This window comes from Streptomyces sp. NPDC091289, from assembly GCF_044757365.1.
Classification (GTDB): domain Bacteria; phylum Actinomycetota; class Actinomycetes; order Streptomycetales; family Streptomycetaceae; genus Streptomyces.
The window spans coordinates 169,107-281,781 of the sequence record NZ_JBIVUT010000004.1; the positions used below are offsets into that span (position 1 = coordinate 169,107).

Genomic DNA, 112,675 nt, shown 5'->3' on the forward strand with positions numbered 1-112,675 from the left:
GATTCTGGCGAGGGTCGAGGTCATCCCTGCTGACAGCCTGGATACGCACTGGTGGCCGGCGCTCCAGAGGTAGGCCGTGATGCTGCCATCATGAACGTCTCCGAGCAGGAGAGGGACGACACCCACCATGACCAGTACGACCGGTGAACAGGGGCATGAGCGTGCGCCTGCCGTCCCGGAAAGTGCGGCGTGGCTCAAAGGGCAGCTGTTGGAGATCGCTTCCGCGCTGTATCCGAGCCGCCGCCCGGTGGTGGTCCGTGAGTGGACCGACCCGGTACGGCTGCGCGACCCGGCGCCGGTCGGTCACCGTTTTCTGTTCCTCGTCTGCGCCGGGAGGGACGATCACCCCTCGTCTCCCGGCTTCGACGACGCCCTGAACGCCTTCGATGTGGCCGGATGGAACCTGCACCGACGGTCTTCGGACCTCCCCGGTGAGAGTGGGGCGACGGTCCGGCGCGGAGATTTCGAGGTCAGGATCCACGAGGGCAAGGGGCCCGGAATCCTGTCGTTCACCGGATGGACGCCGGTCGTGTACACCGAAGGGCAGCCGGGCCAGCCGCCCTTCACCCGCAGCACGTCCAGTGGTGTGTTGTGCGACGACTGCCATGGGTGGGGGGTGTGCATGATCTGCGAAGGCAGGCCCTACAGCGGCGGCAGCGGCGGCAGCGGCGGCTACGGCGGCTACGGGAGATGCTGGTGTTCGGGAAACAACGCGGGGCCCGGCCTGTGTCTCGAATGCGCCGGGCAGGGAGTTTTCACCGCCGAGGAGGCTTCGTGGAAGCGGAGGCAGTACGGGCTGCCTGATGACGACAGCGGCGACGCCTTCCCGTGGCCGGCGGCCGAGGGCGGTCACGACTCCAACATCAGCGCGTTCACCGATGTCAGCCACCGGGCCTGTTCTTGCGGGGAGTTCCGCTGCTTCTGGCGCAACAACCTTTCCCGAGTGGACGATCACCTCCTCTCCCGGTTCGCCGGCACCTGCCAAGGATGCGCCGCGCAGCGCGCCTACGTGTTCACGCTTCCCTTGGCGTAGCTGCCCCGCGGCAGTGCCGCTCACGCCGGGCGCGGTGACCAGCCGCATGGCCGAGGTCTGCGCGGTTCGGGTCACCGATGCGCGGCCCCGTGTGCGTTCGGACGGCGGCCCGGAAGCTCGCCCGGGATGCCTGAAGGCTGCTGCACCCGCCCCCGGCCGGCTCGGCATTGTGCCCTGTTTGCGGGACTATGGGCTTGTGGGGGCGGCGATGCCTGAGGCGGGCCGGAGAGGTGCGCCGGGGCCGGCGCCGCTCAGCGGGGGTTCGCGGGTGAAGGAGTGTGCAGCGTGCGGGACATTGCTGTCATCGAGGCGCCGTCCGTGCTCGGGCTGTGGCCGTCCGGTGTCCAGGAGCTTCCGGGGGCTCTGCTCGGCGCCGGCCTGGCGGATCATCCCGGAGTGGTCCGGGCCGGCCGGGTCGAGCCGCCGGCCTACGACGCGACGCGGGATCCCGGCACGGGGGTCCTCAATCCTGACGGCATCGCGCGGTACTCCGTGCACCTGGCCGACGCCGTCGGCCGCGTCCTCGACTCCGGCCGCTTTCCCCTGGAGCTCGGCGGCGACTGCAGCATCCTGCTCGGCAACCTCCTCGCCCTGCGCCGCCGAGGGCTGTACGGCCTCCTGTTCCTCGACGGGCACACCGACTTCTACCAGCCGTCGGCCGATCCGGCCGGTGAGGCGGCCTCGATGGAACTCGCCCTGGCCACGGGCCGCGGACCTCGGGTGCTCACCGATCTCGAAGGCCGTGGGCCCCTGGTCCGGGACGAGGATGTCGTCGCCTTCGGCTTCCGTGACTCTGCGGAGTCCGCCGAGGACGGGATGCAGCCTCTGCCGCCACAACTGCACGCGGTCGGCCTCGACGATGTGCGTGCGGCCGGGGCCCCGGCCGCGGCGCGTCACGCGGTCGACCGGCTCACCGGTGGTTCACGTGCCGGGTACTGGGTCCACCTCGATGTCGACGTCCTGGACGACGCGATCATGCCTGCCGTCGACTACCGCCTCCCCGGCGGGCTGACCTGGGCGGAGCTGGAGAGCGTGCTGCGGACCGCGCTGGCCGACAAGCGAGCCGTCGGGCTGGACGTCACGATCTTCAACCCCCGCCGTGACCCCGAAGGGACGATCGCGGCCCGCCTCACCGAGTGCCTGCGCCGAGGGCTGGCGGTGCGCACGGTGGCTTAGTGCCTCAGTCGTCTTAGTTGTCTTAGTTGTTTCAGTGTGCCGTGGTCACCCGCCCGGGCGGTCACGGTGCTCGACGGGGCTCGGCTCCGCGGATGGTCTCCACGGACAGGAACGGGGCGGTAGGCGGTGCCAGTTCTCCGGTGGCGACCTCTACCAGGTGTGCCGGAGCGTCGCCGTTGCGCAGGGCGGTCACGTACTCGATGGTCTGGGCGTGGGAGAGCACCGGCAGTCTTCGGCGCAGGATGTGCATGGCGTAGATCCTCCCGCGGGCATCTGCCACCGCCCGGATCTCGTCGTGCAGTTCGTCCACCGCGGTCCGCGTGACCTGCCCTCGAATGCGGGATCGGTAGTCCGCCTCCCACGCGTCGGTCACTGCGGAGACGACACCGATCCAGTGCAGGCTTCCGTCGACGCGGTCGACCAGGTACGGCCCGTTCCCGGCCAGAAGGAGGTCCGGATTCCGGGTGCGCAGGTACTCCTCGGATGTCCAGGAAACGATCCATACCAGCTCGTGCTGTTCGGTGTGCGACACAGCCATGCGCATCGGGTCCAGCCCGGCCGACAGCTCTCGTTGGTATGCGCGTTCCAGCTCTTCCTCGACTATCCGAACCGCGGTGTCTCGCTCGATCATTCGACCAGTCCTCCGTCTTCCGTCGTCCGCAGGAGGTCGCGTGCGAAGTCGGTGAGGGTGCGGAAGTCGTCGTCGCGCAGGCCCAGTCGTGGGTTGACGTGGTGGAGAAGCGCGGGGCCTTCGTGGTGCGTGGCCACGTACGTATGGTCCGGAGCGCTCTGCTCGTCGTCCACCCAGGCGAAGGGGCGGCCGGCGGCGTAGGCCACCAAGGGGCCCGTCTTCCAGTGGACTTCGTCGGGGCGGTCGCGGAACAGGGCGTCGCCGAAGTCCACGAAGGGGAGTTCGGGGAGGCCGAGCGTCGGGGCGATCCACCGGTTCGCCTCGGCCATCCATGTGGTGGCCCAGCAGAGCTCGTAGTCGAGCCGCAGCAGTGCCGGTCCGTGCTCCGGGTTGAGCCAGAGCCGCAGTGGCCGTCGTCGTGCCGAGAGGCCCCCGCGGTTCCCTGAAATCCCGCTCTCCACAGGGACCCTGAGCGTGGTGTAGCCGCTGGGGCGTCTCTCCGGCTGTGCGGCGTACGGGTTGAGCGGGCCGTCCACATCGAGGAACAGCAGCGGTCGGCTCATCTGTCGCTCCCCTTGGTCAACGTCTGGTGGAAACGCCCTCTCGGCGCTACTACTGCTCCGGGTCCCAGGCCACCAGCTGGTCGAAGATGTGCCCGTTGCCCTCGATCTTCAGGGAGTCGAACGGGATACGGCCGTAGAAGCCGAGGACCAGTTCGTTGGCCGTGCCTCGGGCGGAGGCGTCGGCCGTGGGCCCTGTGCCGGGTTCGGGCAGGCGGTCGAGCCGTGCGCCGTCGGCGGAGAGGCCGTTGCGCCAGGAGCGGCCCTCGGTGGAGTGGTAGTCGACCTTGGCCGGGTCGTGCGGCCAGGCGACCGTCGTCGTGCAGATGGTGGTCAGGAACTCCTCGACACCGTCGAGTGCCACCTCGTCCGGCAGTGGCTGCGGTGCGCCCACCGTGAGTTGGGCGTCGTAGGTGTGCACCGCTATCTCGTGGAGCTGGTGCCGGGCGACGGCACCACAGGTCCGCGGCGACTGAGACGTGCCCCACCAGACCCAGCAACCGCGGTCCGGGCCGGCCTCCCGCAGTGCGTCCAGCATTTCTTGTGTCGACGCGGCCAACCAGGCAAGCAGGGCCTCGCGTTCCCGAGGCGCGGACGAGTCGTCCTGCGGGGCGGACTTGGCCGTGGCGTCAGGTCCTGCGGCGATGGTGGCGGCCCAGGCGCGGCGGCCCTGGCCCAGGTGCTGCACCAGGTCGAACAGCGTCCACTCGGGACAGGTGGGCACCCGCACATCGAGGCTGGGGGCGGCGGCGACCGCGGCGCGGAAGGCGGTCGACCGTTCGTCGATGAGGCGCAGCAGGTCAGGGAAGTCCAGGGTGTTTTCCACGCCGGAGGTCTATCACTGTGCCCCGGCGACCGCATGCGGATTTTCGCAGACGCTGTCTTGAGCATGCGGCTTCGGAATCAGTAAGTCACCTGGTCGGGTGGGGTGTTCCGGCTTTTGGCCCTTGCGCCTTCTCGGCTGCGGTACCGTGATTTCGCCATCACGCTCTGTGTGTACCCGCGCACAGGGCGGCCCCCGGGGGTGTTCGTAGCACCACACCGGAGGCCTTCACCCTCTAGTGGAAAGACAGGTCCCACCGGGATGCTTTGGCATGCTATCGCGCCCTCTCGGCGCTACACGAAGGCTTCGCACGACGTCGTGCGTCATCCGCGTCTGGGCAGTGACGCGAAGATTCTGATCCTTTACGTTCAGGGGTTGCCCGACGACGGCACCGATCTGGCGTTGTCCGAGCATGCCCGCAAGCTGGGCATCAAGGGGCGGGCGTTTCAGCGGGCCAAGGAGCAGTTGGTCATGTGCGGGTTCGTGCATGAGGAGCGGACCGTCGGCGAGCGGGGGCGCTGGGTCACCCATCAGCTGTTCGCCAACGTTCCGTTGGGTGAGGCCGAGGCTCATGCTCTGTGGTCCGATGCGGGTGTCTGTTTCGGTGGTGGCTCGTCTCCGAGTGCGCACTCTCCGACGGTCGGTCAGCCGACTACTCGGACCGTCGGTCATCAACTACCGGTAGACGAAGAACAGGGGAAGAACTCTTCCCACCCACCTGTCGAAGCTCCGAACGCGGACCCGGCTACGGACGCGAAAGTTCCCGTGGGGGCGTTGACCGCTGAAGAGGCCGAAGCCGAGCGGGTGTTGTTGTCGCTGCGGCATGCCAGTGCGGAGCTTCGTCTCGGCGTTCTCCAGGCCCGATCGCTGGTCGCGCAGGCTGTGGAGTGGATGCGGCGCGGGGTGTCCGGAGGTGAGCTGCGGCGGGTGCTGAGCAGCAATCTGCCGCCGGACGGGGTCCGGTCCGCCGTCGGGTTCCTGCGGTACCGGATGGAGCTGATGATGCCCGAAGCCGTCCTGCCCGCACCCGCACGGGGTGTTGAGCTGGAGGCGAAGGCCGAGCCCCCGTCGGTCCCGCCTGCCGGTCCTCGGTACGTTGCGCCTCTCGTCACCTGCGCCGGGCCCGGCACCGAGCATGTCTTCCGGGCCATGGCGGAGGAGACCGAGTGCCCGGACTGTCAGCAGGCCGCCGCCTGGGAGCGCTGGGCCGAGCACCGTATCGCCGACCTCGGGGGCGATGCCGACGACTGGCAGGCACAGGAACAGCTCGGCGGGTGGCGGGGGCGGTTGGCCGCGGCCACCCGTGCCGCTGCCGGCCGTGCTTCCGCCGCCCAGCAGGCGGAGGGAGCCAAGCAGGCGGAGGGAGCCGAAAAGGACGCGGACGCGCCCGTGCCCGGCGGCGAATATGTCGCTGCCGGGCACGGGCACGGGCACGGGTAACGGGTAACTGGTGACGGGATCGGGCTCAGCCTCTTGCGGAGGCTCAGCCGTCAGCCGTCAGCCGTCAGCTGTCAGCCCTTGATCTCGATCTCGCCGTTCTTCGACGTCGAGGTGTCCGCCTCCGGGGCGTCCGAGGTCGCCGGAGCGGGCACCGTGCCCACGCGGCTCTTCAGGTTCTGGAGGAGGGCCGTCATGTCCACGCCCGTCGTCGACGTGAGCAGTTCCATGCCCTGCGCGACGTTGTCGGTGACCGTACGGGCCAGCTGGCTCGCGCCGTCCGTGGAGATGACCGTCATCTTGTCGATGGCGCTCAGCGGCTCGGAGGCCTTCGCCACGACGCTCGGGAGGACCTCGACCAGCATCTGGAGGACGGCCGCGTCGCCGTACTGCGCGAACGCGTCGGCCTTCTTCTGCATGGCCTCGGCCTCGGCCGAACCCCTGGCGGCGATCGCCGCGGCGTCCGCCTCACCCTCGATGCGGACCGCGTCGGCCAGCGCCGAACGGTGCAGCTTCTCACCCTGACCGGTCAGGCGCGAGCGCTCCGCGTCGGCCTCGGCCTCCTTGACCTGGGCGATGCGGCGGGCCTCCGCCTCCTGCTCGGCCTGGTAACGGGCGGCGTCGGCGGGCTTACGGACCTTCGTGTCCAGCTCGCGGTCGGTCAGCGCGGCCTGGCGCTCGGCGACCTTCTCCTGCTCCTGGAGGACTTCCTGCTGGCGTGCGGCCTCGGCGAGCGGACCGGCGGCGTTGGCCTGGGCGGCCGCGGCTTCCGTCTCGGCCTTGATCTCGGCCTGCTTCAGGTAGTACGTCCGCTCGGCGATGGCGATTTCCTCGGCCGCCTTCAGCCGGGCCTGCTCCGAGGCGCGCTTGGAGATCGCCTCGGCGATGTCCGCCTCCTGCTTGGCGCGGGCGGCCTCCGGGCGGCCGAGGTCCTCCAGGTAGGAGCCCTCGGTGGTGATGTCCTGGATCTGGAAGGCGTCCAGGATGAGGCCCTGGCCGGAGAGGCTGGCCTCGGCCTCCTCCGCGACCTGACCGGCGAACGCGGCCCGGTCCCGGATGATGTCCTCGACCGACATGCGGCCGACGATCGCGCGGAGTGCGCCGGAGAGCACTTCCTGGGTGAAGCCGACGATGCCGTCCTGCTGCTGGAGGAAGCGCTGCGCCGCGGCGCGGATCGCGTCCTCGCTGCCGCCGACCTTGACGATCGCGACGCCTTCGAGGTTCGACTTGACGCCGCGCAGCGTCACGGCGCCGCGCACCGCGATCGGGATGTGGCGGCTGGACAGGTCCAGGGTGAACTTCTGCTGGACGAACGGCACGACGAAGACGCCGCCACCGACGACGACCTTCTGGCCGCTGTTGTCGATGCTGGTCTGTCCGGTGACCGGATCCGTCGACTTCTTGCCGCGACGGCCGGTGATGATGAATGCCTCGCTGGGCCCGGCCACCTTGTAACGCGTGATGACGACGAGGCCGAGCAGAACGAGGAGTACGACGATGCCGATGACGGCGATGACAACTGGACTCATGAGAGGTGTCCCCCCTGCCTCCCGTGGGGGGACGGCAGATTGTTGTGGAGCGGGGCGGTGCTATGGAGTTGATCGGTGCGGTGTGTTGCGTAACCGCGGAAACGGAACGGTGGGTCGTAACGGGTGGTTGCCGGGACGGGCGGATGTGTACGGCGGATGCGTGGTCAGCGCTCCACCGGGCGGACCGCGACCGATGTGGTCGACAGCGTCTCTTCCACCCAGATCTCGGTCCCGCGTGCGACGGGCGCGGCCGACTTGGCGGCGTACTTCACGGGCTGGTCGCCCAGCCGCAGCAGCACCTCGCCGTAACCCTCGGCCGGGATGGCCGTCACGACGGATCCCGAGGTGCCGACCAGGTCGCTGTCGCGCGGGGTGGCGTGGGTCTGGTCGCGCATCAGGGCCTTGCTGAGTTTCCAGGTCAGCCAGCCCGCCGCCAGGCCGGCGGCGACACCGATGACCGTGGCCACGAACGTCCCCGCGCTCGTCGCGCCGAGCACGATCGCTCCGCCGAAGCCGAGCATCGAGATGAAGCCGGCGATCACCGGGAGCGAGAGCAGCCCGTCGAAGAGGCCGTCGAGCGCGCCGCCGAAGAGGCCTTCGAGGACCCCGCCGAAGATGAGCGAGAGCGCGAGCAGCACGATCCCCGCAATGCCGAGACCGAGAAAGAAGGTCACGCGATCACTCCCCTGTTGTCGACTTCCCCCGAGCATTTTCCGTCGATCTGGCTGGATGATCCCATACACCACCCGCTTCGGTCACTGCCGGGTTCCGGCAATCTTTACGCTTCTTTGATGCCGGACAACCGGTCGGTGAGTGTGGAGAGTGACTGGAAGGTCGCTCCGAGCAGCGCCACGTGCTTCCAGCGCAGAACGCCGTCCGGACCGATGAGGAAGACCGCCCGCCGTACCCCGATGCCCGGTGCGGAGACCCCGTACGCCTTGGCGGTCTCCCGGCCCTCGTCCGCGAGCAGTGGCATGCGCAGGTCATAGGCGCGGGCGAACGACTCGTGGCTGTCCACACCCTGTGGACTGATTCCCCAGACATCGGCGTCGAGACCCTCGAAGGCCTCCATGCCCGAGGAGTACGAGCACAGCTGCTTCGTGCAGACGCTGGTGTTGTCCCCCGGGTAGAACGCCAGCACCACGGACCGGCCCCGGGCGGACGACAGCCGGTAGTCGGCGCGTTCGAACGTGTCGCCCGAGCCCGACTGCGCTCCGCCCGACAGTACTCCGCCGGGGAGGGTGAAGTCCGGTGCCGCGCTACCGAGTTGAGGGCCAGATGCCATGGAGGGCTCCTTCGGTGTCGTATATAGGGGATGCCGTGGACGGCACGGATGGTTCCGTGGTCGTGACCGTACAGTGGACGGCACTTCACCCATCCGGAGCGGCCGCGGCGCCGAATACGGGGCGAGGGGCCCCGCGCCCCACACCCTGACCTGGAGGTACGCGTGGCCCAACGACCGCCGTCGGCAGCGGTTCTCGTCCTGCACGGGGGCCGCGAGAACGGTACGGGACCCCCGCCGCCCGGTCCGCTGAACCTGCCCGGGGTCCGGATGCGCCCCTTCGTCCGGGCTCTCGCCCGGGCCACCCGCGCCGCAGGTGAGGACGTCCTCGTGGTGCCGGTGCGGTATGCCCACCGGGGCTGGAACGGCACCCGCGCGGATCCGTTCCACGACGCCGTCGCCGCCCTCGACGCGCTGGCCGAGGAAGCGGGCGACGAGCTGCCCGTGGTGCTCCTGGGCCACTCCATGGGGGCGCGCGCCGCCCTCCGCGCCGCCGGGCATCCCCTGGTGCGGAGCGTCGTCGGGCTCGCGCCCTGGTGTCCGCCGGGGGACCCGGTCACCCAGCTCGCGGGCCGTGACGTCCTCCTCGTACACAGCAACCGGGACCGGATGACCAGCCCGCAGGCCACCCAGTCCCTCACCGCCCGGGCCCGCCGCGCCGGAGCACGTACCTGCATGGTCACCGTCCGGGGCGGCGACCACGCCATGATCCGCCGGGCCGCCGTCTGGCACCGTCTCACCACCGGGCTGGTCACCGGGCTGCTCGGTTCCGGCAGTCTGCCGGGGCCGGTCGACGCGGCCCTCGCCCTGCCGGCCACCGCCGAGGCCACGGAAGGCACCCTCGATCTGGACCTCGATCTGGATCTCGGTTCCGGCCCCGGGCCGTTCCGTGACCGGACGGGCGCCCCGCGCTGACCGGCCCGCCCGCTCCCGCTCCTGTCCTCCCGTCCTGCGGATGCGGTACGGGAACGGGCGGCCGACGATGGAGGCTCGGGAGTCGACGAGCGGCAGGAGGCATGCTCTTGCAGGCCGAGACGTGCGAGGACGGCATGCCGTCGTTCTTCGACCCGAAGACCGTGGCGGCCCTGTTCGACGGCAATCCGGCCGCCGTCGCGGTCCTCGACCACGATCTCCGTTACACCTACGTCAACCCGGCCCTCGAACGGCTCAACGGTCTCGCCGCCGCCTCCCACATCGGGCGGACCTTCGCCCAGGTGCTGCCCGATCTGCACGGTCAGGCCGCCGCCCTGCACGACGTCCTCGCCGACGGAAAACCCCGCGAGGAGACGATTCACGGGCAGACCTGGGCGGCGGCCGAGGCGGAACAGCGGTTCTGGCGGGCCACGTACCACCGGCTCGACGTGGACGGCGAGGGCTGCGGGCTGATGGCGATCGTCGTCGAGATCACCGACATCGCCCGGCAGCGCGAGGAGCTGGAGCAGGCCCGCGGGCACGTCGCCCTGCTCTCCACCGCCGCCGTCCGGATCGGTACGACCCTCGACATGGACACCACCTGCCAGGAGCTGGCCGATTTCGTGGTGCCGGCCTTCGCCGACGTCGCGGCGGTCGACGTCTTTCCGCCCGAGGTCGGGCACTCCGTACGCCGTCCGGCCCCCGGCGTCGTACGGCTCCGGCGGGCCGCGCTGCGGGGTGACGGCGAACTCGACGAGCAGGTGCAGCGGTTCGGCCATCCCGGGGAGTACGTCGACTTCGCGGCCGACTCCGCGGTGACCCGCTGCCTGGCGGAGAACGAAGCGGTGCTCGACGACTGGGAGGACCACGAGCGGGGCCGGAGCGTCCGTACCTCCGGGCGGATCGCCGCATCCCGGGCCCTCGGGCTGCGCCAGGCGCTCGTCGTCCCGCTCACCGCCCGCAGCCGGCCGCTCGGCACGCTCAGCCTCGCCCGGGCCGAGGGCGCCCCCGCCTTCAGCGACCAGGACGTGGCCGTCGCCCGCGAACTCGCCGTCCGGGCCGGCGTCGACCTCGACCACGCCCGCCGCTACGACCACGAGCACAGCATCGCCCGCGAACTCCAGCGCTCCCTGCTCTCCGAGCCCCGGGGACCCCACCCGCACGTCGAGATCGCCACCCGCTACCTCCCCGCCGACCGGGGCGTCCTGGTCGGCGGCGACTGGTTCGACGTCGTACCGCTCCCGGACGGCCGGCACCTCAAGGCGATGGGCGACGTGATGGGCCACGGGGTGGAGGCGGCCGTCGCCATGAGCCAGTACCGCTCGCTGCTACGGCTGTTGGCGGGCGAGGACCTGCCGCCGCACCGGATCCTGGAGCAGCTCGACACCATGGTGGAGCGGTCGGGCCTGGACCGGGCGGCGACCTGTCTGCTCGCCGTCGTCGACCGCTTCGGCGGAGTGTGCGAGGTGGCCAGCGCGGGCCATCTGCCCCCGGTCTTCATCGACCCGGGCGACGCGGGGGCCCGGGTCGTTCCGGTGCCGGTGGGGCCGCCGCTCGGCACCGGGTTCGGCGGCTACCGGACCGCGTCCGTGCCCTGCGGCCCGGGCACCGTGCTGTTCATGTACACCGACGGTCTGGTGGAGCGCCGGGGCGAGGACATCGATGTGTCCGTGCGGCGGCTCGCCTCGCTGACGCTGCCGCGGGGCGGGCACCTGGAGGACCTGCTGGACCAGGTCCTTGACCGGTTCGGCGAGGACGCGGAGGACGACATCGCCGTCCTGGCCTCCCGGATCCGCGAGGGGCCGCCGGTGCTGCGGCCGACCCCGGCGGAGTGACGGCCGCTGTTTCCATGAGCACCGGTCAGCCCAGCTCCAGGCTCGTGATGCCGTACAGGCCCGGCCGGTCGATGGCCGGTTCCGGGCCGCTGTACATCCGTGCCGTGTCGAACGACGGGGCCAGGCCCAGCTCTTCGGCCAGCCGCACCGCCGCCGGGTTCACATCCGGTACGTCGACGGCGACCGGGGTGTCCGGGGCGGTGGCCGCCAGCGCGCCGACCAGGGACGCCGCCACGGCGGGGGACGTGGCGTACAGCGGGCCGATCCGGGAAGCGGCGCGGCAGGCCCGCAGCACCCCGAGTCCCTGGAGCTCGCCGTCCCCGACCGCCGCCAGGGCCGTGCGGCCCGGGGCGGTGATCCAGGAGGCGAGGAAGGTGTCCCGGGCAGCCGGGAAATACCGCCGGTCGTAGGCGGCGAGCAGGTCGAACGGCACGCTCCGGGCGTCGACCAGGGTGGTGCCCGGCGGGGGTGCGATGTCCGGCGGGGGCGTGCCCTCGAAGCGGGCGTTGCTCCAGCAGGTGCGGAAGCCGGAGCGGCGGTAGTTGTCCTGTTGCGCGGGCACCCCGTCCAGTCCGACGGTGCGCCCGGAGAGCCGGGCCGTCCCGGCCTGCCAGGTCCGCAGCCCGTAGCCCTGTCCGCGCAGGTGGGGGCGGGTCAGATAGAAGCCCAGGAAGCCGTACGCGCTGCCGTAGCGGACGACGGAGACGGAGCTGACCGGTTCGCCGTCCAGCCGGCCGAACAGGAAGCCGCCGGGGTCGGTCGCGAAGAACACCGCGCCGTCGTGCAGGCCCGGGTTCCAGTTCTCCTCGTGGGCCCACTCGCCCAGGGTCACGATGTCCTCGGCGCGGGCGGCGGTGATCTCGAAAGGGTTCGGCACGGCACCTTCGTACCCCGGCCGGGCATCGTTCAGTGATCGACGATGGGGCGATTTCCGGCCTTTCGGGCGGGGCTGAGCCTTTCGGACGGGGCTGACGTGGGGTCGGCGCTCAGGCCGTTTCCGGGTTCTCCCGCTTCCGGCCGCGCAGTTGTCGCAGGACGAGGGCGGCCGAGGTGATCAGCGGCAGCAGCCCCGCCACCGCGTCGGCGGTGTTCAGCTTGTCGTGCGTGCCCTTGGCCCGGCGGACCTGCTTGGACGCCCTGATGACCGCGAGGGCGCTGCTGCCCAGGCTCAGCACGAGCCCGGCCTTGCTGCCGCGCAGGCCCTTGACGGGCGCGGTCCGGTTCTTCGCCATCGGGACACCTCCAGCCGGTGGGGCCCGTCCGTTCGCGGGCGCGCCCTCCCCGTCCACGTAACCGGGTGTCCGCCACCCCCGCAAACGCGGGCGGTCCCGTCGCGGCACCCCGGCGCCATCCCTCGTTCACATCGCGTCCGCGCGGGGGTCGTCGCGCCTTGCGATGGTCCCCCGGGCATGACCATTTCGCGGGAGGGGACGTTCATGAAGAGATCGAAAGCGCTGCTGCTGGCCGGGGTGCTGGCGGCGGGCACGGTCGTGGCCGGGGCGGGGACCGGAGCGGCGGCCGGGGATCCGTGCGCCGGGAGCGGGCCGCTGCCGCGCATCTGCGCGCAGCCGGGGGACCTGATCGACGTCACGCTCGGCGAACTCCACCCGACCCAGGCCGTACTCGGCTTCGACCAGGTCTTCTACAAGCTCGGCCGGTACGGCAGCGACCGCGACGAGGCGGCGGGAGACGTCAACAAGCGCTTCGACGACTGGTGCGAGACCAACGGCCAGAAGGAGGCCGCCTCGGCCGGTCCCGGCGCCACGCTGGGCGATCCGTCGAGCTTCTCCTGCGCCGTGCCGGTCGGGCAGGAGACGCCGAAGACGATCGCCGCGATGAAGACGGCCGTCGTCGGACCCGGCGGCAAGCTGTACCTCACCGACGGGCACCACACGCTGACGTCCTTCCTGGAGGGGCCCGACGGCTCCACCGACCTGCCCATCCGGCTCCGCGTCACCGACAACTACAGCTCCCTGTCCACCCCGGCCTTCTGGCAGCGGATGACGGCCGAGAAGAAGGTGTGGCTGCGCGACGAGAACAACCGGCCGCTCGGCGTGGACCGGCTGCCGGACCGGCTCGGCATCACGCACTTCCGCGACGACCCGTACCGCAGCCTCGTCTACTTCACCCGGGACATCGGTTACGAGGTCCCCGACGGGGCGACGGAGTTCCTGGAGTTCTCCTGGGGATCCTGGCTGCGCGGCGAGCACGACGCGTCCGCGTACGACCTGACCGCCCCGGGCCCGTACCTCGACCTGGTGAAGCGCGCCTCGAAGTCGATGGCCGCGCTGGACGCCGACGCGGTCGTCGACGACGGGAAGACCGCCGCGCAGCTCGGCCGGATCGACGAGTGGAACGGCGGGAAGAAGGAGACCGGCGGGGAGTTCGCCAAGCTCGGCAAGCCCCTGAGCGACCCCAAGCCCGGCAAGCTCGCCGAGGCCCTGGACTACAAGGCCCGCGTCCTGCCCGTCCCGGCCTGCACCACCACGGTCACCGGTCCCCGCAACGGGCCCCTGGTCGTGACGAGCGGGGTCACCTGCCTGGACCGGGCCGCCCAGCGCGGGCCCGTCGTCGTCCGCCCGGGGGCCGCCCTCGTGGTCACCGGCTCCACATTGGACGGCCCGCTCCAGGCGGACGGCGCGACGGCGGTCCACCTGTGCGGTTCGCGCGTCAGCGGGCCCGTCGTGGTGACCCGCAGCTCCGGCCCCGTACGGATCGGAGGCCCGGGCTGCACCGCGAACACGATGGACGGGCCCGTGGTGGTCCAGTAGCCCCTCAGACGAATACGTACGCCACCGTCGTCGCCGCGCCCAGGCCCGCGCCCGCCAGGGTCTGGGCGACGGTGTGGTAGCCGAGGGCGACCCGGGACCAGCAGACCGCCGCCGTCAGCGCGTACGCGGCGATCCACCAGGGGGAGTGGACGACGGCGAGGAGGGAGACGGACGCCGAGGCCACCGCCGAGTCGACCGAGATCTTCCACACCGTGTTGACGGCCAGCAGGCCGATCGTCATCACCCAGAGCGCGAGCATCGCGACGAGGATCCCGGTGGGCGCGTTCCCCAGCACCATCACCACCGAGCCGGCGCCGATCGAGCCCAGGATCACGAAGAAGATCGGCGCCCGCTTCGTGCGGTCCACCACATGGCGGTCGCCCCAGGTGCCGCGCCCGCGCTCCCACTCGATGTATCCCGCCGGGATCAGCCCGGCGCAGAGCGCCCCGAGGAAGCCCCAGAGCAGCCCCGTCCAGTCGCCCGCCGCCGCGAGGCCGATGCCGAGCATGCCCGCCAGCAGGACGTTGCGCGGCTGGAGGACGTCGGTGACGGTGCGGGCCACGGAGGCCGTGCGGGCGGAGGCGGTGGGGATCCCCTCGCCGGTCGAGCCCTTGCCGGCCGCGCCCCCGCCGGTCGTGGCTCCGCCGGTCGTGGCGCCGTCGGTGGTGTCCGTGCTGCCGGTCATGCGCTCGTCTCCGTCGTGCGGGTGGTTTCGGTCGTCGTCGTCGCCGCCGTCGCCGTCGCCGTCGCGGCCGCGAGGACCGCGCGGGCGCGCTCCTCGCCGACCGTCCGGTACGCGGCGGCGACCCGGACCAGCCGGGCCACCTCGCCGTCCTGGTCCGCCGCGTGCTGGGAGGCGACCGGCGCGGCGCCCCCGGCGGGCGCGCCGGAGGCCTTCGCGAGCAGGGCGGCCCGGATCCAGTAGGCGTCGGTGAGGGACGCGGCCCGGCGCGGGTCGTCCGTGTCGCGGGCGGCGGCCCGTCCGGCGGCGTCGAGCAGCCCGTCGGGCACGTAGTGGCGGAGCTTCTCGGCCGCGTCCGCGATGTCGGCGGCCCAGCGGTCCACCCGCAGGTCGGCCGGGACGTTGAACCGGGTCAGCTCGCGGGCCAGCGAGGCGGGCGGGTCGAACGGCTGGTCCGGGAACACGGTCATCAACTCGCGCCAGAGGGCGTGCAGCCGTACCTGGGCCCGGCACAGCCGGGCCCGTCGCAGGCCGGCCGCGAACGCGGGCACGGACGCGCCGAGGGCGAAGAAGGCGAACAGCACGAGCTGCGCGGCCTCGGTGATCTGGTCGAACCGCAGGGCGAACGCCTCGCTCGGCTCGTCCACCGCGCTGATCCACAGGAAGAGGGTGCGGCTGACGGTGTAGCCGACGCCGATGAACATCGCGAACGTCATCATCCCGAGCCCGATGCGCAGATGGCGCCGCCGGGCGTCGAGGGTGGCCAGGCCCCACTGGAAGGCGCACACGGCGGACGCGGCCCCGAGGTAGAGGTAGAAGACGCTCATGTAGAGCGTGGCGCCCCACTCCCCGGCGTGGTCGGAGACGAAGCGGTCCGAGGGCTCGGAGCGGTCGACGACGGTGAAGAACAGGACGGTCAGCAGGATCAGCGTGGCGACGGATGCCTTGGCCGCCAGCTTCTGGACGAACCGCGCGAACCGTACGTGGCGGGGGACCGCGCCCTCTTCGGGGTAGCTGCCGTAGATGGCCACGATGTAGCTGAGGATGGCCAGAATTGCCACGGTGGCGGTGTAGTGCTTGATGAGGACGGCGAGGTCGGTGACGGCGCTGTTGTTGAGGCCGATGCGGACCGCCTCGGTCTTCGTCCACAGCGCGACGGCGAATCCGGCGTAGCAGCCCCACAGGGCCCGCCGTCTGCGGTCCTCCTCGTCACCCCACAGGGCAGCGGGCATACGCCACAGGGCAACGGCCGTCATCAGGCCGGCTATCAGGTAGCCGGCGAGATCGAGGGGGGTCACGGCGGTGTTCGTCCTCGGGGTCGTGAGCGCGGGGTGGGGCCCGCGGGCGGCGCGGTGGCACGTGTCAGGCGTCGTCGGACCGTCTTCCGGGGAAGAGGCCGCGCCGTCGGTTGGCCATCGGGCGGGACAGGGAGTTGTCCAGCCGCCCCACCATGTCATCGGTGGTGAGGTCCCGCGCCATCCGAGGGATCAGGGAGGCACCGAATTCGGCCATGCGTTCGTCGTGGGTCGCGTACTGCGCACGGGCCTGGACGGTGCCGCCGCCGGAGGCGAAGGACTCGGCGGCGGCCGGGGAGATCATCCGGGCGATCAGCGAGGTGTCGAAGACCGGGAGGAGCGTGCGCAGTTGCTCGGCGTCGAGCGTCGTCCCGTGGTCGAACCACTCGTGGCACAGCTCGTGCAGGATCACGTGCTGGGTCTGGTACGCGGTCGGCCTGCGGCGGTAGAGGACGAGGCTGGTGCCGCCCGCCTTCAGGCGCAGCCCGCAGGCGGCGTTGACGCGGGCGAGGCGGTCCGGCATCTCGTGCAGCCGGATGGTGCGCCCGCCGGCCTCCTCCATGTTCGCGACGAGTCCGTCCAACGAGAAGGGAACCGGGATGGGCAGGTCGGCGAGCCCGGCCTCGCACTCTTTCCGCAGTTTCCGCAGGGACATGACCAAGACGCTACGCTGCCGGACCCGTGGGGCGGTGGTCCACGGCGGAATCCCTTCCGCCGCCCTCCCCGCCGGTCCTCCCGTCGCCCTCCCTGCCGGGGCCCTCCTTCTCCCGGGCCGCGTCCTCCAGCAGGGACAGGGCGAACCGCAGCAGTTCCGGCGGGAGCCCGTCGTCGTCCAGGCCCCGGCCGGCCAGGCCGCTGATCTCGCCGGTGCGCCGCTTGGCCAGGAACTGGAGTCCGGCGACGACGTCGTCGACGACCTCGGACTCCTCCTTGAAGAAGCGCCAGTCCACGCCGAACCCCAGGCCGAGGGCCTTGAGGATGTCCTCGGACGGCTGGGTGACCTTGCCGGCCAGGATGTTGGAGAAGTAGCTGTGCGACAGCGAGCCGCCGCGGTCGCGGACCAGCTCGGCGAAGACCCGGCCCGAGATCTTCTGGCCGGGGAAGGTCTTCTCGACCATGTACTCGACCTTTTCCCGCAGCGAGCCCAGCCGGGGAAGCTCGTCCGGAGCAGGGGGGCCGACGGGTTCCGGACCGCGTTCGTCGCCGTCGTCCATGGCCATCCGGGCCTCCACGATCACCTCGGAGTCGGAACTGAGCTTGCGCAAACACTCTACGTCACTGTTAACTCGAAAAAACACGGGCAGGGGACCACGAGGGGAGTCCCTTGCCCGTGAATGATCCTGTGCCCCGCGACGCCCGGAGCAGGCTCCGGACAGGGGTGTAGCCCTTCACGACGGGGGATGCGTGAAGGGCTACGCGTGCATTATGGCCCCGCGGTCCTCCCGACGACAACTGACCGGTCGGTCAGTGATCCGCGGCGGCGGATCCGCCGCGCCCTCCCCGGTGGCCCAAATCTGTTCCGGCCGCGATAGACATGGCCCTGCCCGGCGATTAGGGTTTCTTGTGCAGTCACGTGAAACAGCGGTACGCGGCAGAGGCGCACCCCGCAGGCGTAAGGCCCCCGGCTCATCCGGTCACGCGTGACGGAAGAGGTGCAGATGCCCCCGGAGACCCCCTCGCACGCCACCGACCGGCTCGACGACGACGATTACCCCGCCTACACGATGGGGCGAGCCGCGGAGATGATCGGTGCGACGCCGGGGTTCCTCCGGGCGATCGGCGAAGCCCGCCTGATCACTCCGCTGCGGTCCGAGGGCGGCCACCGCCGCTACTCCCGCTACCAGCTGCGCATCGCCGCCCGCGCCCGCGATCTGGTCGACGCCGGCACGCCCATCGAGGCCGCCTGCCGCATCGTCATCCTGGAGGACCAGCTCGAGGAGGCGCTGCGCCTCAACGAGGAGCTGCGCGGCCGGTCCGCCCGCTCCGGCGGTCCCGCCGGGCGCTGACGGCCGCCGCGGAAAATATCTGTATTCGCCAGCACAGAATTTTGTGCAATCCGCGATGAGGGTTTTATGTTCCGACACGGCCGGTGATATTAGGCACCCTCCTCTCCGGCCCCATCGTGCTAGTGTTGATCTCAGTTGCAGTTGTGGTTCCCAAAAACTTCAAGTGTTCTTGCCGGTCGGATGTCGGCGGGCACACTTTTGTATTTCCGGTGTTCTTCCGGACGGGGTAATCATCGCGGCGACGTGGGGTCCGCACAGTGTGGGCCCGCGGGCTCTGCCCCTAAGGAGATATGACATGGCTACTGGCACCGTGAAGTGGTTCAACGCGGAAAAGGGCTTCGGCTTCATCGAGCAGGACGGCGGCGGCGCCGACGTCTTCGCCCACTACAGCAACATCGCCGCCAGCGGCTTCCGTGAGCTGCAGGAGGGCCAGAAGGTGAACTTCGACGTCACGCAGGGCCAGAAGGGCCCGCAGGCCGAGAACATCACCCCCGCCTGATCACTCAGGTAGTACTGCGCAGCTGGGGCCCGCACCTTGGGGTGCGGGCCCCGGCTCGTTGTCGTTTCCGGGGCCCGCTCTGCGCGCCCCCCGACGAAGCCGCGTCCGGTGCACTGATTCCCGGCGGCCGGGCTTCGTTTTCTTTTGTCATTTCATCGGCTCGTTCTTGCGATTCTGGGTGCCGTTCACGGTCGCTTCCCGAAAAAGAATCCCTCGATACGTGCCCCATCGAGGAAAGGTTCTGCATGAACCGCGAACGCACGCCCCGCTCGAACGACCGTTTTTCCCGCACGCGCTCCTCCGGTGGCGCCCCCCGCTACTCCGGTGGTGGTGGCGAGCGCCGCGCCGCCGGCTTCGGCGGCGGCCCCAAGCGCTCCGGCGGCTCCGGCGGCTCGGGCCGGTCCGGTGGCTACGGCCGCCGCTCCGCCTCCGGCGTCAAGGGCGAGTTCGCCCTGCCGGTGACCGTCACCCCCGCCCTCCCCGCCGCCGAGACCTTCGGCGAGCTGGAGATGCCCGCACCGCTGAAGGCGGCGCTGGTCGCCGAGGGCATGACCGTGCCCTTCCCGATCCAGGCGGCCACCCTGCCGAACTCGCTGGCCGGCCGGGACGTCCTGGGCCGGGGCCGCACCGGCTCCGGCAAGACCCTCGCCTTCGGCCTCGCGCTGCTGGCCCGCACCGCCGGCCGCCGCGCCGACGCCAAGCGGCCGCTCGCCCTGGTCCTCGTCCCCACCCGGGAGCTGGCCCAGCAGGTCACCGACGCGCTCACCCCGTACGCCCGGTCGCTGAAGCTGCGCATCGCCACCGTGGTCGGCGGCATGTCCATCGGCCGCCAGGCCAGCGCGCTGCGCGGTGGCTCCGAGGTCGTCGTCGCGACCCCGGGCCGTCTCAAGGACCTGATCGAGCGCGGCGACTGCCGGCTGGACCGGGTCACCATCACCGTCCTCGACGAGGCCGACCAGATGGCCGACATGGGCTTCATGCCGCAGGTCACCGAGCTGCTCGACCAGGTGAACCCGGACGGGCAGCGGATGCTGTTCTCGGCCACCCTGGACCGCAACGTCGACCTGCTGGTGCGGACCTACCTGAAGGACCCGGTCGTGCACTCCGTCGACCCGGCCGCCGGTGCGGTCACGACGATGGAGCACCACGTCCTGTACGTCCAGGGCTCGGACAAGTACGCCACCACGACGGAGATCGCCGCCCGCGACGGCCGCGTGATCATGTTCCTGGACACCAAGCACGCGGTCGACAAGCTCACCGACCACCTGCTGCACAGCGGGGTCCGGGCGGCGGCGCTGCACGGCGGCAAGTCCCAGCCGCAGCGCACCCGCACCCTGGAGCGCTTCAAGACCGGGCACGTCACCGTGCTGGTCGCCACCAACGTCGCGGCGCGCGGCATCCACGTCGACAACCTCGACCTGGTCGTCAACGTGGACCCGCCGAGCGACCACAAGGACTACCTGCACCGCGGCGGCCGTACCGCCCGCGCCGGCGAGTCCGGCAGCGTCGTCACGCTGGTGCTGCCCAACCAGCGCCGCGAGATGACCCGGCTGATGTCGGATGCCGGGATCACCCCGCAGATCGCCCAGGTCCGCTCCGGCGAGGCCGAGCTGAGCCGGATCACCGGTGCGCAGGCGCCCTCCGGCGTCCCGGTCGTCATCTCCGCCCCGGCCAAGGAGCGCGGCAGCAGCCGCGGCGGCGCGTTCATGGGCCGTGGCACCAAGCGCGGCGGCAGCGGGGCTCCGTCCCGGGGCCGTCGTCCCGGAGTGCCGACGCCCGAGGCCCGTGCGGCCGCCTCGCAGCGCCGGAACAACCGCGCCGCGTGATCCCGTGCGGCCGGCGGTTCCGCCGCCGGCCGCCCCGTACGCCCGGTGACCCTCTCCGGTGCGTGCACCGAGCCCCCGTTCGGGGCTCCCGTACGTCCCTCCCCCGTGCACTCGACACGTCCCCCGTGCACTCGACCCCTGTTGAGGAACCATGCGCTGTGTCATCGCCCGCTTCCCCTTCGATCTGTTCAAGAACGAGGTGGAGGACTCGATGAAGGGCATCAAGCCCGAACCCGTCACGGGCGACGCGGTGGTCATCAGCCGCCGGGTCTACCCCGTCAAGCAGGTGGGTGAAGTGATCACCCGTCAGGACCGCCGGGACTTCAGCTCCGCCGAGGTCGTCCGGGCGCTGTCCAAGCTCGGATTCACCTGCCGTACCGCCGAGACGGCCGTGCCCGCCCCGGCCCCCGCCCGTACCCCGCTGGAGACGGCCTCCGCGCTGCTGGGCACTCCGGCCGAGGTGCGGGCCGAGGCTCCCGGAGCCGTGTCCGCCCCCCGGGCCGACGGGGTCTGAGACCCGCTTCCACGCCCCGCGACGCCGGACTTCGGGCGTCGCGGGGCGCAGTCATGTCCGGTACCGAGCCCCGGCCGTCCTGCTCCTCAGGGTGAGGGGGCGGCCGGCGGCGGCTTCTGCCGGGCCCACTCCATGCGCGGCTCCAGCAGCGGCTTCAGCAGCCGCCGGACCGGGGGCGTGCAGAGCAGGGTCACCATGACGGCGGCGCCCGCGGTGACGGCGACCGTGCCCATCGTGGTGTCGAAGAACGCCTGGTCGTAGAAGCCCTCGTAGCGCAGGGCCCGGACGACGAAGCCGTGCAGCAGATACCCGTACAGCGTGCAGGTGCCCAGTGCGGTCATCCAGTTGCGCCCCCGGGGCACCCAGGCGAGGAAGCAGGCGCCGAGCACGACGGCGGCCAGGAACAGCAGCAGCGTGGCCGCCGGACCGGTCCACTGGGCGGTGTCCAGCTCCTGGGCGCTGTTCTTGCGGAAGAACCACGACGTCGAGGTCCGGGGCACCAGCCAGTACGCCAGGAGCATCCCGGCGACGAGGACGGGCACGGAGACGACACGCACCCAGGTGCGGCGGACCGCCTCGAAGTGGTGCGGGCCCAGCCGCAGCCCCAGGACGTAGAACGGCAGGAACTGCAGGATGCGCTGGACCGGGAGCGTTCCGTCGGCGGCGGGCGAGACCGTCGCCACGGCGGCGACGGCGAGGGACACCAGCACCGGGAAGCGCACGGACTGCCACAGCGGGGTGGACAGCCGCCAGAGGAACAGGGCGGGCAGGAACCACAGCAGCCAGTAGGGCTCCAGCAGCGACAGCGCGTAGTCCGGGTCGCGCAGGGCGCGGTGGAAGAGCGTGTAGAGGATCTCGAACAGGATGTAGGGCACCAGCAGGCCGGTGACCAGCTTCCACACCCGGTCGGGCCGCAGTTCGAAGTTCCGTGAGAAGTAGCCGGCGATCAGGATGAACACCGGCATGTGGAACGTGTAGATGAAGGTGTAGGTCGCTTCCACGAGGCGGCCGGACGGCAGCGGTTCCCAGGCGTGTCCGATCGCCACCAGCACGATGGCCAGGTACTTCGCGTTGTCGAAGAAGTGGTCCCGGCCGCCGGTGTCGGGGACGCCGGTCCCGGGGGAAGCGGCCGCGGTGGGGCGCGGCAGCTTCGAAGTGAGGAGCCTCGAAGGGAGGGGGGAGGGCATCCTGACACCCTAAGGGGGCTGTGGCGCGCGTCACTTCGTCCCGGTGGATTCGGCCGGTTCGGCCGGCCGGCCCGGTTCCGGGCTTCCCTCGGCGTCCAGGTGCGGCAGGATCCGGTCCAGCGGGCCCGGGATCCACCAGGCGGCGCGGCCCAGCAGGGTCATCACGGCGGGGACCAGCAACAGCCGTACGACGGTGGCGTCGATGAGCACGCTGGCGGCCAGCCCGAGGCCCAGCATCTTCACCACGATGTTGTCGCTGATGACGAACGCGGCGAAGACGCTCACCATGATCAGCGCCGCGCAGGTGATGACCCGGGCGGTGATCTCCAGCGCGTGCGCCACGCTCGCCCGCGCGTCGCCGGTGCGCCGCCAGGCCTCGTGGATGCGGGAGAGCAGGAAGATCTCGTAGTCCATGCTCAGCCCGAAGACGATCGCGAACATCATCATCGGGACGTAGCTCTCGATCGGCACCTTCCCCGACACCCCCAGCGCCGGGCCGCCCCAGCCCCACTGGAAGACCGCGACCACGACCCCGTACGAGGCGGCGATCGACAGGACGTTGAGCACGGCGGCCTTCACCGCGACGAGCAGGCCCCGGAAGACGGCCAGGATCACCAGGAACGCCAGGCCGACGACGACCGCGATGATCAGCGGCAGCCTGCTGGAGACGATGTCCAGGAAGTCGACCTGGGCGGCCGTCGTGCCGGTGACGTACGTGCTCGCGTCGGTGCCGGAGACGGCCTGGGGCAGCACGTCGTCGGTGAGGCGGTTCGTCAGGGACGTGGTCCGCTCGTCCTGCGGGGCGGCCACCGAGTACGCGGTGGCGGTCAGCACGTCGCCGTCCGAGGTGGCGGTGAGCGGGGTGATCACGGCCGCGTCCGGGACGTTCGCCAGGGCCTTCTGCGCCTGGTCGGCGAGGGCGGAGCGGTCGGAGGAGGGCACCTTGCTCTGGTCGATGACCAGGGTCAGCGGGCCGTTGGAGCCGGGGCCGAAGGCGGTGGACATCAGGTCGAAGGCGCGCCGGTCGGTGAACGACTTCGGGTCGGCGCCGTCGCCGATGTGGCCGAGCTGGATGAACAGGACGGGGAAGGACAGGACGGCCAGCAGCACCACCCCGCCGGCCAGGAACCACCAGGGCCGCCGCTCCACGCGCTGCGCGTACCGGTGCCAGCCGCCGGACGCCGCCCCGTCCCGCGCCGGTACGGTCTCGGCCACCGGTTTCCGTACGTGCACCCGGTCGATGCGGCGGCCGATGAGACCGAGGACCGCCGGTACGAGGGTGAGCGCGCCGAGCACCGCCGTGACGACGGTGACCGCCGCGGCCAGGCCGAGCTTGCCGATGAACCCGATCCCGGAGACCCACAGGCCCGACAGCGCGATGATCACCGTGCAGCCGGAGAGCAGGACGGCGTGCCCGCTGGTGGCGGCGGCGTTCCCGGCGGCGGTCACCGGGTCCTGCCCGTCGACCAGGTTCTGCCGGTGCCGGGTGACCAGGAAGAGGGCGTAGTCGATGCCGACGCCGATGCCGATCATCGTGGCGAGCGTCGGGGAGACGGTCGCGAAGGTCGCGGCGGCGGCCAGCAGCCCCAGCAGCGCGAGCCCGCACAGGGCGCAGATCAGCGCGGTGAGCAGCGGCAGCACGGCGGCCGCCAGACTGCCGAAGCCGATGAGCAGGACCACGATCGCCACCCCGAAGCCGATCGCCTCGCTGGTGCGGTCGCTCGGTTCGGGGCGGGCGAGTTCGCCGAGCGGCCCGCCGTACTCCACCTCCACCCCGGCCGAGCGCAGCGGCTGCACCGCCCGGTCGACCCCGTCGAGGTAGGACGGGTCGAGGGTGGAGGGCTGCACGCTGAAGCGGACGGTGATGTAGGCGGTCTTCTGGTCGGTGGAGAGCGGCCCGGTGTTCGGGTCGGGCGGCGGAGGCGGGGTGGATCCGGAGGGCGGCAGCGGGTTCTGCGCGGACAGCACGTCCGGGAGCTTCTGGAGGTCGGTGACGGCCGTGGCGACCTGGTTGGAGAAGGAAGTGAGCGGCTTGTCGGCGTCGTGCAGCACCACTTGGGCGCTGTAGCCGCCCGCCTGCGGCGCGTGCGCCTTCAGGACGTCGAGGCCGTCCTGGGACTGGGTGCCGGGCAGCGAGAAGTCGTCGGAGTAGTCGCCGCCGTACGCGTGCTGGAGGACCTGGAGCCCGGCGAGCGCGGCCACCCACAGGACGAGGACGGTCACGAAGTGCCGGGCGCACCACTCGCCGGTGCGGCGCAGTGCGCCCTTGCGGCGCGGGGCGGCCTCCCGGTCCGGGCGGGCCAGTGACGACGGCATGCGGCTCTCTCTCCTGCCTTCCGCCCCGTTTTCCGTTCCCGGAGAGGCGCTTCCGGGCTACCTCGGTCTCCCGGCTTCCCGGTCTCCCGGCCTTCCGCCGAGGCGCCTCGGACTTCGCATTCAACGGCTCCGGCCGCCGCCCGGCACGCCGGTGCGGGGGAACGGGTGACGGGGGCGGCCGGAGCGCCCGTCCGGGTCCGAGCGGGGGAAGGCCCGGGGGAAGACCCGGGGGACGGGCCGGGGGCTGTCCCCCGTTCGGTCCACCGGGCGCCCGCATGGGCAGCGGGCCGCGTCCCAACAAGGCTGTGTCCATGACGACTTGGACCCGTAAAGCCTTGCTCCTGACCGTCTCCGCCGCCGCCGCGGCCGGGACTCTGACCGCCGTCGGCGCGCCCGTCGCGCACAGCCGCCCGGCGGGAACCACACCTCCGCTCGCCTGGGGGCCCTGCGCCCCGATCCCGGGCACACCCGTCCCCGCCGGGCAGCAGTGCGCGACGCTCCGGGTCCCCCTGGACTACCGCGCCCCCGGCGGACGCACCGTCGACGTGGCGGTCACCCGGCTGCGCACCGACCGGCCGGAGGCCCGGCGCGGCACCCTGCTGGTGCTGCCCGGCGGCCCCGGCGGTTCGGGGGTGCAGCGCCTCGCGCAGAAGGGCGAGGCGCTGCGGGCCGCGACCGAGGGGGCGTACGACCTGGTCAGCCTCGACCCGCGCGGGGTCGGCGGCTCCACCCGGGCCGGCTGCGGGATCCCGGAGGCGGACCGGCATCTGGTGACGCTGCGGTCCTGGCCCGCGGCGGACGGCTCGGCCGCGGAGAACATCGCGGAGAACACCGAGCGCTCCCGCCGCACCGCCGAGCTCTGCGCCCGCGACGGGGGCCCGGAGGTGCGGTCCTTCAGCACCCGGAACCAGGTCCGCGACATCGACCGGCTGCGCGCCGCGCTGGGCGAGCGGAAGGTGTCCGTCTGGGGTTCCTCGTACGGGAGTTACGTCGGGGCGGTGTACGCGCAGGAGCACCGGGACCGCGTCGACCGGCTGGTCCTGGACAGCACCGGCGACCCGGACCCGGCGCGGGTGGCGTACGGCTGGCTGGCGAACATGGCCCCGGGCGCGGCCGACCGCTTCCCCGACTTCGCGGCCTGGGCGGCGGACCCCGCCCGGGACGCCGAGGGGCTGCGGCTGGCCCCGCGCGCCGGGGACGTACAGCCGTTGTTCCTCGCGCTGGCCCGGGAGCTGGACCGCGCGCCGAAGGAGTCGGACGTGCCCGGCGTCCCGCTGACCGGGAACCGGCTGCGGCAGGCGCTCCAGAACGCCCTCTACAGCGATGCGGCGTTCGCCCCGCTGGCCCGGCTGATGAAGGCGGCCCGGGACCCGGAGGGCCGCCCGGTGCTTCCGCCGGAGCTGGCCGGGCCCCTGCCGGACGAGGACGCCACGCTGACGATGGCGGTGGTCTGCAACGACGTGCGCTGGCCGGGGCCGGACTCCGGGTACGCCCGCCGGGTCGCCGCCGACCGGGCGCGGTATCCGCTGACGGCCGGGATGCCCGTGAACATCACGCCGTGCGCCTTCTGGACGTACGACGAGGAGCCGAGGCCCACCCGGATCACCGGCGAGGGCCCCTCGAACGTCCTGATGATCCAGAGTCTGCGTGACCCGTCCACCCCGCTGGCCGGGGCCCGGAAGATGCGGGCGGCGCTCGGCGAGCGGGCCAGGATGGTCACCGTGGAGCAGGGCGGTCACGGGATGTACCTGGGCAACGGCAACGCCTGCGGCGACCGGGTGGTCACCGACTTCCTGGTGACCGGGAAGCGCCCCGCCCGGGACACGCACTGCCCGAACTGACCGGCGGCCCAGGACCCGGAGGGTCAGAGGGTGTCATAGCGGCTGATTCCGGGGCGTTCCTTGCTATACACGAGCGATGGAGTACCCGGGCACCCTCGTCCTGATCATGGCCCTGGCGGTTCTCGCCCCGCTGCTCGGTTACGCGACCGGGCGGTGGCTGCCCGTCCCCGTCGTCATCTTCGAGATCGTGCTCGGGGTCCTGGTCGGGCCCGATGTGCTCGGCTGGGCCCACCACGACCAGGTCATCGACACCCTGTCCGATCTCGGGCTCTCGATGCTGATCTTCCTGGCGGGGTACGAGATCAAGTTCGCCGAGGTCCGCGGCGACACGCTGCGCCGGGCCGGCGGGGCCTGGGTGCTCTCGTTCGCCGCCGGGCTCGGCGTCGCGCTGCTGCTCAGCGGGGCGGACCTGGCGAAGAGCCTGGTCATCGGCACCGCGCTGACCAGCACCGCGCTGGGTGCGGTGCTGCCGATCCTGCGGGACTCGGGGCGTCTCGAGGGGCGGTTCGGGTCGGTGGCGATGGCGTTCGGGTCGGTGGGGGAGTTCGGGCCGATCATCGCGATGGCCCTGCTGTTCAGCGGGCGCAGCCCCGGTGCGGCGGGCGTGGTGCTGGCCGTGTTCGCCGTCATCACGGCGGGCGCGGTGTTCTGGGCGATGCGGCCCAGGCCGCCGTGGTTCGCCCGGATCATCGCCGTGACCCTGCACTCCAGCGGCCAGTTCGCCGTCCGCTTCGTGATGCTGCTGCTGGTCGGGATGCTGGGGCTCGCCCATGTCTTCGGCCTGGACACCCTGCTCGGCGCGTTCGCCGCGGGCATGCTGACCCGGCTCGTCCTGCAGGGGGCGGTGCCCGAGCGCAGCGACGCGATCCTGGAGCGGGTCGAGGCGATCGGCTTCGGCTTCCTCGTGCCGTTCTTCTACATCGTCACGGGCATCGACTTCGACCTCGACGCGCTCCTGGACGACGGGCGCCCGCTGCTGCTCCTGCCGGTCTTCCTGCTGCTGTTCCTGCTGGTGCGCGGCGTTCCGGCGTATTTCCTGGCCCCGCGCGACCTGACCGGGCGCGCGCCCCGGGCCGCGCTCGGGCTGTTCGCGTCCACCTGTCTGCCGCTGGTGGTCGCGATCACCGCGATCGGCCTGGACGAGAAGGTGATCGGTGCGGGCGAGGCCGCCGCCCTGGTCGCCGCCGCGATGGTGTCGGTGCTGGTCTTCCCGCTGCTGGCGTTCCGGCTGCTGCGCCGCGGGGAGGACGGCGGGGGCCGGACCGTCCCGGACCGTGCGGCGGAGAGCGGCGAGGCGTGGTGAGGTTCCGCGCTTTCCGGGTCCGTACTTCTGGAGTCTTCTGGAGACTTCTAGAGCGTGCCCTCCTCCGTGGGGACGCACAGCACGGGGATCCTGGACATGTGCAGCAGCTTGTGCGGGGTCGAGCCCAGCAGGGCCCCGCGCATCGGGCTCTCGCCCCAGGTGCCGACCACGATGACCCGGGCGCCGTGCCGTTCGGCGGCGTCCAGGAGTGCCTGTGCGGGGCTCTCGTCCAGCACCTCGACGGTCGCCGGTACGCCTGCCTCCTCGGCGGCCGTGAGCGCGTGCTCCAGACCGGTGCGGCCGGCCTGCCGGATCGCGTCGTAGTGGCTGCGGTACTCCGCGCCGTCGCGGAGTCCGGGGGCGGCGGCCCCGTAGACGAGGACCAGCCCCTCCCCGTACGCCGCCGCCACCTCGATGGCGATGCGCAGGGCGCGGGCGGCGCCGGGGGACTCGTCGTAACCGAGGACGACCGGCATCTCAGCGCTCCTTCCGGGCGGGGGCGTGCACCAGGTCCGGGTCGGCGACCCCCGGCCGCTCCTGCCAGAACACCGCGTCCCGGAGCCGCCACACCACCATCAGGACCACGCCGACCAGGGAGATCACGATGCCGATGACGAGCGGCGGGCCGAGCCCGAACCAGGAGGTGCCGCTGTAGGAGTTGGCCGGGTCGGACATGTCGATGACCGAGCGGACCAGCAGCCAGGTCAGCAGTCCGGCGCCGACCACCGGGCCGAGGCCGATGAGCAGGAAGTTGCGCACGCTCTCGGTGAGATGACGCCGGTAGTAGACGGCGCAGGCCACTCCGGTGAGCGCGTAGTAGAAGGCGATCAGCAGGGACAGCGCGGTGAGGGAGTCGAAGAGGGCGTTCGTGCTGATCTGGTTGACCACCAGATACCAGGCGATGGCGATGCCGGCGACCCACCACGTACTGACGTCCGGGGTACGGAACCGGGGGCTGATGTGCCCGAAGTGCCGCGGCAGCGCCTGACGGCGGGCCATGGACAGCGCGGTCCGGGACGCCGGGATGATCGTGGTCTGGGTGGAGGCGATGGCGGAGGTGGCCACCGCCAGCAGCAGGATCCAGTCCCAGCCGCCCAGGACGTCCCCGGCGAGCTGGGCGAAGATGAACTCCTCCTCGCCCGCGTTCTCCGCGAGGAACGCCGTCCCCGCGAAGGCGACGACCGCGATGGCGACCGACAGGTAGGTCACCAGGAGCACCACGGTGGACCACAGGCCCGCCTTGCCCGGGGCGCTCGCCGAGTTCTCCGTCTCCTCGGTGAGGTTGACCGCGGACTCCCAGCCCCAGTAGATGAACACCCCGAGCAGCAGCCCGCCGGTCAGCGCCGCCCCGCCGGCGCCGAACGGGTCCAGCCAGCCGATGGACGGTTCGATCGAGTCGAAGCCGGTCGTGCCCGCGTACACCCGGTAGAGCGCCACCACGACGAAGACCAGCAGGAACGCGATCTGGAGGAGGATCAGCACGTTCTGCACCTTCGCCGACAGCTCGGTGCCGATGACGCAGAGACCGGTCATCACGATGATCAGGAGCACGGTGAGCAGCTGGCGCGCGAAGTCGTTCTCGACCCAGCCGTCCAGACCCACCGCCAGCAGCGTGAAGCTCACCGCCACATCGGCCAGCGAGCCCACCACCAGGACGCCGGTCATGGTGATCGCCCAGCCGCCCAGCCAGCCCGCCCACGGGCCCATCGCCCGGGTCACCCAGGAGAACGTCGTGCCGCAGTCCTGGTCGACCTTGTTCAGGTAGTAGAACGCCGAGGCGATCAGCAGCATCGGCACGAACGAGGCGAACATGACGCCCGGGGCGTAGATCCCCACCAGGGCGACGATCGGGCCGATGACGGCGGCCAGCGAGTACGCCGGGGAGGTCGCGTTCAGACCGATGACAAGGGCGTCCACGAACCCGATCGCGTTCGGCTTGAGGCCGACGTCCGGTTCGTCCCGCACACGGTCGTGGGACATGTTTCCTCGCTCCGCCGGGCACCCCCGCCGGGAGCGGGCGATGATCCGGATCTCATCGTAGGGAGACCCGGCGATACCCGCATTACGGGCGAATCGCCCCTGCCGGTGAGCGCGCTGCGGTGGGTGCGGTGGGGCGTCACCCGATCGGCCCGCTCCTCTGCGAAGGCGGAGGCAGGGGCGCAGGGTGGAGTCCATGTGGTCCCGCCGACTCCTCCTGGGCGTTCTGGTCCTGCCCCTGGCCCTCCTGGTGTTCGGGGACGGCCCGGCGTTCCACGGGCCCCGGACGGAGCTGGCCACCGGACCCCGCCCGCCGCGCGGACTGCCGCAGCCGGCCGTCGTCGGCCGCCGGGACTGGGGCGCGGACGAGGACCTGGTCCGGGAGGGGCCGCACTACACGGCCCCGGCGCGGGCGGTGTTCGTGCACCACACCGGCAACCCCAACGACTACGACTGCGCGGACGCCCCCGACCTGATCCGCGCCGTGCAGCGCGACCACATCCGGCAGGACGGCTGGGACGACATCGGCTACAACTTCCTCGTCGACCGCTGCGGCACCATCTACGAGGGCCGCGCGGGCGGCGTCGGCCGCTCCGTGCTCGGCGCGCACACCAAGGGGTTCAACACCGACACGGTCGGCATCGCGGCGATCGGGAACTTCGGCGCGGGGGTCGAGGTGCCGAAGCCGATGATGGACGCGCTGGTGAAGCTCGCCGCCTGGAAGCTGCGGCCCGGGGCGGATCCGCTGGGCATGGTCGACCTGGTCTCGACGAACGACGAGAGCCGCTTCGACGAGGGGCAGGTGGCCCGGCTGCACGTCATCTCCGGACACCGCGACAGCTTCGAGACCCGCTGCCCCGGCGACGCGCTCTACGACCTGCTGCCCGCGCTGCGGGAGCGCGCCGCGAAGCTGCGCGCCGCCGCCCCCGGGCACTCGGCGGCGGCCCGGCTGCGACCGTCGTTCTGACCGGCCCGGCCGTGGCCGTCTAGCGGGCGACGAACTGCGTGAGTATCGCCTGCACCTCGTAGATGTCGACGCCCTTGGTGAACGTCTTCTGCAGCGGGGTCGCGTCGCCCGAGATCCAGATCTTCAGCTCGGCGTCGAGGTCGAACGTCCCGGCCGTCTCCACGGAGAAGTGCGTGATGCTGCGGTACGGGACGGAGTGGTACTCCACCTTCTTGCCGGTGATGCCCTGCTTGTCGACGAGGATCAGCCGCCGGTCCGTGAACAGGATGGTGTCGCGGATCAGCAGGAACGCGGCGTGCACCTGCTCGCCCTGCCCGAGGAGCCGGGCGTAGTCCTGCTGGGCGGTGGCGGGCTTGATCGTGTGGGCGTTGCCGAACAGTGCCATGGGTCCCCGTATCTCGGTCGTCGTACGTACGGAAGGTCGTCGTCGTCTGTACAGAAGTACGAGTCGGCGGGGGGTGATGGTTCCCCCGCGGCCCGGACCCGGCTCCCCGGCTCAGAGCGGGACGACCGTCGCCTCCGTGGCCTTCACGCTGGTCCAGACGGCCGTTCCGTCGGCGATGCCCAGCTCGGCGGCGGCCTGCGGGGTGATCTCCGCGACCAGGTCCGGGGCTTCCGCCGAGGTGATCAGCAGCCGCAGCCGGCTGCCGCCCGAGGTGATCTCGCGGACCGTGCCGGGCCAGACGTTGCGCGGGGAGCCGGTGGGCCGCTCCCGGTGTACGGAGACGGCTTCCGGGGCGATGACCGCGAGGGCGTCCGTGCCCGCCGGGAGGGGCTCGGCGACCACGAGGTGTCCGCCGCCCTCCAGCGTCAGACCGTCGGCGGTGGCGGTGCCGGGCCAGGCGTTGCGGCCCAGCATCCGGGCCACCCACGGCGAGCGCGGGTGCCGGGTGACCTCGGCGGGCGGCTCGTCCTGGAGGGCCCGGCCGTCCTCCAGCACCAGGACCCGGTCGGCCAGCGAGACCGCCTCGACCGGGTCGTGGGTGACGATCAGACAGACCCCGCCGAAGTCCGCGAGGTGCCCGCGCAGGGTGTGCCGCACCCGGGCCCGGGTGGTCTGGTCGAGGGCGGCGAGCGGTTCGTCCAGCAGCAGGAGGCGGGGGCGGGCGGCCAGCGCGCGGGCCAGGGCGACGCGTTGGGCCTGGCCGCCGGAGAGCTGGGCGGGCTTGCGGTGGGCGAGGTGCCCCACCCCGAGCCGGTCCAGCCAGCCCTGGGCCTCGCGCCGGGCCTCGGCGCGGGGCACGCCGTGGGCGCGGAGCCCGTACGCCGTGTTGGTGAGCGCGCTCAGGTGCGGGAAGAGCGCCCCGTCCTGGGGCACCCAGGCGACGCCCCGGCGGTGCGGGGGGAGGCCGGTGACGTCGTCGTCGCCGAGGCGGAGTTCCGCGTGGGCGCGGGGGGTGAGGCCGAGGAGGGCTCGCAGAAGTGTCGTCTTGCCCGCGCCGTTGGGGCCGACCACCGCGATGGTGGTGCCGGGCGGGGCGTCGAGGGTGAGGCGGGTGAAGCCGGTGACGTCCGCGTGCAGCGGCCAGGGTTCCGGGGCGGTCTTCTTCAGGAGGTCCGGGGGCGGCTCGGGGAGAGGGTCCTGGGCCGTGCCCGCCGGGTCCTCCGGGCGGTCCGCCGGCGCCCGGCTCGCGAGGTCGCGGTGGTCGCCCGGGGTGCCGGTCCACCGGCCGCGCAGCGCGATCAGCACGATCATCGCGATGGCCAGGAGCAGCAGCGACACGGAGGTGGCGGCCTCCGGCGAGTCCTGGAGCAGCAGATAGACCTGGAGCGGCAGGGTCTGTGTGGTGCCGGGGAGGTTCCCGGCGAAGGTGATGGTCGCGCCGAACTCGCCGAGCGCCCGCGCCCAGGTCAGGGCGGCTCCGGCGATCAGCCCGGGGGCGACCATCGGCAGGGTCACGGTGAGGAACACCCGTACCGGCGAGGCGCCCAGGGACGCGGCGGTCTCCTCGTACCGGGGGCGCAGTCCGCCGAGCGCGCCCTCCAGCGAGATGATCAGGAACGGCATCGCCACGAACGTCGCCGCGAGCACGGCCCCCGAGGTGTGGAAGGGGAGCGTGATGCCGAAGGTGTCCTCCAGCCAGGGGCCGAGCAGCCCGCGCCGCCCGAACGCCAGCAGCAGCGCGACACCGCCGACCGTGGGCGGCAGGACCATCGGCAGCAGGACCAGCGAGCGGACGAACGCCTTGCCGGGGAACGGCACCCGGGCCAGCAGCCAGGCCAGCGGCACCCCGAACAGCAGCGAGAGCCCCAGCGACCAGAGCGAGACCACCAGGGAGAGCCGCAGCGCCTGGGTGGTGGCCTCGGCGGTGAGGTGCGCGCCGATCTCGCCCCAGGAGGTGCGGACCAGGATGCCGACGAGCGGCAGCATCAGGAACGCCACGGCCAGCAGGGCGGGCACCGTCAGCAGGAGCGGGGCGCGGGCCCCGGGCGTACGGCGGAGTGCCGGGCGTTTCATGGGTGACCTCGTCGGGCGGCTCGAAGTGCGGGGCCCGGCAGGCCCGTCGGACGGTACGGGCCTGCCGGGAGCGGTGCGGTTACGGCTGCTGGAAGCCCGCGCCCTGGAGGATCTTCTGTGCGGCGGGGGTGGAGAGCCAGGCGACGAACGCGGCGGCGGCCTCGCTGTGCTTGGAGCCCTTCAGCGTGGCGGCCGGGTAGGAGGCGACGGCGTTCTCCGCGTCCGGGATGTCGATCGCGTCGACCTTGTCGGTGGCGGTCGCGGCGTCGGTCTTGTAGACGAGCCCGGCGTCCGCCTCGCCCAGTTCGACCTTGCTGAGGACCGCGCGGACGTTGGGCTCCTGGGAGACCGGCTTCACCTCGATCTTCTGCGCGTCGAGGATCTCCTTGCTGTAGCGGCCCACCGGCACCTCGGGGGCGGCCAGGACGACCTTCAGCTTGGAGTCGGAGAGGTCCTTGAGGTTCTCGACCTTCTCCGGGTTGCCCTCGCCGACGGCGATGACCAGGCGGTTCTTGGCGATGACGGTGGGGGCGCCGGTCTCTCCGGTGAGGCCGTCCATCGTCTTGGTGTCGGCGGTGACCAGGGCGTCGGCGGGGGCGCCCTGCTTGACCTGGGCGGCCAGCTCCTGGGAGCCCGCGAAGGAGAACGTGACCTTCGTGCCCGGGTTCTCCTTCTCGTAGGCGGCTCCGGCCTCCTTGAAGACGTCCGTCAGCGAGGCGGCGGCCAGCACGGTCAGGTCGGCCTTCGGGGCGCCCGAGGCGGAGGAGGTGGCCTGCGAGCCGCTGTCCTTGTCCTTGGCCTTGTCGGCTCCGGAGTCGTCGCCGCAGGCGGCGAGCGGGATCAGGAGGGCGGTGGTCAGGACGGCGGCGGCCGCACGGCGGCGGTTGATCAGCGGGGACATGAGGGTGGAGGCTCCTTGGATGCGTGCGCGACCGGCGGGCGCCGGGCGGGCGGGGCTGCGAAACGGGGGCTGCGCTACGGCGGCAGAGGCGGCCCGGGGTGCGCGCTCAGGTGCGGTCGATGTGCACGCTGGTCGACTTCACCCGGGCGGTCGCCTGCATGCCGACCTCCAGGCCCAGCTCCTCCACCGCTTCCCGGGTCAGGAGCGAGACGAGCCGGTGCGGACCGGCCTGGATCTCGACCTGGGCCGCGACGTCGCCGAGTTTCACCGCGGTGACGATGCCCGGGAACGCGTTGCGGGCCGAGGTGTACGGGGTCTCGTCCTCGCCGCCCGCGCCCTGGCCGACCTCGATCGAGAAGGCGGCCAGCGCACGGCCGTCGATCAGACGCCGGCCGGCCTCGTCGCGATGGGTCGCGACCCGGCCGGCATCCGCCCAGCGGCGGGCGGTGTCGGGGCTGACCCCGAGAAGTCGTGCTGCCTGGCCGATTGTGTAGGACTGCATGTGCGACACGCTAGAGCAATCAGCCTGGCATCTGCCATTCTCTGGACGATGATCCATCGCAGATGCGAGAGGTCTCGGAGGAATGTACGGGGCACGCGAACGGGCCGCGCCGGTTCTCCGGTCGCGGCCCGTGGGAACGGTCGGCCCCGGGGCGGGGCCGGTCGGTCGGTCAGGTCAAGCCAGGTCGGGTCAAGCCAGGTCAGGTCAGGTCGCCGGGGTCATCGTCGGCATCTCGCCCTCGGTGGTGGTCACGTCGATCACGGCGAACGAGGCGCCCTGCGGGTCGCTGAGCGCCGCGAACCGGCCGAACGGGCTGTCCATCGGCCCGTAGCGCAGCACCCCGCCGCGCTCGGTCGCCTTCGCCACCGCCGCGTCGCAGTCCGGCACGGCGAAGTACACGTTCAGGAACGAGGGCAGATCGGGCGGGAAGTCGTCGCCCATCGCCATCCGGCCGAGGACCGTCTGCCCCTGGACGTCGAACACGGAGAAGTCCATCGACGCGTCGTCGATCTTCTGCGAGGTGTACGAGAAGACCGCGGGGTAGAACGCGTCGACCGCCTTCGGGTCCCGGGTGAAGACCTCGCCCCAGCAGTACCCGCCGGGCTCGCCCATCGTCGTCTCGAACCCCTCGTGGGTGTTCGACTGCCAGATGCCGAACACGGCCCCGCCGGGGTCGCGGGCCAGCACCATCGTGCCGAACTCGCCGACCTGCATGGGCTCCATCAGGACCTCGCCGCCGTGTTCGCGGACCTTCGCGGCGCTCGCGGCGGCGTCCGGCGACGCGAGGTACAGGCACCACGCCGCCGGGGCCCCTTCGGCACCCGGCATGGGCGGGGAGACGGCGGCGGCCGCCTTGCCGTCCACGTACGCCTGGGTGTAGTTGCCGAACTCCGGCCAGCTCTCACCGAACGTCCAGCCGAGCACGTCTTCGTAGAAGCTCTTGGCGCCCTCGATGTCGGCGAACATGGCGTCCGCCCAGCACGGGGTGCCCTCGGGTTGTACAGCCATGGTGCGCCGGTCCTTCCCTGGAGTCCCTGTCGTCGGCCCCGCCCCGTACGGGCTCCCACCCGCAGGACCAACGCTAGTCAGCCGGGGGCGGGTCCGCGCGTCGGACGACCAGGAGCCAGTTACGTACTAGTGCATAACCTGTGTGCGCTAGTGCGAAAGCGTGAAGGGGTTAGGATCACCGTCATGACCGCACTTCCCCCTCGGCCCGTGACGCTGACCGGCCGGCACGTCGAACTCGTCCCGCTGACCGTCGGCCATCTCGACGACCTCTTCGCCGCGGGAGGCGGCGACGAGGAGGTGTGGCGCTGGCAGGGCGGTCCGGCGCCGCGGACCCACGAGGAGCTGCGCGGCCGGATGGAGCGGGTGCTCGGGGACCCGGGGTACGTGCCGTTCGCCGTCGTGCACCGCGCGAGCGGGCGGGCCGTCGGCTGGACCACGTACATGGACGTCGTGGTGCACGACGAGCGCCTGGAGATCGGCTGGACCTGGTACGGGCGCGCCCACTGGCGCTCGGCGGTGAACAGCGAGACGAAGCTCCTGCTGCTGACGCACGCCTTCGAGGAGCTGGGCATGGGGCGCGTCCAGCTGAAGACCGACCATCTCAACGAGCGCTCGCAGGCGGCCATCGCCCGGCTCGGGGCGCGGCGCGAGGGGGTGCTCCGGCGGCACCGGCGGCGGCCGGACGGGACCTGGCGGGACAGCGTCTACTTCTCGCTGCTGGCCGACGAGTGGCCCGCGGTGAAGGCGCGTCTCACCGCGCGCCTGGCCGCGGGCTGAGGGGGCTCGCCCGGGCTGCCCGGGTCACCCCCGGGACCGGTGCCGGGCGGGCCGTGCCTCGGCGGCGTACTCCGCACAGTCGGGGTTCTCGCAGGGGCCCGCGCGCCATACCGGGACGAAGATCCCGAGGGACTTGTGGCGGTGGATCTCGGAGGGGACGGGCTGCTTGCAGGTCGGGCACATGAAAGCGGCCCGCTGATGAAGGTCACGCTTTTTGCTGTCCATTTACTCACGATAGGCGGGGCGGAAGACTTTGGAAAGTCTTGCCCTTTGCTTTTCCTCTGCTTTACTCCGACGTGTCGTGGCCCGCTTGGTCGCTCTTCGGCGGACGGCGCACGCTCAGCGTCACCGAAACCGCCAGGATGACGACGATCACCGCCAGGCTGATCGGCGAGGGAATCTCCGGGATCGAGGTGCTGATCATCTTGTGGCAGGCCTGGAGAATGAGCTTGACCGCGATGAAGGCGAGGATGATCGCCAGGCCGTGGCTCAGGTAGTGGAACCGGTCCAGCAGCCCCGCCAGCAGGAAGTACAGGGCCCGCAGCCCCAGGATCGCGAAGGCGTTGCTGGTGTAGACGATGAACAGGTCGTCGCTGACCGCGAGCACCGCCGGCACGCTGTCGACCGCGAAGATGAGGTCGGCCGCCTCGATCGCGGCGACCACCGCGAGCAGCGGGGTGGCGACCCGCCGCCCCTCCTTGTGGACGACGAAATGCGTGCCGGAATAGTCGTCCTGGACCGGCATGATCTTTCGCAGCAGCCGCACCGCGAAGCTCTTGCCCGGGTCGAAATTCTCCTCCTGGCCGCTGAGGATTTTATAGCTGCTGTAGAAAAGGATCGCGGCGAAGAGGAACAGCACGAACGTGAAGCGGTTGACCACCGCGACGCCGGCCGTCAGGAAGATCGCGCGGAACACCAGCGCGCCGATGACGCCGAAGAAGAGCACCCGGTGCTGATACTCCCGGGGCACCTTGAAATAGGCGAAGATCAGCGCGAAGACGAAGAGGTTGTCGACCGACAGGCTCTTCTCCAGCAGCCAGGCGGTGGTGTACTCCGTCCCGGCGGTCGCCCCGAGGGTCAGGAAGACGACCGCGCCGAAGATCAGCGCGAGGCCGACCCACAGCGCGCTCCACAGTCCGGCCTCCTTGAAGCCGATGACATGTGCCTTGCGGTGCGCCAGGAGGTCGATCGTCAGCGAGACGACGACGGTCACGGCGAACACGATCCAGAGCCACACCGGTACGTCCACGCCGGAGACCTCCCACTCGGGTTTTTACGAGTGTGACCCGCCCGTCCTGGCGCCGCCCGCCGGAGTGCGCCGGGTGGCGGCCGCGACCGAGGCCATCAGCTCCGCGTCGAGGAACGAGGGGTCGGCCAGCCGGGTGGCGGCGGCGTAGGAGTTCAGCAGCGCCTTGGTGACCCGCAGCGCGGCCTCCGGGCGGCGGACCACCGGCTTCGCCCAGGCGGCGACCGCGTCGTCCAGCTCCGCCTCGGGCACCACCCGCTGGAGCACGGACAGCTCGCAGGCCTCGGCGGCGCCGAAGGACCGGCCCGTCAGGATCAGCTCACGGACCCGGGCCGCGCCCACCTCGTGGATCAGCCGGGGCAGCAGCCCGCCCCAGGCGGTCGGCAGCCCGAGCGCCAGCTCCGGCAGCCGGAAGGAAGCGTTCTCCGCGCCGACCCGCAGATCGCAGGCCAGGGCCAGGGCGAACCCGGCGCCGACCGCCTTGCCCTGCACCCGGGCGATGGTCACCGCCCGGCCGCCGGAGATCGCCTCGCAGACCCGGCGGGCCTTCTCCCCGGCGACCCGGATGCCCCGGCCGCCCGGGTCCTCCTCCAGCCAGTCGGCGAACTCGGCGCGGTCGCCGCCCAGGCAGAAGTCGTCCCCGGCGGCGCTGAGCACCAGGACCCGCACCTCCGGGTCCGGGACGGCGACGATGTCCAGCAGCTCGTCGAGCATCGCCTCGGTCACCGCGTTGCCGGACTCCGGCGCGTTCAGCTCCACGTACAGGACGGGGCCCTCGCGCCGGGTGCGTACCGTCGGCGTCGGCGTCGGCGCGGGGGCGTCGGGCCGGTCATCGGAGCGGTCGCCCGCCGTCAGGAAGTCGGGCAGCGAGAGCTTCACAGGGCCACGCCCAGCGAGGTGATCCGTCTGAAGACCATCCGGGGCGCGTAGACCGGCGGCGAGACGGCGTGCAGGGTGGGGAAACGGTCCAGCATCCGCGCCAGCAGCGTCCGCGCCTCCAGCTTGGCCAGCGCCGCGCCCAGGCAGTAGTGCACCCCGCCGCCGAAGGTGAGGTGGCTCCCGCCACGCAGGATGTCGAAGGCGCCCGGGTCCGGATTCCGCCGCGGATCGTGGTTGGCGGCTCCGTACAGGACGTGGATCATGCTGTCCTTCTTGATCGGGACCCCGGCCAGGACGGTGTCCTCGGCGGCGATCCGGGTGTTGATGTGGATGGGCGGGTCGTAGCGCAGCGCCTCGTCGACGGCCGCGTCGATGTGCTCCGGGTGCTCCCGCAGCCACGCCCACCGGGCGGGGTCGGTCAGCAGGGCGGTCATCGAGGAGAGCAGCGTCGCGGTGGTCTCCAGCGAGGCGATGGTGACGAACATGGTGAGCCGGTAGAGGATCTCGTCCGCCTGCTCCCGGTCCGGCTCCATCGCGTCCCAGGTGTGGATCCAGCCGGTCAGCACATCGTGGCGGGGCTCCGCCCGGCGGCGGGCGACCAGCTCGGTGAAGTAGGCGCGCAGCCGCACGGTCGCCTCGGCGGAGACGGCGAGCTGCGACTTGGTGGGGAGCAGCTCCTGGGCGAACACCTGGTTGTGGGTGATCTCCAGGATCGTCGGATAGTCCTCGGGCGGGATCCCCAGCCAGGCGCCGACGGTGCTGATCGGCAGCTGCTCGCTGACGGTGGAGACGAAGTCCGCCTCGCCCCAGCGGAGCTTCTCCGCCAGCTCGTCCAGCAGCCGGTCGGCGTCGCGCTCGACGTCGGGGGTGAGGCGTTCGATGGTGGAGCGGTCGAAGAGATTGCCCAGCGAGCGGCGCTGGCAGGTGTGCTCGGGGGCGTTGAGCCGGGCGAGCGTGGTGGTCATCTCCCGGGTCGCGATCGCGTCCCACTGCTTGGAGTCGTCCTGCCGCTCCTGCCAGGCGAGGTCCGGGGCGAGCCAGTTGCGGCCCCGGAGCACCTGGCTGCAGGCGTCGAAGCCGGTGACGAAGTACCCGTTCCACGGAGCGCGGACGACGTCACCCATCGTCCGCAGCTCCGCGAGTATCCCGTACGGATCGGCCTGTCCTTCAGGTGTATTGAGCCGGCGGAGCAGCCCGATGACCGCGCGCCGACCGTCGGGTGTCCTGCCAGTACCGCCTGTGATGCTCACGCAGAGTTCCTTGACCTAGGCCCATGGTTACCGACCTGAACCTACCCCTCCGGATATCTGCGCCAAGCATCGATCTCTGTTGCCCCCGTCACATGCAATCGTCACAAATGCCCGTTGTCATATGCGAATTGTCGGGCTGTGAGTCATACGCGGAAGACGTCGAGGAACGAACTCCACCAGCCCTTCTGCTTCTTGCCGGCCTCGGATTCGTGACGGTGCGTCACGGGCGTTGTGGCGGGGGCGTTCCGGTACGGGTCGGGCAGCTGGGCCGACGTCCGGTCCGGGGTCTGCACGCCGCTCGCCGCACGCCGCGCGGCGGTCGGGGTGAACCGGACGGGCAGCGCGACCAGGGCCCGGTGGAAGGGGCCGGGCCGCCAGGCCACACCCGATGCGGGCACGGCCAGGGCGAGGTCCGGGACGGTGTTGAGGATCTTCTCGATCGCGGTCAGCGCGATCAGCGTGGCGGGCGACTTGGCCGGGCACACGTGCGGGCCCGCGCCCCAGGCCAGATGGGCGCCCTTGCTCAGGGTCTGGCGGGCGTCGGTGAGCCCCGGGTCGCTGTTCGCGGCGGCGAAGCTGATGAGGACCGGGGTCTCCGCCTTCAGCACCACCCCGTCCAGCTCGATGTCCCGTACCGGGTAGTGCGTCGCGTAGTTGGCGATCGGCGGGTTGTTCCACAGGACGTCGTCCAGGGCGTCCTCGACGAGCAGCCCCGAACCGCGCCGCTCGGGCCCGCCCGGCTGGTCTCCGGCGAGCATCAGCAGCAGCGCGTTGCCGATCAGGTTGCGCTCCGGCTCCACGCCCGCGCCCATCAGCATGACCAGCTGGTCCTTCAGCTCCTCGTCCCGCAGCCCCGCCGGGTGCTGGATCAGCCAGGAGGTGATGTCCTCACCGGGCTGGCGGCGCTTGATGGCGACCAGCTCCATCAGGCACTCGGTCAGCTCGGTGTTGGCGCGGAGTACGTCCTCGCCGTCGAAGATGGCGGACATCGAGCGGGTCAGCCGGTCGCCGATGTCGCCGGGGCAGCCGAAGAGCTGGTTGAACAGCAGCAGCGGCAGGAGCTTGGCGTACTCGTTGAGCAGGTCGGCGGTGCCGCGCTCGATGAACTGGTCGATGAGATAGTCGGCGATCCGCTCGACGTCCCGGCTGAGCCGGCTGCTGTTGAGCCGGGCCAGCGACTCGGTGACCGCCTTGCGCAGCCGCAGGTGCTCCGCGCCGTCGGTGAACAGGCAGTTGGGCCGGTACACCATCATCGGCAGCACCGGGCTGTCCATCGGCACGGCGCCCTCGCGCAGCGCGGCCCAGCGCCGCGAGTCCCGGGCGAACAGCGCCGGGTTCTGCAGCACCCGCAGCGCCGCCTCGTGCTGCACGATCAGCGTGGCGTCCACGCCGGGGGCCAGCTCGATGGGCGCGGCGGGGCCGTGCGCCCGTGCCGCGTCGTAGAAGCGGTGCGGATCGGCGGCGAACTCCGGTCCGTACAGCGACGTCTGCTGCTGGTGCATGGGGCACCCGGCGGGGGCGCTGTACGGGGTGGCTCCCGGCGACGGGTCCATGTCGGCTTCCTCGGTGTGATCGCGGGGCCCGGTAACGGCCCCGGCTTCGGTATACGTTTCTGGGTGCGGCGGACCGTGTGCCTCGGGCCGCGTGCGTCAGGCCGCGTGGGTCAGGCCGCGTGCGCCAGCAGGTGGCGGACCAGGGTGATCAGGGCCTGTGCGGAGGACTTCTGGTCCCGGGCGTCGCAGAAGACGACCGGGGTGTCCGGCAGCAGGTCGAGCGCCTCGCGCAGTTCGTCCTCGGCGTGCTGCGAGTACGGGTCGAAGCTGTTGACGGCGACCGCGTACTCCAGCCCGTACGTCTCGACCAGGTCGATCACGGGGAACGTGTCGGCGAGCCGCGCCGGGTCGACCAGGAGCAGCGCGCCCAGCGAACCGCGCGCCATGTCCTCCCACAGCTCCACGAACCGCTGCTGCCCCGGCGTACCGAACAGGTAGAGCACCAGCTCGTCGCTGAGGGTCAGCCGACCGAAGTCCAGGGCGACCGTCGTCGTCTTCTTGTCGGGCGCCCCGCGCAGATCGTCGACCTGGGCGGCGGCCTGGGTCATCCGCTCCTCGGTGCGCAGCGGGGTGATCTCGGACAGTGTGCCGATCAGGGTCGTCTTGCCCACGGCGAAGTGCCCGACGACGAGGATCTTCGCCGCGCGCTGCACCGCGTCCGGCACATAGATGCTCTCAGCCGAACCGGACTTGGAGTCCATGCAACACCTCTTCGAGGATCTTCCTGTCAACGAGCTGGGCCGGCGGCGGCGCCTTCCGGCGCAGCAGGTGTCCCTGCTGGTTTAAGTCCTGGAGCAGGAGACGGGCCACCCCGACCGGCAGGCCGAGGTGACCGGCGACCTCGGCCACCGACAGATAGCCGCCGGAGCACAGCTCCCAGATCGCCTTGACCTCGGGGCCGGGGTTCGGCGGCGGCTGGCTCTCGGGGGCGAGGGTGACCAGCGTGACGAGGGAGAGATCCTCCGCGTCGGGCAGCCCCCGTCCGCCGGTGATGACATAGGACCGGACGAACCCGCTGCTGACCTGCTGCTCCTCGCCCGGCGCCGTCATATCTCGCTGCCGGCGTTCTGGCGGGGCGGCGTGGTCATCGCCTTCCCCAGCGCGGTGACCTGCTGCTGCATCCGGAAGGACATCGCCTCCATGTCCACGTCGGCGGCGGCGGTGGCGGCGAGGTAGGCGCCGGTGCCGGCGGCGATCAGGAAGATCCAGCCGTCCTCGTACTCCAGGAGCGTCTGCCGCCAGCGGCCCGGGTTGCGGGTCCCGATGAAGGGGGCGACGGCTCGGCTGAGGGACTGCATGGAGCTCATGGCCGCGGCGACGGTCTCCGCGTCGTCCCGGCCGATCTCGCTGGAGTTGGCGAGCAGCAGGCCGTCGGCGGACACCAGGATCGCGTGCCGGGCGCCGGGTACCTGGAGCAGGTCGTTGAGCACCCAGGACAGATCGGGGTTCACTGGAACTCGGGTCCTTCCGTCGTCGTCGTGTCGCGTCCGGACCGGGTGCCGCGCTGGAACGCGCCGAGTCGGGAGGCGGTCTCCTCGTTGCTGCGCACGGGCTGCGGTTCGGCCGAGGGCACCGCGGAGACCGGGCTCTTGCGACGACGCTTCGGCAGCCCCCCGGCGGTGGTGATCTGGGCCAGCGGCTGGGTGGCGGTGTCCGGCTGCGGGGTGGGCGGGAAGAGCGGGGTGGGCGCCGGGGCCGGCGCCTGCCACTGGTCCGCCCGCGGGACCGGCTGGATCTGCTGGACCGGCTGGGCCTGCTGGACCGGCTGGGCCTGCTGGTGGGTGGCGGCCGTGTCGGGCGCCTCGGCGGGCGCCGCGGCGGCCGGCGGCACCTCGGTGGTGAGCAGTTCGTCGGGGATGAGGACCACCGCGCGTACGCCTCCATAGGGGGAAACGGAGTCCACCGAGACCCGGAAGCCGTAACGGGCGGCGAGCATCCCGGAGACGGCGAACCCGAACTGCGGCGGGATGCCCAGGCTGGAGACGCTGATCGCGGCCTGGGGGGAGAGGAGGGCCGCCGCGCGGTCCTTCTCCTCCTGGCCCATGCCGAGACCGGCGTCGTCGACGATGAGGCAGACGCCCGTCGGCACGGCCTGGATGTTGATCTCCACCGGGGTGCCGGGGGCGGAGTAGTTCGTGGCGTTGGCGAGCAGCTCGGCGAGGACCACGGCGACGGGCTCCACCGCCCGGCTGACGACCGAGAAGTTCACCTGGCCGTTGACCCGGACCCGGTCGAAGTGCCGGATACGGCCCTGGGCGCTGCGGGCCACGTCGAAGACGGAGGCCACGGTCTCGCGCCGGCCGAGCCAGCCGCCGCAGAGCACGGCGATGCCCTGGGCGCGCCGGCCGAACTGGCTGTTGGCGTGGTCCATGGCCATCAGGTCGGCGAGGATGCCGGGATCGTCGCCGTACTTGCGCTGGGCCTTCTCGATCACGACCTGCTGCTCGTCGGCGAGGCCCTGGAGGGTGCGGACGGCGGCCTTGAGGACGGCCTTCGTCTCCTCCTCGGCGTCCTTGCGGACCTCCGCGAGCTCGGCGGACTGACGCTGGAGCAGACCGTTGTGGACGACGTGGAGTTCGTCCCGTTGGTGCAGGAGCGCGTCGCGCTCGCCGCGCAGGTCGTTGTTGTGTCTGCGCAGCTTGACGTTGGTCGCGCGAGCCCGCAGAACGGCACCCACGGCGACCAGCGCTACGACAACCAGCGCCCAGATGACGGGGCCCTGTGAAAATGTCATGAGACTCACTTCAAGTGCCATGGCGGAAACGGCTTGACACCCCGTCAGGCGGCACGCAGCCAGGGCTCGTTCGCCACGACCGTGCGCCGCTTCGGGAGGTGCCCCTCCGAAGGTGGGGCCGAGGAATTCATTCCTCCCGGAATGCCCCCATACGCCATCAGCCCACTGGAAGTAAGATGATCTTATCACCGGCCGCGCGCCGAAATGTCAAGGCCGCCACGCCAGTTGCCACTCGACGCAGGATGTTCACATTGAGGAGACGTGGCGGACGGCGTCCCGCCGTCGCTGGTGCGGCCCGACGGCTCAGAAGGTACGGAATTCAACGTTCCGATTTCTGTTCGGCCCCCGTGGGGCGCTCCCCGCCCCTGCCGTACTCTTCGGTGATTCCTGGTCGGCCGGGTGAAGGGGCGCATCGTGATTCGGGTTGCCGTCGTGGACGACGAGCAGCTGGTCCGGTCCGGGCTGAAATTGATCTTGGGCGCGGCCCCGGACATCGACGTGGTCGCCTGCTGCGACGGGGTGGACGCCGTCGATCGCGTACGGGAAGCACGCCCCGACGTCCTGCTGCTCGACATCCGGATGCCCGAGGTCGACGGGCTGACCGTGCTGCGGCGGGTGGGCGCGCTGACGGCGCCGCCCGCCGTGGCGATGCTGACCACCTTCGACGCGGGCCACTACATCGACGACGCGCTGCGCTCGGGGGCGGCCGGTTTACTGATGAAGAACACGGCCCCGGAGCAGCTCGTCCACGCGGTCCGCGTGCTGGCCGCCGGTGGCCGGATCCTGGCGCCCGAGGCGGTGGGCCCGGTGGTCGAGGGCTATCTCGCCGGGGGCCGGGACACCGGTGCGGCCGCCCGTACGGGGGCCCTGACCGGCCGGGAGGGCCAGGTGCTGGCCCTGGTCGGCGCGGGCCTGTCCAACCGGGAGATCGCCCGTGAGCTGCGGCTGTCCCACGGCACGGTCAAGGACCACGTCAGCGCGGTGCTGTCCAAGCTGGGCGGGGTCAACCGGGTCCAGGCGGCGGTGCTCGCGGACCGGGCGGGTCTGATCGACGGAGCGTCGTGAAGGACGTCCGCAGTTTCTCTTTCACCTCCCGCTTCACTCACCGTTTCACCTCCCGTTTCACCTCCCGCTTCTCCTCCCGTCGGAGGCGGGCCGTGGGACGGGCGGCCGTGCCGGTCGGGATCGCCGTGGCCGACGGGCTCCTCGTCAACGGCTACGAGCCGGGACCCGGTCTCTGGGTCGCGCTCGCCGCGGCGGGCGCGCTGGTGCTGCGGCGGCGCTGTCCCGAGGTGGTGCTGCTCGTCGGCCTGCCCGGGATGTACATCGGACACCTCGCGTTCGCCCCGCTGATCGCGCTGTACTGCCTCGCCGACCGCCGCCGCAATGTCGTCGGCGGGGTCGTGGGGGCCGTCGCGGTCGCCCTCGCGCAGTTCCTGCCCCACCCGGTCACGGATCTGCCGGAGCTCGCGGTGGACCGGGAGACCCTGATCGTGGCGATGGACTCCTGCGTCCTGGCCGCGGGGGCGCTGGTCCTGGGACGCACGTCCCGGGTGCGCCGCGAACGGCAGCGGGAGCTCGCGGAGGGCCGGGAGCGCGAGCACCGGCTCCTGGCCGAGAGGACCCTGTCCACCGAACGGGCCTGGCTGGCGCGGGAGATGCACGACGTCGTCGCTCACCAGGTCAGCCTCATCAGCCTGCAGGCCGGGGCGCTCCAGGTCGGCGAACCGGACACGGCCACCGTACGGGCGACCGCCGGGATCGTCCGCGAGCTCTCGGTGAAGACCCTCACCGAGCTCCAGCACATGGTGGGCGTCCTGCGCGCGGCCGGTGTCTCCGCGCCCGGCCTCGACCCGCAGCCCAGCCTCGCGGACCTGCCCGCGCTGGTCCGCGACTGCGGTCTGCGCGTCACGCTCGCCGCCCCGGACAGCCCCGGCCACTGGCCCCAGGCGGTGGAGCGGGCCGCCTACCGCACGGTCCAGGAAGCCCTCACCAACGTGACCAAGCACGCCCCCGGCGCCGAGGTGGACATACGGGTCCAGCCCCTGGACGGCGGTCTCCGGGTCGACGTCCGCAACACCGCAGCCGCCGGTGGCTCCACCGCCTCCCTCGACCTGCCCGGCGGCGGCCACGGCCTGATCGGTCTGCGTGAGCGGGCGCATCTGCTCGGCGGCACGTTCCACTCCGGGCCCGAGCCGGACGGCGGATTCCGGATCCGGGCGGTCTTCCCTTCCCGGCAGACCTTCTGAGGGTGTGTCCGCACCCACGGAAACGGCTCGTGCGGTCCTTCTCCAGGAGGAGATCCGGTATCCCGGCCCCCGCCGACCGGCGGGGGGTGCCCCCGTCGAATGGCTGGATAATTCGGACGGATCTCCCTTAAATCCATTGCCGCTTGCTGCTATTTACCTGGGAAAGCTAGGATCATGGCGCGCCTGACCAGCGCATGTTGTGCGGGAACGGAAACAGGAACGGGAACGGAAACGCCGTCGAGTACGAGGGGGCCGGGGGGCTCCTTTCGTGCGGAGGAGACCGTCATGGGAAAGAAGAAGGAAGCCCTTCGCTGGGCCCCGGTGGCCATTCTGCTGGTGCTCGCGCTGATCGCGCCGCTCTTCGGGGACAGTCCGACCGGCGTCGTGGTTCCGCTTCTGCTCGCGGTGATGCTCGCGGGCGTCAATGTCACCGCGCGGAAGACCATGCAGAAGTAGGCCGACCGGCCGCGTGGGCCGGCCCGCGGTGCGCGGCTGTTCAGCCGTGCGACCCGGCGGTCGAGGCGCGGGTCTCCAGGGACCAGGCGTGACGGCGGACCGTGTCGGGGGTGGCGCGGTCCGCGAGGATGTCGCAGAGCAGCTCGGCGCAGGCGCGGCCGTACGCGGCGGGGCGCAGGTCGACGGCGGTGACCGGGGGGTCGGCGGCCCGGGTGGCGGTGCCGTCGACGCAGGACGCGACGAGCAGGGCACTCCCGCTCTTCCCGCTGCCGCCGACCTCCCAGCCCAGGGCCGCCGCCGCGCGCAGGACGCCCGGGGCGGAGCCGTCGGGGGCACAGATCACGGCGTCGACGGCGGGGTCCGCGGTGAGCAGTGCCCGGGTGGTCTCCTCGACCTCGCCCGGAGTCGCCGCGAACGGCACCGTGCGTACGGTCACCTCCACCCCGTGGGCCAGGCCCCATGACCGGGCCGTCGCGCGCAACGCGGTCGCCCAGGCGGAGGAGCCGGACGGGGCCAGGAGCGCGGGGCGGCGGGCTCCACGCTCGGTGACATGGTCGAGGAGGGCGGTCAGCGAGGCGGCGTTGTCGCAGACCACGGCGCCGCTGGGGCCGGTGGCCGGGCCGAGGTAGCGCTCGCCGGTCACCACCGGGACGCCCGCGTCGAGCAGCCCCGGCACCGCGCTGTCGCCGACCTCGGGGTCGATCACCAGCAGCCCGTCGACGCGCGAGGCGATCCGCCCGCCCGACGCCCCCGAGGGCGCGAGCAGCACCACGTCGAGCCCGTCCTCCTGGGCGCGCTCGACCGCCCCGAAGGCGAGGTTCATGTAGTAGTCCAGCCGGGTCGCGGTTCCCGGCAGGTGCAGCCCGACGGCCCCGGTGCTGGCGCGGCGCAGCCGCCGGGCGGCGCTGTTGGGGCGGTAGCCGAGCTCCTCCGCCACCGCGCGGACCCGGTCCCGGGTCGCTGCGGCGACCCGGCCCGAGCCCTGGAGCGCGTCGGACACGGTGCTCTTGGAGACGCCGGCGGCGCGGGCCACGTCGAGCAGGGTCACGGTCGGGGAGGTCACGGGGGTGAAGTCTAGGCGGTCGCGATGTCGGCGGCCGTGCGGGCCGGAGGGTTGCCGGAACGTTCCGGCAGGGTTAGATTCGATCCGTTGCCGGAACGTTCCGGCAGTCGTTCGCGTCACCCCGTCTTCCGCATCACCCCGCCTTCCGTGTCCCCCCTGTCCCCGCCCCACGTCCTCCTCCGTCCTCCCCCGTCCTCCTCCCCACGCCCCTGGAACTGGAACTGGTCATGCGTCTGATCACCGCGTACAACCCGCCCGCCTCCCCGACCCGGACCCGCCCCGCCGACCGCGCCCCCCTGCGCGTCGCGGCCGTCCAGCAGCGCTGGCACCGCGACCCGGCCGAGCACCGCGCCGCCCTGCTGGAGGGCATCCGGATCGCCGCGGCGGAGGGCGCCCGGGTGGTCTGCCTCCAGGAGCTGACGCTCTCGCCGTACTTCGCCGTCGTCCGCCGCGCCGACCACCCCGAGCCCGCCGGACCGGAGGAGCTGCTGACCGGCCCCACCTTCACGTTCGCCGCCGAGGCCGCCCGCGAGCACGGGGTGTACGTGCACGCCTCGCTGTACGAGAAGGCTCCGGCGCCCGGCGGCGAGGACGACGGCCTCGGCTACAACACGGCGATCCTCGTCGCCCCCGACGGCACCCTCGCCCAGCGCACCCGCAAGACCCACATCCCGGTCACCGAGGGGTACTACGAGGACGACTGGTTCCGCGCCGGACCGGCGGGCGACGACGCCTTCCCGCTGGTCACGGTCGACGAGGCCCGCTTCGGCCTGCCGACCTGCTGGGACCAGTGGTTCCCGGAGCTCGCCCGCGCCTACTCCCTCGCCGGGGCCGACGTCCTCGTCTACCCGACCGCCATCGGCTCCGAGCCCGGCTTCCCCGGCTTCGACTCCCAGCCGCTCTGGCAGAAGGTGATCACCGGCAACGCCATCGCCAACGCCACCTTCATGATCGTGCCGAACCGCATCGGCGCCGAGAACGGCCTCACCTTCTACGGCAGCTCCTTCATCGTGGACCCGTACGGCCGCGTCCTGGCCCAGGCCCCCCGCGACGAACCCGCCGTCCTGGTCGCCGACCTCGACCTCGACGCCCGCCGCGACTGGCTGGAGCTGTTCCCGTTCCTGACCACCCGCCGCCCCGACGCGTACGCCCCGCTCACCGAAACCCGCTGAGAGAGGGGGGCGGGTCGTCAGGGGTCAACCCGCCCCCGCGTAACGGCTCCTGGGCCGGGCCAGGCCCAGGTGGCCGCGGAGCGTCGTCGCCCCGTACGCCGTGCGGAACGCGCCGCGCCGCTGGAGCTCCGGCACCAGGCCGCGTGTGATCGCGGTGAGGTCGTGCGGCAGGACGCCGGGACGGAGCCGGAAGCCGTCGAGCCCGGCGGCACGCCAGTCCAGCAGCAGGTCGGCCAGGTCGCCGGGCGTGCCGGTGAAGATCGTGGCGTCGGAGGCGAGCCGGGCCCCGGCCAGTTCGTCCAGACGCTCCTTGCGGCGCTCGGCCTCGCCCGGCTGCTCGTCCAGCAGGACCACCAGGTCGGCGAAGCGCAGCAGTGGCCGCTCCCGTATGTCCCGGCCGGTGCGCTCCACCGCCGCGCCGACCTCCGCGAGGACCGCGGCGACCCCCGCCCGGTCGTGCGGCGTGAGGTGCACGACGTCCGAGGCCAGCGCCGCGAACCCGTACGGTACGGAGGCGTGCGCGAGGCTCACCACCGGCGGTGCGCCCTGCGGTGAACGCGGCGTGATCGAGGGGCCCTTGACGGAGAAGTGCGTGCCCTCGAAGTCGATGTGGTGCACCTTGTCGCGGTCCAGGAAGCGGCCCGTCGCCGCGTCCCGTATCTCCGCGTCGTCCTCCCAGCTGTCCCACAGCCGCCGCACCGCCTCCACCACGTCCGCGCCCTCCGAGAACAGCGGGCGCAGCCGGGCGGCGATCAGCTCCGGGTCGGTCACGTCGTCGTCGGTGAGCTGCGGGGTCGGGCGTCGGCCGAAGTGCCGGGCGTCGGCGGCGCGGGAGGAGATCTGCGGCCGCCAGCCCGCCCGGCCCCTGCTCGCATGGTCGAGCGTGGCGATGCCGATGCCGACGTGGAACGGCTCGGTGTGCGTGACGTTCGTGGTGGGGACCAGCCCGATGCGGGTGGTGAGCGGCGCGAGGTGGGCCGCGAGCAGCACCGCGTCCACGCTGCCCCGGACCTGGTCGGTGCGGTCGTCGGGCCGGTGGAAGGCGGCGGACTGGAGGCCGAGGGCGTCCTCGAAGGTGACGTAGTCGAGCAGTCCGCGCTCGGCCTCGGCGACGAGATCGGCCCAGTAGGCGGCGGACAGCAGCTCGCCGGGCCGCGCCCCGGCGGCCCGCCATGCCGCCGGGTGCCAGCCCGCGCCGTCGAGCGCGGCGGCGAGATGCAGCGGGGCGCCGGTCATGCGGTGCTCTCCTTCTCTTCCTCTTCGTTCTCGTAGTTCGGGGACAGGCCGAGGTGGTCCCGCAGCGTCGTTCCCGTGTAGTCCTCGCGGAACACGCCCTTCTCCTGGAGCAGCGGCACCACCCGGTCCACCACGTCGTCCAGCCCGCCGGGGATCAGATGCGGTACGAGGACGAAGCCGTCGGCGCCCTCCGTCCGCACGAAGTGGTCGATGGCGTCCGCGACCGTGCGCGGGCTGCCGACGAACGTCGGCCGGCCGCCGACCTCGATGACCAACTCCCGTATGGACAGGTCCCGTTCCGCTGCGAGCTCGCGCCATCGCCGGGCCGTTTCGGCCCGCCCCTTGCGGAACACCGAGTGCCCCTTCAGGAAGTGCGCCTCGTCCTCCGGCTCGACGTCGGGCAGCGGCCCGTCCGGGTCGTAGGCGGACAGGTCGCGGCCCCAGACGGCCTCCAGATGGGCGAGGGCGGTCCCCGGGCTCACCAGCTCGCGGGCGATCTCCTCCGCGTACGCCGCCGCCTCCTCGTCGGTGTCGGCGACGACCGCGTTGGCGGTGGGCAGGATCTTCAGGTCGTCCGGCGCGCGGCCGTACCGGGCCAGCCGCCGCTTCACGTCCCGGTAGAAGGCCTGGGCCGCGCCGAGTTGGTTGTGCCTGCTGAAGATGACGTCCGCGTCGGACGCGGCGAACTCGCGGCCCGCGTCGGACTCGCCGGACTGGATGACGACCGGGTGCCCCTGCGGGCCCGGCGGGGTGGAGAACCGGCCCGCGATGTCGAAGTGGTGCCCGTGGTGGGCGAACCGGCCCGCTCCGGCCCGTACGAACGCGCCCGCCGCCGCGTCCGCGCGCAGGTCGCCGTCCGCCCAGCTGTCCCACAACGTACGGGCCACAGCCAGGAATTCGGCGGCCCGGGTGTACCGGTCGGCCTCCGGCAGGAAGCCGCCCCGGCGGAAGTTCTCGCCGGTGAACGCGTCGTAACTGGTGACCACGTTCCAGGCGGCCCGCCCGCCGCTGAGCCGGTCGAGGGTCGCGAACCGGCGCGCCACCTCGTACGGCTCGTTGAAGGTCGCGTTGACCGTGGCGGCGAGCCCGAGGCGGGTGGTGACGGCGGCCAGCGCGCCGAGCATCGTGAGGTTCTCCGGGCGGCCCGCGATGTCCAGGTCGTAGATCCGACCCCGGTGTTCGCGCAGCCGCAACCCCTCGGCGAGGAAGAAGAAGTCGAACTTTCCGCGTTCGGCGGTCTGCGCGAGCCGGACGAAGGAGTCGATCGCGATCTGGCTCCCGGACCGGGGATCCGACCAGACGGTCACGTTGTGGATGCCGGGCAGCTGTGCGGCGAGGTGGACCTGTCGGGCGGGTGGTGTCCGTCTCGTGCTCATGCCGGGCCGCCCTCGCTTTCCGCGGTCGTCGTGGCGACCTTCCGCCGGGCCGGGAAGCCCGCGTCACGGGCGTACAGGACGACCGCGATCACCGGCAGCAGGAGCAGCAGGACGGTCCACGGGAAGGACGCGCTGCCGGCGGAGTCGAGGAGGATCCCGCCGACGATGCCGCCGCCCGCCATGGCGGCGTTCCAGAGCGTGACCAGCATCGCCTGGGCCGCGTCGGCGGACGTGCCGCCCGCGTCGCCCACGGCCGTCTGGAGGAGGGTGGGGATGCCGCCCCAGCCCAGGCCCCACAGCGCGGCGGCGGCGTAGACGAGCGCGGTGGTGTCGGAGAGCACGGCCAGCAGGGCGGCGGCGACGGCGACCAGCAGGGCCCCCGCGACGGTGAGGCCGCGCAGCCGGTCGTGGATCAGGGCGCCGGTGATCCAGATGCTCGCCAGCGAGGCGGCGCCGAAGACGAGGAGGACCAGCCCGGTGGAGCCGCCGAGGCCGAGGTCGTCGAGATACGCGGCGATGTACGCGTACAGGACGGTGTGGGCCAGGACGAAGACCAGCGTGACGAACAGGACCGGGCTCACCCCCGGGATGCGCAGGGTCCGCAGCATCTTCGGCCGTTCGCCGCGCCCCTGCCCGGGGAAGTCCGGCACGGCCGCGTGAATCCACCCCAGGAGCAGCACGGTGAGCCCGGTCATGGAGAGGAACGCCACGCGCCAGCCGAGCGCGTCGCCGAGGAACGTCCCGGCGGGCACACCGAGCGACAACGCGACCGGGATACCGGCCATGGCGATGGCGATGGCCTTGCCCTGGAGGTGGACCGGAGCCATCCGCCGCGCGTATCCGGCGAGCAGCGCCCAGGCCAGACCGGCCGCGACCCCGGCGACGAACCGGGCCGCCATGGTCAGTCCGTAGCTGGACGACACGGCGGTGACGGTGTTGGCGAGGGCGAAGCCGGCCATGGCGGCGAGGAGCAGCCGCTTGCGCCGCCATCCGGCCGTGGCCGCCGTCAGCGGGATCGCGGTGAGGGCGGTGCCGATCGCGTAGACCGTGACCGTCTGCCCGGTCGCGGACTCGCTCACCCGGAGGTCGTCGCTCATGGCCGGGAGCAGGCCTGCGGGGAGGGTCTCGGTGAGGCTGGTGATGAAGACGGCGGTGGCGAGGGCGAGCAGCGCGAGCAGGGGGAGCTTCTGCCGGGGCCGGTCCTCGTGCCGGGGTTCCGGGGCCGCCGGGGCCGCCGGGGAGGCTGCGGTGGTGTCGGGTGCGGTGCTCATGGGGTCTGCTCCTGGTCTCCCGGTACGTGGGTGGCCTCGACGGGCGAGCACGACTGTGCGCCGGAGGGCTTCGGGAAACCTTCGGGAGTTCTTCGGAGACGCCCGCGACCAGCCTTTTCCTCGCATGTACGGTGGCGCGTATGCGGTTTGGGGTGCTCGGGCCACTCGTGGTGGGGGACGGCGAGGGGAACGACGTCACCGTCCCCGAGCGCAAGGTGCGGGCCCTGCTGGCGGACCTCCTCGCCCACGACGGCGGCCCGGTCTCCGCCGACCGGCTCATCCACGACCTCTGGGGCGACGCGCCGCCGGGCCGGCCCTCGGGCGCGCTGCAGGCCAAGGTCTCCCAACTACGCCGGGTGCTCGGCCGCGACCGCGTGGTGCGGCAGCCCCCGGGCTACCGGCTGCGCCTGGAGCGCGGTACGGACGAGGTGGACGCCGACCGCTTCCGGGCCCTGGTGACCGAGGCCCGTCCCGTACGGGATCCCCGCGCACGGGCCGCGCTGCTCACCGAGGCACTCGGGCTGTGGCGGGGCCCCGCCTACGCGGACTTCGCGGACGCCCCGTTCGCCCGGGAGGCCGCGCAACGCCTAGCGGAGCAGCGGCTGTCCGTGCTGGAGGAGCAGGCGGAGGCCCGTTGGGAGGCGGGGGACCATGTGCTGCTCGCCGGGGAGCTGGCCGATCTCGTCGCCCGGCACCCGCTGAGGGAGCGGCTGCGCGCGGTCCAGATGCGGGCGCTCTACTCGGCGGGGCGCCAGAGCGAGGCCCTCGCGTCGTACGAGGACCTCAGGGGCCGCCTCGTGGAGGAGCTGGGGGTCGACCCGGGGCCCGAACTGGCCGCTCTGCACCGGGCGGTGCTGCGGCAGGATCCGTTGCTGATGCCCTTGGCTGCGCATTTGTCTGTGCCCTTGTCCGGGGACTCGCACGTGGTGTCCCGGGTGTCCCGGGTGTCCCGGGTGTCCCAGGGGAACCTTCCGCTGCCCCTCACTCCTCTCGTCGGCCGCCGCCGGGCACTCGCCCGGATCTCTCAACTCCTCTCCAGCGAACGGCTGGTGACCCTCACCGGGCCCGGCGGTGTCGGCAAGACCAGGCTGGCGGTGGCCGCAGCCACCGCCGAGAACGACCACGCCGCGACCGGCCGGGCGGGGGAGGGCGTCTGGTTCGTCGAGTTCGCGGGCGTCCGCGCCGGCACGCCCGCCGACCTGGCCCAGATCGTCGCCGCCACCCTCGGCATCCGGGACGACGCCCCGAGCGCCGCGCCGGGCGCGGGCGCCGGGTCCCTCGACCTGCCGCGCCGCCTCGCCGCCGCCCTGCGCGACCGCCGGACCCTGCTGGTCCTGGACAACTGCGAGCACGTCGTGGACGCCGCCGCAGGACTGGCCGAGCTGCTCCTGCGCACCGCCCCCGGGCTGCGCGTCCTCGCCGCCGGTCAGGAGCCCCTCGGCCTGGCGGGCGAGGCGGTGTTCCTGGTCGAACCGCTCCCGCCCGCCGAGGCCGCCCGGCTGTTCGTGGAGCGGGCCGGAGCCTCGGCCCCCGGCTTCCCCCGCGATCCGGACGGGCCCGAGCGCGAGGCCGTCGCCGAGATCTGCCGCCGCCTCGACGGCATCCCGCTGGCACTGGAGCTCGCCGCGACGCGCGTAAGAGCCTTGGGCGTACGGGAGTTGGCGGCGCGGCTGGGTGACCGCTTCCGGGTCCTGACCACCGGACAGCGGGGCGCCCCGGCCCGCCAGCAGACCCTGCGGGCGGTGATCGACTGGAGCTGGGAGCTGCTCGGCGAACCCGAACGCATCGTGCTGCGCCGCCTCGCCGTCCACCGCGACGGCTGCGACCTCGCCGCGGCCGAGGCGGTGTGCGCGGGGGGCGGGGTCGCCCGGGAGGATGTGCTCGACCTCGTCGGGCGGCTCGTCGACCGGTCCCTCGTGGTCGTGGCGGACGGCCCCGACGGGCCTCGCTACCGACTCCTGGAGTCCGTCGCCGCGTACGCGACGGAGCAACTGCACGCCACGGAGGGCCTCGCGGCCGTACGCGACCGCCATCGGCGCCACTACCTCGCGCTCGCCGTGCGTGCCGAACCTCATCTGCGCGGCGGGGGGCAACGCGCCTGGCTGGACCGGCTGGACGCCGAGGCCGGGAATCTGCGGGCGGCCCTCGACGCGGCGGTGCGCCGTGCGCCGGCCGAGCCGGATGACGTGGGTGAGGCCGTGCGGGCGGCCACTGCCCTGGCCTGGTGGTGGCTGCTGCGCGGCCGCCTCACCGAGGCCCGCCGGAGTCTGTACGCGGTGCTGACGGCCGTACCCGAGGGATCGGCCGACGCGGCCGAACTGACGCTCCTGCACCGGGCGTTCGCCCTGCTGACCGGCGACGCCGACGGTACTGGGGACACCGGCGACACCGGCGACACCGGCGAGGTCGGTGAGGTCGGTGAGGTCAGGGAGGTCGGGGAGGTCGGCGACGTGGCCGAGGCCGTTCCGGACCCCGTGCGGCGGGCCCGTGCGCTGTGGCTGTGCGCGTACGGCCTGTTCAGCGCGGGCGACACGGCCGGGGGCGAGGCGCTGAACGCCCGCGCGCTCGCCCTCTTCACCGCCGCGGACGACCCGTGGGGCACCGCGGCCGCGCTCGGCCTGCGGTCGACGCTCGCGCTGGTCGGCGGGGACCTCGACGGACTCGGCCGCGACGGCCTGCGCAGCGCCGCACTCTTCCGCGAACTGGGCGACCGCTGGGGCGAGTTGCAGACCGTGTCACCGCTCGCCGCCCTCGCCGAGATCAAGGGCGCGTACGAGGAGGCCGGGCAACGGCAGCACGAGGGCCTGCGCATGGCGCGGGAGCTGGGCCTGGAGGCCGAGGTGTCGGCCCGGCTCTCCGGACTCGGCCGGCTGGCGTTGCTCGCCCGCGACTGGGACCGGGCCCGCGATCTGCACGAGCAGGCGCGCCGCATCGCCGCCGAGCAGGGCTACACGTACGGCGAGATCCACAGCGGGATGGGCCTCGCCCTCGGCGCCCGCCGCTCCGGCGACCTCGACGCCGCCGAGGCGCACCTCCTGCGGATCCGCGACGGGTTCGCCGCCGTGTCGTCCCGGGCGGGTGACCATCTGCTCTGCGCGGAGCTCGGCTTCATCGCCGAACTCCGGGGCGAGGCGGGCCCGGCCGCCGCGCACCACCTGCGCGGCCTGTACATCGCCCGGGTCCTCGCCGAGCCGCGCGCCCTGGCCCTGTCCCTGGAGGGCCTGGCCGGGGCGGCGGCCCTGGCAGGGCGGCCGGCGGGGCGTAGGCCGGAAGCCGTCTGCGCCGCCCGTCTCCTCGGGGCCGCCGCTGCCGCCCGCCGCAGCGCCGGAGCCCCGCTGCCGCCCGCCGAACGCGCCGACGTCGACCGCGTCACGGCGGCGGCGCGGGCCGTCCTGGGCGCACCGGCGTTCACGGAGGCGTTCGACCGGGGCGGCCGGGAGAGCGCCGAGGACGCGGTGCGTGGGGCCCGGGCGCTGGCGCGGTCGCTGCTGGACGGGCCCGCGCCTCTGCGCACCTGACCCGCCGACCCGCCCCCCCGCCCTCCCCCCGGACCCGCACCGATACGTACCTGAAACAGAGCCGCGCGGTGTTCGAAGCACGCCCCTGACCAGCCGGAAGCGGCGTCCCCCGAGGCTGTCCGCATACCCCGTTCCCGGGGTATGCGACCGTCAGGAGACCTGTGCCGTGCTGAGCCCACCGGAGGCCGCAGCGCCTGCCACGGACGCGGCGCCCCACCCCGGGCCCGCTCCCACCGAGCCCGATCCCACCGAGCCCGATCCCACCGAGCCCGATCCCACTGGGCGTGCCGCCCGCCGCCCATCCGCCCGTTGGGCCGCCGCCGCGGCGGTCGCCTGGGCGGCGGCGATGGCGCTGCACGCGTGGATCCCGAACGCGGGAGTCAACGCGGGCAGCCTCTTCCAGACGCTGCTGCCCTGGACGGGCCTCGGCGTGCCGTTCCTGCTCGTGCTCGCCGCCGTACTCCGGTCCCGGCTCGCCGCCGTCGCGGTTCTCGCGCCCGCCGCCGTGTGGGTCACACTCTTCGGCGGAGCGCTCACCGACAAGGGCTCCGGCGGCGGCAGCGGTGGTGGCGATCTCACGGTGGTCAGCCACAACGTGGACGAGGGGAACACCGACCCGGCCGGCACCGCGCGCGCACTCGCCCGGGCGGGCGCGGACGTGCTGGCGCTCGAAGAGCTGTCCGACGCCTCGGCGGCCGTCTACGCGCGCGAGCTGGCTTCCGCCTACCCGCACCACGCGGTGCTCGGCGGGGTCGGCATCTGGAGCAGGCACCCGCTGGCGGACGTGAAGGAGGTGCCGATCATGCCGTGGACCCGCGCGATGCGCGCCACGGTCCGGGCCCCGGACGGACCGCCCGTCGCCGTGTACGCGGTCCACCTGGCATCGGTACGGGTCTCGGCGGCCGGCTTCACGACGGGCCGCCGCAACGAGGCGGCCCGCGAGCTGGCCGCCGCACTCCGGGCGGAGCCCGCGCCCCGGGTCGTGGTGCTGGGCGACTTCAACGGTACGCACCAGGACCGCGCGCTGGCCCCGGTGACCTCGCAGCTGCGGTCCGCGCAACGGGAGGCGGGCGCCGGCCTCGGGTTCACCTGGCCCGCCGCGTTCCCGATGGCCCGCATCGACGACGTACTGGTACGGGGGATGACCCCGCGCGCCGCCTGGACCCTGCCCGCCACCGGCAGCGACCACCTCCCCGTCGCGGCCACGCTGAGCCGGTGACCGGGTCTCCCGCCCTCCCACGACTACGATGCGACCGATCGACCTATGACCGATGACCTCGAACGCCCAGGTAGGCAGCGTGTCCGAAGCCCGGGGCCCGGCCCCCGTCAGCGTGCTCGTGGTCGAGGACGACGCCACCATCCGCCGCGCCGTCCAACTGGCCCTGGAGCGTTACGGCTACCGGGTCGACGTGGCCGCCGACGGGCTCAGCGGTCTGGAGGCCTTCCGCGCGGGCGCGCACGACCTGCTGATCCTCGACGTGATGCTGCCCGAGCTCGACGGCATCGGTCTCTGCCACCGGATCCGCGAGGAGAGCCCCGTACCGGTCCTGATGATGTCAGCGCGCGGCGACGCCCTCGACGTGGTCGCGGGCCTGGAGGCGGGGGCCGACGACTACATCATCAAGCCCGTCGACACCGCCGTACTGGTCGCCCGGATCCGCGCACTGCTGCGCCGCGCCACCTTCGGGCCGGACCAGGAGGGACTCGCGCCGAAGAAGTCCGACCGGGCTCCCGACCAGGCCCCCGACCACGTCCTGACCTTCGGCGACCTGAGCGTCGACACCCTCGGCATGGAGGTGCGCCGGGCCGGTGAGACCGTGTCGCTGACGCCGACCGAACTGCGCCTGCTGCTGGAGTTCGCCGCCGCGCCCGGCTCGGTCCTCGACCGCCGCCGGCTGCTGCGCGACGTGTGGGACTACGGCTGGGAGGGCGACACCCGGGTCGTCGACCTGTGCGTACTGCGGCTGCGCAAGAAGATCGGCAGCGGGCGGATCGAGACCGTCCGCGGCTTCGGCTACAAGCTCGTCCGCGGCTGAGCGGCCGGGCGTTCGCCGTGGACTTCCTCAACCCCCGCGCCCTGCGCTGGAAGATCGCCGCACTCGCCGCCGCCGCGTGCTGCGCGGTCGCGGCTGTGATCGGCTTCCTGGTGCACGACGCGACCCGCGAACGCGGTCTGCGCGTCGGGAACGACCGGGCGCTGACCCGGCTGATCGCCGCCGAGCGGGAGTTCGACCGTACGGGGAGGGCCCCGGCCGACATCGACGTACGGACCAGGGCGGAGCTGCCGGAGCCACTGGCGCGCGACCTCGCCGACCTCGACGAGCAGCCGGGCACCGGCCGCGGATACGCCACCTGGTACGACGCCGATCCGCCGAACTGGTACTGGATGTGGGGCGCGGTGGCCGTCGGCGACGACCGGATCCTCGTCGTGCGGGACGACATGAGTACCGAGGTCCGCAGCCTCCAGCTCCTGGACCGCAGCATCGTGAAGTCCGTCCTCGCCGCCCTCCTGTTCGTCGTCCCGGTCGCCGCCCTAGCCACGGAACCGATCAACCGGCGGCTGCGCCACGGGGCCCGTACCGCCCGCCGGATCGCCGACGGCGACCTGGACGCCCGCATCGGTCCCGCCGGGCGGTCCCGCGACGAGATCACCGAGATGTCGGCGGCCGTCGACGACATGGCGGACGCCCTCCAGCGCAAGCTGGAGAACGAACGGCGCTTCACCGCCGATGTCGCGCACGAACTGCGCACCCCGCTCATGGGCCTGGTCACCGCCGCCGGGCTGCTGCCCGAGACCGATGAGGCGACCGGTCTCGTACGGGACCGGCTGCGGGCCCTGAACGCGCTGGTCGAGGACCTGTTGGAGATCTCCCGCCTGGACGCGGGCGTCGAGCGGGCCCGCCTCGACCCGGTGCCGCTGGGCGAACTGGTCGCCGACGTGGTGCGGCGTACGGGCACGGACACCCATGTCACCGCGACGGATGCCGAGGCGGACGGCGAGATGGTGGAGACCGATCCGCGCCGGGTGGAGCGGATCGTGGTCAACCTCGTCACCAACGCCCACCGGCACGGCGCGGCCCCCGTCGAGGTGACCGTCACCGGGGCCCGGATCGCCGTACGCGACCACGGTCCCGGCTTCCCGCCCGACCTGCTGGCGCGGGGCCCGCAGCGCTTCCGTACCGGTGCGAGCGAACGCGGCCGGGGGCACGGTCTCGGCCTGACGGTCGCCCAGGGCCAGGCGGAGGTGCTCGGCGCCCGGCTGACCTTCGCGAACGCACCCGGCGGGGGAGCCCTCGCGACCCTCGACCTGGCCCCACCGCCACCCTCGCCCGCCGCCTGATACGGAACCGAAACGCACTCTCGCGGGGGCGGAAACGGCGCTGTACGGGTCCGGAAGAACGACTCCTCGAAGGTGACTGCGGTACGGGAAACCGCGCGCGTCACCTGGAGGAGCCCATGCCCGCAGCCCCCGCAGCCCCCGCAGCCCCCACCGTCACCCCTTCCGCCGGGAGCGGTGTGCGCTTCCGCCGCTCGGTCCTCGTACCGCTGACCGCCGCCGTGGTGCTCGCGGCCGGTACGGGAGGGTGGTACGCGTTCGGCGGCGGCGGGCCGACGACCGGGCCGGCCGCCGCCGGGAGCCCGGGGGAGGAGGTGGCGCCGCTCGCCAGGTCGATGCACCTGCCCTGGCCGCGCGAGGGCCAGGCGAGCGTGGCGGTCGAGGGGATCGGCAGCCTCGGCACCCGGGGCGAGCAGAAGCCGGTCCCGATCGCCAGCGTCACCAAGGTCATGACCGCCTACGTGATCCTCAAGGACCACCCGATGCGGGCCGGCGCCCCCGGCGCGACCGTGGTCGCCGATCAGCGGGCGGCCGACGAGTCGTACTCCTCCGTCGAGACGACCGCCCCGGTGCTCGCCGGGTGGGAGTACACCCAACGCCGGTTGCTGGAGCTGATGATGGTGCCGTCGGGCAACAACGTGGCCCGGCTGCTGGCCCGTTGGGACGCGGGCGACGAGAAGGCGTTCGTCGCGAAGATGAACCGGGCCGCCGCCGGACTCGGCATGCGCGCCACCACGTACACCGGGGTGAGCGGCATGGAGACGAGTACGAGGAGCACGGCGGCCGACCAATTGAAGCTGGCCCGCGCCGCCATGAAGGACCCGGCCTTCCGGCAGATCGTGGCGACCGGCTCCGTCACGGCCCCGGGCGCCGGGGTGACCTTCCGCAACACCAACAAGCTGCTCGGGCACGACGGGGTCATCGGACTGAAGACCGGCTCGTCCACCCCGGCGGGCGGCAACCTCGTCTGGGCGACCAGGCAGAAGGTCGCCGGGGCCGATCGCCTGGTCATCGGCGTCGTGCTGCACCAGCGCGCCGGTACGTCGCCGGCCGAGGGCAGCGCCGCCGCTCATGAGGCCAGCCGCGCCCTGATCACCGCGATCCGCGCGGAGCTCCCGGCGGCGGCGAACAGGGCGTAGCGGCAGGGGCCTTGCCGGACGTCAGCGGAGGGTCTTCAGCGCAGGGTCTTCAGCATCTCCGCGGAGAACGGGGTGATGTCCGCCGTACGCCCGTGCAGGGTCTTCGCCGCCCACTCGGGGTCGGAGATCAGCGCGCGGCCGACGGCGACCATGTCGAACTCGTCGCGCTCCATCCGGTCCAGCAGCTGCTCGATGCCGGTGACCTTGGAGTCGTTGCCCTGGAAGGCGCTGAAGAAGTCGCCGTCCAGGCCGACCGAGCCGACGGTGAGGGTCGGCCTGCCGCTGATCTTCTTCACCCAGCCGGCCAGGTTCAGGTCGGAGTCCTCGAACTCCGGCAGCCAGTAGCGGCGGGTGGACGCGTGGAAGACGTCGACGCCGGCCTCGGCCAGCGGCGTGAGCAGGGCGTCCAGCTCCTCCGGGGTCTGCGCGAGCTTCGCCTCGTAGTTGTCCGACTTCCACTGGGACATCCGGAAGAAGAGGGGGAAGGCGTCGGAGACGGCGGCGCGGCAGGCGGCCACGATCTCGGCGGCGAACCGGGTCCGGGCGACCAGGTCGCCCCCGTAGGCGTCGGTACGCCGGTTGCTGCCGGACCACAGGAACTGGTCGATCAAGTAGCCGTGGGCGCCGTGCAGTTCGACGCCGTCGAAGCCGAGGCGCTCGGCGGCGGCGGCCGCGTCGGCGAAGGCGGCGATGACGTCGTCGAGGTCCTTCTGCGTCATGGCGCGGCCCTTGGGCTCACCGCTCAGGGACACACCCGAGGGGCCGACGGGCTCGGCGTCCGGGACGGGCCCGGCGCCCTCGGTGCGGGTGACGCCCACGTGCCAGAGCTGCGGAATGATCGCGCCGCCCGCCCGGTGCACGGAGTCCGCGACGTGTCCCCAGCCCGCGAGCGCCTCCTCGCCGTGGAAGCGCGGGACCCGGTCGCTGGTTCCGGCGGACTCGTGGTCGACGTAGGTGCCCTCGGTGATGATCAGCCCGACGTCACCGGCGGCCCGGCGGGTGTAGTAGGCCGCCACGTCCTGCCCCGGAACACCGTCCGGCGAGAACTGCCGGGTCATGGGCGCCATGGCGATCCGGTTCCGGGAGGTGAGGCCGCGGACCGTGAACGGGCGGGAGAGGGTGTCCGCCGCGCGGGCTGCTGCGCTCGCTTCCGCCGGGGCCGTCACATCTGTCAGGTCTGTCACGTCGGGGTCCTGTTCATTGCGGGGGTGGTCCACCCGGCCCCAACGCGCTCGCGCGGCGTTGCCATCCCGGCATCGGCTCCGATCAGGGTAAAGAGTAGGCAAAGAACGGAGTCCGCCTCCGGTGCCCCCCGGGGCGGGCGTACTCGACCCCGCCCCTACTCGGACCGCTCCGGCTTCTCCGGCTTCTCCGGCAGTTCGAGGTCCGTGCAGGCCCCGCGCCGCATCTGATCCGCCCCGAACGCGGACACGTACTCGCGCAGCAGCACGCGCTGCTCGTACCGTTCGGCCTCGGTCGGCGGCACGTACGTCGTGCCCGGCTTCCGGTGCCGGTCGGGATAGTCCTGACCCCAGCGCGCGGCGAAGCCGACGTCGTCCCCGTCGCATCTGGCGACGGCCCACGCCCGGTGCTCGGTGAGGGCGGGCCTCCGGGCGGCGCCCCGGCCCATCGGCAGAGGGTCGGGGTCCGAGCCCATCTCGTGGACCCGCGGGCCCCAGTCGCCGAGCCAGGAGGTCAGCTCGACGATCGACATGCCCTTTCGCGCGTCCGGGTACGCCTCCGTGGCGCGCAGGGTGCACCGGCCGACGATCCCGCCGTCGGCGATGGCGATGCGCACTTCACCGTCGCGCCCCGCCGCCGGGACGCGGCCGGTGGCGAGGGCGTCGCAGGCGGTGCCCTTCGCCCGGGCGCGGGGCACCAGGGCCCCCTCGTCCGGTACCGCGCCGTCCGCCGGGGCGGGCAGCGGCTTCCCGCCGCAGCCGGCCTTTTCGGTCACGACGTTCGTCATGCGGACCGCGAGCCGCAGCATGGCCGCCTTCTCCGCAGGGCTGTGGACGGAGGGGGTCCGGGTGCGCACGAGCAGCCTGCGGCGCTCCGGGACCGCCTTCTCCTCCGCTTCCCTCTTCTCTGCTTCCCTCTTCTCCGTCGCCGACAGGACGCCATGCGGGCATTCCGGCATCAGATGGACGATGCCGGGGTCCTCCTCGAAGCCGGGCAGACCGCCCGGCAGCACGGCGTCCGGCGGACGGGACGATCCCGCGAACCCGAGCAGCTGGTCACGGTCGTGACCCGCCGGGTAGGTGTCGACCGAGATCACGGCTCTGTCGTTCTCGTTCCTCAGCACACAGCTGTACGTGCCGGTCTCGGCGTCGAAGGACTCCTCCGTCTTCCCGAGCCGCAGGTCCGTCCGTACGATCTCCAGGTCTTCGGTGGGCAGTTGGCCCCCGCACGCCTCGCGCGCCAGCCACCAGTCCTTCACCGGCTCCCGCACCGAGTAGCCGACGATCAGCAGGACGATCACCGCCCAGAGCGCGACCACCAGCCCCGTGCGGTGCCGGGAGGACCAGTCCTTCACCTGGTCCTCCAGCCGGGTCCCCGTCCGATTCCCCGCGCTCAGCTCCACTTCCGCATCCCCCGCTCGCCCGTACGCCACATCCGTACCAGTGTGATCAATGGCCCGAGGCCCTGGCCGCCCGGGTCACTCGGAGGGCTGGGCGCCGGCGGATTCGGCGGCGCCGGCGAACGTCGGAGCCAGCGCCGCCCGCAACCGGTCGGCGAACTCCGCCTCGCGGTCGGCGAACTCCGCCTCGCGGTCGGCGAACTGCGGGTACTCGCCGGCGAAGTGATGCCACTCGACGTAGCCCAGCGCCACGTCCAGGTCCTCGCTCCCCACCCACTGCCGCCCGGTCTCCGGCCACTCCCCGCTCAGCCGGAACACTTCCTGGAGCAGGGCCGGGGGAAGCGGGTGCCGCTCTGCGAGCAGGGTCGCGTCGTAGAGGTCCTTGCCCTGCGCGTACGCGTCGTTGACCAGCCACATCACCTTCCAGGCCAGGGACAGCGCGGGGGTGGCCCCGTACAGGACGCCGCCGGACGGCAGCAGGATCCGCTCGGGCGGGTCGGGCAGCCGCTCGCCGAACACGAAGTCCAGCTGCACCCAGCCGCCCGAGGTGCCGGGCGCCTCCCAGGGCAGCATCATGCGGCGGCCCGGCACGCGTTCGTACGTCCAGATGTCCTCGCACACGGCCCCGGCGGCATGGATCCGCACCCCGTCGGAGCTTCCCGCGGCCCGCACCTCGGCCGCCGCCGCGACTCCGGCCAGCAGCTCCGCGGTCCGCTCCTCCTCCATCCGCCACGACGCGGGAGTCACCACGAAGTCCAGATCACCGGGCTCGCGCGCCTGCTCGCCGAACCACAGGGCCATCAGCACACTGCCGCGCACCACCAGCGCCTCCGCCCACGGGGACGCGGCCACTCCGTCCCGTACGGCGGTGAGCGCCGCGGCCCGGGCGGTCTGCCAGGCCCGGGTCGTGCCGGGGGACGGGAAGACCGGGTCGGCGACGCGGAAGGCGTTCGGGAACTGCTTGAGCGCCGGGTCGAAGACGGTTCGCTGGACGGCCTCGTCGTCCAGCACCCGGAGCATCGTCCCGGGCGCGGCGTCCAGGAAGGGGCGGCGCGCGTCCAGCCCCGCCGTGGACGGAACGGGCGTGGCCGCGGGCACCACCGTGGGAAACGGCGGTCGCTGTTCGGTGCTCATGCTGCGTCCAACCATCCTTCGTCCAGCTCCGGACCGCTGTCCAGGAGCACGTACTCCCGCTCCACGTCGACCACTTCGTACGCCGTCAGCTCCGCGAGGAGCGCGTCCAGCAGCAGCGCCGCACGCCGGTCGCCCGTCCGGTGGCAGCGCTGGGTGACGAAGCGCTCCACCCGGCCGTCCGCCCGCTGCCGGCGCGCGTTCCACGAGACATGCGCCCCGTGCCGTACGGCCACCGCGACGAGGGCCTCCCGGCCGTCGTCCGCCGGGTCGAGCAGCAGCTTCACGTGGTGCTCGAAGTGCCGCCCGGCGTACGGGTGGTCCGGGCCGCCCGGTACGTCGGCGTCGTCCCGGGGCACCTCCGCCGCCCACGGCGCGCACTCGACCTTCACGCGCGCCACGGCGAACCCGTCCCGGGCCAGCGCCGCCCCGGCCTCGCGGACGGCGGCGAGCTCGTCCTCGTACGACGGCCGGCTTCCGCGCAGCGTCAGCATCGGCTGGGAGGCGGTCCGTCCGCGGGCCAGCGCGATGTGCGTGAACTTCACGCCGGGCCGGCGGCCGGCCCAGCGCTCCAGCCTGCGCAGTTCGTCGCCCTCGCACAGCAAGGTCATATGGCTCTCGTACACCGGGCCAGCATGCCGCAGCCCGAGTCGAACGGGCATGCGGATTACCGGGGCGGCGCTCGGAGGCCCACTGTCAGACCCTCGGGGGACAGAGGCCGCTGACCCCGAAGCCGCCGCTGCCGGGCGAAGCCCCGCGTATGTCGCCGGCTCCCTGCAGATGTGTCCGTAGTCGGTAACCGAGGCATCCCGCCGGGGCGTCCGCCTGTCTGGATGGGTGCACGGCATCGGTGGAGACGGCATCGGTGGAGACGGCGGCAGTGGCGACGGGCAAAGGGGCGGGCGGACATGGCGAAGGACAGGGGAAGGGCCTGGCACAACCGGTTCCTCGCGGCGGTGATCGGCGTGACGGCGCTGGCCGCCGCCTCGGTGTGGACCGCGCAGGCCGACACCGCCGGAGGGCAGCAGCCGCAGGGGCGTGTCTCGTCGCCGGACGCCCGGGACCGGCCCGTGGCCAAAGTGGCGGCGGACATCGCGCACGCCTCGGACCGGGGGGCCCGGGGCGTCAACATCACCATCGACGACGGGCCGGACCCGGTCTGGACGCCGCAGGTGCTGCGCCTGCTGAAGGACCGCGGTGTGAAGGCCACGTTCTGCATGGTGGGCACCCAGGCCCAGGCGTACCCGGACCTGGTCAAGGCGGTCGTGGCGGACGGCCACCGGCTGTGCAACCACACCGTCTCGCACGACACCACCATGGACACCAAGTCCGAGGCCTACCAGTCCCAGCAGATCCTGGACGCCGAACGCATGATCACCAAGGCGTCCGGCGGCGTCCGCTCGCAGTACTACCGGGCCCCGGGCGGCGCCTTCACCCCGTACAGCCGGCAGCTCGCCGCGTCCCACGGGATGCGCCCGCTGGGCTGGAACGTCGACACCAAGGACTTCGAACATCCCGGTGCGGACACCATGGTCGCCACGGTCAAGCGCGAGATCTCCAACGGGCCGACCGTCCTCTTCCACGACGCGGGCGGGGAACGGTCCGAGACCGTGGCCGCCCTGCGCGAGGTCCTGCCCTGGCTGAAGGAGCAGGGTTACTCGTTCGGCTTCCCCGTGCGGTGAGCGAGGCCGGCCCCGTCGGAGTCGTGCGCGTTCAGCTGGCCCAGACGACCGGATTGTCGCTGTACGCGTCGCCCTCGTCGAACTCGGCGCCCGTGATGGGCGCGGTCTTCGTGGCGCTGAGCGAGCAGGTCTCGAACGACGCGCCCTTGGTGGTGAAGTCGCGGGGCGCGGACTCCCGGTCGCACTTGTCCGGGAGGCCGCCGATCAGGATGACGCCCGTGCCCGCGCCGCCCTCCAGCACACCGTCCAGCTTCAGCGACGCGTACGACAGGTCGGTGCCGCCGACGTTCTCCACCTTCATCTTGATGTAGTAGGGCGTCATGCCCTTCGCCTTGTCGCCGAAGGCGGCCATGTCGGCCTCGGTGCCCTTCTCGATCGCCGTGACGGTCACGGCGATCGTGCCCTTCTTGTCGCTCGTGTACTCGAACGGCAGAACGGCCCGGTCGCCGACCTTGAGCTTCGTGCCCGGGGCGGTGACGTCACCCTCGGCCGGAGCGTCGCCGTTGCCGGTGTCGTCCCCGCTGCCGTCGGCCGGGCTCTCGCTGCTCGGCTCGGACGAGGAGGGGGCCGGGTCCGACGCCGATGCCGATGCCGCCGGTGTGTCCTTCGCCGCCGGCTCACCGTCGTCGCCGCTGCAGGCCGAGAGGCCGAGTCCCATGGCGACCGCGGCAGCCGCGATAACGATTCGTCGCTTGTGCACTATGACTACCTCACTGGTTACGACAGCCGCCGGTGCGGCAGCTTCGAACGTTCGATTGGAGCTGCGTTCCGACGGGGTTCCGTCGGGTTGACGGGCACTGTGTCACACCCCGGAATACGACCGGCACACGGTGGGCACACGTCAGCAGACCGGGCACACGCCGAACACATGCCGGGCACACCCGGGGCGACACATGCCGGGCGCACCCGGGAGCGCTGACCGCCGCGGCACGGCTCAGCGGATCGTGTCCCGCACGATCGCCGCCTCGTCGGCCAGGCGCTTGGCGACGGCGGTATCCCCCGCCGCGGCGCGCAGCCGGGCGAGCTTGTCCAGTACGCCCGCGAGCAGGTACGGGTAGTCGATCCCGCGGGCCACCCCGACCGCGTGCTCACCCTGGGAGATGACGGCCGGCAGCTCATGGAGGCCGTACAGGCGGGCATCGAGCAGGTCGACGAAGACCCGGGTCTCGAACATGGGGTCGTGGAGTGTGCGCGCGACCTCGACGCCTTCGAGGAGACGGCGGCGCGCCGCGGCGTACTCGCCCCGGGCCAGGTGGAGACAGCCCCAGGCATGGGCGGTGTAGAACGCGCCCGACGACCCGATGCTCAGGGTGCACTCGGTCAGTTCGGTGAACGACTCCTCGGCCTCCGCGTACCGGCCGCGGGCGAGCTGCGCCTGGCCGAGCCAGTAGGTGTCCCGGGCGACCAGGGTCCGGATCCCCTGCTTCCGCGCCCCGGCGACGATCTCCGTGAGGACCTCCTCCGCGAGCGCCGGCCTGCCGGCCTGGAGATGAGCCAGGCCGACCTGGGAGTACGCGTGCAGGGCCGCCGCCTCCTGCCCGCCGGCGGTGAGCCGTTCGTAGGCCTCGCGGCCCGCCCTGATCGCCTCGGTCAGCCGGCCGTTGGGCACGAGGAAGAACGGGGCGTTGCTCAGCGCCTCCAGATAGCCCCGCCGGTCCCCGATCCGCTCGAACAGGCCCATGGCCTCGGTGTTGGACGCCTCGGCGGGACCGTAACGACGCCGGGTGTAGAGAAGTCCGGCCATCGAGATGAGCAGTCGGGCCCGGCCCCGCAGGTTTCCCGCGGCCCTGGCCAGGCCCATCGCCGTGTCGTAGCACTCCTGCCAGTCGTCGAAGTACCGCTCCGTCTCGAACAACGCGTGCCCGCCCACGGCCAGTTCCCAGCAGAGCTCGTCCCTGCCCAGCTCCGCGGCCTGCCGCACACCTGCCACCAAGGGGACGCGTTCCGCGTCCAGCAGGGCCATCGGCGGTACGGAGGACGGCAGGCTCGCCTCCACCCGCGCGGGCTGCCACCGGTCGGCGTCCCGCTGGAACATGTTCTGCCCCATGTGGTCACGGTCGGCGATGTCCGTGAACGCCAGGAGCGCGCTGAGGACGCGGACGACGGACGCGTCCCGGCTCTCCACGGGCTCCTCCGCCTCCGCGCGTTCCCGGGCGTACGCGCGGGTCAGGTCGTGGAAGCCGTAACGGGCCTGGCCGTTCGGCGTTCCGGTGACGTCGAGCAGGTGGACGTCGACGAGCTCGTCGAGGAGTTCCTGGGCCTCCCGCAGCCCGGTGTCGACGGCGGCAGCCGCGGCCCAGAGCGGAAAGTCGGGCGCCTCCAGCAACCCGAGGAGCCGGAACAGCCGCCGTGCCACCGGCCGGATCCCCTCGTAACTCAGCCCGAAACTGGCTCGCACTTCGAGGTCGCGATAGCGCAGAGCGTCCAGCCGGTGCTGTTCGTCCGCCAGCCGGGACACGAGATCCGCCAGCCGCCAGTGCGGCCGCGACACCAGGAGCGACCCGGCGATCCGCAGCGCGAGCGGCAGCCGCGCGCACAGCCGGACCAGGCCGGACAGCTCCGCCGGGGCGGCCGAGGCGAGCCGTCCGTCCGTGCTGTTGCGCAGCATGGCGAGGCTGTCGGTCTCGGACATCTCGCGGAGCTCGACCCGGTGCGCACCGCCCAGACCCCCCAGCCGTACGCGGCCGGTGGCGATCACGCCGCACGTACCGCTCGCCGGCAGCAGGGGGGCCAGCTGCTCCTCGTTGAACGCGTCGTCGAGCACCACCAGGATCCGCCGTTCCGCGAGCAGGCCCCGGTAGAGGTCCGCGCGCTCCTCCGGATCGTCCGGCACCGCGGTGGCGGGCACTCCCAGCGCGCGCAGGAAACGGCCGAGCACCGTGGCGGGGGAGACCGGCTGGGTCCGGGCGCCGGCCAGCGCCGCGAACAGCTGGCCATCGGGGTACGCCGACCTCAGCCGATGCGAGGCCTGCACGGCGAGGGCGGTCTTGCCGACCCCGCCGGGGCCCGAGACCGTCACCATCGCGGCCGGTCCGTCGGCGGCGCGGTCCGCGCGGAGCACTGCCCCGATCTCCGCCAACTCGGCCTGCTGTCCGCTGAAGTCGCCGAGCGCCGGAGGCAGCATCCGGGCGACGGCGGTGTTCGGCCGGCCTCGCTCCTGGGCCGTGACCGAGGCCGCAGTCGAGGCCGCGACCGACGGGGCAGGGTCAGGGGCGGTGGAGGTGGAGGTGGAGGTGGAGGTGGCGGTGGCGGTGGCGGGGGTCTCACCGAGGGCGGCCGCCCGGTCCAGCGCGGGGTCCTCGCCGAGGACGGCCCGGTGCAGGTCACGCAACCGGTGCCCGGGCTCCAGACCGGTCTCCTCGACCAGGACGTCACGGACCTGGCGATAGGCCAGCAGCGCGTCCGCCCGTCGGCCGCAGCGATACAGCGCGAGCATGAGCTGCGCCCACATTCGCTCGCGGAACGGGTGCTCCATCGTCAGCGCGGTCAGCTCGCCGAGCACCTCGCTGTGCCGGCCGAGCCGGAGATCGATGTCGACCCGCTCCTCCACCACCCCGAGCCGCAGTTCGTCGAGGCGAGTGGCCTCCGAGCTCAGCGCCGGTACGTCGGCGATCCCGGCGAACGCGGGGCCCCGCCAGAGGCCCAGAGCCTCGTCGAAGAGCAGGCGCGACCGGTCCTGTTCACCGGCCGCCAGCGCCGCCCGCGCCGCGTCCGCCAGATCCTCGAAGCGTGCCGCGTCCAGCTCGTCACGGCCGGCGCGCAGCAGATAGCCCCGGCCCTCCCGGGTGATGCGCCCCGGGTCCCCCAGGCGCTGCCGGAGCCGGTGGACGTAGGTCTGCACGTTCTTGGCGGCGCTCTTCGGCTGCTCCCCGCCCCAGACCGCCTCCACCAGCGCGTCTTCGGTGACCGGTCGGCCCGGCCGGCTCAGCAGGACCGCCAGGAGCAGCCGCCCTTTCGGCGTGCCCAGTTCGAGCGGCACGCCGGCCCGCCACACGGCCGGCGGACCCAGTACCCCGAAGTCCACAGCTGCCCCCCGTCTTCGACGGCAACTCTAACGACCGGGCACGGTCGGGCCGCTGAAGACCGTCCGGCTGACGACCGTCCCACGTGGTGGGGCTGCGGGACCAGGAGCTGCGGCCAGCAGTAGAGTGCGATGCTTGTTCGATTCGCTGCGAGGTGGGGGGATGGCTGGTGGGGGCACAACTGAGAAGCACCGCACAGGAGTTGGCGGACATGTTGTGGCGGGAGCACACCGTGTACCGGGAGCGGTCCGGCGGGATGGTGATCCGGGGGGAGCACGTGGAGCGGTGGATCAGCCTCGCTCCGGCGGGCGGCCGGGGCGAGGTCCTCGTACGCGTGGGACGCATTCTGGACGGTGGCACCACCGCTCCGGCGCGCTCGGAGGCCGTCGTGCCCCTCGACGCCGGTACGGCCGTGCTCGCCGCGACCTGCCGTCGCCTGCTGGCCGAGGCGGCGGCGGACGCGGTGCGGGTCCCTCCGGGCCGGGCGGCGTCGGGCCGGTCCGAGCGGAGCCCCCGCCGGTCCGAGCGGACCCGTCGGCCCCGGAGGTCCGGGCGGCGAAACGCCAAGGGAAGGCACACCAGCTTCAGCTCCTGGGTGATCATGGCCTGCGTCGCGGGTGTGATCGCCCTGTACGTCTACAGCGCCTACGGGCCCGCGATGCACGGCTGACGCCGGAACCCGGAGATCAGGCCCGGCCCCGGCCGGGAGCCTCCAACTCGCTGGTCTCCAGGGAGTCGAGCCAGTGGAGCAGCCGCGCGCCCTCGCGGGTCATGATCTCCGGATCGCGCAGGGCGTTGGCCAGGAGTGACATGCCCTGGTAGCCGGCGACGAGGGTGACGGCGAGGTCGTCCGGCTCGGGCAGGCCCAGGGCGCGGAACTGGTGCCCGGTCCAGTCGAGCAGCCGCCGGATCACCGCGCCGGCCTCCACGTCGAGCGTCCCGTCGGCGCGCTTGTCGAGCTCGACGGCCAGGGTGCCGGTGGGGCAGCCGTACCGGGCGGCGATGTCGCGCCGGCCGACCCAGGCTTCGATCAGGGCCTTGAGCCGGTCGAGCGGGTCCGGCAGTTCGTCCAGCCGACGGGTGAGCTCGTCCAGATGCGCGCTGTGCTCGGACAGTGCGGCCTGGACCAGTTCGTCCTTGGTCTTGAAGTAGTAGTAGACGTTCCCGACGGGGACGTCGGCCACGCGCGCGATGTCGGCGAGGGTGGTCCGTTCGACGCCCTGCTCGTGCAGGACCTGGGCCGCGGCGGCGGTGAGCCGCCGCCGCTTGTCGGCCCCCCGGGCCCCTCGGGGGGCCCGTGCCCCCTTGGGCTCTACTGAGTCAGTCACCCAACCAACTATAGACAGGGCCCCGGAGACCCGTGCTAACTTCGTTTAAGTCAGCCAACTAACTCACCACTCCAGGGGAAGCCATGATCGTAGTAACGGGTGCGACCGGAAACATCGGACAGACGCTGGTGCCGCTGCTGGCCGGGGCGGGCGAGGAGGTCGTGGCCGTCTCGCGGCAACCGCACCCCGCCGGGCTTCCGGCCGGCGCCCGGCACGCCCGGGCCGACGTCGGGGACGCCGCGAGCATGTCGCCGGTCCTCGACGGCGCCGACGCCTTCTTCATCCTGCTGGGCGGCGAGCTCAACGGCCACGGCGAAAGCCCGCAGGCCCTGTTGGACGCGGCCGTGGCCGCCGGGGTCAAGCGGGTCGTACTGCTCTCCTCCCAGGTCGGCGCCACCCGCCCCGAGGCGCGTTCGCACACTCGCCTGCGCGCGTTCGAGGCGGCCGTGCGCGCGGCCGGACCGGACTTCACCGTCCTGCGCCCGGGCGGTTTCGCCTCCAACGCCTTCGCCTGGGCCGAGTCGGTCCGTACGCGGCGCACGGTGTTCGCCCCGTTCGGCGATGTGGCGCTGCCCGTCGTCGACCCGGCGGACATCGCCGCGGTCGCCGCCGCCGCGCTGAGCGAGGACGGCCACGCGGGCCGTACGTACGAGCTGACCGGCCCCGGGCTCATCAGCCCCCGCCGGCAGGTCGCGGTGATCGCCGAAGCCCTGGGCGAGGAGGTGGCCTTCGTGGAACTGTCCCGCGAGGAGGCCCACAGCCACCTGGCCCGGTTCATGCCGGAGGAGGTCATCGGCGGCACCCTGGATGTCCTGGGCATTCCGCTGCCGGCCGAGCTGGCGATCAGCCCCGACGTGGAGAACGTCCTCCACCGCCCGGCCCGGCCCTTCGGGGAGTGGGTCGCGCGCAACCTGCCGGCTTTCCGGTAACCCGGTTGGTTGCGGCGGCCGATATGCATGGCTCCGGCCGGCCGAGACCGGGGCCAGGGCCGAAGTCGGGGCCCCGGTCAGGGCCGAGATCAGGCGGAGGCGCCGCCGTCGATGACCAGGTCGCTGCCGACCACGGAAGCGGCATCCGGCGAGGCCAGATACAGCACGGCCGCAGCGACTTCGGCGGTGGAGGAGATCCGCCCCAGCGGTGACGCGCCCTTCATCCGGTCGGCGCGGTCGGCGTCGGTCTCGCCCGGCAGCAGCGACATGGTGGTGGCGGACGGGCCGGGGCTGACGGCGTTGATGCGGATGCCGTCGGCGATGTGGTCCAGGGCGGCGGCCCGGGTCAGGGCGGAGACGGCCGCCTTGCTGGTGATGTAGCCGGCCAGGCCCGGGATACGGGTGTGCGCACCGAGGTTGGAGGCGATGTTGACGATCGCGCCGCCGGTGGGCTGCTCGCGCATCCGGGTGGCTTCGGCCTGGAGGCAGAGGAATACACCGGTGACGTTGACGTCGAGCAGTGTGCGCCAGTCCTCCTCGGGGAGGTCGCCTATGGGCGCGCCACCCCTGAAGACACCCGCGTTGTTGACGGCGACATCGAGGCTGCCGAAGCGTTCGACGGTGCGGCGGACCAGCAACCTGACGTCCTCGGACCGGGCCACGTCCGCGGTGACCGCGGCCGCCGATCCGCCCTCCTTCTCGATGAGGGCGACCGTCTCGTCGAGTGATTCGGCGGTACGCCCGGCCGCGACCACCGAGGCCCCTTCGGCGGCGAAGGCGAGAGCGACGGCCCGGCCGATGCCGGAGCCCGCGCCGGTGACGAGGACGGACTTGCCGGTGAAGCGTGCGGTCATGGTGATGACTCCCTTGGTTGACGATCGGCCGTAGGTGATAGGTGATAGGTGATAGGCGATCGGTGATGGGTGATCGGTTACTTGGTACGGGTGGTGAGGAAGGCCGCGGCGGCGAGAACGGCTGCCGTCGCGGCGAGTGAGGTGGTATCGGACCCGAGGGTGAGCAGGGCGGCGAGGGCGACGGTCGGGCCCAGCTCCATCGCGGTGTTGATGACGCCGCCCGCGAGCCCGATCTGTCGCGGCGTCACCCCGTCGGTCGCGAGCACGGCGGCCCCGGCGAAGGCGGCGGCGGCCCCGGCCGGCAGCAGGAGCAGTCCGGGGAGGAGCCCGTACGCGTAAGGGGTGTGCGGTGCGAGGCCGGTGAGCGCGATCAGCGCGAGGCCCGCCGCGGCGACCGCGAGCCCGGAGGCGGTGACGGCCGGTGCCCCGTACCTGGCGATGAGCGGACCTGCCGTACGGCCCGAGACGAGCAGGGCCACCGCGAAAGGAACGAAGGCGGCGGAGGTGAGCAGCGCCGACCAGTTGCGCTCCTGCTGCAGATGGAGCGAGAGGAGGACGAACGTCATGGCGGTCCCGGCGGCGGTCAGACCGACGGCGGCGAGCGCGACGGCTCGGCGACGGTCGCGGAGGAACGCGAGGGGCAGCAGCGGATCGTGGGCGCGGCGCTCGGCGACCAGGAACGCCGCGAGGAGCGCGGCCCCCGTGAGCAGGGGAAGGAGGACGGCCGCCGATCCCCAGGGGCGGGCCTCGGTGAGGACGAGGCCGTAGCCGGCCAGGGTGATTCCGCCGGTCGAGAGCAGCGCGCCCGGCAGATCCAGGGAGCGGCCCGGGCCGGCGGGGGTCTTCGGCAGCAACTGCGGTGCGAGGGCGAGAGCGAGGGCGGCCACCACGACCGGGACGGTCAGGGCGAGCCGCCAGGAGGCGAGCGCCGAGATCACGCCGGAGAGCAGATGCCCGGCGGTCGCGCCGACCACCGAAAGCCCGCCCCAGGTGGCCATCGCCCTTCCGTACGCGGCGGGTTGGGGGAAGACCGCGCGCAGTACGGCCATGGCGGCGGGTGCGGCGAGCGCGGCGCCCGCGCCTTGGGCGAAGCGGGAGGCGAGCAGGGTCCCCGGCCCCGGGGCGAGCAGCGCGGCGAGGGACGCGGCGGTGAAGACGAGCAGCCCGGCGGTGAGGGCGCGACGCCCGCCGAACCGGTCGGCGACGCGGCCGCCGAGGAGTAAGAGCCCGGAGAAGGTCAGGCCGTAGGCGGAACTGAGCAGAATCAGATCGGTCCGGTCGAGCGAGAAGGCGCGGCCGATCCGGGGCAGTGGCACGACGAGCGAGGTGAGCGTGAAGATCAGCGACATCTGTACGGCGCCGAGCAGCACGAAGGCAGACCCGGGCCGGTGCGCGGGCGCGGGCCCGGGGCCAGGGCCGGCCCCGGTCGTGGTGTCCCAGCTCTGCGTGTCGACCATCACTCCCCCAATATTTGACTGAACGTTCTGTTATGCGGGCGCGAAGTCACCTCCTCATGAGAGGCGTTGTCAGAAGGTGTTGTCAGAAGGTGCTGCCGGAAGGTTCTGTCGTTCAGTCGAGCAGGGCCAGCGCCTGCTCGGCGGCGTCCCGCACCCGGCCCGGGTCGTCCGACGCCTTGCCCACGACCCGCAGGCCCTGCATCAGCACCAGAAGCATTCGCGCGAGCGCGCGCGGATCGCGGTCCGCACCCAACTCGCCCTGCGCCTGCGCACGTACCAGCGCCGAGCGCAGCAGGGTCTCGATGTGATCCCAGCTCGCCTCGACCCGGCGGGTCGAGGCCGGGTCGTGCGGGCCCAGCTCGGCGGCCGTGTTGGTGACGAAGCACCCTTTCGCGCGATGGTCGTCGGCGCTCGCCTCGGCTGCGAACCGCCGCACGATCGTACGCACGGCGGGCAACCCGGGTCCTGGCTGGGACAGTTCGTGCAGCAGGCCCGAGTCGCGGTTCTCGTTGTACCGGTCCAGCGCCTTCAGATACAGCTCGTGCTTGTTGCCGAAGGTGGCGTAGATGCTGGCGCGTCCGATGCCGAGGTGATCGACGAGGTCCGCCATCGAGGTCGCCTCGTAGCCGCGCTGCCAGAACAGCTCGAGGGCTGACTGCAGTGCGGCTTCCGGGTCGAATTCCTTGGTTCTGGCCACGGTCGAACTCTAGGCAATAACGAAACGATCGGTCAAGTATGGCTAGGAGGGCTGGATCAGCGGTGGCCCGGCGGCACCAGACCGGCCTCGTACGCGGAGATGGCCGCCTCCACGCGGTTGCGTACGCCCAACTTCGCGAGCACCGCGCTGACATGCGCCTTCACGGTCCCCTCGACCAGGTGCAGCCGACCCGCGATCTCCGCGTTGGACAGCCCTGCCCCGATCCCGGCCAGCACCTCGCGTTCCCGTTCCGTGAGCCGCTCCAGCGAGCGGTGGGGGTGTGCCGCCCGGTGCGCGCGCAGCCCGGCGATGACCCGGCCGGCGACCCGCGGGGACAGATAGGCCCCGCCGGCTCCCACGGCCCGTACCCCGTTGAGCAGTTCCCTCGGGTCGTCCGCCTTCAGCAGGAATCCGTCGGCGCCTTCTTCCAGGGCGCGGGTGACGTACTCGTCCTGACCGAAGGTCGTCAGCATGATCACGCCGACCGGCGGCAGCTCCCGGTGGAACCGTGCCACCGCCGACAGACCGTCCAGCACGGGCATGTGGATGTCCAACAGCACGACGTCCGGCCGGTGTCGGCGGGCAAGTGCGATGGCCTCGTGACCGTCTCCGGCCTCGGCGACCACCTCGACGTGCCGGTCCCTGGCCAGGATGGCCCGTACGCCCGCCCGGACCATCGCCTCGTCGTCGGCCACCAGGACCCGGACCGGCCGGCTGCCCGGCGTGATCTCTTGCCGGTCGTCCCGGTCGTCCCGGTCGTCCCGGTCGTCCCGGTCGTCCCGGTCGTCCACGTCGTCCACGTCTTCCCGGTCGTCCCGGCCTTCCCCGTCTTCCACGCGGCGAGCCTACGGCCGACGCGCCACCGTGCGAACGGAACGCCCCACAGATCCGCCCCGGGGCGGGGCGCACCCCCGACGAAAGGCAGGAGACCGCTGCCGTTCGACCGGTGGGCGCGGGGGCCGCGGACTCCTAGCGTCGATCGAGCAAGGGGGCCCCGCCGCCCGCTTCCGCGACCGACCAGCGAAGGAACTCCGTGATCACCCTCCAAGGACTCACGAAACGCTACGGCGACACGCTCGCCGTGGACGGGCTGACCTGCGATATCAAGGCCGGCAACGTGACGGGCTTCCTCGGCCCCAACGGTGCCGGGAAGTCCACGACGATGCGCATGATCCTGGGCCTGGACCACCCCACCCGGGGTCGGGCCCTGATCGCCGGCCGACCGTACGCGAGCCTGCGACGGCCGCTGTGCGCGGTCGGCGCGATGCTCGACGCCCGGGCGGTCCACCCGGCCCGTTCCGGCCGCACGCACCTCGTCGCCCAGGCCCGGGCCAACGGCATCCCCGTGCGCCGCGTGGACGAGGTGCTGGAGACGGTGGGCCTGACCAAGGCGTCCCGTCGGCCGGCGGGTACGTACTCGCTCGGCATGAGCGGGCGGCTCGGAGTGGCGGGCGCGCTGCTCGGCGACCCTCCGGTGCTCGTCCTGGACGAGCCGGTCAACGGCCTTGATCCGGACGGCGTGCGGTGGATCCGCCGGCTCGTCCGCGACCAGGCGGCGGAAGGACGCACCGTGTTCCTCTCCAGCCACCTGATGAGCGAGATGCAGCTGACGGCCGACCGCCTCGTCGTCATCGGACGGGGCCGGCTGCTGAGCGACACGTCCATGGCGGACTTCCTTGCCGCCGCCTCTCCCGCGTCGGCGCGCGCGGTGGTGCCCGACGCCGAGGAGCGGGCGACGCTGGTCCGTCGCCTGATGACGGCCGACGGTGTGAGCGTCGAGACGTCCGTGGCCGGCGAACTCACCGTCGAGGGCCGCACCGCCGCCGAGATCGGCGACCTCGCCCACCACTGCCGGGTCCGGTTGCACCGGCTGAACGACGTCCGGGTCTCGCTGGAGCAGGCGTACATGGACCTGACCGCGCGCAGTGTGGAGTACGCGACAGGCGGCAGCGCCACGGCCGTAACACCGGACGAAGGGGCAGCACCGTGACCACGACGACGACATCCGCCCGGCGCACGGACCCGTTCCAGGGGGTGCGCGGCACCCCCGGCCGAGGCGCACCCGGTGGCTTCGCCGGGGCCATCGCCTGTGAGTGGACCAAACTGTGGTCCGTCCGGGCCTCCTATCTCTGTGTCCTGGCGGGCCTGGCGATCACCGCCGTATTCACCTTCTATTACGCCTCGATCGCCCGCATCAACGCTCATCCGATGGAGTCGGTGGGGAACGCGGCGGCCTCCTCCGCCGTCGTCACCCAATTCGCCGTGGTCGTCCTGGCCATGGTCACGGTGACCTCCGAGTACTCGACGGGGAGCGTGCGGGCTTCCCTGCTGTGGGTGCCCCGGCGGCACCGGGTCCAGGCGGCGAAGGCGCTGGTGGTGGCCGTCGCCTCGTTCATCGCCGGCATCGTGTACGCGGTCGTGGGCACGGCGGTGGCGTGGGGGGCGTTCGACGGACGGGCGTCGTTCGAGGCCGGCACGGCGCTCCGGCAGGCCCTGTCCGTCGGCCTCTACCTGGCGTTCGTCGCCGTGCTGACCGTCGGGACCGCGTTCGTCACGCGTCACCCGGCCGGAGCGCTGTCGATCCTCGTCACCCTGCTGTGGGCGCTGCCGACCGTGCTCCTGGGGGTCGGGGGCCCGGAGCTCGCTGCCGTCAACGACTACCTGCCGCACGGCGCGGGGGACCACTTCCTGCGCGTCGGCATTGAGGCTCCGTACGGGCCGGCGACGGCGATCCTTGTCGTGATGGCGTGGGCGGCGGCGGCGCACCTGGCCGGCCTGTACGTGCTGCGCCGCCGGGACGCCTGACCCGGCGTCCGGGCCCGGCACGCGAAATCGCGCAGAATCGACCTGGCCGGTCAGGAGATCGCTCGACCGGACCGGTCAGGAGATCGCCGGGCCGGGCGGGTCACGAGATCGCCGCTCGGCCGGGCGGGTCACGAGATCGCCGCTCGATCGGACCGGTCAGGAGATCGCCGCTCGATCGGACCGGTCAGGAGTTCCATCGGAAGGACGGTCGACGCACCATGCCGCACCCGCGCATACCCCGGCCCCCGGCCACGTCCGCCCTCGGCGACATGGCGCTGTGGGCCGTGCTCGCCGCCGCGACCGGGTACGGGTTCCGGGACGCGGGCGCGCCGTCGCCGGTCCTGGACCTGTTCCTTCCGCTGGCGGTCCTGGCGGTGGCCGTGCCGCTGTCCCGCCGCCGGCCGGGAACCGCGGTGGTTCTGGCCAACGGACTGTGCGCGCTGGGCCTGGCCGACTCCGCGACCCCCGCCAACGCTCACGTCCTGTCGCTGGCCGCCCTGACCTGCCTGCTGGGAGCACGGGTCGCCGCGGCCCGGGGCCCGCTCCTGGTACTCGTCGGGTGCCTCGCGGTCGACATCGCGACGTGTGCCGTGCTGCGGGTGCCGCCCGTGTGGTGGTTCTACGCGCTGACCGTGCTGCCCGCCGCGCTGCTGCTGCCGTGGCTGGCCGGACGGCACCGGCGCGGCCGCCGCGAACTCGTACGGGAGGGCTGGCGGCTGGCCCGACGCCTGGAAGAGCGGCAGCACCTGGTCGCGGAGCGGGCGCGGCTGACCGAACGGGCCGACATCGCGGCCGACATGCACGACTCCCTCGGCCACGCCCTGAGCCTGGTGGCCCTGCGCGCCGGAGCCCTGGAACTCTCCCCCGACCTCACCGACCGCGACCGCACCGACCTGGCCGAGCTGCGCGGGACGATCGCGGACGCGGTGGAGCAACTGAGGGAGACGGTCGCGGTCCTGCACGACCCGCCGGCAACAAAGGGCGAAGGTACGGGAACGGGCGAAGGTACGGGAACGGCCCTGCCGGCCACCGACACGATCGAGGATCTCCTGGGACGGGCGGTCGCCTCCGGAGTACCGGTCCGGTGGGAGCGACGCGGACCGCTGCCCACGCTGTCCCCGCTGGTCGAACGCGGGATGTACCGGATCGTGCAGGAGGCGCTCACCAACGCCGTGAAGCACGCGCCGGGCAGGCTGATCCGGGTACGGATCACCCACCAGGCCGACCGTACGCACGTGAGCATCGTGAACGCTGCCCCGTCGCCCGACGGACCGGCGCACACGGCCGAAGCCCCGGCGGCCGGCGCGGGCGGCAGGGGCCTGACGGGACTGGGGGAGCGGGTGACGGTCCTCGGCGGCACCCTGCGAACAGGCCCGCACGAAGGCGGGTTCCGCGTCACCGCCGCCCTCCCGCACCAGGTCACGGCCCGCAACCGCCGACGGGAGGCCGTGACACCGACGCCAGGGCCCAAGACCGCTCCGCACAAGGACACGCACGAGGACACGCACGAGGCCGCTCACGCGAACACGGACACGGACACGCACCGGGCTCTGCACGAGGACACGGACGCCACCACCCCGGAGTCCGCCAGGCGGCTGGCCGACGTACGGGGTGCCGCCCGCCGCCGGTCCGTCGTCGCAGCCGCGGCACCCGTGGTCGCAGCCGCCTTCTTCGTACCCGCCGCCGTCTATCTGGCCTGGCAACTGACCACGAGCGCCCTGCCACCGTCCCGGTTCGACGAACTGACCACGGGCCGGCCACGCGCCGAACTCGCCGCCCTGCTTCCGGCCCGCCCCTACCCCTACCCGCCCGACCACGCCCGTTCCGCACCGCGTCCGCCCGGCACGACCTGCGAGTTCTACCGCTCCGGCCGCGACCTGCTGGACGAGGTCGACCTGTACCGGCTCTGCTGGTCCGGCGACACGTTGATCGCGAAGGACACCGTGCCCGCGAGCCGCCCGTGACCACGCGTCTCGCTACCCCCTGGGCCACACCGGGATCCACCCTTAATTCGCGGTCCGCATCTTCAGCGCCGGCGAGGTCCGCGCGGCCGGCAGGCGAGCCCTGGGATACGCCGGCGGACTCACCCCAGCGCAGTGGCTGGAAGGACCCGACACCACGGTCTTCGACGACATGCGCGAACTCCCGGCACTCCTTGCGCGGTCCGCACCGACCAGTGACCCGTGCCCCTCAACGACCGCTCCACATCGAGCAGTCCTCGACAGAGATCTCCCCAACCGCGGCGCCCTTCACCTCTTCGAGGCGCGGGATGTACGGATGGACATCGGGAAGCGGTGTGCAGAAGGTGACATTCGAGGTGAACAGGCCCTCATCGGTATCGGCGAAGGACAAGGACACGTAGGCCTTCACCTGCGTATCGCCGAACACCTCCTCTGCGGTCCGGAGGCAGGCGCACACGTACGCCAGACACCTGCGGACGAGGAGCCGGGTGCGTTCGTGCGGTGCGGCGGGGAGGTCGTAGTCGGTCATGCCCCTCCCGTTGACCGTCGTCTCCTCCGTGAGCCGGTCGGCCCAGGAGCCAGGAGCCGCCGGGCGAAGGCCGTTCAACACACGCCCGCCGGCGGCCGTGACCGACCATCCGCGCTCCACCACGTCTCGGAACATGGGAGGGATGTCCTGATCACCCAAGCCCGTGAGGTCTGTCGCCAACAGAATTCTCTTCATGCACGGATTGCTTCGCATAGCTGACTCCCCATCGAGTGCGGCGACTACTTCCTGCGTCGGCCGGAAAGCGGTCGTGGTGCTCCGAACTGCCACGATCCGATGGCACGAGGTGGACCGGACAACGGGGCAACAGGACAACCGGCTCAGCGCGAGGCGTTCCGTTCCGCCGACCACACGGCGGAATTCCGAATCGCAGGACCGTCAACCCGGACCGCGCCCGCGGCATAAGCGGCCCAGAACAGATCCAGGCACCCGAAGAAGGACTCACCCCAACTGTCCACCCAGATATGAACGCCAGCTGGTCCGGCCTGCGTGGAGTCCCACCACTCCCAGCCCCGGTGTGTTCCACGTATCCGTCGAGGCCGGCCCGCGCGAACTGCGATGCCTGCTCTCCGTTCCCGGAACTCACGGCCGCGAACCAGTCCGGAACACCGTCGACCGGGAGGCTCTCCTGCTCGAAATCCGCGGTGGCGCCCAGCCGCACAGCGGGGAGGAGGACCGATCGCAGACGCTCCTCGTATTCCGCGACGTCCCCGGAGACATCGACGAGGAAGAGGGAGAGAACAGGTGGCGGCGTCGCGGCATCGGGACGCGGGCGATCCCGAATTCGCTGGAGTTCGGCGGCCAGACTGTCAATGGAGTGCCTCATGTGAGGACGGCCACCCTTCTTCACCACGGTGCGCGTCCGCGGTGTGTGCTTCGTGGATTGCGAGGAGTTCGTGCAGGTCGTTGGCGACCATGACCTGTGCGAGACGCCCGGCGACGGCCACCACCTCCGTCCAGCCCTCGGCGCGCAGCAGCTCCTCCGCGGTGTCCCGCGCAGCATTCGCCTCGGCGATGCCCAGGGCGATGTCGAGCTCCCGCATGAGCTCCACCTCTTCTTCGCTGCGAAGGCCGATCCCGAGATACCGCTCGGGGTGTTCGGCATCGCAGAAGTCGTCGAACAAGGTGTGGCAGACAAGATCCAGGCTTTCGAACACGGTCGGGTCGAGCCACACATCGTGTTGCCAGGGCGGATTGGCCAGCGCCAGCACCGCTGGTACGAGATGGATCCGAGCGCGCGCCATGATCAGCCTGTCGTCGTCCACCCGACGGATCCTAGCCATCGATGCAGGGCGCACTCCGAGCTCGGGAATCGACGGTGCTGGGGAATCGACGGCGCTTGGGCCCATGTGGGCCCATGAAGGGGCTCCGCCCTATGCTTTCGCGGCCGTCATCGCAGCGCTGGGCTCAGCCGCGCGGCGGGATCGCGCCGCGTACCTCCCGTCGGCTAGGACAGGCCGTCGAGCGGCCTGAGGAATCGGCGCTCGTAGCGCTTGATGCAGCGGGTATCACGAGCCAGTTCGAACGCTTGCTGGCACTCGGGGTCGGACATGCTGTCCGAGCGGTACTGCTCGTACGCGGCCAGGCTGGGGAAGGAGAACAGGGCGTAGGCAATGTCGCTGTCGCCCTCACTCGGCAGGAAGTAGCCGTGGTGCGTCCCGCCGAACCGGTCGACGAGCCGGACCCAGCGGCGACCGTACTCCTCGAAATCCTCAAGCTTGTCAGCGTCGATCTCGTACTTCAGGTGAATGGTGATCATGCCTGCATGATGCCGTGCCACGGTCGGACGACCCGGAAGAGGGCGAACCGGAGTTGCTGGAGGACCCCGCCTTCCCCTTCCACGTTCCCCCGGTGGACGAGGACGGCGCTGTGGAGTGGCGGAGCAGGGAACTCGGCGGGTACACACGGAAGCTGGCGCTCGATGATGGTCTCGTGAGTCTGCGCACCGGGCATCAGGACACCCTGCGATGCCGGTCAGGGCGAGCCCTGGAGGTATACGCGGATCCGGGTCACCGCCGACGTCGCGGCCGAAAAGGTGATGGAGCGGGCACCGAGGCCAACTCCCAGGACCTCACCGCGAACGGCGACGTGAGCGTAGAAGTCCAAAGCCGGCATGCGTCAACAACTGTCCGGACAGGACACCACTCGCTGATCTCCGCACAGGACTGGGGGATCCGCTAGTGGGCTGCCCGCGACGCTTGTCGCAAGAACGGCCCCAGCCGGACGCATCCGGGTCGCGGCCGGCGTCTGGCTGTGCCCGAAGGCTGTCAGTACAGGATGGCAGGATGCCGTGCCATGACCGCATCGATCAGTGAGTCGTGGACGCGCATCGAGAACTGGCTGGCCGAGCATGCGCCGTCGACTTACGCTGCGCTGGCGCCGCCCGCAGACCCGGCGGACATCGCCGCTACCGAACGCCTCATCCGTCGACCGCTCTTGAGGCCCTTGGTGACGTCACTGCTGCGGCACGACGGTCTACTCGACCGGTCGTGCTCGCTGCTACCGGGGTCCTACCGACCGATGAGCGCACGTGAGACAGCGGCTGATTGGCAACGTTTCACAGGCTTCTACGACAAGCGCACGGCGGATGAGGAAGGAGAGGAGGTGGACTACGACTTCATGAAGATCGGGTCCAGCAGAGTCCTGTACGGACATCCGCAGTTGATCCCCATCGCGCGGGACTCCTGCGGAGGGTACCTGGTACTGGACCACCGTCCCGAGATCGACCGAGGGCGCGTCCACGAGGCCGAGGCAACGGAAGGCGTTATGCGCGGATCACACGAGGTGTGGACGTCCTTGCCGGTGCTCATGGAAGCGATCGCCACGTCTGTCGAGACCAACCAGCCCCTCCACAACTACACGCCCATAGTGGATGAGGAGCAGCGGCTGCACTGGGACTTCACACCGATGCATGACCGGACCATGCATCGGGCATGACGCAACAGCGGAAAGTCAGGTCTGTGGAGTCGGCTGCCGCTCGCGCCCGTCCGGAGGAGCGGAGCCACGACGGGTGCTGATATTGGCCAACCCGGTGGCATCGGGGGAGCACTGCGCGGGCGCCCGCGGCACCTATGAGGTTGGCCATGTCGCAAGTCCGTCCGCCCCGCGCCGGCCGTGCGTGATTCCGTTGGGCCCGCCGATGCCAGGTGTCGCCGGTGCCCGGACTGCCCCGCGCCGTTGCCCGCACAAGAAACAAGGGACTTACGTCGACTTGCTGTACGGAATGCCCCCGCTTGGCCTTACGCAGCGGGCTACGCCCAAGGTTACGGAGAAGCGAAGGGGCGCACCGCCCATGAGGGGAGCGCACCGGAGCGCGTACCCGCGCGTCCACTGCTATCCGTGATCAACGAGGGCCCAGCCTCTTTTCGCAGGTGAGCGGCATCGCCGCAGATGTTGGGCTGATCGGATGGACGTTTTGTCGGTCTCGGCAAGTGTCCGGTCGTGTGTTGGCGGCGTTGTCCAGGTATGAACAAGCAAGCGCGCTCCGGCGCAGCGGCCTCCGCTCAGCAGATCGCTACTGAGGCACGTACCGCACTGCTCCGCGGTGATATCGCCGGAGCTTCAGTACTCGCCGACGTCGCCCACGTCTACGCCCTTATCGCCGCCGGACAGCCGAACGGTGCCGAGCGCACGGATCCGGCACCTGTCGTGGTCCACGTTCCAGCCCCGCCCGTGCCTGTGGACTTCCCGGCACCTCAGCTCGCCCTGCACTTGGACACCGGCGCGGCAAGTGACGAGCGATTCGACGGATCGGCCTCGGAGGCCCCGGCCGATGAGTCCGGAGAGGTCTCTGTACTGAGAGACCCGAATACAGGAGTCCCCACCCTCCTGGTCCGTGCCCATGAGGCCATCGTCCGTGCCGGCGGCAAGATGTACAGCGCCGACCTGGCGGCTCATCTGGGCATCGACACGCAGAAGCTCGGGACCGTGCTCACCAAACACCTTCGCGAAGTGGGGATCTCCCGCCCTGGGAACGGCATGGTCAGCATCGCCCGTGGCAAGCCATTTCGTACGGGCTTCATCGCCGACACACTCGCTACGGGGATCGCGGTCTACCGGGTCCGGGCCACGTCGGCTGCCGCATGAGACGCGGGACCTACGCCCTCGTAGCCGTGGTGGCAGGTGCGGTGCTCCTGACCGGGTGTGGTGAGGGGACGGCCCCACCCGGGCACGAGGAACGCCTGTTGAAGGCCGCCGGCGCGACCAAGTTCCGGATCACCTGTGCCAAGGATCTCTGGGAGACCACCAAGGCGTTCAAGGGCATGGATGATGTGACGGTCGTGAGCCGACAGGGCAAGGTCTACACCTACGAGCTCACCGGCAACGAACTCGTTGCCTACCTGAAGGAGCTCAACGACAACGGTCACAATGCGGGGTGGTCATCGGATGACTACCCGGAGCAGGCCATCCGAATGTACGACGCGATCGCACCGGTGGTCGACGCCCTCAGCCCCACACTTCGCCGTGACGCGGTGATCCCCAAGGTGACCTTGGACGACGTGGTACTCACCCACCCGACGCCCTCAGCGAAGCCCTGAGACAGCTTTCGGCGGACGGCTCATGCCCACCGGACGTGAGCCGTCCTTCTCTCAACACGCGGCGGGCACGCCACCCCTCAGAAGGCCGAGACAACAAGAAGGGCCCGAGTCATTGACCTGGGCCTTCAATGGAGTGGGTAACGAGAATCGAACTCCCGCTCAGAGCTTGTTAATCACCGGTCGTCTCACCATGTCGTGTCTCTGACTGGGGCGGACTGATACCGCCCCAGGAGGAGGGTGGCTGGCATGGCCTGGTTGACCGCTAGTTCCTGACCCATCTGGTGCTCATTTGGTGCGGCGAGATCCAGGATGGTGAGCTTGGGCTATTACTAAATGAAGTACCTGATCCAGAAAATAGAATGGGGCTCGCATTGGAGAGAGCTAACCGCCGCCAGCCCCGTTTAGGTCATCTTTCGAATTCGATGTCGAGTCCTGACCCAGAGACTCGGACAACGGGGTCGAAGATCGACCGTACAGCGGATACTGGCCCTGAACGCGCCTCCGAACTCGCCACCACCCGCCCAAACCCGATGACCGGCGGAACCGGCGCGCGGGCCGACCCGCCGGTCTGCATGCGGCGCTGGACGAGGAGACCGTGCCTGGCGGTCTCGGGGGTTACATCGGAGGCCGTACCAACGAAGCGAAGCTCTGGCCGGGGGCCGCATTGTCCCGCCAGTACCTGAGCACGGTCTCGCGCACGACCTCGAACCGCCCCGCGGCGGTGAGGCGGGCGATGGACTGCCAACCGCCCGCGTCCGCGTCGAACGCGACGAGAAGCGGCGGTCCGGGCGCCGCAGCGGCCGCTCAGAGGTGACCGTCCAGGAACCGCCGTACCTCGTCGATGGTCATGGGCCCCGTGCCGTGCGCCACCGCCGCTCCCTCCTTCAGCAGGAGGCAGGACGGGGCTCCGGTGATCCCATATCGCTCGGTTGCCGCCGGGCAACGCGTGATGTCGGTGCGGACGACCGTCAGGCGGCCCGCGTAGGCGGCGGCGATGTCGCCCACGACGACATCCATCAACCGACAGGGCTCGATTGCCTTGGGCCATGCCCCGGTGAAGTATGCGAGGACCGGAACCTTGCTTCTCCCGAGGATGAAATCGAACTCCGCGTCCTCACGAGGCCGGTGAACCAGTTTTGGCATGGGAGCTCCTGACCTCACGCTTCGTACTCCACCCCATCATCCCTCGCGCGGTGTGCCAGGTGGACCCTGGCCGGTCGTCCGACCGGCTGCCGGGAGGGAGGTACGGGCCGCCGCAGGACGGCGGTGGCCCCTGGGGCGAGCGGCCCGGCCCCTTGCCACGACGACCGGAAAGCCGCCGTTTCCCGGGCCATGGCGGCTTGGCACCGGGAACGGGCACGATCTCCAGACGCTCGCGGACGTGGCGGTGGACGGGTGACGCGTCAGTTGACCCGGAGACCGACCGCCAGTGTCAGTTCAAGGACCCGGTGTGGTGATGCGAGATCGGGAAACAGCTCCCGCAGTTGCGACATCCGGTATCGGACCGTCTGGGGGTGGACGAACAACTCCGCCGCGACCTCGTCCCGTCTGCCCTGGTGCAGCAGCCACGCCCGCAACGTCTCCTCCAGCCGTCGTGCGGTTGCGGCAGGCAGGGTCCGCAACGGTGCGAGGGCTCGGGCGCGCAGGTCTGCGAACGCGTCCGCGTCGGCGCTGAGCACCAGGTCGGGCAGGTGGTCCTCGGTGTCGCGAATGTCGGAGGAAAGGGAGCGCGCGCGTAGGGCTCGTGCGTACGAGGCGGACGCGTGGGTCCATGGCCGTGCCGGGCCGACCACGGCGGCGCGGTCGGTCAGCTGCCGTAGGAGACGTGATCGGTCGGCATCGGGGACGAGGAGCACACCGGTGGCATCCGGCAGATCGTCGAGGACGAGGGTGCTCGGGTCGAGTGTCCGGTAGGCAGGCCGGGCCTGCGCGGCGGGCAGCAGGACGGCGGTCAGCGAAACCGGAGGCTGCCACCTGGCCCGTTGGCCGGAGGCCAGCAGCACGTCCGGGCTCGCCCCGGCGAGGAGGTCGCGGGCCAGGTGTTCCAGGTGACGCTCGTGGGCTCTGCCCCGGGCGGCCAGTTCGTCGGCGTGGCCCGCGGCGCTCGCGGCGGAGAGCTCGTCGATGTAGGCGAAGGTCAGCTCGGCGAACTTGGCGACCTCGGCGGCGGGCAGACCCGCGGGTACGGCACCCGCTGCCAGACATCGCCAGGCGACCCGGGCGCCGACGCGGTAGGCGCTGAGCAGGGCGTCCATCGAACGCCCGTCGCGCACCTCGCCGCGGCCCAGCTCGTAGGCGGCGTCCCCGGCGTCGCCGCCTGTGGCTTTCCCGCTCGCAAGGTCCAGGTAGTGCCCCAGGGCGGTGCGGACGGCTCTGCGGATCGTGGCGCCCATGCGGCCCGACAAGGCATGGGCGTAGGGAGGAACCTCGTCGATGATCGCCTGGACGACTTCGTCGGCGGTGGTCTTGAGTGCGGCCCGAAGGGCGGTGACCGTCGTCTCATCCAGGGACAGTTCGCTGGCCCTCCGGATTGCATAGCTCATTTTTTGTTCCCTGCGAACAATTCAGCCGACCAGATTTACGTCCTGTGGTCAGGACTTTACGCCTGGAGGCGCAGCAAGCTGGAGTCATGACGAGTACAGCCCTCCGCGGCAGGGCGTGGAAACTGCTGGAGATGGTCACGACGCCGCTGCTGCCGTCGGACTACCTCGACCTGGTCAGCCCGCTCCGTACGGGCGCTGACCTGCGTGGGCGCATCGAGGCCGTGCACTCCGAGACCGATGACGCCGCGACTGTCGTGATCAGGCCGGGGCGGGGCTGGCGCGGCCACACAGCCGGCCAGTACGTGCGGATCGGGGTCGACGTCGATGGGGTGCGCCTGTGGCGTGCCTACTCCATCACCTCGCCGACGAACCGCCAGGACGGCCGCATCACGATCACCGTGAAGGCGATCCCGGACGGCAAGGTCAGCAACCACCTGGTCCGCAGGGCGAAACCGGGCACGCTGATCCAGCTCGACCAGCCGACCGGTGACTTCGTCCTGCCGCAGGCCAAGCCCGCCAAGGTGCTCTACCTGACGGCCGGCAGCGGCATCACGCCCGTGATGGGCATGCTGCGCGACATCGAACTCGACGACGTCGTCATGGTCCACTGCGCGCCACAGCCTCAGGACGTGATCTTCCGCAAGGAACTGCACAGCCTGGTCGCGGACAAGAAGCTTCGGCTCACCGAGGTGCACACCGACACGGACGGCAAGCTCGACATCGCCCGTCTCCAAGAGCTCGTGCCCGACTGGGCCGAGCGCGAGACCTGGGCGTGCGGGCCCGCAGGTCTGCTCGACGCCGCCGAGGAGCACTGGAGAGAGCGCGGCGTCCATGAGCGCCTGCACACCGAACGCTTCCGCCCCGGCATCGTCGTCGCCGGCGACGGCGGCGAGGTCACGTTCAGCGTCACCGGCAAGACCATCGGCGCGGACGGCGCCACGCCGCTGCTGGACATCGGCGAGGAGATCGGCGTGCTCATGCCCTCCGGGTGCCGTATGGGCATCTGCTTCGGGTGCGTCTCGCCGCTCAAGGCCGGCGCTGTCCGCGACCTGCGTACCGGCGAGATCACCGAGGCCGAGCCGGGCGTCCTCATCCAGACCTGTGTGTCCGCCGCCGCGGGCCCCTGCGACATCGAACGGTAGGAGCACCTTGACCGCCATCGACCCCACCGCCCACCTGACCGCGGAGCAGATCGAGGAACTGGGACGCGAGCTGGACGCCATCCGCGACGAGGTGATCGCCGACCGCGGCGAGAAGGACGCCGCCTACATCCGGCGGGTCATCTCGGCGCAGCGCAAGCTGGAGCTGGTCAGCAGGGGTGTGCTGCTGTTCTCGATCTTCCCGCCCGCGTGGCTGATCGGCACCGCCGGGCTGTCCGTGGCGAAGATCATGGACAACATGGAGATCGGCCACAACGTCCTGCACGGCCAGTGGGACTGGATGCGCGACCCGAAGATCCACTCCACCACCTGGGAGTGGGATCACGTCTCGCCGTCCGATCAGTGGAAGCACTCGCACAACGAGCTGCACCACACGTACACCAACGTGATCGGCAAGGACAACGACCTCGGCTACGGCATCATGCGCGTCGACGAGGACCAGAAGTGGCACCCCTTCCACCTCGGCCAGCCGCTGTGGAACTTCCTCAACGCCTGCTTCTTCGAGTACGGCATCGCAGCGTACGACCTGGAGCTCGGCAAGAACCTCACCAAGCGCCGCCGCAAGAACCCGGAGTTCCGCGCGCGGGCCAAGGCCGTGGGCCGCAAGATCCGCAAGCAGGTGCTCAAGGACTACGTGATCCACCCGCTGCTCTCGGGCCCCTCATTCCTCACCACACTCGCCGCCACGTTCACCGCGAACCTGGTCCGCAACCTCTGGACCCACTCGGTGATCATGTGCGGGCACTTCCCCGAGGGCGTACAGGTCTTCGAACGCCGGTCGATCACGGGCGAGACACGCGGCCAGTGGTACCTGCGCCAGATGATGGGCTCGGCGAACATCAGCGGCAGCAAGGCCATGCACTTCATGACCGGCAACCTGTCGCACCAGATCGAGCACCACCTGTTCCCGGACCTGCCGAGCAACCGGTACGCCGAGGTCGCGGTGAAGGTGCGCGCGCTGTTCGAGAAGTACGAGCTGGAGTACGTCACCGGCCCGCTGCCCAAGCAGGTGTTCTCCGCGTGGCACAAGGTCTTCCGGCTCGCACTGCCGAACAAGCAGCCCAAGGTCGGAACGCCGGACCGTGAGCAGGACCTCATCGCCGCCTGACTTCCCGCCGCACCTCAGCCCTTGGTGACGTCACTGCTGCGACACGACGGCCTGGTCGGCCGGTGGAGTTCCCTGCTGCCCGGGTCCTGCGGCCTGGTGGGCCAGCGCTGGTCCTGCTGACGGGGCAGGCGAACAACCACCATTGATGGGACGGGGTACGCGACGACTTCCCCGCGGTCCGCAACGCCCTCACCCTCGATTCCCGCGGCACGGGGGAGAGCGAGAAGCCCAACAAGCCCTACGGCACCGAGCTCTTCGCCCTGGACGTGGTCGCGGTGCTTGACCACCTCGGTGTCCACCGGGCCGACGCCTACGGTACGTCCATGGGCGGACGTCTACGGTATGTCCATGGGCGGACGCCTGGCCCGGCAACTCGCAGCCCACCACCCGCACCTGGTGCGGGTGGTGGGGCTAGGCTGCGCGTCACCCGGTGGACCGCACGGCATCGAATGCGACAGCGTCGTGAGCAGGTCGCTGGTACAAGCACGGCCGGGAGCGGCGCGGCAGGCCCTTCTTGGGCTGACTTACCCCCCGGCCTGGCTGGCGACCGGAGCCGGTCGGCGACATCCGCGTTCCGCTCCGGGCCAACAAGAAAGCCCCGGTCGATGACCTGGGCCTCAGTCGTGGAGCGGGTGACGAGAATCGAACTCGCGCTCTGAGCTTGGGAATCACCGGGCCCTGGGCAGACAAAGTTCCTTTGACCTGCATTTCTGTTCGGGCAGGGCGAGGCTGGTGCGGACTCTGGGCGCTGCTCTTGACCGCTGTTAACCGCTCCGAAGGGCACGGATGGGGCACGGACCGGGGCGCGCAGCGGGACGGCGATGCGCCTCGCTCCGGGGCCTTTCCTTCAGTGTGTTTTCAAGCCGTCGTCGGAGGGCGACACCACTCCCGATTCGTACGCTGCGATCACCAGCTGGGCTCGGTCGCGGGCGGCCAGTTTGGACAGCAGGCGGCCGATGTGGGTCTTCACCGTGCCCATGCTCAGGTGCAGGTGCGCCTTGATCTCGTCGTTCGACAGGCCCCGCGCGATCAACCCCAGCACCTGGAGCTCCCGTTCCGTCACTCCGGTCAGCGCGGCGGAGGCGTGGCGGCGGCCGGAGTCCGGGTCGGGACGGCGGGTGAACTCCTGGATGAGGCGACGGGTCACGGAGGGGGCCAGCAGGGAGTCGCCCTTGGCGACGACCCGGAGGGCGGCCAGCACCTCCGCGGGCGGGGAGTCCTTGAGCAGAAAGCCCGCGGCGCCGGCCCGCAGGGCGGCGTAGACGTATTCGTCGAGGTCGAACGTGGTCAGGATCAGCACCCGAACGCCAGCGGTCTCGTGGGAGCCGCAGATTCGCCGGGTCGCCTCGATTCCGTCCATGACCGGCATCCGGACGTCCATCAGGACCACGTCCGGACGGTGCAGATGGGCGAGCTCGACGGCCTCCGCCCCGTCGCCCGCCTCTCCGATGGCGGTGAGGCAGGGTTCGTTCTCGATGAGGATCCGGAAGGAGCCGCGCAACAACACCTGATCGTCGACCACGAGCACCCTGGTCACGTCCGACACGTCGGCCTCCCTGCGTCTCTTTCATCTCTCACACCGTCGTCCCGGTGTCGTCCTGCGGCAGTCGGACGGAGACCGCGAAACCCCCTTCGCAGCGTGGGCCCGCGCTGAACGTCCCGTCGTGCATCATCGCCCGCTCCCGCATACCTATCAGCCCGTGACCTGCCGTCCGTTCGGGGCCGACACCTCGCACGCCGTCGTCCGTGACGTCGATGCGTACTTCGCGCAGGTCGGCCTCGACCGTCACCCGGCAGCGTGTGGGGGCTGCGTGCTTTACCGCGTTGGTGAGGGACTCCTGAACGATCCGGTGGACGGCCAGGGCCATGCCCGCGGGCAGACCGCCATCCGGCAACCGAACGTCCAAGTCCACGTCCACGCCTGCTCGTCGCGCTTGGTCGGCCAGTCCGCCGAGCGCGTCGACGCCGGGCGTCGGGCCCAGCGGCGCCGAAGGCGAGCCGGCGCGGAGCACGCCCAGGGTGCGGCGCATCTCGGTCATGGCGGCCCGACCGGTCTGTTCGATGACGCGCAGAGCGTCCTCCGCCTCCTCCGGGCGGCGCTGGGCCACGTGCGCGGCGACCCCCGCCTTCACCACGATCAGGCTGAGACTGTGCGAAACGATGTCGTGCAACTCCCGGGCGATGCGCAGCCGTTCCTCGACGACTGCACGTTCGGCGCGGTGCGCGGCGTGGTCGGCCTCCCTGGCCCGCCGGGTCCGTACGGCGAAGCCTGCCGCCCAGCCGCAGCCCAGGACCACCCAGACCATGGCGGCGACACCGGCCGCCCCACTCCAGGTCTCGGCCGGGGTGACGACGGCCTCCCCGGCGAGGACCGCTGCCGCCGCGAGGGCGAGCGATGCGGCGAGCACCTGCACCGAGCGCCTCGGGGGCGCGGTGAGAGCGACTGCGTAAAGGGTGAGGCCGACCGCGGCCCACGGCTCGCGCGTGATGTCCAGGAGGCTGGCGGCGGAGGCACCGACTAGGGCCGTCGCCGCGGCTGGTACGGGCCACGGCCGGCGGGCCGCGACCGGGAAGGCGACCACCGCGGCTACGAGCACGCCCGCCCATGCCGGTCCGGAGTAGTGGGGCTGCACGCCGTCGCCCGGCATCCGGGTGAAACCGACGTACACGATGGCGATCAACAGGGCGGCCGCCAGGTCGAGCGTGAGCAGATGGATGTCGTGCAGCCGCCGGGGGACACGCATGGTCCGACCGTACATCGTCAACCAGCTCGCCCGACCAGGGTCATGAGAGCCAGTACGGCAGTGACCGCCACGGTCCAGCGCAGGGCCGTGGCCCGGCCGGGCGCCGGGCCGTTGCGCAGCACGGCAATGCCCAGCGGGACGAGCGCGAGACAGAGACCTGCGACGGCCGCCACCGACAGCGGCGTGGTGCCCTTGAGCACGCCGAGCGGCAGCGCGGCAGTTGCGGCCAGGGCCGATGCCCGGACGGGACCCAGCACATGCGCCCGCCAGGCTCCGGCAGCGAGGAGCAGCCAGCCTCCCATGATCGCGGCATTGAGGGCGCTGAAGACGTGGAAGGCGCCGTACGTCTCCCCGACGAACCGGGCGGCGGCCTCCGCCCCCTGCCGGTCGGCAAACTGGAAGGCGAGGTGGTCCACGCCGGCGTGGAACGTCCGGGCGAAGAGCCCCAGCATGGCGAGGACCCCGCCCCACAGAGCCGTTCCGGGACTGCGACGGCCGATGCGTACCGCAAGCACGGCGAGGCCCGGCCACAGCAGGACTGTCCCCGCCGCGAAGGCGCCGTAGGAGACCGCGACCAGTCCGGGGTGCTCGACGCGGGCGGCGAGCTGTTCCGGGAAGAAGAAGTGGAAAGGCAGCCGCAGCAGGACTCCGGCCCCCAGCAGCAAGGGCGCCACCACCAGCGAGACCCCGCCCACCCACCGCCCGGGAAAGGGCGCGTCGCCGTCCCACGCCACGGGCAGAAGTTGGGCCTTGGCCGGAGAGACGGCGCCATGTACGGCGGGTGTGCCCCGTGTTGTTGTCATGCCGTGAACGATCCCGGCCGGACGGCACCCTTCGCATCGGAGCACGGTCCGATCCTCCCGCCGTTCCCGCATCGGACCGTGGTCCGACCATCGGGACGACAACGAAGCCCCAGGCCACTGGCCTGGGGCTCTTTCGTGGAGCGGGTGACGAGAATCGAACTCGCGCTCTGAGCTTGGGAATCAGCGGTGCTCGAGTCTTCGGAACGGCTCTGACCTGTGCTTTCCTGCGAGGAAGCTGGAGTCGCCATGGTCTCTGGAGGCTGTACCTGACTGTTGTTGTCCGCCCTGCTGGGCACCCATGGGGTACGGCCGGGCGTGGGCCGAGTGGCCTGGCGTGCATCGTGCTGAGCGCATCCGGCCTCCATGCGGCCATCAGTCTTCGTGCGGAGTCTCCAGCTCTTGGAGCCGTTCGCCGATGTCGGTGGCCCATGCCTGCGCCCACTGGCGCAGCCCGGTGATCGCTTGTTCATCGAGTCCGTAGGCGGCGAATTCCGTGTCGTCGATCCAGTCGGCTCCGCCCAGTCGCGCTTGGAGCTCGTTCAGGTCGAAGGAGTCGCGGGCGTGGCGCCGACCGAGCTCTTCGAGTTCGATATGGCTCCAGCGGTTCGCGGCAGCCTGTACGTCGATCAGGTCCCTGGCGAGTCCGCGGTCGAAGAGTGCGCGAACTTTGGTTCCGACGACATCTTCGAGTGACAGCACCAATCCGTGGTCGGTGTGTACGGGCGGTCGCCAGAGCGCTTCCTTGAGGATGTCGACTTCGCACTTTTCGTGACTGACGGGATCGGTGACGATCAGGCGTGCGGAGAGCGGGTCTGTTTCCAGAGCGATGACCTGCCATCCGTGTTGTTCCAGGCCGGCGCGCACGGCAGCAGCAATGTCCTCCATGCGATCGGGGTTCTCGGTCGCTACGTCGAGGTCCTGGCTGAGCCGGTCGACCAGGCCGTGTGCCTGAACTGCGTAGCCGCCGGTAAGCGCCAGAGGGTAGGCACCGCCTACGGCGAGTACATCAGCCAGCAGGCGACGGTGCAGATCGGTGAGGTTCACGCAGCAGCCTGGGCGCTGTGAGCCAGCTCGTCGAAAGAGTGTTCCCAGACTTCACGGACATCACGACTGATCAGTGTGCGCAGTGTGGGCCACAAGCTGACGAGGAGGCCGCAGTTGAGGTACCGGACCAGGTCGTCATGCTGGCCCTCGGCCAACACGATGCGGTAATAGCTCATCCGTAGCCGTGGCTGGTCGAGGTCGAACGTGGTCAGCCCCGACCATGCCAGGTGAAGCGGCAGGCGCACCGTGCCGTGCTCGGGGCCGACAAGCTCGGAGAGCGCTGCGGGCGTTCGCCGGGCGAACTTGGCACGGCGGAGATCAGAAAGACTGGGCTGTGATGCCATACATCGATTATCCAGGGAGAGGCCACCGAAGCCGACCGGACGCATCCAAGGTGACCCAAACAAAGAAGCCCCGGGCCGCTGGCCTGGGGCTCTTTCGTGGAGCGGGTGACGAGAATCGAACTCGCGCTCTGAGCTTGGGAATCAACGGCTCTTGAGCCTCCGGAAGGGCTCTGAACTGCGCTTTCCTGCGAGGAAGCTGAGGTCGCCATGGTCTCTGGAGGCTGTACCTGACCGCTGTTGCCCGCTCTGCTGGGCACGGGTGGGGCACGAGGGCAGCAGTGTGGCGGACCCTGCCAGGGTGTGCTCGGAGTGGGCCAGCGTGTCAGAGAGGGATGATACGGACTTGGTTTCCGCAGAGCTTGGTCATGTCGTCGCTGTCGGAGGTCTGGACGGCGACCGGTTTCGGCTGGCGCAGGGCGACCTCGGCGACCGTGGCGTCGATGGCGTACTTGTGCCCGTGCAGTCCGGCAGCCTTGAGGAGTTCCGCTGCCGCTTTCGCCGCCTGCTCGGTGACGGGCTCCACCTTGACGCGGGACAGGGCCCAGTTCAGGCGAGGCATGTTGGTGCGGGAGTGACTGACTTCCACGATGGTGTTGGCCCCGATGACGAGGTCGGCCCCCATGTCGTGGAAGACCTTCAGCATCGCGAGCAGCTTGCGGTCCTGCGCGATCCATGCGGAGAGCCCTTCCGAGTCCAGGACGACGGTTTCGATGCGTTCGCTCACGCGGCGTCCGCGCCCGTGGAGGTGTCGGCGGAGCCGAAGATCTTCGCGCGGGCTTTCGCGAGCTCCTCGTCTCTGAAGGGGCCGTGTTCCTCCTCGTGGCGGCGGAGGTCGTCGCCCAGGAGCTGGTGCCGGATCTGGCGGGCTACGGCTTCCGCCACGTAGCCGGAGACGTTGTCCGTGAGCTTGCGGAGCTCCGCCACCTGGTCGCTGGGCAGCGTGACGGTGATGCGAGTCGTTGAGGACATGAGTCCAATCATACTGGAGTATGCGCGCGCTGCCTCGGCTTTCTGGTCCCCAGCCTTGACGCCCGCGGTCGTATGCCGGGGAAACATGGGGGCGATCACTCACCGGCTGTCTCTGGCGGAGGACGCTCCGGGCTGGTGCTGTTGGACGGCAAGCGAAAAGGCCCCAGTCATTGACCAGGGCCTTAGTCGTGGAGCGGGTGACGAGAATCGAACCCGCGCTCTGAGCTTGGGAATCACTGATTACTTGATAGCAATAGAGGTGCTGACCTGGGGAAACGGATCCACCTAGGGTGAGCTGAGCGGTGTCTGCGTGGCTCGTGATGACCGCTGTTGACCGGTTGTTCTGGTGCCATTCTGGTGCGCTACGGCCCGTCCTCGACGGGCCTGGGAGGGGGACGGTTGTGGACGTCGTGGAACTGATGGAGTGGTTGGCCGAGCGAGGATGCTCGGTGGTCTTCAAGGCTGATGGCGAGCGCGCACAGGGGCAGCGTTGGATGGTGATCGTCTCCGGCGGCACCCTGGGGGCGGAGGGGTTCTTCAGGACCGACCTGTCCTCCGCCGAGGCGTGCCTTGAATCCACACTTGAGCACTTGGCGAGCCGCCAGATTTCACCCTTCACCTGAGCTTGGGAATCACTGAGTAACCTAGCCCGGGTCGCACCCTGCCTAGCCTCATTGGGCGTGAGTCGTGTCCACGCCGCGCTCCCAGAGGCCTGATACTGACCGTGGCTTACCGCCGGATCTGGCACACACGGCCGACGAGCCAAGTGCTTAGAGGAGGCGGCCCCCAGGGGGAGAGGTGCAAGCCCTGCCGCCCAGACCCTCCGGCGCCTGCACTCGGCTAGTGCCTGGACGCAGTACCAGAGCTCCTCGCGTAGCCCCCACCATGCTGATCTTGCGGGCTTCGGAGCGAGCGCAATTCTTTCCACTGCCACTAAGAGTCTGCCCCCAACCCATGAGTGAGTGCACAGCCATAGATTCAGACGGGATCGGCACACACGGTGACGTGGAGACAACAGCGTGATATGACTGACGATCCGGCGACCGTGGGGGACGGCTGTGGCTACAGAAGCATCTCAAGGCACTCCAATCACCTCTGATGCTGAGATTGGCACACGTCCCATCCCGCCGGCCAAGAGCGATCCGTTGATTCTGGTCGCGCCTACGACGCCCGCAGGTCGTCTGATGCCTGCCAAACAGGTCCTGTATGTTTTTTCCCCCGACGAATGGGAGGAATTTGTCTACGAGTGGGCACGAGCCCTCGAAGAGCCATACGTAAACGTAGAAATTCTTGGAGGCGCCAATGATGGAGGGATCGATGTAGCGGCCTTTCTGAGCCAGGATGGACTTCGCGGATCATGGGATTGCTTCCAGTGTAAGCACTATAAATCAGGACTGAACTGGTCTCAGGCGTGGCCGGAGATATTCAAGGTTTTCCGATGGGTGGCGGAAGGGCGCTACACCATGCCTCGACGTTACAGATTCGTTGCGCCGAAGGGCTGCGGCAAGTTTCTTGCGAGAACATTGCAGGACCCTCCTCAGTTGAAAGCCGACTTCTTGGCCGAGCTTTCTTCTAATGCTGGCGTTCTTAAGGAGATTCCGCAGGAACTGCTAAAACGCATCGTGGATCTAGCCAAGGCCACCGACTTCTCCATCATTAAATCTGAGAACATAGATGACGTTATCGACGTTCACAGTCGAACCCGAGAGCACGTTGCGCGTTTTGGGACTCCCCTGAAGACGCGGCCACCGCTGGGACTACTTCCTGACTATGATGAAGGCGAGGAGTCTCGATATGTCGGTCAGTTGCTTGATGTCTATCGAGAATCTTTTTCGAAAGAAATATCGAATGTCGGCGATGCCATGGGCAATCCGCGCTCGCGAAGTCATCTAACGAGACAGCGTGAGTACTTCTACAGTGCCGAGTCCCTACGCCTCTTTGCGCGCGACAGCGTTCCGTTCGGAACCTTCGAGGGTCTCCAAGACGACGTCCATGTCGGGGTGTTCGAGACGTACGAGCGCGACTACTCGAATAGCATGGATCGGCTTACAAGCGTTTTGGAGGCAGCTACCAGCCTCAGTTTGGACGGTAATATGCTCCTAACGGTCACTAGACCCAGGGACAGGCGCGGAATTTGTCACCAGCTGGCCAACGAAGAGCGGCTCAAGTGGCGTGGTGAGTGGAGTGATGATGACTCCACTAAATAGCCCTATCGAGATAGGGATGCGAGTTCTTGCATTGCTCGATGAAGTAAGTCCACGTGCTCTCGATATCGCCCAGCTGGCATACCTGGACTACTGCATGCTGCACAGCGGAGAGTTTGGGGGGCCGGGCAGCCTCCACCCCACATTGCCAGCGGGACCCGGAGAGCTTGGCGTAAAACGTAAGCTTATTGAGAGCGGACTCCAGCTGATGCTCCGCGCCAGCATGGTTGAAGTGCGCGCCGAAAGAATCGGAATTGTATACGCTGCATCTGATTCGGCAGAAGGCTTCCTTAACGTATTGGACTCCAAATACATCGAGGATCTGAAGGTTCGCGCAAAATGGGTCGCTGGCGAAATAGCTTCCATGAATGAGCAGAACCTCGGCGAAGCAATGAAGCGAATCTACGCAACCTGGGCCAGAGGATCTAGCACGTCAACACAGACGCTTCTCGGCGAGGAGGCCTCCGGTGAGTAAGCGAATCCAACTGACACATCTTACGTTCCTCGGGGCAGAGCGGGAGAAGGCGTCAATTGAGTTTGGTTCTAGCCTCACGGTAATCCACGGGGCCTCTGACACGGGCAAGTCGTACGTGGTGGAGGCTATTGATTACATGCTTGGTGCTAACACTCTCAAAACCATTCCTGAAGAGGCCGGATACACGCACATTCTTCTTGGCCTCACGCTGGATGGTGGTCGGTCGATCACGCTGCTGCGTACGCCATCCGGCGGCGATATCAGCCTCTATCGTCGTGATCTGCGAGATATCCCGGCGGGCCCCCCAGATCAGGTTCTCGGCAGGCGTCATAGTGCCGCTAACGAACGGAATATTTCGCGATTTCTTTTGCGGGAAATCGGGCTGGACGGAACCCGGATCCAGGAAAAGAAGAGCTCGGTCAGAGATCTCCGCTTCCGTGACCTTTGCCACTTTTTTCTTGTGGATGAGACGCAGATGCACGCGAAGAGATCTCCGGTCTTACACTCTGGCCAATATCCTTCCCAGGTGGCCGAGAAGTCTACATTCAGAGTTCTTCTTTCTGGGCGGGATGATGCTGGTCTCGACCAGACTCTGACGGAAGTAGAGAAGTCGGTAAGTAAAGGCAAGCTTGAGCTTTTGGACAGCATCATCGAGAGCATGGGAGGACAGCTCGAATCAGATGATGCTGAGCAACTTCGCGATCAACTGCAGCGCCTGGAATCGTCCGTTAGAGAGGCAACATCATCGGTTGATGATGTTCTATCTCGGCGTGGCAGGCTAGTTGACGCTAGGCATAGGATTTCTAGGGAATCGTCCGAGCAGCAAAACAGGGTAGATGAAGTCAGTGAGCTGTTGGCCCGATTCAACCTCCTCAAGAAGCAGTACGACTCGGACCTTGCGCGTTTGGAGATGGTCCGCGAAGCCGGCAGCCTGCTTGGTTTCTTCGACCAAGGTGCGTGTGTATTTTGTGGAGCGTCGCCTGAGCATCAGCAAGCCAATCATGTGCTGGTGGAGACTACTTCCATAGAAATCGCCGTCTCGGTTGAACTTGAGAAAACAAATCGTCTGCGCGATGATCTTCTAGTTACGATCGATGACCTGCGTGACCAATTGATGGAGGTAGAGCAAAAACTGCGAAAGAGCCGATCTCTCATTGTCGAGACCGATAGTCAAATCGCCGCTCTCGATGTGGGTCTTACTCCCTTGAGGGGAGGGCTTGACGGACTCCTCGCGGCGCGTTCAAACGCAGAACGCAAATTGTCTCTATTTGCTCAAATTGAAGAACTCAGGGCACGTCGAATGGGACTCGCAGAACGGGTGATTCAAAATTCGAAGTCTGCAACTCCTAGCATAGACGCCAGAACAATCGCTGAGTTTATTGAAGTGATGCAGCAGTCGCTGCACGCCTGGAATGTTCCCGACGTTGAACACATTTCCTACAGTGAAGGCAAAGCGGAGTTCAGGATTAACGGGAGGCCTCACAGTTCAAGAGGCAAGGGTATGCGTGCGATTTTGCATGCCTCCCTAACCGTTTCTCTGGCCAACTACTGTTTCGGAAAAGACTTGCCCCACCCTGGATTTGTAATTCTCGACTCACCGGTCGTGGCATACCGGGGGCCGGCCGGTCGAGAATCTGCCGAAGAGCAAGCGGAGGAGATGCTTAGCCCATCCGTGGCGGGCAATCTCTACCGTTACATGGATGTGGATTTTCCCGGTCAAGCCATCGTGATTGAAAATGTCGATCCCAATGTCAAGATCGGGGACGGCGTCGTTGACTATGAATTCACGCGGGCTGACGGTATCGGTCGCTATGGGTTCTTTCCGCAACGTGTGAGGGGTTCGGTCGATTAACTCGAAGTGGCGCATCTCAGGTCGGTGGAGCGGCTTTGGGCTGGAGCTGCTTTGGGGCGAGTGATCATGGCCCCTTAAGCTTCCGGCGAGTCGGGCAGTCTGTGGACCTGCCCGTTAAAGCACGACGTTGGGGCCATGATCTTAGAGGCTCGCCCCAAAGTGGCTGCCTAAAGCCGTGGAGCCGACCGCCCCAGCCACAGAGGGTGTCTCCCGCTTCATGCCCGCAGTACGCGGCGCGCCGCCGGGCGCGGCCAGCCGGGGCGGAGACAGAGGCAGGCCGCGTCGCTGAGGCGGCGCGCTCCCGCGCCGTGCGCGGGTCTTGATGAAGTAGGGAAAGTTCTACTGCGCTGGGAGCAGCTGTCCGGCGCAGCTTGTGTGCCGGACATGGCCGCCGCAGCCCGCGCCCAACCGGAGCGGTCGACGGCCACGTCCGGAGGCCGTCAGGCCGTAGCAGCGGCCTCGCGGCCCCTTCGCGTCCGGCGGTGGAGGATGTCGTCGAAGGTGGCGCGGGCGCCCGTGGGGTCGATGTAGTGCATGGCCAGGAGCGCTGCGATGACGGCGCCGACCAGGTCGTTCTGGACCTCGGACCAGGTGTGGTCGTCGCCGCAGGTGGTGAGGCCCTTCAGGCCGTGGAGGGCGTGCATCGCCTCGCCGGCCTCCTCGGCGACCTTGCCGACCTGGAGGGCCTTGAGCTCCTCGTCGGGGAGGTGGGCGCCAGCTGCTCGGCAGACGGCGGAGAGCTTCTCGATGTTGTCCCACAGGGTGTCCACGTCGGACCTCCGATCGATGGGTTCGGCTATTCCTGTGCGGGTCGTCCGAGCTGGCGTACGGTCCATCCGGCCATGCGCCAGGCGTCGGCGTCGATGAGGTTGCGGAGGTCGACGAGGACCTGGTCCGCGACCAGTGGGGCGAGGGCCTTGGGGTCGGCCTCGCGGAAGTGGGGCCATTCGGTAGCCAGGACGATCAGCTCGGCTGCTGCGAGGGAGTCTTCGAGGTCTTCGCAGTAGTCGAGTTCGGGGTGGCGGCGCAGTGCTGTGGGCACGGCGTGCGGGTCGTGGACGGTGACGGTCGCGCCGCGCTGGTGCATGAGCGCGGCGATCGCCAGGGCCGGGGATTCGCGGACGTCGTCGGTGCCGGCCTTGAAGGAGGCGCCCCAGACGGTGATGCGTACGCCGTCGACGGGTCGGCCGAGCGTCTGCTCGATGAGCTTCAGTGCGGCGGTGGGGCGGGACTCGTTGACCTCTTCCGCCGCCCGCAGCATGGTCGCTGCCTCGGCGGCGCCCAGGGTGCGGGCGGAGGCGGTGAAGGCGCGGACGTCCTTCGGGAGGCAGCCGCCGCCGTAGCCGGGGCCGGCGTTCAGGCCGCCACGGCCGATGCGGGGGTCCAGGCCGATGGCCTCGGTGAGCTGCTGGACGTCGGCTCCGGCGGCGGTACACATGTCGGCGACGCCGTTGATGAAGGAGATCTTCATGCCGAGGTAGGCGTTGGCGGCGCCCTTGATGAGTTCGGCTGTGGCGGGGTCGGTGACGAACAGCGGGATGCCGTTCGCCAGGAGGGGCGCGTAGACCTGGCGTACCGCGTCCTCGGCGCGGGCCGAGGGGACGCCCACGACAATCCGGTCGGGGCGCAGGGTGTCGTCGATGGCGTGGCCTTCGCGGAGGAACTCGGGGTTCCAGACGACCTCCACGTCCTCACCTGCCGGGGAGAGCCGGGCGAGGAGAGCGCCGAGGTCGCGGGAGGTGCCGACGGTGACCGTGGACTTGCCGACGACGACCGTGGGGCGGGTCAGGTGCGGGGCGAGGGCGCGGGCGGCGCCGAAGACCTGTCCGGTGTCGTAGGTCCGTCCGTCCGCGTCGATCGGCGTGCCCACGGCGAGGAAGTGGATGTCGGCGAACTCGGCCGCCTCTGCGAGGCTGGTGGTGAACCGCAGGCGTCCGGTGGCAGTGTGGGTGCTGAGGAGTTCGGGCAGGCCGTCCTCGTAGATGGGGCACTCACCGGCGTTGAGGCGGTCGATCTTCGCCTGGTCCAGGTCCACGCCGATGACCTCGTGGCCGATCTCGGCCATGGCGGCGGCGTGGGGGATGCCCAGGTGACCACAGCCGATGACGGATACGCGCATGTGTCGACGCTCCTTTCCTTGTCCCTCGCCCGCCCAGGGGAGTCCGGGCCGGCCGGGTGCGTCACGCTAGCGCCTACACCCGGCGCGCCCCTCTTCGTGCAGGTGGATCAACCAGCTTTCTGTTTGAGCAGGTTGACGAGGGCGGGCAGTGCCTCGGCGGCGGTCGCCCGGCACACCAGGTCGCCGTCCTGGGGGCCTTCCAGCGGGTACGGCATGAACTGACCGTCGCGCCAGAAGCCCTCCGGGTCCAGGTAGACGACCTGCATGCCGCGAGCGCGGGCTCGGGCCTGGACCTTGCGGCGGTCGGCGTGCAGGCCGACGACGAGAAGGGACTTGGCGCCGTCGACCCACTCGACGTCGGGCACGGCCTGGTCGTACCGGCGCATGAAGCACTCGTCGAGCCCGGCGCGCGCCGCGAGCACGTCGAAGTTGTTGGTGATGACCGGACCGACGAGGTGCCCGGCGTCCTTCAGTTCCTTGAGCGCCTACATGGCCGGGGTCGGCTCGGCCAGGAAGCATGCGCGGAACATCTCCACGAATTCCGCCGCCTTCTCCTCCGGCTCCGTAAGAACCTCGTGGAGGAGCGTGTCCGCTGTCGGGGAGAGGGTGAAGCGGTGTTCCCGAGGCTCGTGGCCCTGGCGGTCGGTGACTCGGTAGATCTGGTGGAGCCGGTGCAGGGGCGGGATGCCCGCCTCGACCGACGTACCGCAGCCGATCTCCACCTGGAACGGCCGCAGGTCAGCGAGGACGGACAGGTCTGGGACGCGGGTCGGCGTACCTGGGCGGTCTTTGCACCTGATCCCGGTGGAGAGGACGTTCCACGGTAGCTGTCGGACAGCGGGCGGCGGCGCGTAGGACACCGAGGCGATCTGCACGTCCAGGCTCCGGTAGCCGACGGGGAGGTTACGGCCCGTCGCCGCGTCCTGGGGGTGGGCGTCGTGCTCGGTGATCCGGCACTTCAGATCCCGACGTGTCCATAAGAATCCACCGGGAGCCTCCTTCCAGCCGCCGGTGGCGAGCGAGTCCCACAGGGCGTCGTGGTGCGCGTCGATCTCGGACGCGGGAGCGGTAGCGGAGTGGTAGAGGTACAGGTCGGTCAGGCCGATGGCCGGCGCGGCGGTGGTGGGAACCAGGCCGTACCGGTAGCGGTAGTGGATGATCCGCCGCCGGGCGTCGTCGGCGGCCGTCCAGCCGCTCTGGTCAGCCGTGGCCTTCTCCTGCGTACGACGCCAGATGCCCTCCTCGATGTAGCGGGGTCGGTCGGCGTCGCCGAAGTAGTTCTTCCAGACCTGCTGTTGGTCGGGGGTGAGCTGGTCGATGACGATGTACGGGATGTCCATGATCTCTCCCTGGAGGATCACGCCTGGATGTTCCGGGTGCATGGCAGGCTCCGTTTGCCGGGAACGTGGGGTGAACGTCCCGGACAGCGGAGCGGAGTCAGTGGTCGGAGGGCGAGCTCGCGTCCGCCGAGACGGCGGCGGGCTGATGACCGAGGCCGTTGAGGAGCGGGGCTGCCTGCTCACGCAGTGCCCAGGACGGGCCCACCAGGCCGGCGACCGCCAGGAGCGTGAGCGCGATGCCTCCGCCTTCGGGGCGTACGGAGCGCGGCGCGGCTTTTCGGGCGTGGCGTCGCCGAGGCCCGGTCACGGGGTGCCGCCGAGGGCCCGTCCGTGTGCGTCGACGAGGCGGCTGGTCTGCTGGTGCAGCCTCTCCACCTCGGCAGAGGTGAGGATGAGGGCGCCATCGAGGGTCGAGCCATCATCCAAGTGGAACTCGATGGGGACCGATCCCTGCCGGGCACGCGGGTCGTAGACCGCGTCCCGTCCTGCCGAGAGCGTGGCGTGGGTGGCCCTCACTGGCACGGGACTGAGCGTCGTCCCGTCGGCGGGCGCGGACCATGGGGCCCCGCCCCCGGGCGGACGCAGGTGGTACGTCGTAGCGGAGCCCTCACCGGGGAGGGCGACCACGACCCCGACACGGCCATCGCGAGCGCTGTCCGTGGCGAGGTCGTCGAGTCGTGGAACGAACGGTGCTGCCGTACCTAACTCGGCACCCTGCGAGGGGAGATGAGAAGAGCGTCGTCGCGTCATGCCCCGAAGTTGGGGACAGGGCGAGCCTCGAATATGAGCCGGAGGAATACGACCCCTATCCGTCCAGGTGAAAGCGGTCGGACATGTGCCGCAGCTTTTCCCTTGTGGCTGCTCGTTCGGCGTAGACGATGCTGCGGAGCGTTGAACGGGCGATGGGGTGGTTACGTACGAGCTGCGGCGCGATGCGTTCAGCCGTCTCCAGTTCGGTGAGGGCCTTTGCCCGGTTCCCGTCCCACAGCCAGGCCCGTGCGACGTCCATGTGGTGGTGTCCCTGACGGGAGTTGGGCAGTGCCCCGACCAGGCTCGGGCTGGTGCGGCGGTTTATCTCCAGAGCTTTGCCCTGCTTGCCCATTTCCAGGGCCACGCTGATCGCGTGGATCTGCACGTTCCCGGCGGAGAACGTCAGCGAATGCCGGTCGTACACCGGTGCGCCGACGTACGCGTCCATGCGTTCCGCCGCGTCCTTCGCGTGTCCGATCCGGTCCTCCGCTTCCGATGGCCGGTTGGCCCGAGCGGCGGAGATGGCCGCCCGAAGCTGAAGCGTGCCCCAAGCCCGCACGGCCAGCGGATCACCATGCTCGTAAGGCTGTTGCACCGAGGCGATCGCCTTGTCCGAGAGCGTCAGAGCGTCGGCCCAATCAGCCGTCGCCCACATGTCCCAGACGCGCATCCAGTCGGCGACGGCAGGCAACACCGGATCTCCCGACAACCTGGCTGACCACGCGGCCCGTTCGCACGCCATGGCCACCAGCTCGAGGTGTCCGAGGGCGTGCGCGGCGGTGTGCGCGAACTTGCAGCACACGGCGTAAAGGGCATACGCCTCTTCCCGTTCGTGCCCGTCCGAGTCCTCCGCCAGGGCGCGTGCTTCCCGGAACAGGTCCGGGAGAACTCGGAGAATCGCGACGTTGGAGGCGGTGTCCCGCAGGCGGTGCAGCCGGGTCACCTCACGCCACAGCTGTGAGGCCGGTCGCGGGGCCCCGTCGAAGACGGGGACGAGGTCGTAGCGGCGCAGCTCGCGCAGGATCGACGAGGCGGCTATCTGCCACTGGCTGTCGTCGGGGGAGCTGCTGTACGGGCGTCCGATCAGGTCGTTCGGATGGACGTGCAGCTCTGCGGCCACCTGGTTGAGCAGCCCGACCCGGTCCAGCTCGATCAGTCCACGCTCCATCTTCGACACCCAGCCCTGCGACTTCCCGAGGGCCGTCGCCAGGTCGGCCTGCGGCATGCCCAGCCGCAGCCTCGCCCTGCGAGCGCGCCTGCCGATCTCCTCGGCTTCCTCCAGCATCAGGACACCTCCCGGCCGCCGGACGATCCGGCGCGAGCGCCGGTCTGTCCGTACAGAGTTCGTCTCCTGCACGGTACCCATGACGCGGCGTCCGCGTGAGACGAGCTGTTGGGGCAGGAGTGCCGCAGCCGTGTTCCGCCATCAGGTGCCGAGCCCTTCGCCGTTGCTGCCGGGCGACAGCGGATCATGTGGATGAGGAACACCCGCCACGTCGTACCCCGCCGGAGGTAGCCCATGACCACCGTGACCGTCCTGCACCCTGGGGCCATGGGCGAGGCGGTCGCCGGCGAGCTTGTCGTCGGCGGTCACGAGGTGCTGTGGGTGCCCAAGGGCCGAAGCGAGAACACGTGGCGCCGCGCGAGGGCGGCCGGTGCCACGGCGTGCGGCTCGCTCGCGGAAGCGTTGTCCCGAAGCGCGGTCGTTCTCTCGGTCTGCCCACCGCAGGCGGCGGAGGACGTTGCGGCGGCAGTGGCCGCACACGGCTTCGCGGGGGTGTACGCCGATGTCAACGCCATCAGCCCTCAACGCGTACGGCGCATCGCCGAGGAGATCCGCCCCGGCTCCGCAGTCGTCGACGGTGCCATTTTCGGTCAGCCGCCGGGCGAGGGGCGTTCGGCACGGCTCTATCTCGCGGGGGTCGGCTCTGCCGTCGACCTGGTGGCGTCGTTGTTCACGGACTCTGCTCTGCACGTGTGCCGGGTCGGCGACACGCCCGGTTCCGCTTCCGCTCTGAAGATGGCCTTTGCCAGCTACCAGAAGGCCGCTCGTACCCTCGCCGGCGTGGCTCACGCGCTCGCCGACGCCCATGGAGTCGGCGACCACCTCACGGCGGAAGCCGAGGTCATGATCTCCGCGATCCTCTCCGATCCGGAGTATCTGCCGAGTGTTGCAGCCCGAGCCTGGCGCTGGGCGCCCGAGATGGAAGAGGTCGCCGACACTCTCCGCGCGGCTGATCTGCCCACGGACATGGCTGAGGCCACGGCCCGGGTGCTCGCTTACTGGGAAGAGGACAAGGACCAGTACGACTTGCCGCTCACGCATGCCCTCTCTCAGCTTCGGTCAGGGAGGAGCACCGAGACAGGTTCGGACAACAAACAAGGCCCGGGTCGATGACCTGGGCCTTAGTCGTGGAGCGGGTGACGAGAATCGAACTCGCGCTCTGAGCTTGGGAAGCTCATGTTCTACCATTAAACTACACCCGCGAAGCATGCCGATCACCGGCGCTGCATCGTTCCACACTCTACCCCATGTCAGGCCCCCGGCAGATGCGCCGTGGGGCCTTCGTGTCGTGTGGCCGGTGGGGGTGGGTGCGTGGACGGGGGTGTGATGGGCGGGAGTTGGGGGCGTAGCGTGGGTGGTCGGAGTGCCGCGTGCGGTGGCGCCCTGTTCATCCCCTAATGTGGCTTTCTCGTCCATATGTGGTTGGGGAAGGGACTTGATGGAGTCGATGGAGCGCACCGTCGTCCGCTGTGCCGAAGGGCACGTTTTCGCTACCTCGTCGTTCCCGATGCAGCAGCTCGGGGCCGGCCGGATCGGGCCCGGGCGGTTGATCCGGTGTCCTCGGTGTGCCCGGTTGCGGCAGGCCGTGCCGGTGGCGTTCGAGAAGCGGTAAGACGTGGTAGCGAGTGTGGCGGGCGGCGTGGGGTGAGGCCGTAGGCAGTCGGGGCGGAGGGTGTTCGGCAGGCGCGCGGGTGGTCCGGTTGGGGCGGGCTCGCGCGTTCTGCGTATCCTCGGGACGTGCTTCTCTCAGACAAGGACATCCGGGCCGAGATCGACTCCGGCCGCGTCCGTATTGATCCGTACGACCCTTCGATGGTGCAGCCGTCGAGCATCGACGTGCGGCTGGACCGCTACTTCCGGGTGTTCGAGAACCACCGGTACCCGCACATCGACCCGGCGGTCGAACAGCCTGATCTGACCCGTACCGTCGAGCCCGAAGGCGACGAGGCGTTCATCCTGCACCCCGGCGAGTTCGTGCTGGCGTCCACGTACGAGGTGATCTCGCTCCCCGACGATCTGGCCTCGCGGCTGGAGGGCAAGAGCTCGCTCGGGCGGCTCGGTCTGGTGACGCACTCGACGGCCGGGTTCATCGACCCCGGGTTCTCCGGGCACGTGACCCTGGAGCTGTCGAACCTCGCGACCCTGCCGATAAAGCTCTGGCCGGGCATGAAGATCGGGCAGCTGTGCCTGTTCAAGCTGACCTCGTCCTCCGAGTTCCCGTACGGCTCCGAGCGGTACGAGTCGCGCTACCAGGGGCAGCGGGGGCCGACGGCCTCGCGGTCCTTCCAGAACTTCCATCGGACCCAGGTGTGATCCATCGTGACCAGTGACGTGCGGGAAAATCTGACCTACGAGGGCTTCGGACGGGCCGTGCGCGAGCTGGCGCAGGCCGTCGCCGACGACGGGTACGAGCCCGATGTCGTGCTGAGCATCGCGCGGGGTGGCGTCTTCGTCGCCGGTGGGCTCGCCTACGCCCTCGACTGCAAGAACATCCACCTGGTGAACGTGGAGTTCTATACCGGGGTCGGGACCACCCTGGAGATGCCCGTCATGCTGGCGCCCGTGCCCAACGCGATCGACTTCTCCGAGAAGAAGGTACTGATCGCCGATGACGTCGCCGACACGGGCAAGACCCTCAAGCTCGTCCACGACTTCTGCGTCGACCATGTCGCCGAGGTGCGCAGCGCCGTCATCTACGAGAAGTCCCACTCCCTCGTGAAGTGCGAGTACGTGTGGAAGAAGACCGATCAGTGGATCAACTTCCCGTGGAGCGTGGAGAAGCCCGTCGTGCGGCGCGATGGGCAGGTTCTGGACGCGTAACCCGTAGGACCGATGCCCGTAGGGCCGATACCTGTTGACCCATGTGGAAGGCCCCCGGAACGATTCCGTTCCGGGGGCCTTCCGTATCGGTCGGTCGCTCAGATCGTGCCCAGCTTGATGATCGACAGCAGCGCGATCAGCTGGATCGCCGACGCTCCCAGCGCCTTCGGCCACGGCAGGTCGTGCGACTTGCTGACCATCGACGTGAACAGCGCCCCGGCCGCCAGCCAGGTCAGCCAGCCCACGATCTGGACCAGGGAGTTCTCGCCGCCCAGGAAGAGGGCGAAGAGCAGCCGCGGGGCGTCGGTCATCGACATGATCAGCATCGACAGGCCCACCGTCGGCTGCCACGAGCCCGTGCCGCCCAGCTGGCGGGCCAGGGTGTGGGTCACCGCGCCGAGGACCAGGCCGCCGATGACGAAGCCGACGCCGGTGAACAGGACGTACGGGATGGCCGTCGAGATCGTCGCGTTGATCGCTTCTTCGCGCGCCTGGTCGAAGCCGAACAGCGCCAGCAGGCCGTAGACGAAGGTGACGACCAGCGCCGGGCCCCAGACCGGGTAGTCCCGCATCTGCCAGAACGTCGGCCCCGGGCGCGTCACGATGCCGGTCAGCAGTTCCTTCCAGCGCAGCCGCGGGCCCGCCGGCTGGGCGGGGGCGGAACCGGCGCGGTAGGTGTTGCCGTCGCCGTACGGGTCCTCGTCGACGCGGAACGCCTGCGTGTGACCCGGGTTGTTGGCGTACGGGTCGTGGGGCGCGGGGTCGGCGTACGGGTCGCCGAAGTACTCCGGTTCGCCGTGGCCGCCGCCGTGGCCGTGCGGGGGGTGGCCGTGGCCGGTGTATCCGCCCTGTCCGCCGTGTCCCGCGTAGCCGCCGTCGTTGTACGAGGGGCCCTGCGGGGTTCCGTACGGCGGTGGCGCCGCGCCGTTGCCGGGGCCTCCTCCTGCCGTCGGCCACGGCTGAGCACCGTACGGCGGCTGTGGTGCCTGCCCTCCGTACGGCTGCTGCCGCTGCTGCTGCGGTTGTTGCGGGGTGCGGTTGTCCCGGCCGCGTCCGATCCTGAATCCAGCCACCCGTCGAACGTACCTGGTCCCCGGGGGCGGGGAGTGGGGGCCGGGGGAACCCGCCCGCCATTGCGGCCGAGCTGTGACATCCCCTAGGGGCCGCACCCCGGGCCCTGGGAGGGGGAGCTCAGGGGGAGTTCAGGGGAGGAACAGCGCCGTGGAGAAGGTCACCACGGGGTCCTTCGTGTTACCCGCCGGGTAGAGGGCGATCAGGTCCTGCCGCTCGCCCCGGTACGTCCGCACCACCGTGTCCGGCTTCTTGTCGCCGTCGTAGTCGCCGTGGTCCAGGAGGGCGGTGCGGGTGGTGCCCGTCGTGTTCAGCGGTGCGGTGGGGAGGTCCTCCGCGGCGAACGCGTACGCGCTGCCGGGACCCGCCGGGCCCTTCGTGGAGCCGAGGAGGAGGGTGCCCCTGCCCGCCTGGCCGGGGGCGTGCGGGCGAGTGGCGGCGACGAGGTCGTCGTAACCGTCCTTGTTGGTGTCGGTCCTGGGCTCGGGGGCGTAGAGGTACGGGCCGCCGTCGGGCAGCAGGTCCGCGCTGCGCGGGGCGCCGGCGCGGGTGAAGGGGCCGTGCAGGAAGGTGACCTGGCCGGCGCTGGCGGTGACCGCGAGGTCGGCCCTGCCGTCGCCGTCGAAGTCGCCGCAGACCGGCTGCTCGGGCCACTCGTTGCCGAACCTGGCCTGTGCCGGGATGCGTACGGTGACCGCCTTGCCCGTGAGGCCCTGCGGAGAGCCGAAGAGGATCTGGAGGGGGACGGGCGGGGCACCGATGCCGTTGTACGGGGGGTCGGTGGAGACGATCAGGTCGGTGAAGCCGTCCCGGTCCAGGTCGCAGGCCGTCTCGGCGTCGAACGCGGCGGGCAGGGTGTCGCCTGACTTCGCCGCGTTCGCCCGGGCGCTCAGCAGTTGCCGGGCGGCCGGGTCCAGGGGGCGGTCCGGGTTGTCGGAGCCGTACACGATGCCGATGCCCGCGTCGTCGCCGTGGCTGTCCTCGGGGGCCTTCACCAGGTCGTCGATGACCAGGTCGCGGTGGCCGTCGCCGTTGAAGTCGTACGGGACACGGCTGCCGGTGCCGCGCGGGACGGGGACGCGCGCCGTGCCCGCCTGGGACTGGGACCGCGACTGGGACTGTGACTGTGCCTTGGGTGGGGTGTCGCCGTTCTTGCCGTTGGATACGGAGGAGGACGAGGAGGAGGACGACGGGGTTTCGGCGGCCGAAGGGCTTCCGCAGCCCGCGAGTGCGAGCAGCAGGCCCGCGCAGCCCGCGGCGAGGGCAGCCGTCGCCCTGGCAGTAGTCGCCGTGGCAGCAGTCGCTCTGGTGGTGACCGGTGCCTTCGGGGGCGTGAGGTGCGTGATGCGTGGGCGCACGGGGCCTCGTTCGTCGCTCGTTCGTTGTGTGTCCGCGCGTGGTTCCTGACCTGTCGCGGGTTTCTCCGGGGCACATGATGCTCCAGATACGTCGTCGCGTACATGTCCGAGTTCACAGTTCGCCTGCGGCGGTCGTCACGTCCGGCAGGCGGAGCCCCGGGGTCCCGGGCACGGAAAAGCGGCCGGTCCTGCCCCCGAGGCAGGTCCGGCCGCTCATCGCGTTGCTGCGTTACGTCACTTTGCCGGTTCGGGCTCCGGCGCGTCCACCTGCTCCGGCTCGCCCGCCGGGTCCGCCGGCGTCTTCACCGACTCCAGGAGGAGTTGCGAGACGTCCACGACCTGGATGGACTCCTTGGCCTGGCCGTCGTTCTTCTTGCCGTTGACCGAGTCGGTCAGCATGACCAGGCAGAACGGGCAGGCGGTGGAGACGATGTCCGGGTTGAGGGCGAGGGCTTCGTCGACGCGCTCGTTGTTGACGCGCTTGCCGATCCGCTCCTCCATCCACATCCGGGCACCACCGGCGCCGCAGCAGAAGCCGCGCTCCTTGTGGCGGTGCATCTCCTCGTTCCGCAGACCCGGGACCTTCGCGATGATCTCGCGCGGCGGGGTGTAGATCTTGTTGTGACGGCCCAGGTAGCACGGGTCGTGGTACGTGATCAGGCCCTCGACCGGGGTCACCGGGATCAGCTTGCCCTCGTCGATGAGGTGCTGGAGCAGCTGCGTGTGGTGGATGACCTCGTACTCGCCACCGAGCTGCGGGTACTCGTTCGCGATCGTGTTGAAGCAGTGCGGGCAGGTCGCGACGATCTTCTTCGACGCCTTGGGCTTCTTCGTCGTCGTGTCCTCATCGTCCTCGCCGTACGCCATGTTCAGCATGGCGACGTTCTCCTGGCCGAGCTGCTGGAACAGCGGCTCGTTGCCCAGCCGGCGGGCGGAGTCACCGGTGCACTTCTCGTCGCCGCCCATGATCGCGAACTTGACGCCCGCGATGTGCAGCAGCTCCGCGAAGGCCTTGGTGGTCTTCTTGGCCCGGTCCTCGAGGGCGCCCGCGCAGCCGACCCAGTACAGGTAGTCGACCTCGGTGAGGTCCTCGACGTCCTTCCCGACGATCGGGACCTCGAAGTCGACCTCCTTGGTCCACTCGACGCGCGCCTTCTTGGCCAGCCCCCAGGGGTTGCCCTTCTTCTCCAGGTTCTTGAGCATCGTGCCCGCCTCGGACGGGAACGCGGACTCGATCATCACCTGGTAGCGGCGCATGTCGACGATGTGGTCGATGTGCTCGATGTCGACCGGGCACTGCTCGACGCAGGCGCCGCAGGTGGTGCAGGACCACAGGACGTCCGGGTCGATGACGCCGTTCTCCTCGGCGGTCCCGATCAGCGGGCGCTCGGCCTCGGCGAGGGCGGCCGCGGGAACGTCCTTGAGCTGCTCCTCGGTGGCCTTCTCGTTGCCCTCCATGTCCTTGCCGCCACCGGCCAGGAGGTACGGGGCCTTGGCGTGCGCGTGGTCGCGCAGCGACATGATCAGGAGCTTCGGCGAGAGCGGCTTGCCGGTGTTCCACGCGGGGCACTGCGACTGGCAGCGGCCGCACTCGGTGCAGGTGGAGAAGTCGAGGATGCCCTTCCAG

The 112,675-nt window shown here is 70.9% G+C and carries 106 protein-coding genes, 1 tRNA gene and 2 pseudogenes (1 of these 109 running past the window's edge); 42 read left to right on the plus strand and 67 right to left on the minus strand.

Annotation, left to right across the window (positions count from 1 at the left end):
* Positions 1–127: 127 nt before the first annotated feature.
* Entirely contained in the window at positions 128–1,033 is a 906-nt protein-coding gene (locus ACIQPT_RS06610) for a hypothetical protein (protein WP_401153296.1), read from the plus strand.
* Between the two features lie 285 nt (positions 1,034–1,318).
* The gene (locus ACIQPT_RS06615) at positions 1,319–2,209 is read left to right on the plus strand and encodes an arginase family protein (protein ID WP_401153297.1); all 891 of its coding nucleotides are present in this window, start codon (positions 1,319–1,321) and stop codon (positions 2,207–2,209) included.
* Positions 2,210–2,270: 61 nt separating this feature from the next.
* On the opposite strand, the gene ACIQPT_RS06620 is transcribed toward ACIQPT_RS06615, so the two are convergent.
* The 3 genes from ACIQPT_RS06620 to ACIQPT_RS06630 are packed head-to-tail and all read right to left on the minus strand — an operon-like array spanning position 2,271 to position 4,226.
* Positions 2,271–2,840, minus strand: coding sequence for a YrhB domain-containing protein (locus ACIQPT_RS06620; RefSeq protein WP_401153298.1), 570 nt, complete (start codon positions 2,838–2,840; stop codon positions 2,271–2,273).
* Entirely contained in the window at positions 2,837–3,403 is a 567-nt protein-coding gene (locus ACIQPT_RS06625) for a hypothetical protein (RefSeq protein WP_401153299.1), read from the minus strand. Before ACIQPT_RS06625 ends, ACIQPT_RS06620 begins: the two co-directional genes overlap by 4 nt.
* A 49-nt stretch (positions 3,404–3,452) precedes the next feature.
* Entirely contained in the window at positions 3,453–4,226 is a 774-nt protein-coding gene (locus ACIQPT_RS06630) for a maleylpyruvate isomerase family mycothiol-dependent enzyme (RefSeq protein ID WP_401153301.1), read from the minus strand.
* Between the two features lie 258 nt (positions 4,227–4,484).
* Between ACIQPT_RS06630 and ACIQPT_RS06635 the strand changes: the two genes are divergently transcribed.
* Positions 4,485–5,663: a hypothetical protein gene (locus ACIQPT_RS06635; protein ID WP_401153303.1), complete on the plus strand. Its 1,179-nt coding sequence runs from the start codon at positions 4,485–4,487 to the stop codon at positions 5,661–5,663.
* A 71-nt stretch (positions 5,664–5,734) separates the two neighbouring features.
* Here ACIQPT_RS06635 and ACIQPT_RS06640 read toward each other — a convergent pair whose 3' ends face one another.
* The 3 genes from ACIQPT_RS06640 to ACIQPT_RS06650 all read right to left on the minus strand — a co-directional run bounded on the left by ACIQPT_RS06640 (position 5,735) and on the right by ACIQPT_RS06650 (position 8,474).
* Complete coding sequence (locus ACIQPT_RS06640; RefSeq protein WP_401153305.1) at positions 5,735–7,189, minus strand: flotillin family protein; 1,455 nt, start codon at positions 7,187–7,189, stop codon at positions 5,735–5,737.
* A 164-nt stretch (positions 7,190–7,353) separates the two neighbouring features.
* Positions 7,354–7,863: an NfeD family protein gene (locus ACIQPT_RS06645; protein ID WP_401153306.1), complete on the minus strand. Its 510-nt coding sequence runs from the start codon at positions 7,861–7,863 to the stop codon at positions 7,354–7,356.
* A 104-nt stretch (positions 7,864–7,967) separates the two neighbouring features.
* A complete protein-coding gene (locus ACIQPT_RS06650; protein ID WP_401153308.1) occupies positions 7,968–8,474 on the minus strand; it encodes a peroxiredoxin in 507 nt (168 codons plus the stop codon).
* A gap of 162 nt (positions 8,475–8,636) precedes the next feature.
* On the opposite strand from ACIQPT_RS06650, the gene ACIQPT_RS06655 reads away from it, so the two are divergent.
* Together ACIQPT_RS06655 and ACIQPT_RS06660 are read left to right on the plus strand one after the other, a co-directional pair.
* Positions 8,637–9,386 carry an alpha/beta fold hydrolase gene (locus ACIQPT_RS06655; protein ID WP_401153309.1) on the plus strand — a complete coding sequence of 250 codons (750 nt, stop codon included), beginning with the start codon at positions 8,637–8,639 and terminating at the stop codon, positions 9,384–9,386.
* Positions 9,387–9,487: 101 nt separating this feature from the next.
* Positions 9,488–11,218, plus strand: a complete 1,731-nt coding sequence (locus tag ACIQPT_RS06660; protein WP_401153310.1) for a SpoIIE family protein phosphatase — start codon at positions 9,488–9,490, stop codon at positions 11,216–11,218.
* 25 nt (positions 11,219–11,243) lie between these two features.
* On the opposite strand, the gene ACIQPT_RS06665 is transcribed toward ACIQPT_RS06660, so the two are convergent.
* Together ACIQPT_RS06665 and ACIQPT_RS06670 are read right to left on the minus strand one after the other, a co-directional pair.
* Positions 11,244–12,095, minus strand: coding sequence for a GNAT family N-acetyltransferase (locus ACIQPT_RS06665; protein ID WP_401153311.1), 852 nt, complete (start codon positions 12,093–12,095; stop codon positions 11,244–11,246).
* Positions 12,096–12,204: 109 nt separating this feature from the next.
* Positions 12,205–12,450: a hypothetical protein gene (locus ACIQPT_RS06670; protein ID WP_401153313.1), complete on the minus strand. Its 246-nt coding sequence runs from the start codon at positions 12,448–12,450 to the stop codon at positions 12,205–12,207.
* Positions 12,451–12,654: 204 nt separating this feature from the next.
* On the opposite strand from ACIQPT_RS06670, the gene ACIQPT_RS06675 reads away from it, so the two are divergent.
* A complete protein-coding gene (locus ACIQPT_RS06675) occupies positions 12,655–13,989 on the plus strand; it encodes a ParB/Srx family N-terminal domain-containing protein (protein ID WP_401153315.1) in 1,335 nt (444 codons plus the stop codon).
* 4 nt (positions 13,990–13,993) lie between these two features.
* Here the strand turns inward: ACIQPT_RS06675 and ACIQPT_RS06680 are convergent, their stop codons facing one another.
* From ACIQPT_RS06680 to ACIQPT_RS06695, 4 genes are all read right to left on the minus strand, one after another.
* Positions 13,994–14,674, minus strand: coding sequence for a hypothetical protein (locus ACIQPT_RS06680; RefSeq protein WP_401153316.1), 681 nt, complete (start codon positions 14,672–14,674; stop codon positions 13,994–13,996).
* A complete protein-coding gene (locus ACIQPT_RS06685) occupies positions 14,671–15,969 on the minus strand; it encodes an MAB_1171c family putative transporter (protein WP_401153318.1) in 1,299 nt (432 codons plus the stop codon). The genes ACIQPT_RS06680 and ACIQPT_RS06685 overlap by 4 nt, the downstream gene beginning before the upstream one ends.
* 64 nt (positions 15,970–16,033) lie before the next feature.
* Positions 16,034–16,621, minus strand: a complete 588-nt coding sequence (locus ACIQPT_RS06690) for a toxin (RefSeq protein ID WP_401153319.1) — start codon at positions 16,619–16,621, stop codon at positions 16,034–16,036.
* A gap of 10 nt (positions 16,622–16,631) precedes the next feature.
* Positions 16,632–17,231, minus strand: a complete 600-nt coding sequence (locus ACIQPT_RS06695) for a hypothetical protein (RefSeq protein ID WP_401153321.1) — start codon at positions 17,229–17,231, stop codon at positions 16,632–16,634.
* A 393-nt stretch (positions 17,232–17,624) separates the two neighbouring features.
* On the opposite strand from ACIQPT_RS06695, the gene ACIQPT_RS06700 reads away from it, so the two are divergent.
* From ACIQPT_RS06700 to ACIQPT_RS06715, 4 genes are all read left to right on the plus strand, one after another.
* A complete protein-coding gene (locus tag ACIQPT_RS06700; RefSeq protein ID WP_214297737.1) occupies positions 17,625–17,972 on the plus strand; it encodes a MerR family transcriptional regulator in 348 nt (115 codons plus the stop codon).
* A 295-nt stretch (positions 17,973–18,267) separates the two neighbouring features.
* On the plus strand, positions 18,268–18,471 hold the full coding sequence (locus ACIQPT_RS06705; protein WP_015609674.1) for a cold-shock protein: 204 nt from the start codon (positions 18,268–18,270) through the stop codon (positions 18,469–18,471).
* Positions 18,472–18,716: 245 nt separating this feature from the next.
* The gene (locus ACIQPT_RS06710; RefSeq protein ID WP_401153323.1) at positions 18,717–20,297 is read left to right on the plus strand and encodes a DEAD/DEAH box helicase; all 1,581 of its coding nucleotides are present in this window, start codon (positions 18,717–18,719) and stop codon (positions 20,295–20,297) included.
* Positions 20,298–20,448: 151 nt separating this feature from the next.
* Entirely contained in the window at positions 20,449–20,811 is a 363-nt protein-coding gene (locus ACIQPT_RS06715) for an SCO5918 family protein (RefSeq protein ID WP_401153324.1), read from the plus strand.
* An 86-nt stretch (positions 20,812–20,897) separates the two neighbouring features.
* Here ACIQPT_RS06715 and ACIQPT_RS06720 read toward each other — a convergent pair whose 3' ends face one another.
* Together ACIQPT_RS06720 and ACIQPT_RS06725 are read right to left on the minus strand one after the other, a co-directional pair.
* Entirely contained in the window at positions 20,898–21,998 is a 1,101-nt protein-coding gene (locus ACIQPT_RS06720; protein WP_401153326.1) for an acyltransferase family protein, read from the minus strand.
* Positions 21,999–22,028: 30 nt separating this feature from the next.
* The gene (locus tag ACIQPT_RS06725; protein WP_401153328.1) at positions 22,029–24,314 is read right to left on the minus strand and encodes an MMPL family transporter; all 2,286 of its coding nucleotides are present in this window, start codon (positions 24,312–24,314) and stop codon (positions 22,029–22,031) included.
* Between the two features lie 311 nt (positions 24,315–24,625).
* Between ACIQPT_RS06725 and ACIQPT_RS06730 the strand changes: the two genes are divergently transcribed.
* Positions 24,626–26,155: an alpha/beta hydrolase gene (locus tag ACIQPT_RS06730; RefSeq protein ID WP_401153330.1), complete on the plus strand. Its 1,530-nt coding sequence runs from the start codon at positions 24,626–24,628 to the stop codon at positions 26,153–26,155.
* Between the two features lie 76 nt (positions 26,156–26,231).
* The gene (locus ACIQPT_RS06735; RefSeq protein ID WP_401153331.1) at positions 26,232–27,458 is read left to right on the plus strand and encodes a cation:proton antiporter; all 1,227 of its coding nucleotides are present in this window, start codon (positions 26,232–26,234) and stop codon (positions 27,456–27,458) included.
* Positions 27,459–27,505: 47 nt separating this feature from the next.
* Here ACIQPT_RS06735 and ACIQPT_RS06740 read toward each other — a convergent pair whose 3' ends face one another.
* Both ACIQPT_RS06740 and ACIQPT_RS06745 read right to left on the minus strand, forming a co-directional pair.
* Complete coding sequence (locus tag ACIQPT_RS06740; RefSeq protein ID WP_401153333.1) at positions 27,506–27,934, minus strand: universal stress protein; 429 nt, start codon at positions 27,932–27,934, stop codon at positions 27,506–27,508.
* Position 27,935: 1 nt separating this feature from the next.
* A complete protein-coding gene (locus ACIQPT_RS06745; protein WP_401153334.1) occupies positions 27,936–29,438 on the minus strand; it encodes an APC family permease in 1,503 nt (500 codons plus the stop codon).
* 193 nt (positions 29,439–29,631) lie between these two features.
* Between ACIQPT_RS06745 and ACIQPT_RS06750 the strand changes: the two genes are divergently transcribed.
* A complete protein-coding gene (locus ACIQPT_RS06750) occupies positions 29,632–30,402 on the plus strand; it encodes a peptidoglycan recognition protein (protein WP_401153336.1) in 771 nt (256 codons plus the stop codon).
* Between the two features lie 19 nt (positions 30,403–30,421).
* Here ACIQPT_RS06750 and ACIQPT_RS06755 read toward each other — a convergent pair whose 3' ends face one another.
* The 5 genes from ACIQPT_RS06755 to ACIQPT_RS06775 all read right to left on the minus strand — a co-directional run bounded on the left by ACIQPT_RS06755 (position 30,422) and on the right by ACIQPT_RS06775 (position 35,271).
* Positions 30,422–30,787 (minus strand): PH domain-containing protein, encoded by a 366-nt coding sequence (locus ACIQPT_RS06755; protein ID WP_401153337.1) that lies wholly within the window; start codon positions 30,785–30,787, stop codon positions 30,422–30,424.
* A gap of 111 nt (positions 30,788–30,898) precedes the next feature.
* On the minus strand, positions 30,899–32,860 hold the full coding sequence (locus tag ACIQPT_RS06760; RefSeq protein ID WP_401153338.1) for an ABC transporter permease: 1,962 nt from the start codon (positions 32,858–32,860) through the stop codon (positions 30,899–30,901).
* A 79-nt stretch (positions 32,861–32,939) separates the two neighbouring features.
* Positions 32,940–33,761 carry a molybdate ABC transporter substrate-binding protein gene (gene modA / locus ACIQPT_RS06765; RefSeq protein ID WP_401153339.1) on the minus strand — a complete coding sequence of 274 codons (822 nt, stop codon included), beginning with the start codon at positions 33,759–33,761 and terminating at the stop codon, positions 32,940–32,942.
* A gap of 106 nt (positions 33,762–33,867) precedes the next feature.
* Complete coding sequence (locus ACIQPT_RS06770) at positions 33,868–34,263, minus strand: molybdopterin-binding protein (RefSeq protein ID WP_401153341.1); 396 nt, start codon at positions 34,261–34,263, stop codon at positions 33,868–33,870.
* Between the two features lie 204 nt (positions 34,264–34,467).
* Complete coding sequence (locus tag ACIQPT_RS06775) at positions 34,468–35,271, minus strand: VOC family protein (RefSeq protein WP_401153342.1); 804 nt, start codon at positions 35,269–35,271, stop codon at positions 34,468–34,470.
* A gap of 183 nt (positions 35,272–35,454) precedes the next feature.
* Between ACIQPT_RS06775 and ACIQPT_RS06780 the strand changes: the two genes are divergently transcribed.
* A complete protein-coding gene (locus ACIQPT_RS06780; RefSeq protein WP_401153344.1) occupies positions 35,455–36,048 on the plus strand; it encodes a GNAT family N-acetyltransferase in 594 nt (197 codons plus the stop codon).
* A gap of 24 nt (positions 36,049–36,072) precedes the next feature.
* On the opposite strand, the gene ACIQPT_RS06785 is transcribed toward ACIQPT_RS06780, so the two are convergent.
* The 9 genes from ACIQPT_RS06785 to ACIQPT_RS06825 all read right to left on the minus strand — a co-directional run bounded on the left by ACIQPT_RS06785 (position 36,073) and on the right by ACIQPT_RS06825 (position 43,710).
* Positions 36,073–36,273, minus strand: a complete 201-nt coding sequence (locus ACIQPT_RS06785) for a hypothetical protein (protein WP_401153345.1) — start codon at positions 36,271–36,273, stop codon at positions 36,073–36,075.
* Between the two features lie 61 nt (positions 36,274–36,334).
* On the minus strand, positions 36,335–37,297 hold the full coding sequence (locus ACIQPT_RS06790) for a TerC family protein (protein ID WP_401153347.1): 963 nt from the start codon (positions 37,295–37,297) through the stop codon (positions 36,335–36,337).
* A 24-nt stretch (positions 37,298–37,321) separates the two neighbouring features.
* Positions 37,322–38,173, minus strand: a complete 852-nt coding sequence (locus ACIQPT_RS06795) for an enoyl-CoA hydratase/isomerase family protein (protein WP_401153348.1) — start codon at positions 38,171–38,173, stop codon at positions 37,322–37,324.
* Positions 38,170–39,297 carry a cytochrome P450 gene (locus tag ACIQPT_RS06800; RefSeq protein ID WP_401153553.1) on the minus strand — a complete coding sequence of 376 codons (1,128 nt, stop codon included), beginning with the start codon at positions 39,295–39,297 and terminating at the stop codon, positions 38,170–38,172. Before ACIQPT_RS06800 ends, ACIQPT_RS06795 begins: the two co-directional genes overlap by 4 nt.
* A gap of 269 nt (positions 39,298–39,566) precedes the next feature.
* Positions 39,567–40,976: a cytochrome P450 gene (locus ACIQPT_RS06805; RefSeq protein WP_401153349.1), complete on the minus strand. Its 1,410-nt coding sequence runs from the start codon at positions 40,974–40,976 to the stop codon at positions 39,567–39,569.
* Between the two features lie 110 nt (positions 40,977–41,086).
* Entirely contained in the window at positions 41,087–41,677 is a 591-nt protein-coding gene (locus ACIQPT_RS06810) for a GTP-binding protein (RefSeq protein ID WP_401153351.1), read from the minus strand.
* Complete coding sequence (locus ACIQPT_RS06815; protein ID WP_103509648.1) at positions 41,652–42,026, minus strand: DUF742 domain-containing protein; 375 nt, start codon at positions 42,024–42,026, stop codon at positions 41,652–41,654. The genes ACIQPT_RS06810 and ACIQPT_RS06815 overlap by 26 nt, the downstream gene beginning before the upstream one ends.
* On the minus strand, positions 42,023–42,427 hold the full coding sequence (locus ACIQPT_RS06820) for a roadblock/LC7 domain-containing protein (protein WP_384336039.1): 405 nt from the start codon (positions 42,425–42,427) through the stop codon (positions 42,023–42,025). The genes ACIQPT_RS06815 and ACIQPT_RS06820 overlap by 4 nt, the downstream gene beginning before the upstream one ends.
* Entirely contained in the window at positions 42,424–43,710 is a 1,287-nt protein-coding gene (locus ACIQPT_RS06825; protein ID WP_401153353.1) for an ATP-binding protein, read from the minus strand. Before ACIQPT_RS06825 ends, ACIQPT_RS06820 begins: the two co-directional genes overlap by 4 nt.
* A 414-nt stretch (positions 43,711–44,124) precedes the next feature.
* Here ACIQPT_RS06825 and ACIQPT_RS06830 point away from each other — a divergent pair, with 414 nt between their 5' ends.
* The 3 genes from ACIQPT_RS06830 to ACIQPT_RS06840 all read left to right on the plus strand — a co-directional run bounded on the left by ACIQPT_RS06830 (position 44,125) and on the right by ACIQPT_RS06840 (position 46,415).
* Positions 44,125–44,775, plus strand: a complete 651-nt coding sequence (locus tag ACIQPT_RS06830; protein ID WP_401153355.1) for a response regulator — start codon at positions 44,125–44,127, stop codon at positions 44,773–44,775.
* 92 nt (positions 44,776–44,867) lie between these two features.
* On the plus strand, positions 44,868–45,959 hold the full coding sequence (locus ACIQPT_RS06835) for a sensor histidine kinase (protein ID WP_401153356.1): 1,092 nt from the start codon (positions 44,868–44,870) through the stop codon (positions 45,957–45,959).
* 285 nt (positions 45,960–46,244) lie between these two features.
* Positions 46,245–46,415, plus strand: coding sequence for a hypothetical protein (locus tag ACIQPT_RS06840; protein WP_401153358.1), 171 nt, complete (start codon positions 46,245–46,247; stop codon positions 46,413–46,415).
* 40 nt (positions 46,416–46,455) lie between these two features.
* Here ACIQPT_RS06840 and ACIQPT_RS06845 read toward each other — a convergent pair whose 3' ends face one another.
* Positions 46,456–47,478 (minus strand): LacI family DNA-binding transcriptional regulator, encoded by a 1,023-nt coding sequence (locus ACIQPT_RS06845; protein WP_401153359.1) that lies wholly within the window; start codon positions 47,476–47,478, stop codon positions 46,456–46,458.
* A gap of 227 nt (positions 47,479–47,705) precedes the next feature.
* Between ACIQPT_RS06845 and ACIQPT_RS06850 the strand changes: the two genes are divergently transcribed.
* A complete protein-coding gene (locus tag ACIQPT_RS06850; protein WP_401153361.1) occupies positions 47,706–48,650 on the plus strand; it encodes a carbon-nitrogen hydrolase in 945 nt (314 codons plus the stop codon).
* Between the two features lie 24 nt (positions 48,651–48,674).
* On the opposite strand, the gene ACIQPT_RS06855 is transcribed toward ACIQPT_RS06850, so the two are convergent.
* The 3 genes from ACIQPT_RS06855 to ACIQPT_RS06865 are packed head-to-tail and all read right to left on the minus strand — an operon-like array spanning position 48,675 to position 52,533.
* Complete coding sequence (locus ACIQPT_RS06855; RefSeq protein ID WP_401153362.1) at positions 48,675–49,886, minus strand: LLM class flavin-dependent oxidoreductase; 1,212 nt, start codon at positions 49,884–49,886, stop codon at positions 48,675–48,677.
* Positions 49,883–51,262, minus strand: a complete 1,380-nt coding sequence (locus ACIQPT_RS06860; protein WP_401153364.1) for an NtaA/DmoA family FMN-dependent monooxygenase — start codon at positions 51,260–51,262, stop codon at positions 49,883–49,885. Before ACIQPT_RS06860 ends, ACIQPT_RS06855 begins: the two co-directional genes overlap by 4 nt.
* Positions 51,259–52,533, minus strand: coding sequence for an MFS transporter (locus ACIQPT_RS06865; protein ID WP_401153365.1), 1,275 nt, complete (start codon positions 52,531–52,533; stop codon positions 51,259–51,261). The genes ACIQPT_RS06860 and ACIQPT_RS06865 overlap by 4 nt, the downstream gene beginning before the upstream one ends.
* 140 nt (positions 52,534–52,673) lie before the next feature.
* Here ACIQPT_RS06865 and ACIQPT_RS06870 point away from each other — a divergent pair, with 140 nt between their 5' ends.
* The 5 genes from ACIQPT_RS06870 to ACIQPT_RS06890 all read left to right on the plus strand — a co-directional run bounded on the left by ACIQPT_RS06870 (position 52,674) and on the right by ACIQPT_RS06890 (position 60,527).
* Complete coding sequence (locus ACIQPT_RS06870) at positions 52,674–56,051, plus strand: BTAD domain-containing putative transcriptional regulator (RefSeq protein ID WP_401153366.1); 3,378 nt, start codon at positions 52,674–52,676, stop codon at positions 56,049–56,051.
* Between the two features lie 166 nt (positions 56,052–56,217).
* Entirely contained in the window at positions 56,218–57,270 is a 1,053-nt protein-coding gene (locus tag ACIQPT_RS06875; RefSeq protein ID WP_401153368.1) for an endonuclease/exonuclease/phosphatase family protein, read from the plus strand.
* 52 nt (positions 57,271–57,322) lie between these two features.
* A complete protein-coding gene (gene cseB / locus ACIQPT_RS06880) occupies positions 57,323–58,087 on the plus strand; it encodes a two-component system response regulator CseB (RefSeq protein WP_401153370.1) in 765 nt (254 codons plus the stop codon).
* A 17-nt stretch (positions 58,088–58,104) separates the two neighbouring features.
* Entirely contained in the window at positions 58,105–59,391 is a 1,287-nt protein-coding gene (locus ACIQPT_RS06885) for a sensor histidine kinase (RefSeq protein ID WP_401153371.1), read from the plus strand.
* Between the two features lie 116 nt (positions 59,392–59,507).
* Positions 59,508–60,527: a D-alanyl-D-alanine carboxypeptidase family protein gene (locus ACIQPT_RS06890; protein WP_401153373.1), complete on the plus strand. Its 1,020-nt coding sequence runs from the start codon at positions 59,508–59,510 to the stop codon at positions 60,525–60,527.
* 35 nt (positions 60,528–60,562) lie between these two features.
* Here the strand turns inward: ACIQPT_RS06890 and ACIQPT_RS06895 are convergent, their stop codons facing one another.
* The 4 genes from ACIQPT_RS06895 to ACIQPT_RS06910 all read right to left on the minus strand — a co-directional run bounded on the left by ACIQPT_RS06895 (position 60,563) and on the right by ACIQPT_RS06910 (position 64,865).
* Positions 60,563–61,702: an NADH:flavin oxidoreductase gene (locus tag ACIQPT_RS06895; RefSeq protein ID WP_401153555.1), complete on the minus strand. Its 1,140-nt coding sequence runs from the start codon at positions 61,700–61,702 to the stop codon at positions 60,563–60,565.
* Positions 61,703–61,866: 164 nt separating this feature from the next.
* A complete protein-coding gene (locus ACIQPT_RS06900) occupies positions 61,867–63,111 on the minus strand; it encodes a hypothetical protein (protein ID WP_401153375.1) in 1,245 nt (414 codons plus the stop codon).
* Between the two features lie 75 nt (positions 63,112–63,186).
* A complete protein-coding gene (locus tag ACIQPT_RS06905; protein ID WP_401153376.1) occupies positions 63,187–64,242 on the minus strand; it encodes a nucleotidyl transferase AbiEii/AbiGii toxin family protein in 1,056 nt (351 codons plus the stop codon).
* Positions 64,239–64,865: a hypothetical protein gene (locus ACIQPT_RS06910; protein ID WP_401153378.1), complete on the minus strand. Its 627-nt coding sequence runs from the start codon at positions 64,863–64,865 to the stop codon at positions 64,239–64,241. Before ACIQPT_RS06910 ends, ACIQPT_RS06905 begins: the two co-directional genes overlap by 4 nt.
* Before the next feature lie 282 nt (positions 64,866–65,147).
* Here ACIQPT_RS06910 and ACIQPT_RS06915 point away from each other — a divergent pair, with 282 nt between their 5' ends.
* Positions 65,148–65,921 carry a polysaccharide deacetylase family protein gene (locus ACIQPT_RS06915; protein WP_401153380.1) on the plus strand — a complete coding sequence of 258 codons (774 nt, stop codon included), beginning with the start codon at positions 65,148–65,150 and terminating at the stop codon, positions 65,919–65,921.
* 31 nt (positions 65,922–65,952) lie between these two features.
* Here the strand turns inward: ACIQPT_RS06915 and ACIQPT_RS06920 are convergent, their stop codons facing one another.
* Together ACIQPT_RS06920 and ACIQPT_RS06925 are read right to left on the minus strand one after the other, a co-directional pair.
* Complete coding sequence (locus tag ACIQPT_RS06920; RefSeq protein WP_401153557.1) at positions 65,953–66,624, minus strand: hypothetical protein; 672 nt, start codon at positions 66,622–66,624, stop codon at positions 65,953–65,955.
* 231 nt (positions 66,625–66,855) lie between these two features.
* The gene (locus tag ACIQPT_RS06925; RefSeq protein ID WP_401153382.1) at positions 66,856–69,900 is read right to left on the minus strand and encodes a BTAD domain-containing putative transcriptional regulator; all 3,045 of its coding nucleotides are present in this window, start codon (positions 69,898–69,900) and stop codon (positions 66,856–66,858) included.
* Between the two features lie 254 nt (positions 69,901–70,154).
* Between ACIQPT_RS06925 and ACIQPT_RS06930 the strand changes: the two genes are divergently transcribed.
* Entirely contained in the window at positions 70,155–70,613 is a 459-nt protein-coding gene (locus ACIQPT_RS06930; protein ID WP_401153384.1) for a hypothetical protein, read from the plus strand.
* Between the two features lie 16 nt (positions 70,614–70,629).
* On the opposite strand, the gene ACIQPT_RS06935 is transcribed toward ACIQPT_RS06930, so the two are convergent.
* Positions 70,630–71,271 (minus strand): TetR/AcrR family transcriptional regulator, encoded by a 642-nt coding sequence (locus ACIQPT_RS06935; RefSeq protein ID WP_401153386.1) that lies wholly within the window; start codon positions 71,269–71,271, stop codon positions 70,630–70,632.
* Positions 71,272–71,354: 83 nt separating this feature from the next.
* On the opposite strand from ACIQPT_RS06935, the gene ACIQPT_RS06940 reads away from it, so the two are divergent.
* Positions 71,355–72,200 carry an SDR family oxidoreductase gene (locus ACIQPT_RS06940; RefSeq protein WP_401153388.1) on the plus strand — a complete coding sequence of 282 codons (846 nt, stop codon included), beginning with the start codon at positions 71,355–71,357 and terminating at the stop codon, positions 72,198–72,200.
* Between the two features lie 89 nt (positions 72,201–72,289).
* On the opposite strand, the gene ACIQPT_RS06945 is transcribed toward ACIQPT_RS06940, so the two are convergent.
* The 4 genes from ACIQPT_RS06945 to ACIQPT_RS06960 form a co-directional block, all read right to left on the minus strand.
* Positions 72,290–73,054: an SDR family NAD(P)-dependent oxidoreductase gene (locus tag ACIQPT_RS06945; RefSeq protein WP_401153389.1), complete on the minus strand. Its 765-nt coding sequence runs from the start codon at positions 73,052–73,054 to the stop codon at positions 72,290–72,292.
* Between the two features lie 77 nt (positions 73,055–73,131).
* Complete coding sequence (locus tag ACIQPT_RS06950; RefSeq protein WP_401153391.1) at positions 73,132–74,511, minus strand: MFS transporter; 1,380 nt, start codon at positions 74,509–74,511, stop codon at positions 73,132–73,134.
* Between the two features lie 112 nt (positions 74,512–74,623).
* A complete protein-coding gene (locus tag ACIQPT_RS06955; RefSeq protein ID WP_401153393.1) occupies positions 74,624–75,208 on the minus strand; it encodes a TetR/AcrR family transcriptional regulator in 585 nt (194 codons plus the stop codon).
* A gap of 56 nt (positions 75,209–75,264) precedes the next feature.
* Entirely contained in the window at positions 75,265–75,936 is a 672-nt protein-coding gene (locus ACIQPT_RS06960; RefSeq protein ID WP_401153559.1) for a response regulator, read from the minus strand.
* 305 nt (positions 75,937–76,241) lie between these two features.
* Here ACIQPT_RS06960 and ACIQPT_RS06965 point away from each other — a divergent pair, with 305 nt between their 5' ends.
* The 3 genes from ACIQPT_RS06965 to ACIQPT_RS06975 all read left to right on the plus strand — a co-directional run bounded on the left by ACIQPT_RS06965 (position 76,242) and on the right by ACIQPT_RS06975 (position 79,977).
* The gene (locus tag ACIQPT_RS06965; protein WP_401153395.1) at positions 76,242–77,198 is read left to right on the plus strand and encodes an ATP-binding cassette domain-containing protein; all 957 of its coding nucleotides are present in this window, start codon (positions 76,242–76,244) and stop codon (positions 77,196–77,198) included.
* A complete protein-coding gene (locus ACIQPT_RS06970; protein WP_401153397.1) occupies positions 77,195–78,013 on the plus strand; it encodes an ABC transporter permease in 819 nt (272 codons plus the stop codon). Before ACIQPT_RS06965 ends, ACIQPT_RS06970 begins: the two co-directional genes overlap by 4 nt.
* 218 nt (positions 78,014–78,231) lie before the next feature.
* Positions 78,232–79,977 (plus strand): sensor histidine kinase, encoded by a 1,746-nt coding sequence (locus ACIQPT_RS06975; protein WP_401153399.1) that lies wholly within the window; start codon positions 78,232–78,234, stop codon positions 79,975–79,977.
* Positions 79,978–80,203: 226 nt separating this feature from the next.
* Here the strand turns inward: ACIQPT_RS06975 and ACIQPT_RS06980 are convergent, their stop codons facing one another.
* From ACIQPT_RS06980 to ACIQPT_RS06990, 3 genes are all read right to left on the minus strand, one after another.
* Positions 80,204–80,698 (minus strand): hypothetical protein, encoded by a 495-nt coding sequence (locus ACIQPT_RS06980; protein WP_401153401.1) that lies wholly within the window; start codon positions 80,696–80,698, stop codon positions 80,204–80,206.
* A gap of 632 nt (positions 80,699–81,330) precedes the next feature.
* On the minus strand, positions 81,331–81,786 hold the full coding sequence (locus ACIQPT_RS06985; RefSeq protein WP_401153403.1) for a hypothetical protein: 456 nt from the start codon (positions 81,784–81,786) through the stop codon (positions 81,331–81,333).
* 182 nt (positions 81,787–81,968) lie between these two features.
* Entirely contained in the window at positions 81,969–82,280 is a 312-nt protein-coding gene (locus tag ACIQPT_RS06990) for an NIPSNAP family protein (RefSeq protein ID WP_401153405.1), read from the minus strand.
* A 536-nt stretch (positions 82,281–82,816) separates the two neighbouring features.
* Here ACIQPT_RS06990 and ACIQPT_RS06995 point away from each other — a divergent pair.
* From ACIQPT_RS06995 to ACIQPT_RS07005, 3 genes are all read left to right on the plus strand, one after another.
* Complete coding sequence (locus ACIQPT_RS06995) at positions 82,817–83,458, plus strand: SMI1/KNR4 family protein (protein WP_401153407.1); 642 nt, start codon at positions 82,817–82,819, stop codon at positions 83,456–83,458.
* A gap of 528 nt (positions 83,459–83,986) precedes the next feature.
* A complete protein-coding gene (locus ACIQPT_RS07000; protein ID WP_401153409.1) occupies positions 83,987–84,607 on the plus strand; it encodes a hypothetical protein in 621 nt (206 codons plus the stop codon).
* Between the two features lie 98 nt (positions 84,608–84,705).
* A complete protein-coding gene (locus ACIQPT_RS07005; protein ID WP_401153410.1) occupies positions 84,706–85,059 on the plus strand; it encodes a hypothetical protein in 354 nt (117 codons plus the stop codon).
* Positions 85,060–85,863: 804 nt separating this feature from the next.
* On the opposite strand, the gene ACIQPT_RS07010 is transcribed toward ACIQPT_RS07005, so the two are convergent.
* Together ACIQPT_RS07010 and ACIQPT_RS07015 are read right to left on the minus strand one after the other, a co-directional pair.
* Positions 85,864–86,202 carry a thioredoxin family protein gene (locus ACIQPT_RS07010; protein ID WP_401153411.1) on the minus strand — a complete coding sequence of 113 codons (339 nt, stop codon included), beginning with the start codon at positions 86,200–86,202 and terminating at the stop codon, positions 85,864–85,866.
* Between the two features lie 260 nt (positions 86,203–86,462).
* Positions 86,463–87,602 (minus strand): PucR family transcriptional regulator, encoded by a 1,140-nt coding sequence (locus ACIQPT_RS07015; protein ID WP_401153412.1) that lies wholly within the window; start codon positions 87,600–87,602, stop codon positions 86,463–86,465.
* Between the two features lie 86 nt (positions 87,603–87,688).
* On the opposite strand from ACIQPT_RS07015, the gene ACIQPT_RS07020 reads away from it, so the two are divergent.
* The 3 genes and pseudogenes from ACIQPT_RS07020 to ACIQPT_RS07030 form a co-directional block, all read left to right on the plus strand.
* Positions 87,689–88,744 carry a ferredoxin reductase gene (locus tag ACIQPT_RS07020; RefSeq protein ID WP_401153414.1) on the plus strand — a complete coding sequence of 352 codons (1,056 nt, stop codon included), beginning with the start codon at positions 87,689–87,691 and terminating at the stop codon, positions 88,742–88,744.
* 7 nt (positions 88,745–88,751) lie between these two features.
* A complete protein-coding gene (locus ACIQPT_RS07025; RefSeq protein WP_401153416.1) occupies positions 88,752–89,870 on the plus strand; it encodes a fatty acid desaturase family protein in 1,119 nt (372 codons plus the stop codon).
* Positions 89,871–90,118: 248 nt separating this feature from the next.
* Positions 90,119–90,529, plus strand: a pseudogene (locus ACIQPT_RS07030) (hypothetical protein); the annotation flags it as partial.
* Between the two features lie 188 nt (positions 90,530–90,717).
* Here the strand turns inward: ACIQPT_RS07030 and ACIQPT_RS07035 are convergent.
* The 7 genes from ACIQPT_RS07035 to ACIQPT_RS07065 form a co-directional block, all read right to left on the minus strand.
* Positions 90,718–91,416, minus strand: a complete 699-nt coding sequence (locus ACIQPT_RS07035) for a response regulator (RefSeq protein WP_401153418.1) — start codon at positions 91,414–91,416, stop codon at positions 90,718–90,720.
* 28 nt (positions 91,417–91,444) lie between these two features.
* Positions 91,445–92,614 (minus strand): sensor histidine kinase, encoded by a 1,170-nt coding sequence (locus ACIQPT_RS07040; RefSeq protein WP_401153420.1) that lies wholly within the window; start codon positions 92,612–92,614, stop codon positions 91,445–91,447.
* A 17-nt stretch (positions 92,615–92,631) separates the two neighbouring features.
* Entirely contained in the window at positions 92,632–93,417 is a 786-nt protein-coding gene (locus tag ACIQPT_RS07045) for a hypothetical protein (RefSeq protein ID WP_401153422.1), read from the minus strand.
* 372 nt (positions 93,418–93,789) lie between these two features.
* Positions 93,790–94,461: a nucleotidyl transferase AbiEii/AbiGii toxin family protein gene (locus ACIQPT_RS07050; protein WP_401153423.1), complete on the minus strand. Its 672-nt coding sequence runs from the start codon at positions 94,459–94,461 to the stop codon at positions 93,790–93,792.
* Complete coding sequence (locus tag ACIQPT_RS07055) at positions 94,458–94,805, minus strand: transcriptional regulator (protein WP_401153425.1); 348 nt, start codon at positions 94,803–94,805, stop codon at positions 94,458–94,460. Before ACIQPT_RS07055 ends, ACIQPT_RS07050 begins: the two co-directional genes overlap by 4 nt.
* Before the next feature lie 322 nt (positions 94,806–95,127).
* Complete coding sequence (locus tag ACIQPT_RS07060; protein ID WP_401153426.1) at positions 95,128–95,529, minus strand: DNA-binding protein; 402 nt, start codon at positions 95,527–95,529, stop codon at positions 95,128–95,130.
* Positions 95,526–95,774: a hypothetical protein gene (locus ACIQPT_RS07065; protein WP_401153428.1), complete on the minus strand. Its 249-nt coding sequence runs from the start codon at positions 95,772–95,774 to the stop codon at positions 95,526–95,528. The genes ACIQPT_RS07060 and ACIQPT_RS07065 overlap by 4 nt, the downstream gene beginning before the upstream one ends.
* Positions 95,775–96,175: 401 nt before the next feature.
* Here ACIQPT_RS07065 and ACIQPT_RS07070 point away from each other — a divergent pair, with 401 nt between their 5' ends.
* The 4 genes from ACIQPT_RS07070 to ACIQPT_RS07085 all read left to right on the plus strand — a co-directional run bounded on the left by ACIQPT_RS07070 (position 96,176) and on the right by ACIQPT_RS07085 (position 100,305).
* Positions 96,176–96,397 carry a hypothetical protein gene (locus tag ACIQPT_RS07070; protein WP_401153429.1) on the plus strand — a complete coding sequence of 74 codons (222 nt, stop codon included), beginning with the start codon at positions 96,176–96,178 and terminating at the stop codon, positions 96,395–96,397.
* A 435-nt stretch (positions 96,398–96,832) separates the two neighbouring features.
* Entirely contained in the window at positions 96,833–97,981 is a 1,149-nt protein-coding gene (locus ACIQPT_RS07075) for an ABC-three component system protein (RefSeq protein ID WP_401153430.1), read from the plus strand.
* Between the two features lie 16 nt (positions 97,982–97,997).
* The gene (locus tag ACIQPT_RS07080; RefSeq protein WP_401153432.1) at positions 97,998–98,453 is read left to right on the plus strand and encodes an ABC-three component system middle component 2; all 456 of its coding nucleotides are present in this window, start codon (positions 97,998–98,000) and stop codon (positions 98,451–98,453) included.
* Positions 98,446–100,305 carry a hypothetical protein gene (locus tag ACIQPT_RS07085; RefSeq protein ID WP_401153433.1) on the plus strand — a complete coding sequence of 620 codons (1,860 nt, stop codon included), beginning with the start codon at positions 98,446–98,448 and terminating at the stop codon, positions 100,303–100,305. The genes ACIQPT_RS07080 and ACIQPT_RS07085 overlap by 8 nt, the downstream gene beginning before the upstream one ends.
* 440 nt (positions 100,306–100,745) lie before the next feature.
* Here ACIQPT_RS07085 and ACIQPT_RS07090 read toward each other — a convergent pair whose 3' ends face one another.
* The 6 genes and pseudogenes from ACIQPT_RS07090 to ACIQPT_RS07115 form a co-directional block, all read right to left on the minus strand.
* Entirely contained in the window at positions 100,746–101,075 is a 330-nt protein-coding gene (locus ACIQPT_RS07090; protein ID WP_401153434.1) for a MazG-like family protein, read from the minus strand.
* A 26-nt stretch (positions 101,076–101,101) separates the two neighbouring features.
* Positions 101,102–102,424, minus strand: a complete 1,323-nt coding sequence (locus ACIQPT_RS07095; RefSeq protein WP_401153435.1) for a UDP-glucose dehydrogenase family protein — start codon at positions 102,422–102,424, stop codon at positions 101,102–101,104.
* 107 nt (positions 102,425–102,531) lie between these two features.
* Positions 102,532–103,764: pseudogene (locus ACIQPT_RS07100) on the minus strand (hypothetical protein).
* Positions 103,765–103,861: 97 nt separating this feature from the next.
* Positions 103,862–104,071, minus strand: coding sequence for a hypothetical protein (locus tag ACIQPT_RS07105; RefSeq protein WP_401153437.1), 210 nt, complete (start codon positions 104,069–104,071; stop codon positions 103,862–103,864).
* On the minus strand, positions 104,068–104,286 hold the full coding sequence (locus ACIQPT_RS07110) for a hypothetical protein (protein WP_401153438.1): 219 nt from the start codon (positions 104,284–104,286) through the stop codon (positions 104,068–104,070). Before ACIQPT_RS07110 ends, ACIQPT_RS07105 begins: the two co-directional genes overlap by 4 nt.
* 283 nt (positions 104,287–104,569) lie before the next feature.
* Positions 104,570–105,799 carry a helix-turn-helix domain-containing protein gene (locus ACIQPT_RS07115; RefSeq protein WP_401153440.1) on the minus strand — a complete coding sequence of 410 codons (1,230 nt, stop codon included), beginning with the start codon at positions 105,797–105,799 and terminating at the stop codon, positions 104,570–104,572.
* A gap of 234 nt (positions 105,800–106,033) precedes the next feature.
* Between ACIQPT_RS07115 and ACIQPT_RS07120 the strand changes: the two genes are divergently transcribed.
* Complete coding sequence (locus ACIQPT_RS07120; protein WP_401153442.1) at positions 106,034–106,912, plus strand: DUF1932 domain-containing protein; 879 nt, start codon at positions 106,034–106,036, stop codon at positions 106,910–106,912.
* A 15-nt stretch (positions 106,913–106,927) separates the two neighbouring features.
* Here the strand turns inward: ACIQPT_RS07120 and ACIQPT_RS07125 are convergent.
* A tRNA-Gly gene (locus ACIQPT_RS07125) sits at positions 106,928–107,001 on the minus strand.
* Between the two features lie 535 nt (positions 107,002–107,536).
* Between ACIQPT_RS07125 and dcd the strand changes: the two genes are divergently transcribed.
* Positions 107,537–108,112 (plus strand): dCTP deaminase, encoded by a 576-nt coding sequence (gene dcd, locus ACIQPT_RS07130; RefSeq protein ID WP_030588741.1) that lies wholly within the window; start codon positions 107,537–107,539, stop codon positions 108,110–108,112.
* 6 nt (positions 108,113–108,118) lie between these two features.
* Complete coding sequence (locus ACIQPT_RS07135) at positions 108,119–108,619, plus strand: phosphoribosyltransferase (protein ID WP_215103877.1); 501 nt, start codon at positions 108,119–108,121, stop codon at positions 108,617–108,619.
* 98 nt (positions 108,620–108,717) lie between these two features.
* Here the strand turns inward: ACIQPT_RS07135 and ACIQPT_RS07140 are convergent, their stop codons facing one another.
* The 3 genes from ACIQPT_RS07140 to ACIQPT_RS07150 form a co-directional block, all read right to left on the minus strand.
* A complete protein-coding gene (locus ACIQPT_RS07140; protein ID WP_401153444.1) occupies positions 108,718–109,692 on the minus strand; it encodes a Yip1 family protein in 975 nt (324 codons plus the stop codon).
* 129 nt (positions 109,693–109,821) lie between these two features.
* Complete coding sequence (locus ACIQPT_RS07145) at positions 109,822–111,048, minus strand: FG-GAP repeat domain-containing protein (RefSeq protein ID WP_401153445.1); 1,227 nt, start codon at positions 111,046–111,048, stop codon at positions 109,822–109,824.
* Between the two features lie 234 nt (positions 111,049–111,282).
* A protein-coding gene (locus tag ACIQPT_RS07150; RefSeq protein ID WP_401153447.1) for a (Fe-S)-binding protein crosses the window boundary here: on the minus strand, positions 111,283–112,675 show its 3' portion. Its footprint extends 875 nt past the window's final position; the window shows 1,393 of its 2,268 coding nt (coding positions 876–2,268); its start codon lies beyond the right edge, outside the window; the stop codon is at positions 111,283–111,285.

Coding starts and splice junctions, on each gene's coding strand:
- ACIQPT_RS06610 (WP_401153296.1), top strand. CDS start 128: ATGACCAGTACGACCGGTGAACAGGGGCATGAGCGTGCGCCTGCCGTC.
- ACIQPT_RS06620 (WP_401153298.1), bottom strand. CDS start 2,840: ATGATCGAGCGAGACACCGCGGTTCGGATAGTCGAGGAAGAGCTGGAA.
- ACIQPT_RS06625 (WP_401153299.1), bottom strand. CDS start 3,403: ATGAGCCGACCGCTGCTGTTCCTCGATGTGGACGGCCCGCTCAACCCG.
- ACIQPT_RS06635 (WP_401153303.1), top strand. CDS start 4,485: ATGCTTTGGCATGCTATCGCGCCCTCTCGGCGCTACACGAAGGCTTCG.
- ACIQPT_RS06640 (WP_401153305.1), bottom strand. CDS start 7,189: ATGAGTCCAGTTGTCATCGCCGTCATCGGCATCGTCGTACTCCTCGTT.
- ACIQPT_RS06650 (WP_401153308.1), bottom strand. CDS start 8,474: ATGGCATCTGGCCCTCAACTCGGTAGCGCGGCACCGGACTTCACCCTC.
- ACIQPT_RS06660 (WP_401153310.1), top strand. CDS start 9,488: ATGCTCTTGCAGGCCGAGACGTGCGAGGACGGCATGCCGTCGTTCTTC.
- ACIQPT_RS06670 (WP_401153313.1), bottom strand. CDS start 12,450: ATGGCGAAGAACCGGACCGCGCCCGTCAAGGGCCTGCGCGGCAGCAAG.
- ACIQPT_RS06675 (WP_401153315.1), top strand. CDS start 12,655: ATGAAGAGATCGAAAGCGCTGCTGCTGGCCGGGGTGCTGGCGGCGGGC.
- ACIQPT_RS06680 (WP_401153316.1), bottom strand. CDS start 14,674: ATGACCGGCAGCACGGACACCACCGACGGCGCCACGACCGGCGGAGCC.
- ACIQPT_RS06690 (WP_401153319.1), bottom strand. CDS start 16,621: ATGTCCCTGCGGAAACTGCGGAAAGAGTGCGAGGCCGGGCTCGCCGAC.
- ACIQPT_RS06700 (WP_214297737.1), top strand. CDS start 17,625: ATGCCCCCGGAGACCCCCTCGCACGCCACCGACCGGCTCGACGACGAC.
- ACIQPT_RS06705 (WP_015609674.1), top strand. CDS start 18,268: ATGGCTACTGGCACCGTGAAGTGGTTCAACGCGGAAAAGGGCTTCGGC.
- ACIQPT_RS06710 (WP_401153323.1), top strand. CDS start 18,717: ATGAACCGCGAACGCACGCCCCGCTCGAACGACCGTTTTTCCCGCACG.
- ACIQPT_RS06715 (WP_401153324.1), top strand. CDS start 20,449: ATGCGCTGTGTCATCGCCCGCTTCCCCTTCGATCTGTTCAAGAACGAG.
- ACIQPT_RS06720 (WP_401153326.1), bottom strand. CDS start 21,998: ATGCCCTCCCCCCTCCCTTCGAGGCTCCTCACTTCGAAGCTGCCGCGC.
- ACIQPT_RS06725 (WP_401153328.1), bottom strand. CDS start 24,314: ATGCCGTCGTCACTGGCCCGCCCGGACCGGGAGGCCGCCCCGCGCCGC.
- ACIQPT_RS06730 (WP_401153330.1), top strand. CDS start 24,626: ATGACGACTTGGACCCGTAAAGCCTTGCTCCTGACCGTCTCCGCCGCC.
- ACIQPT_RS06735 (WP_401153331.1), top strand. CDS start 26,232: ATGGAGTACCCGGGCACCCTCGTCCTGATCATGGCCCTGGCGGTTCTC.
- ACIQPT_RS06740 (WP_401153333.1), bottom strand. CDS start 27,934: ATGCCGGTCGTCCTCGGTTACGACGAGTCCCCCGGCGCCGCCCGCGCC.
- ACIQPT_RS06745 (WP_401153334.1), bottom strand. CDS start 29,438: ATGTCCCACGACCGTGTGCGGGACGAACCGGACGTCGGCCTCAAGCCG.
- ACIQPT_RS06750 (WP_401153336.1), top strand. CDS start 29,632: ATGTGGTCCCGCCGACTCCTCCTGGGCGTTCTGGTCCTGCCCCTGGCC.
- ACIQPT_RS06755 (WP_401153337.1), bottom strand. CDS start 30,787: ATGGCACTGTTCGGCAACGCCCACACGATCAAGCCCGCCACCGCCCAG.
- ACIQPT_RS06760 (WP_401153338.1), bottom strand. CDS start 32,860: ATGAAACGCCCGGCACTCCGCCGTACGCCCGGGGCCCGCGCCCCGCTC.
- modA (WP_401153339.1), bottom strand. CDS start 33,761: ATGTCCCCGCTGATCAACCGCCGCCGTGCGGCCGCCGCCGTCCTGACC.
- ACIQPT_RS06770 (WP_401153341.1), bottom strand. CDS start 34,263: ATGCAGTCCTACACAATCGGCCAGGCAGCACGACTTCTCGGGGTCAGC.
- ACIQPT_RS06775 (WP_401153342.1), bottom strand. CDS start 35,271: ATGGCTGTACAACCCGAGGGCACCCCGTGCTGGGCGGACGCCATGTTC.
- ACIQPT_RS06780 (WP_401153344.1), top strand. CDS start 35,455: ATGACCGCACTTCCCCCTCGGCCCGTGACGCTGACCGGCCGGCACGTC.
- ACIQPT_RS06785 (WP_401153345.1), bottom strand. CDS start 36,273: ATGGACAGCAAAAAGCGTGACCTTCATCAGCGGGCCGCTTTCATGTGC.
- ACIQPT_RS06800 (WP_401153553.1), bottom strand. CDS start 39,297: ATGGGTGACGTCGTCCGCGCTCCGTGGAACGGGTACTTCGTCACCGGC.
- ACIQPT_RS06805 (WP_401153349.1), bottom strand. CDS start 40,976: ATGGACCCGTCGCCGGGAGCCACCCCGTACAGCGCCCCCGCCGGGTGC.
- ACIQPT_RS06810 (WP_401153351.1), bottom strand. CDS start 41,677: ATGGACTCCAAGTCCGGTTCGGCTGAGAGCATCTATGTGCCGGACGCG.
- ACIQPT_RS06815 (WP_103509648.1), bottom strand. CDS start 42,026: ATGACGGCGCCGGGCGAGGAGCAGCAGGTCAGCAGCGGGTTCGTCCGG.
- ACIQPT_RS06825 (WP_401153353.1), bottom strand. CDS start 43,710: ATGACATTTTCACAGGGCCCCGTCATCTGGGCGCTGGTTGTCGTAGCG.
- ACIQPT_RS06840 (WP_401153358.1), top strand. CDS start 46,245: ATGGGAAAGAAGAAGGAAGCCCTTCGCTGGGCCCCGGTGGCCATTCTG.
- ACIQPT_RS06850 (WP_401153361.1), top strand. CDS start 47,706: ATGCGTCTGATCACCGCGTACAACCCGCCCGCCTCCCCGACCCGGACC.
- ACIQPT_RS06855 (WP_401153362.1), bottom strand. CDS start 49,886: ATGACCGGCGCCCCGCTGCATCTCGCCGCCGCGCTCGACGGCGCGGGC.
- ACIQPT_RS06860 (WP_401153364.1), bottom strand. CDS start 51,262: ATGAGCACGAGACGGACACCACCCGCCCGACAGGTCCACCTCGCCGCA.
- ACIQPT_RS06865 (WP_401153365.1), bottom strand. CDS start 52,533: ATGAGCACCGCACCCGACACCACCGCAGCCTCCCCGGCGGCCCCGGCG.
- ACIQPT_RS06870 (WP_401153366.1), top strand. CDS start 52,674: ATGCGGTTTGGGGTGCTCGGGCCACTCGTGGTGGGGGACGGCGAGGGG.
- cseB (WP_401153370.1), top strand. CDS start 57,323: ATGACCTCGAACGCCCAGGTAGGCAGCGTGTCCGAAGCCCGGGGCCCG.
- ACIQPT_RS06890 (WP_401153373.1), top strand. CDS start 59,508: ATGCCCGCAGCCCCCGCAGCCCCCGCAGCCCCCACCGTCACCCCTTCC.
- ACIQPT_RS06905 (WP_401153376.1), bottom strand. CDS start 64,242: ATGAGCACCGAACAGCGACCGCCGTTTCCCACGGTGGTGCCCGCGGCC.
- ACIQPT_RS06915 (WP_401153380.1), top strand. CDS start 65,148: ATGGCGAAGGACAGGGGAAGGGCCTGGCACAACCGGTTCCTCGCGGCG.
- ACIQPT_RS06930 (WP_401153384.1), top strand. CDS start 70,155: ATGTTGTGGCGGGAGCACACCGTGTACCGGGAGCGGTCCGGCGGGATG.
- ACIQPT_RS06940 (WP_401153388.1), top strand. CDS start 71,355: ATGATCGTAGTAACGGGTGCGACCGGAAACATCGGACAGACGCTGGTG.
- ACIQPT_RS06945 (WP_401153389.1), bottom strand. CDS start 73,054: ATGACCGCACGCTTCACCGGCAAGTCCGTCCTCGTCACCGGCGCGGGC.
- ACIQPT_RS06950 (WP_401153391.1), bottom strand. CDS start 74,511: ATGGTCGACACGCAGAGCTGGGACACCACGACCGGGGCCGGCCCTGGC.
- ACIQPT_RS06975 (WP_401153399.1), top strand. CDS start 78,232: ATGCCGCACCCGCGCATACCCCGGCCCCCGGCCACGTCCGCCCTCGGC.
- ACIQPT_RS06980 (WP_401153401.1), bottom strand. CDS start 80,698: ATGAAGAGAATTCTGTTGGCGACAGACCTCACGGGCTTGGGTGATCAG.
- ACIQPT_RS06990 (WP_401153405.1), bottom strand. CDS start 82,280: ATGATCACCATTCACCTGAAGTACGAGATCGACGCTGACAAGCTTGAG.
- ACIQPT_RS06995 (WP_401153407.1), top strand. CDS start 82,817: ATGACCGCATCGATCAGTGAGTCGTGGACGCGCATCGAGAACTGGCTG.
- ACIQPT_RS07000 (WP_401153409.1), top strand. CDS start 83,987: ATGAACAAGCAAGCGCGCTCCGGCGCAGCGGCCTCCGCTCAGCAGATC.
- ACIQPT_RS07010 (WP_401153411.1), bottom strand. CDS start 86,202: ATGCCAAAACTGGTTCACCGGCCTCGTGAGGACGCGGAGTTCGATTTC.
- ACIQPT_RS07015 (WP_401153412.1), bottom strand. CDS start 87,602: ATGAGCTATGCAATCCGGAGGGCCAGCGAACTGTCCCTGGATGAGACG.
- ACIQPT_RS07020 (WP_401153414.1), top strand. CDS start 87,689: ATGACGAGTACAGCCCTCCGCGGCAGGGCGTGGAAACTGCTGGAGATG.
- ACIQPT_RS07040 (WP_401153420.1), bottom strand. CDS start 92,614: ATGCGTGTCCCCCGGCGGCTGCACGACATCCATCTGCTCACGCTCGAC.
- ACIQPT_RS07045 (WP_401153422.1), bottom strand. CDS start 93,417: ATGACAACAACACGGGGCACACCCGCCGTACATGGCGCCGTCTCTCCG.
- ACIQPT_RS07055 (WP_401153425.1), bottom strand. CDS start 94,805: ATGGCATCACAGCCCAGTCTTTCTGATCTCCGCCGTGCCAAGTTCGCC.
- ACIQPT_RS07065 (WP_401153428.1), bottom strand. CDS start 95,774: ATGTCCTCAACGACTCGCATCACCGTCACGCTGCCCAGCGACCAGGTG.
- ACIQPT_RS07080 (WP_401153432.1), top strand. CDS start 97,998: ATGCGAGTTCTTGCATTGCTCGATGAAGTAAGTCCACGTGCTCTCGAT.
- ACIQPT_RS07095 (WP_401153435.1), bottom strand. CDS start 102,424: ATGCGCGTATCCGTCATCGGCTGTGGTCACCTGGGCATCCCCCACGCC.
- ACIQPT_RS07115 (WP_401153440.1), bottom strand. CDS start 105,799: ATGCTGGAGGAAGCCGAGGAGATCGGCAGGCGCGCTCGCAGGGCGAGG.
- ACIQPT_RS07120 (WP_401153442.1), top strand. CDS start 106,034: ATGACCACCGTGACCGTCCTGCACCCTGGGGCCATGGGCGAGGCGGTC.